The 115,343-nt window shown below is 63.9% G+C and carries 98 protein-coding genes, 2 tRNA genes and 1 pseudogene (2 of these 101 only partly in view); 37 read left to right on the top strand and 64 right to left on the bottom strand.

Annotation, left to right across the window (positions count from 1 at the left end):
• Together XI06_RS28810 and XI06_RS28805 are read left to right on the top strand one after the other, a co-directional pair.
• On the top strand, positions 1-39 hold the 3' end of the coding sequence (locus XI06_RS28810) for a TatD family hydrolase (RefSeq protein ID WP_237868927.1). Its footprint begins 738 nt before the window's first position; only the last 39 of its 777 coding nucleotides appear in the window; its start codon lies off the left edge, out of view; its stop codon occupies positions 37-39.
• Positions 40-52: 13 nt separating this feature from the next.
• Positions 53-850: an MBL fold metallo-hydrolase gene (locus XI06_RS28805; protein WP_237862407.1), complete on the top strand. Its 798-nt coding sequence runs from the start codon at positions 53-55 to the stop codon at positions 848-850.
• Between the two features lie 26 nt (positions 851-876).
• Here XI06_RS28805 and XI06_RS28800 read toward each other — a convergent pair whose 3' ends face one another.
• From XI06_RS28800 to XI06_RS28780, 5 genes are all read right to left on the bottom strand, one after another.
• A complete protein-coding gene (locus tag XI06_RS28800; RefSeq protein WP_237890083.1) occupies positions 877-2,526 on the bottom strand; it encodes an acyl-CoA synthetase in 1,650 nt (549 codons plus the stop codon).
• A 27-nt stretch (positions 2,527-2,553) separates the two neighbouring features.
• A complete protein-coding gene (locus XI06_RS28795) occupies positions 2,554-4,443 on the bottom strand; it encodes a TRAP transporter large permease (RefSeq protein ID WP_237868929.1) in 1,890 nt (629 codons plus the stop codon).
• A 15-nt stretch (positions 4,444-4,458) separates the two neighbouring features.
• Positions 4,459-5,478 (bottom strand): TRAP transporter substrate-binding protein, encoded by a 1,020-nt coding sequence (locus XI06_RS28790; protein ID WP_237868930.1) that lies wholly within the window; start codon positions 5,476-5,478, stop codon positions 4,459-4,461.
• A gap of 453 nt (positions 5,479-5,931) precedes the next feature.
• Complete coding sequence (locus XI06_RS28785) at positions 5,932-6,150, bottom strand: hypothetical protein (RefSeq protein WP_271607055.1); 219 nt, start codon at positions 6,148-6,150, stop codon at positions 5,932-5,934.
• Positions 6,147-7,445: a DUF2254 domain-containing protein gene (locus XI06_RS28780; protein WP_237862412.1), complete on the bottom strand. Its 1,299-nt coding sequence runs from the start codon at positions 7,443-7,445 to the stop codon at positions 6,147-6,149. The genes XI06_RS28785 and XI06_RS28780 overlap by 4 nt, the downstream gene beginning before the upstream one ends.
• A 151-nt stretch (positions 7,446-7,596) precedes the next feature.
• On the opposite strand from XI06_RS28780, the gene XI06_RS28775 reads away from it, so the two are divergent.
• Together XI06_RS28775 and XI06_RS28770 are read left to right on the top strand one after the other, a co-directional pair.
• Positions 7,597-8,046 (top strand): DUF1622 domain-containing protein, encoded by a 450-nt coding sequence (locus XI06_RS28775; protein ID WP_271607054.1) that lies wholly within the window; start codon positions 7,597-7,599, stop codon positions 8,044-8,046.
• 423 nt (positions 8,047-8,469) lie between these two features.
• Complete coding sequence (locus XI06_RS28770) at positions 8,470-13,239, top strand: hypothetical protein (protein ID WP_237862414.1); 4,770 nt, start codon at positions 8,470-8,472, stop codon at positions 13,237-13,239.
• Between the two features lie 14 nt (positions 13,240-13,253).
• Here XI06_RS28770 and XI06_RS28765 read toward each other — a convergent pair whose 3' ends face one another.
• Positions 13,254-16,295 carry an ATP-binding protein gene (locus tag XI06_RS28765; RefSeq protein ID WP_338076535.1) on the bottom strand — a complete coding sequence of 1,014 codons (3,042 nt, stop codon included), beginning with the start codon at positions 16,293-16,295 and terminating at the stop codon, positions 13,254-13,256.
• A 403-nt stretch (positions 16,296-16,698) separates the two neighbouring features.
• Positions 16,699-17,481, bottom strand: a complete 783-nt coding sequence (locus tag XI06_RS28760) for a trypsin-like peptidase domain-containing protein (protein WP_271607053.1) — start codon at positions 17,479-17,481, stop codon at positions 16,699-16,701.
• A gap of 132 nt (positions 17,482-17,613) precedes the next feature.
• Between XI06_RS28760 and XI06_RS28755 the strand changes: the two genes are divergently transcribed.
• Together XI06_RS28755 and XI06_RS28750 are read left to right on the top strand one after the other, a co-directional pair.
• Complete coding sequence (locus XI06_RS28755; protein ID WP_271607052.1) at positions 17,614-17,916, top strand: hypothetical protein; 303 nt, start codon at positions 17,614-17,616, stop codon at positions 17,914-17,916.
• A gap of 22 nt (positions 17,917-17,938) precedes the next feature.
• Positions 17,939-18,076 carry a hypothetical protein gene (locus XI06_RS28750; RefSeq protein WP_237869004.1) on the top strand — a complete coding sequence of 46 codons (138 nt, stop codon included), beginning with the start codon at positions 17,939-17,941 and terminating at the stop codon, positions 18,074-18,076.
• A 41-nt stretch (positions 18,077-18,117) separates the two neighbouring features.
• Here the strand turns inward: XI06_RS28750 and XI06_RS28745 are convergent, their stop codons facing one another.
• Entirely contained in the window at positions 18,118-18,876 is a 759-nt protein-coding gene (locus XI06_RS28745) for a CBS domain-containing protein (protein ID WP_237862418.1), read from the bottom strand.
• 139 nt (positions 18,877-19,015) lie between these two features.
• Here XI06_RS28745 and XI06_RS28740 point away from each other — a divergent pair, with 139 nt between their 5' ends.
• Positions 19,016-19,702 carry a c-type cytochrome gene (locus XI06_RS28740; protein WP_271607051.1) on the top strand — a complete coding sequence of 229 codons (687 nt, stop codon included), beginning with the start codon at positions 19,016-19,018 and terminating at the stop codon, positions 19,700-19,702.
• 57 nt (positions 19,703-19,759) lie between these two features.
• Here XI06_RS28740 and XI06_RS28735 read toward each other — a convergent pair whose 3' ends face one another.
• A complete protein-coding gene (locus XI06_RS28735) occupies positions 19,760-20,575 on the bottom strand; it encodes a hypothetical protein (protein WP_271607050.1) in 816 nt (271 codons plus the stop codon).
• 194 nt (positions 20,576-20,769) lie between these two features.
• Here XI06_RS28735 and XI06_RS28730 point away from each other — a divergent pair, with 194 nt between their 5' ends.
• Positions 20,770-21,330, top strand: a complete 561-nt coding sequence (locus tag XI06_RS28730; protein ID WP_237862421.1) for a helix-turn-helix domain-containing protein — start codon at positions 20,770-20,772, stop codon at positions 21,328-21,330.
• Here XI06_RS28730 and XI06_RS28725 read toward each other — a convergent pair.
• Positions 21,327-23,316 (bottom strand): annotated as a pseudogene (locus XI06_RS28725) (primary-amine oxidase). The gene XI06_RS28730 and the pseudogene XI06_RS28725 overlap by 4 nt on opposite strands.
• Before the next feature lie 15 nt (positions 23,317-23,331).
• Positions 23,332-24,528: a serine hydrolase domain-containing protein gene (locus tag XI06_RS28720; RefSeq protein WP_271607049.1), complete on the bottom strand. Its 1,197-nt coding sequence runs from the start codon at positions 24,526-24,528 to the stop codon at positions 23,332-23,334.
• Positions 24,529-24,708: 180 nt separating this feature from the next.
• Between XI06_RS28720 and XI06_RS28715 the strand changes: the two genes are divergently transcribed.
• A complete protein-coding gene (locus XI06_RS28715; protein WP_271607048.1) occupies positions 24,709-25,692 on the top strand; it encodes a helix-turn-helix domain-containing protein in 984 nt (327 codons plus the stop codon).
• Positions 25,693-25,698: 6 nt separating this feature from the next.
• On the opposite strand, the gene XI06_RS28710 is transcribed toward XI06_RS28715, so the two are convergent.
• The 4 genes from XI06_RS28710 to XI06_RS28695 all read right to left on the bottom strand — a co-directional run bounded on the left by XI06_RS28710 (position 25,699) and on the right by XI06_RS28695 (position 30,091).
• Entirely contained in the window at positions 25,699-26,364 is a 666-nt protein-coding gene (locus XI06_RS28710) for a methionine ABC transporter permease (protein ID WP_237869013.1), read from the bottom strand.
• On the bottom strand, positions 26,354-27,487 hold the full coding sequence (locus XI06_RS28705) for a methionine ABC transporter ATP-binding protein (RefSeq protein ID WP_271607068.1): 1,134 nt from the start codon (positions 27,485-27,487) through the stop codon (positions 26,354-26,356). Before XI06_RS28705 ends, XI06_RS28710 begins: the two co-directional genes overlap by 11 nt.
• A 218-nt stretch (positions 27,488-27,705) precedes the next feature.
• The gene (locus XI06_RS28700; RefSeq protein WP_237869016.1) at positions 27,706-29,181 is read right to left on the bottom strand and encodes a DASS family sodium-coupled anion symporter; all 1,476 of its coding nucleotides are present in this window, start codon (positions 29,179-29,181) and stop codon (positions 27,706-27,708) included.
• A gap of 103 nt (positions 29,182-29,284) precedes the next feature.
• Positions 29,285-30,091, bottom strand: a complete 807-nt coding sequence (locus XI06_RS28695) for an enoyl-CoA hydratase/isomerase family protein (RefSeq protein ID WP_237862427.1) — start codon at positions 30,089-30,091, stop codon at positions 29,285-29,287.
• Between the two features lie 123 nt (positions 30,092-30,214).
• On the opposite strand from XI06_RS28695, the gene nthA reads away from it, so the two are divergent.
• From nthA to XI06_RS28680, 3 genes are read left to right on the top strand one after another with little or no spacing between them, the layout of a single operon-like run.
• Positions 30,215-30,844: a nitrile hydratase subunit alpha gene (gene nthA / locus XI06_RS28690; protein ID WP_271607067.1), complete on the top strand. Its 630-nt coding sequence runs from the start codon at positions 30,215-30,217 to the stop codon at positions 30,842-30,844.
• Positions 30,841-31,500 (top strand): nitrile hydratase subunit beta, encoded by a 660-nt coding sequence (gene nthB, locus XI06_RS28685; RefSeq protein ID WP_237862428.1) that lies wholly within the window; start codon positions 30,841-30,843, stop codon positions 31,498-31,500. The genes nthA and nthB overlap by 4 nt, the downstream gene beginning before the upstream one ends.
• Entirely contained in the window at positions 31,500-31,880 is a 381-nt protein-coding gene (locus XI06_RS28680) for a nitrile hydratase accessory protein (protein WP_271607047.1), read from the top strand. The genes nthB and XI06_RS28680 overlap by 1 nt, the downstream gene beginning before the upstream one ends.
• Positions 31,881-32,023: 143 nt before the next feature.
• On the opposite strand, the gene queC is transcribed toward XI06_RS28680, so the two are convergent.
• Entirely contained in the window at positions 32,024-32,737 is a 714-nt protein-coding gene (gene queC, locus XI06_RS28675; protein WP_237869018.1) for a 7-cyano-7-deazaguanine synthase QueC, read from the bottom strand.
• Between the two features lie 127 nt (positions 32,738-32,864).
• On the opposite strand from queC, the gene mazG reads away from it, so the two are divergent.
• Together mazG and XI06_RS28665 are read left to right on the top strand one after the other, a co-directional pair.
• On the top strand, positions 32,865-33,719 hold the full coding sequence (gene mazG, locus XI06_RS28670) for a nucleoside triphosphate pyrophosphohydrolase (RefSeq protein ID WP_271607046.1): 855 nt from the start codon (positions 32,865-32,867) through the stop codon (positions 33,717-33,719).
• Positions 33,720-33,880: 161 nt separating this feature from the next.
• Complete coding sequence (locus XI06_RS28665; RefSeq protein WP_271607045.1) at positions 33,881-34,909, top strand: DUF2278 family protein; 1,029 nt, start codon at positions 33,881-33,883, stop codon at positions 34,907-34,909.
• A gap of 50 nt (positions 34,910-34,959) precedes the next feature.
• Here XI06_RS28665 and hflX read toward each other — a convergent pair whose 3' ends face one another.
• The 8 genes from hflX to XI06_RS28625 form a co-directional block, all read right to left on the bottom strand.
• On the bottom strand, positions 34,960-36,342 hold the full coding sequence (gene hflX / locus XI06_RS28660) for a GTPase HflX (RefSeq protein ID WP_271607044.1): 1,383 nt from the start codon (positions 36,340-36,342) through the stop codon (positions 34,960-34,962).
• A gap of 11 nt (positions 36,343-36,353) precedes the next feature.
• A complete protein-coding gene (gene hfq, locus XI06_RS28655; RefSeq protein WP_007591126.1) occupies positions 36,354-36,602 on the bottom strand; it encodes an RNA chaperone Hfq in 249 nt (82 codons plus the stop codon).
• Positions 36,603-36,849: 247 nt separating this feature from the next.
• Positions 36,850-38,220, bottom strand: coding sequence for a nitrogen assimilation response regulator NtrX (gene ntrX / locus XI06_RS28650; protein WP_271607043.1), 1,371 nt, complete (start codon positions 38,218-38,220; stop codon positions 36,850-36,852).
• 17 nt (positions 38,221-38,237) lie between these two features.
• Positions 38,238-40,661 (bottom strand): sensor histidine kinase NtrY-like, encoded by a 2,424-nt coding sequence (locus tag XI06_RS28645; RefSeq protein ID WP_271607042.1) that lies wholly within the window; start codon positions 40,659-40,661, stop codon positions 38,238-38,240.
• Between the two features lie 349 nt (positions 40,662-41,010).
• A complete protein-coding gene (locus tag XI06_RS28640) occupies positions 41,011-41,181 on the bottom strand; it encodes a hypothetical protein (protein ID WP_237862437.1) in 171 nt (56 codons plus the stop codon).
• Positions 41,182-41,207: 26 nt separating this feature from the next.
• Positions 41,208-41,558, bottom strand: a complete 351-nt coding sequence (locus XI06_RS28635; protein ID WP_237862438.1) for a phasin — start codon at positions 41,556-41,558, stop codon at positions 41,208-41,210.
• A gap of 16 nt (positions 41,559-41,574) precedes the next feature.
• Positions 41,575-42,438: an alpha/beta fold hydrolase gene (locus XI06_RS28630; protein WP_237869027.1), complete on the bottom strand. Its 864-nt coding sequence runs from the start codon at positions 42,436-42,438 to the stop codon at positions 41,575-41,577.
• A 9-nt stretch (positions 42,439-42,447) separates the two neighbouring features.
• Positions 42,448-44,955, bottom strand: a complete 2,508-nt coding sequence (locus tag XI06_RS28625) for an alpha/beta hydrolase (protein WP_271607041.1) — start codon at positions 44,953-44,955, stop codon at positions 42,448-42,450.
• Between the two features lie 131 nt (positions 44,956-45,086).
• Between XI06_RS28625 and XI06_RS28620 the strand changes: the two genes are divergently transcribed.
• The 5 genes from XI06_RS28620 to XI06_RS28600 all read left to right on the top strand — a co-directional run bounded on the left by XI06_RS28620 (position 45,087) and on the right by XI06_RS28600 (position 48,472).
• On the top strand, positions 45,087-46,013 hold the full coding sequence (locus XI06_RS28620) for an alpha/beta fold hydrolase (protein ID WP_237862441.1): 927 nt from the start codon (positions 45,087-45,089) through the stop codon (positions 46,011-46,013).
• A complete protein-coding gene (locus tag XI06_RS28615) occupies positions 46,010-46,606 on the top strand; it encodes a hypothetical protein (RefSeq protein ID WP_237869031.1) in 597 nt (198 codons plus the stop codon). The genes XI06_RS28620 and XI06_RS28615 overlap by 4 nt, the downstream gene beginning before the upstream one ends.
• Positions 46,607-46,699: 93 nt before the next feature.
• Positions 46,700-47,347, top strand: coding sequence for a CoA transferase subunit A (locus XI06_RS28610; protein WP_237862443.1), 648 nt, complete (start codon positions 46,700-46,702; stop codon positions 47,345-47,347).
• A 3-nt stretch (positions 47,348-47,350) separates the two neighbouring features.
• Entirely contained in the window at positions 47,351-48,001 is a 651-nt protein-coding gene (locus tag XI06_RS28605; protein ID WP_237862444.1) for a 3-oxoacid CoA-transferase subunit B, read from the top strand.
• A 12-nt stretch (positions 48,002-48,013) separates the two neighbouring features.
• A complete protein-coding gene (locus XI06_RS28600) occupies positions 48,014-48,472 on the top strand; it encodes a MaoC family dehydratase (RefSeq protein ID WP_237862445.1) in 459 nt (152 codons plus the stop codon).
• Positions 48,473-48,478: 6 nt separating this feature from the next.
• On the opposite strand, the gene fabI is transcribed toward XI06_RS28600, so the two are convergent.
• From fabI to XI06_RS28580, 4 genes are read right to left on the bottom strand one after another with little or no spacing between them, the layout of a single operon-like run.
• Positions 48,479-49,267 (bottom strand): enoyl-ACP reductase FabI, encoded by a 789-nt coding sequence (gene fabI, locus XI06_RS28595; protein ID WP_237869033.1) that lies wholly within the window; start codon positions 49,265-49,267, stop codon positions 48,479-48,481.
• The gene (locus tag XI06_RS28590) at positions 49,264-50,478 is read right to left on the bottom strand and encodes an acetate/propionate family kinase (protein WP_237869035.1); all 1,215 of its coding nucleotides are present in this window, start codon (positions 50,476-50,478) and stop codon (positions 49,264-49,266) included. Before XI06_RS28590 ends, fabI begins: the two co-directional genes overlap by 4 nt.
• Before the next feature lie 5 nt (positions 50,479-50,483).
• Positions 50,484-51,443 carry a phosphate acetyltransferase gene (locus tag XI06_RS28585; protein WP_237869036.1) on the bottom strand — a complete coding sequence of 320 codons (960 nt, stop codon included), beginning with the start codon at positions 51,441-51,443 and terminating at the stop codon, positions 50,484-50,486.
• A 29-nt stretch (positions 51,444-51,472) separates the two neighbouring features.
• Positions 51,473-53,695 carry a DUF3141 domain-containing protein gene (locus XI06_RS28580; protein WP_237869037.1) on the bottom strand — a complete coding sequence of 741 codons (2,223 nt, stop codon included), beginning with the start codon at positions 53,693-53,695 and terminating at the stop codon, positions 51,473-51,475.
• Positions 53,696-53,874: 179 nt separating this feature from the next.
• Between XI06_RS28580 and XI06_RS28575 the strand changes: the two genes are divergently transcribed.
• Positions 53,875-54,021, top strand: coding sequence for a hypothetical protein (locus XI06_RS28575; RefSeq protein WP_237862450.1), 147 nt, complete (start codon positions 53,875-53,877; stop codon positions 54,019-54,021).
• 188 nt (positions 54,022-54,209) lie between these two features.
• On the opposite strand, the gene ntrC is transcribed toward XI06_RS28575, so the two are convergent.
• The 3 genes from ntrC to dusB are packed head-to-tail and all read right to left on the bottom strand — an operon-like array spanning position 54,210 to position 57,829.
• Positions 54,210-55,652 (bottom strand): nitrogen regulation protein NR(I), encoded by a 1,443-nt coding sequence (ntrC, locus tag XI06_RS28570; RefSeq protein ID WP_237862451.1) that lies wholly within the window; start codon positions 55,650-55,652, stop codon positions 54,210-54,212.
• A gap of 9 nt (positions 55,653-55,661) precedes the next feature.
• Positions 55,662-56,831: a two-component system sensor histidine kinase NtrB gene (locus XI06_RS28565; RefSeq protein WP_237862452.1), complete on the bottom strand. Its 1,170-nt coding sequence runs from the start codon at positions 56,829-56,831 to the stop codon at positions 55,662-55,664.
• Complete coding sequence (gene dusB, locus XI06_RS28560) at positions 56,828-57,829, bottom strand: tRNA dihydrouridine synthase DusB (protein WP_237862453.1); 1,002 nt, start codon at positions 57,827-57,829, stop codon at positions 56,828-56,830. The genes XI06_RS28565 and dusB overlap by 4 nt, the downstream gene beginning before the upstream one ends.
• 282 nt (positions 57,830-58,111) lie before the next feature.
• On the opposite strand from dusB, the gene XI06_RS28555 reads away from it, so the two are divergent.
• The 8 genes from XI06_RS28555 to XI06_RS28520 all read left to right on the top strand — a co-directional run bounded on the left by XI06_RS28555 (position 58,112) and on the right by XI06_RS28520 (position 65,749).
• Positions 58,112-59,308: a bifunctional 2-C-methyl-D-erythritol 4-phosphate cytidylyltransferase/2-C-methyl-D-erythritol 2,4-cyclodiphosphate synthase gene (locus XI06_RS28555; RefSeq protein ID WP_237869039.1), complete on the top strand. Its 1,197-nt coding sequence runs from the start codon at positions 58,112-58,114 to the stop codon at positions 59,306-59,308.
• Between the two features lie 3 nt (positions 59,309-59,311).
• A complete protein-coding gene (locus XI06_RS28550; RefSeq protein WP_237862455.1) occupies positions 59,312-59,920 on the top strand; it encodes a CinA family protein in 609 nt (202 codons plus the stop codon).
• 694 nt (positions 59,921-60,614) lie between these two features.
• Complete coding sequence (locus XI06_RS28545; RefSeq protein ID WP_237862456.1) at positions 60,615-61,322, top strand: c-type cytochrome; 708 nt, start codon at positions 60,615-60,617, stop codon at positions 61,320-61,322.
• A gap of 52 nt (positions 61,323-61,374) precedes the next feature.
• A complete protein-coding gene (locus XI06_RS28540; RefSeq protein ID WP_237869040.1) occupies positions 61,375-62,583 on the top strand; it encodes a cytochrome c in 1,209 nt (402 codons plus the stop codon).
• Positions 62,584-62,591: 8 nt separating this feature from the next.
• The gene (locus XI06_RS28535) at positions 62,592-62,768 is read left to right on the top strand and encodes a hypothetical protein (RefSeq protein ID WP_211395848.1); all 177 of its coding nucleotides are present in this window, start codon (positions 62,592-62,594) and stop codon (positions 62,766-62,768) included.
• On the top strand, positions 62,765-63,328 hold the full coding sequence (locus XI06_RS28530) for a cytochrome C oxidase subunit II (RefSeq protein ID WP_237862458.1): 564 nt from the start codon (positions 62,765-62,767) through the stop codon (positions 63,326-63,328). Before XI06_RS28535 ends, XI06_RS28530 begins: the two co-directional genes overlap by 4 nt.
• A complete protein-coding gene (locus tag XI06_RS28525) occupies positions 63,315-64,934 on the top strand; it encodes a b(o/a)3-type cytochrome-c oxidase subunit 1 (RefSeq protein WP_237869041.1) in 1,620 nt (539 codons plus the stop codon). The genes XI06_RS28530 and XI06_RS28525 overlap by 14 nt, the downstream gene beginning before the upstream one ends.
• Positions 64,934-65,749 (top strand): c-type cytochrome, encoded by an 816-nt coding sequence (locus XI06_RS28520; RefSeq protein WP_237862460.1) that lies wholly within the window; start codon positions 64,934-64,936, stop codon positions 65,747-65,749. Before XI06_RS28525 ends, XI06_RS28520 begins: the two co-directional genes overlap by 1 nt.
• Here XI06_RS28520 and XI06_RS28515 read toward each other — a convergent pair whose 3' ends face one another.
• Positions 65,750-66,232 carry a type II toxin-antitoxin system RatA family toxin gene (locus tag XI06_RS28515; protein WP_237862461.1) on the bottom strand — a complete coding sequence of 161 codons (483 nt, stop codon included), beginning with the start codon at positions 66,230-66,232 and terminating at the stop codon, positions 65,750-65,752.
• A 6-nt stretch (positions 66,233-66,238) separates the two neighbouring features.
• On the bottom strand, positions 66,239-67,195 hold the full coding sequence (lipA, locus tag XI06_RS28510) for a lipoyl synthase (protein ID WP_237862462.1): 957 nt from the start codon (positions 67,193-67,195) through the stop codon (positions 66,239-66,241).
• A gap of 130 nt (positions 67,196-67,325) precedes the next feature.
• On the opposite strand from lipA, the gene XI06_RS28505 reads away from it, so the two are divergent.
• A complete protein-coding gene (locus XI06_RS28505) occupies positions 67,326-67,928 on the top strand; it encodes a DNA-3-methyladenine glycosylase (protein ID WP_237862463.1) in 603 nt (200 codons plus the stop codon).
• A gap of 2 nt (positions 67,929-67,930) precedes the next feature.
• On the opposite strand, the gene XI06_RS28500 is transcribed toward XI06_RS28505, so the two are convergent.
• From XI06_RS28500 to XI06_RS28455, 10 genes are all read right to left on the bottom strand, one after another.
• Positions 67,931-70,807 carry a valine--tRNA ligase gene (locus XI06_RS28500; RefSeq protein ID WP_237862464.1) on the bottom strand — a complete coding sequence of 959 codons (2,877 nt, stop codon included), beginning with the start codon at positions 70,805-70,807 and terminating at the stop codon, positions 67,931-67,933.
• Between the two features lie 129 nt (positions 70,808-70,936).
• The gene (locus XI06_RS28495; protein ID WP_237862465.1) at positions 70,937-71,710 is read right to left on the bottom strand and encodes a PopZ family protein; all 774 of its coding nucleotides are present in this window, start codon (positions 71,708-71,710) and stop codon (positions 70,937-70,939) included.
• 304 nt (positions 71,711-72,014) lie between these two features.
• Entirely contained in the window at positions 72,015-73,406 is a 1,392-nt protein-coding gene (locus XI06_RS28490) for a TolC family outer membrane protein (protein ID WP_237862581.1), read from the bottom strand.
• A gap of 205 nt (positions 73,407-73,611) precedes the next feature.
• A complete protein-coding gene (locus XI06_RS28485) occupies positions 73,612-74,274 on the bottom strand; it encodes a protein-L-isoaspartate O-methyltransferase family protein (protein WP_237862466.1) in 663 nt (220 codons plus the stop codon).
• 137 nt (positions 74,275-74,411) lie between these two features.
• Complete coding sequence (locus tag XI06_RS28480; protein ID WP_237862467.1) at positions 74,412-74,591, bottom strand: hypothetical protein; 180 nt, start codon at positions 74,589-74,591, stop codon at positions 74,412-74,414.
• 214 nt (positions 74,592-74,805) lie between these two features.
• Positions 74,806-74,880, bottom strand: a tRNA-Asn gene (locus tag XI06_RS28475).
• Positions 74,881-75,015: 135 nt separating this feature from the next.
• Positions 75,016-75,384: a hypothetical protein gene (locus XI06_RS28470; RefSeq protein WP_237869043.1), complete on the bottom strand. Its 369-nt coding sequence runs from the start codon at positions 75,382-75,384 to the stop codon at positions 75,016-75,018.
• Between the two features lie 212 nt (positions 75,385-75,596).
• Entirely contained in the window at positions 75,597-77,300 is a 1,704-nt protein-coding gene (locus XI06_RS28465) for a flotillin family protein (protein ID WP_237862469.1), read from the bottom strand.
• Positions 77,301-77,319: 19 nt separating this feature from the next.
• Entirely contained in the window at positions 77,320-77,982 is a 663-nt protein-coding gene (locus XI06_RS28460) for an OB-fold-containig protein (protein ID WP_237862470.1), read from the bottom strand.
• A gap of 13 nt (positions 77,983-77,995) precedes the next feature.
• The gene (locus XI06_RS28455; RefSeq protein WP_271607040.1) at positions 77,996-79,159 is read right to left on the bottom strand and encodes a PspA/IM30 family protein; all 1,164 of its coding nucleotides are present in this window, start codon (positions 79,157-79,159) and stop codon (positions 77,996-77,998) included.
• 325 nt (positions 79,160-79,484) lie between these two features.
• Here XI06_RS28455 and XI06_RS28450 point away from each other — a divergent pair, with 325 nt between their 5' ends.
• A complete protein-coding gene (locus XI06_RS28450; protein WP_271607039.1) occupies positions 79,485-80,627 on the top strand; it encodes a transporter substrate-binding domain-containing protein in 1,143 nt (380 codons plus the stop codon).
• Between the two features lie 237 nt (positions 80,628-80,864).
• Here XI06_RS28450 and XI06_RS28445 read toward each other — a convergent pair whose 3' ends face one another.
• Entirely contained in the window at positions 80,865-81,128 is a 264-nt protein-coding gene (locus tag XI06_RS28445) for a hypothetical protein (RefSeq protein WP_237862473.1), read from the bottom strand.
• A gap of 289 nt (positions 81,129-81,417) precedes the next feature.
• Between XI06_RS28445 and XI06_RS28440 the strand changes: the two genes are divergently transcribed.
• Positions 81,418-81,636: a hypothetical protein gene (locus XI06_RS28440; protein WP_237862474.1), complete on the top strand. Its 219-nt coding sequence runs from the start codon at positions 81,418-81,420 to the stop codon at positions 81,634-81,636.
• 32 nt (positions 81,637-81,668) lie between these two features.
• Here the strand turns inward: XI06_RS28440 and XI06_RS28435 are convergent, their stop codons facing one another.
• The 9 genes from XI06_RS28435 to XI06_RS28395 all read right to left on the bottom strand — a co-directional run bounded on the left by XI06_RS28435 (position 81,669) and on the right by XI06_RS28395 (position 93,780).
• Positions 81,669-81,815 (bottom strand): hypothetical protein, encoded by a 147-nt coding sequence (locus tag XI06_RS28435; protein ID WP_237862475.1) that lies wholly within the window; start codon positions 81,813-81,815, stop codon positions 81,669-81,671.
• Positions 81,816-82,006: 191 nt separating this feature from the next.
• Positions 82,007-82,080, bottom strand: a tRNA-Cys gene (locus XI06_RS28430).
• A 56-nt stretch (positions 82,081-82,136) separates the two neighbouring features.
• Positions 82,137-82,889 (bottom strand): ABC transporter ATP-binding protein, encoded by a 753-nt coding sequence (locus tag XI06_RS28425; RefSeq protein WP_237869051.1) that lies wholly within the window; start codon positions 82,887-82,889, stop codon positions 82,137-82,139.
• Between the two features lie 8 nt (positions 82,890-82,897).
• A complete protein-coding gene (locus XI06_RS28420; protein ID WP_271607038.1) occupies positions 82,898-83,740 on the bottom strand; it encodes an ABC transporter permease in 843 nt (280 codons plus the stop codon).
• Between the two features lie 75 nt (positions 83,741-83,815).
• Positions 83,816-84,556, bottom strand: coding sequence for a tRNA-uridine aminocarboxypropyltransferase (locus XI06_RS28415; protein ID WP_237862478.1), 741 nt, complete (start codon positions 84,554-84,556; stop codon positions 83,816-83,818).
• Positions 84,557-84,597: 41 nt separating this feature from the next.
• Complete coding sequence (locus XI06_RS28410; protein ID WP_237862479.1) at positions 84,598-87,702, bottom strand: efflux RND transporter permease subunit; 3,105 nt, start codon at positions 87,700-87,702, stop codon at positions 84,598-84,600.
• Complete coding sequence (locus tag XI06_RS28405; RefSeq protein WP_271607037.1) at positions 87,702-90,848, bottom strand: efflux RND transporter permease subunit; 3,147 nt, start codon at positions 90,846-90,848, stop codon at positions 87,702-87,704. Before XI06_RS28405 ends, XI06_RS28410 begins: the two co-directional genes overlap by 1 nt.
• Before the next feature lie 36 nt (positions 90,849-90,884).
• Entirely contained in the window at positions 90,885-92,309 is a 1,425-nt protein-coding gene (locus XI06_RS28400; RefSeq protein WP_271607036.1) for an efflux RND transporter periplasmic adaptor subunit, read from the bottom strand.
• Entirely contained in the window at positions 92,299-93,780 is a 1,482-nt protein-coding gene (locus XI06_RS28395) for an efflux transporter outer membrane subunit (RefSeq protein ID WP_442869480.1), read from the bottom strand. The genes XI06_RS28400 and XI06_RS28395 overlap by 11 nt, the downstream gene beginning before the upstream one ends.
• Positions 93,781-94,182: 402 nt before the next feature.
• On the opposite strand from XI06_RS28395, the gene XI06_RS28390 reads away from it, so the two are divergent.
• The 4 genes from XI06_RS28390 (at position 94,183) to XI06_RS28375 (ending at position 98,779) form a co-directional block, all read left to right on the top strand.
• Complete coding sequence (locus XI06_RS28390) at positions 94,183-95,496, top strand: NAD(P)/FAD-dependent oxidoreductase (RefSeq protein WP_271607035.1); 1,314 nt, start codon at positions 94,183-94,185, stop codon at positions 95,494-95,496.
• A 4-nt stretch (positions 95,497-95,500) separates the two neighbouring features.
• Entirely contained in the window at positions 95,501-96,337 is an 837-nt protein-coding gene (locus XI06_RS28385) for a DUF1365 domain-containing protein (RefSeq protein ID WP_237862483.1), read from the top strand.
• Between the two features lie 94 nt (positions 96,338-96,431).
• Complete coding sequence (locus XI06_RS28380; protein WP_237862484.1) at positions 96,432-97,661, top strand: SAM-dependent methyltransferase; 1,230 nt, start codon at positions 96,432-96,434, stop codon at positions 97,659-97,661.
• Positions 97,662-97,744: 83 nt separating this feature from the next.
• Positions 97,745-98,779, top strand: coding sequence for a cysteine synthase A (locus tag XI06_RS28375; RefSeq protein ID WP_237862485.1), 1,035 nt, complete (start codon positions 97,745-97,747; stop codon positions 98,777-98,779).
• Between the two features lie 28 nt (positions 98,780-98,807).
• Here the strand turns inward: XI06_RS28375 and XI06_RS28370 are convergent, their stop codons facing one another.
• From XI06_RS28370 to XI06_RS28340, 7 genes are all read right to left on the bottom strand, one after another.
• Positions 98,808-99,344 carry a DUF805 domain-containing protein gene (locus XI06_RS28370; RefSeq protein WP_271607034.1) on the bottom strand — a complete coding sequence of 179 codons (537 nt, stop codon included), beginning with the start codon at positions 99,342-99,344 and terminating at the stop codon, positions 98,808-98,810.
• A gap of 110 nt (positions 99,345-99,454) precedes the next feature.
• Positions 99,455-101,701 (bottom strand): O-linked N-acetylglucosamine transferase, SPINDLY family protein, encoded by a 2,247-nt coding sequence (locus XI06_RS28365; protein ID WP_271607033.1) that lies wholly within the window; start codon positions 101,699-101,701, stop codon positions 99,455-99,457.
• Between the two features lie 141 nt (positions 101,702-101,842).
• Entirely contained in the window at positions 101,843-104,080 is a 2,238-nt protein-coding gene (locus tag XI06_RS28360) for an O-linked N-acetylglucosamine transferase family protein (RefSeq protein ID WP_237862488.1), read from the bottom strand.
• Positions 104,081-104,170: 90 nt separating this feature from the next.
• Entirely contained in the window at positions 104,171-104,908 is a 738-nt protein-coding gene (locus XI06_RS28355; protein WP_237862489.1) for an amino acid ABC transporter ATP-binding protein, read from the bottom strand.
• An 11-nt stretch (positions 104,909-104,919) separates the two neighbouring features.
• A complete protein-coding gene (locus XI06_RS28350) occupies positions 104,920-106,440 on the bottom strand; it encodes an amino acid ABC transporter permease (protein ID WP_271607032.1) in 1,521 nt (506 codons plus the stop codon).
• On the bottom strand, positions 106,437-107,642 hold the full coding sequence (locus XI06_RS28345; protein WP_237862491.1) for an amino acid ABC transporter permease: 1,206 nt from the start codon (positions 107,640-107,642) through the stop codon (positions 106,437-106,439). The genes XI06_RS28350 and XI06_RS28345 overlap by 4 nt, the downstream gene beginning before the upstream one ends.
• 24 nt (positions 107,643-107,666) lie before the next feature.
• A complete protein-coding gene (locus tag XI06_RS28340) occupies positions 107,667-108,683 on the bottom strand; it encodes an amino acid ABC transporter substrate-binding protein (protein ID WP_271607031.1) in 1,017 nt (338 codons plus the stop codon).
• Positions 108,684-109,053: 370 nt separating this feature from the next.
• Here XI06_RS28340 and metC point away from each other — a divergent pair, with 370 nt between their 5' ends.
• Positions 109,054-110,238, top strand: coding sequence for a cystathionine beta-lyase (gene metC, locus XI06_RS28335; RefSeq protein ID WP_237869063.1), 1,185 nt, complete (start codon positions 109,054-109,056; stop codon positions 110,236-110,238).
• Between the two features lie 156 nt (positions 110,239-110,394).
• Complete coding sequence (locus XI06_RS28330; protein WP_237862494.1) at positions 110,395-112,083, top strand: Na/Pi cotransporter family protein; 1,689 nt, start codon at positions 110,395-110,397, stop codon at positions 112,081-112,083.
• Between the two features lie 8 nt (positions 112,084-112,091).
• Here the strand turns inward: XI06_RS28330 and XI06_RS28325 are convergent, their stop codons facing one another.
• The 4 genes from XI06_RS28325 to XI06_RS28310 form a co-directional block, all read right to left on the bottom strand.
• On the bottom strand, positions 112,092-112,430 hold the full coding sequence (locus XI06_RS28325) for a lipid-A-disaccharide synthase N-terminal domain-containing protein (protein WP_237862495.1): 339 nt from the start codon (positions 112,428-112,430) through the stop codon (positions 112,092-112,094).
• Complete coding sequence (locus tag XI06_RS28320) at positions 112,427-113,161, bottom strand: glycosyltransferase family 2 protein (protein ID WP_271607030.1); 735 nt, start codon at positions 113,159-113,161, stop codon at positions 112,427-112,429. The genes XI06_RS28325 and XI06_RS28320 overlap by 4 nt, the downstream gene beginning before the upstream one ends.
• 63 nt (positions 113,162-113,224) lie before the next feature.
• Positions 113,225-114,070 (bottom strand): phosphatase PAP2 family protein, encoded by an 846-nt coding sequence (locus XI06_RS28315; protein ID WP_237862497.1) that lies wholly within the window; start codon positions 114,068-114,070, stop codon positions 113,225-113,227.
• A 1-nt stretch (position 114,071) separates the two neighbouring features.
• Positions 114,072-115,343 carry the 3' portion of an ArnT family glycosyltransferase gene (locus XI06_RS28310; protein ID WP_271607029.1) on the bottom strand. It continues 471 nt past the right edge of the window, so the window shows 1,272 of its 1,743 coding nt (coding positions 472-1,743); the start codon falls outside the window, past its right edge — the gene reads right to left on this strand; its stop codon occupies positions 114,072-114,074.

The raw sequence follows: 115,343 nt of genomic DNA, 5'->3' as shown, positions 1-115,343 counted from the left end.
GAAAATTTCTTCCGCCTGTTCTCCAAGGTGAAAGCTTGAGGTTGGTAGCCGCATGACGCTGACGCTGACGATCCTGGGCTGCGGCTCCTCCGCCGGTGTGCCGCGTCCCGCCCTCGGCTGGGGCGCATGCGATCCCACCAACCCCAAGAACCGCCGCCGCCGCTGCTCGCTGCTGGTCGAAAAGACATCTCATCACGGCACCACGCGCATTGTGATCGATACCTCGCCCGACCTGCGCGAGCAGCTCATCTCGACCGATGTCGACCACATCGACGCGGTGTTCCTGACGCATGAACATGCCGATCAGACCCACGGCATGGACGATCTGCGTCCGGTCGTGATGCACATGCGCAGGCGCATTCCGGTCTATTTCAATCAGTCGACCGCGAAAGACATCCTGGCGCGGTTCTCCTATTGCTTCATCGCGCCGGAGGGCAGCGACTATCCGCCGATCCTCGTCAGGCATTCGATCGAGGCCGGCGGGAGCCAGATCATCAGCGGCAAGGGCGGCGAGGTGACCATGACCGCCTTTCTGGTCCAGCACGGCAACATTCCAGCGCTCGGCTATCGCATCGGCAATGCAGCCTACACGCCTGACCTCAACGACATCCCCCGGGAGAGCTGGGACGCTTTGGAAAACCTCGATCTATGGATCGTCGATGGCCTGCGCTACACCCAGCATGTCAGCCATTTCAGCATCAGCGACGCCTTGTCGTGGATCGAGCGCTTCAAGCCCAAGCGCGCCGTCATCACCAACATGACGGCGGATGTCGATTATGAGGTGATCCGGCAGAAGCTACCCGCGAGCGTGGTGCCGGCCTATGACGGCTTAAGGCTGGAGACGCACTAGCCTGCCAGCAGCGTACCACTGCTAAACTAGGTCGAGATCGCCTTCGCCGATCCAACCTCGTTGCGCAAAAGGAATTTCTGGATCTTGCCCGTCGACGTCTTCGGGATTGGTCCGAACACGACGGCCTTCGGCGTCTTGAAGCCGCTCATATGCGTGCGGCAGAAGGCGATGATCTCGGCCTCGCTCGCGCTGGCGCCGTCCTTCAGCTCGACGAAGGCGCAAGGCACCTCGCCCCATTTCGGATCGGGCTTGGCGACGACGGCGGCGAACAGCACGGCCGGGTGCTTGTAGAGGATGTCCTCGACCTCGACGGACGAAATGTTCTCGCCGCCGGAAATGATGATGTCTTTGGAGCGGTCCTTGATGATGACGTAGCCGTGCTCGTCGAGCACGCCGAGATCGCCGGTGTGAAACCAGCCGCCCTCGAACGCTTCTTTCGTCGCCTTCTCGTTCTTGAGATAGCCCTTCATCACGATGTTGCCGCGAAACATGACCTCGCCGATGGTCTCGCCGTCGCGCGGCACCTCCTGCATTGTCTGCGGATCGATGACGGTGACGCCTTCCTCGAGCGGGTAGGGCACGCCCTGCCGGCGCTTCATCTTGGCGCGCTCGGCGGGCGGCAACTCGTCCCAGCCGGGCTGTTCGGCGCAGACGGAGGCGGGGCCGTAGACCTCGGTCAGGCCGTACACATGCGTGAGCTTGATGCCGATATTTTCGGCGCCTTCAAGCACTGCAACCGGCGGCGCTGCGCCGGCGATCAGGCCGACGACGCGGCGGGCCGCGTTGCCTCTTGGCGCATCGGGCGCATTGATCAGCGTGTTGTACACGATCGGCGCGCCGCACATGTGGGTGACGCCATGCCGCCCGATCAACTCGAAGATCTTGGTCGGCTCGACCTTGCGCAGGCAAACATTGATGCCGGCGGCCGCTGCAAGCGTCCAGGGGAAGCACCAGCCGTTGCAATGGAACATTGGCAAGGTCCAGAGATAGACCGGATGCTGGCCGAGATTGCCGGCGAGAATGTTGCTGACGGCGTTGAGATACGCGCCGCGATGATGGGTGACGACGCCTTTGGGATTGCCCGTGGTGCCCGAGGTATAGCTCAGCGCGATCGCGTCCCATTCGTCGCTCGGAAGGATCGCCGTGAAATTCGGATCACCTTGGGCGAGGGCGGACTCGTACTCGATCTCGCCGATGCGCTTACCACCCTTGAAGGCGGTATCGTCGACGTCGATCACGAACGGCTTCGGTCCGGCCATCTGTTCCAGCGCATCGGTGATCACGCCTGAAAATTCAGGATCAACCAGAATGATCTTGGCGCCACCGTGGTCGAGCTGAAACGCGATCGAAGGCGCATCAAGGCGGATGTTGAGTGCGTTGAGCACCGCGCCGGTCATGGGGACCGCGAAATGCGCCTCGTTCATTGCCGGGATGTTCGGCAGCATCGCAGCGACCGTGTCGCCGACGCCGATGCCCTTGCCGGCAAGATAGGAGGCAAAGCGCTTGCAACGCTGATGCGTTTGGCGCCAGGTGAAGCTGCGGCCCTCATAGACCGTGCTGACGTGATCGGGATACACAGCGGCACTGCGCGCAAGGAAGCTCAGCGGCGACAGCGGCACGTAATTGGCGGGGGTCTTGTCGAGGCCGATATTGTACTGGTTCTGCCGATCACTCATCGACACCCTCCTCCTTGACGCCGTGCGTTACAGGAATCCGATCGAGATCCAGGGGAACACCGCGACGACGATTAATCCCACCAGCAGCGCCAGCAGATAGCCCCAGATCGGCTTGATGCCCTCGGCCGGGTCGACGCGTCCGATGGCGCAAGCGGCATAATAGCCGACGCCGAACGGCGGAGCGAATAGCCCGATACCCATCGCCAGAATGATGATCATGGCGTAGTGCACCTCGTGCACGCCGACGGCGCGTGCGATCGGAAACAGCAGTGGCCCGAACAGCACAATCGCAGGAATGCCCTCCAGCACGCTGCCGAGGATCGTGAAGGCCAGGATCGACACGGCGATGAAGGTCGCAGCGCCCCCTGGCAATCCGGTCATGGCGGAGGCCAGCGAGCGCGAGAAGCCTGATTGCGTCAGGCCCCAGGCCATGCCTGTGGCCGTGCCGATGATCAGCAGGATCGCACCCGACAGCGCCGCCGTCTCGACCAGCATCGGAAACAGCCGCTGCCAGTCGAAGCGGCGGTAGATGATCAGGCCGACGAGGGCGCCATAGACGATGCCGATGGTGGAGACTTCGGTGGCAGTCGCAATGCCTTCGACGACGGCGTATCGGATCACGAAGGGCAGTGCGAGCGCGGGCAGGGCGATGACGAAGGTCTTGCCGATCTCGCTACCAGTGGCGCGGCGAACATGGCTCATGTCCTCGTGGCGATAGCGCCACCACACCAGCATACAGAGCGTGAACGCGAGCACGACGCCCGGCAGCAGGCCGCCGGTGAAGAGGGCGGCGATCGAGACGCCGGTGACCGAGCCGATCGTGATCAGCACCAGGCTTGGCGGAATGGTTTCAGTCTGGGCGCCGGTCGCCGCCAGCAGCGCGACGAGATCGCCGGGCCTGGCACCACGCTGCTTCATCTCAGGAAACAGCACGGGCGCGACCGCAGCCATGTCCGCGGCCTTGGCGCCGGATATCCCGGAGACCAGGTACATGGCGCCGACCAGCACATAGTGCAGGCCGCCGCGGACATGGCCGAGCAGGCTCGCCAGGAACGCCACCATGGCCCGGGCCATGCCGGTCATCTCGATCAGCAGGCCCAGAAACACGAAGAGCGGCACGGACAGCAGGATGAGATGGCTCATGCCTTCGTCCATCCGTCCGACCAGGACCATGACCGGCGTGTGCGTGGTCAGCGCCAGATAGCCGAAGATCGCAAGGCCAAAGCCGAACGCAATGGGAACGCCGGCGAAGACGCAAAAGCCAGCGACGCCGACGAAGAAGATGAGGAGGTTAAGGTTGCCGAGCGGCCGCAGGTAGGGCTGTGCCAGCCAGAACAGCCCGGCCACGAGAGCAACCGACAACACGGCTGTCAGCACCATCCGGTAGTCGGCCGCGCGCACCAGACGCAGCAGCGCGAATGCCGCCATCAGGCAGAGCCCGACCGGCAGCGCGACGGCGCGCCACATGTTCGATATCTGGAGCGCCGGCGTGGTAATGAAGCTCTCTTCGTACGCGTAGTCGTAGGCCGGCCAGACGATCATCGCGAGGAACGCCAACGCGGCAGAGACCGCCACCAGATCGAGCCAGGCCCGCATCGCAGGCCCGGCGCTGGCGACGATCGCGGTCATGCGCATGTGCTCGGAGCGGCGGAACGCCACCGCCGCGCCCAGCATGGCCAGCCACAGGAACAGGATTGAGGCCAGCTCGTCCGACCAGATCAGCGGCCGGTGCAAGCCGTAGCGCGCGACCACGCCGGCAAACAGGATCACGATCTCGGTCACGACCAGGATCGCCGCGGGGATCTCGACGGCGAGGCCGAGAATGCGTTCCAGCGAGGCCAGCAACGAAGATCGGCGAGGGGACTGAACAGCCACCTCGCCCACCACTTCGGTCACCTGAACCCCGACCTGAGCCATGACGGCCCCAACGCGTTACGACAGCTTGCCGACGGCCTTTTCCAGCAGCTCCCAGGCCTGCTCGCCATATTTGCCCTTCCACTCGGCATAGAAGCCGGCGGAGCGCAGCTTGTCGCGGAATGGCGCGACCGTGGGCTGGTTGAAGGTCAGGCCCTTGCCTGCGAGTTCCTGCTGGAGATTGGCGTTCAGCTTGGCGGTATCCTCGCGCTCCTTGAGGGCGGCGGCGTTGATGTTCTTGGCGACGATGGTCTTGATGCCGTCAGGCAGCGCAGCCCAGGCTTTGCGGTTGGCCAGGAACCAGAAGCCGTCCCACATGTGGTTGGTCAGCGAGCAGTATTTCTGCACCTCGTAGAGCTTTGCCGTCGAGATGATCGCCAGCGGGTTCTCCTGGCCCTCGACGATCTTGGTCTGGAGCGCGGAATAGACCTCGGCGAAGTTGATCGAGGCGGGCGCGGCGTCGAACGCCTTGAACATCGAGGTCCACAGCGGCGACACCGGGACACGGATCTTGAAGCCCTTGAAGTCATCGGGCCCGGTGATCGGCTTGGTCGACGACGTGGTCTGGCGGAAGCCGTTGTCCCAGATCTTGTCCATGACCTCGAGACCTGCCTTCTTGATCTCGCCGCGGACAAAGGCGCCGAGGTCGCCGTCCATGGCCTTCCAGACCGTGTCATAATCCGGGAAAGCGAAGCCGATGCCATTGATGGACGCGGCCGGAACCAGGGTCGACAGGATCAGGCCCGACAGCGTGAAGAACTCGACGCCGCCGGAGCGGATCTGGCTGAGCATGTCGGTGTCGGACCCGAGCTGGTTGTTCGGGAAGATCTGGAGGTCGAACTTGCCGCCGGTCTCGCGCTTGATCGCCGCAGCCATCTCCTTGGCGCGGACGTTCAGCGGGTGCGAGTCAGGCAGGTTGTTGGCGTACTTGTAGGTGAACTCGGCAGCCTGGGCACGCGCCACATAGGGCGCGCTGACGCCGCCAAAAAAGGCGGTCGCGGCGGTGGCCTTGAGAAGCGTGCGGCGGGAAAAACTCATGGGTCTGCTTCCTCGGAAGTTTGTTCTTGTTATGAGACGCAAACCTATACGGCCGTCTGGTCAGCAGTCATCTGCGATCTCGCGAAGCTCGCTTATTGCAGCCGGACAAGGTCGCGGCAATATCGGCTTTCGGCGTGCCCAGCCGCGATCCAAAACGCGAAAACAACCCCATGCACAGTAGGCGTCAAGATTGCAGGCCATCTGCGATGGCACGACCCAAGATTGGTGCTGGAGTGAAGGCGACGTGGCAGAACTTCGACCTAAATAACTGATCTAATTCGATATAAATATATTCCATAATATACCTTATGCGAATTACGGATTGGCTGATGCAGCGCAGCCGGACGGCGATCACACCACTCATCGCCGCTATGAGCGGCCCCGCTCCGGCCCGTGGCCGCCCGGCGCCAGAGCACTGCGCTGTCCAGGAAGAGCGGCGCGAGGAACTGGTCCTCACGCGCGCCAAGGCGGTCGCGCAGAAACCCCACGAACCACAGGAATGAGATTGAGCGCGAGCGCGACGTTGCCGTGCCGCTGTGAGGCCAGGCTCCGGGTCGAGCGCATCAGCCAGAACGCCGCAGGCAGCAGCACCGAAAACGGGGTGCCGGAGGCAGCAGCGAGGCCGCGGTGCTCGCGGTTCTGCACGGGGCGCTCGGTCGTTTCAGCGATCACGATGCCGCCCGTCCCTTCTGCTCGGTTAAGCCCGCGCCGGACGCGGCCCCTACCTCCTGGCGGTGCGACAAGCCGAGCCCCTGCCGGTCCTCGATACGGGCGGCCGCGCGGTCCTCAGGATCGAAGGTTGATCGCTCGATTCCGGAATCGAGATGACCGAGATAGGCGCGAACCAGTTTCGCACGCTCACCGTCGACACAGACGGACAACTCGACCAGGGCTGCGCGCAGACGACGCATCACCTGGATCGAGGTCGATCCGAACTGCCGGATCTCGTCGAAGGCGAGCGCGAGGTAATCCTCCCAGGACGGCATCCGATAAATCACCCTCAGAATGTCGTCCTCGTCATATGCGCGGCAGGTTTCAAGGTCGCATTTCGCCAGCCGTCGCAGCAGATCTTCGATCTGGTCGATGGCCTGCACGGCAGTTGTGGGGTCGTTGATGGCGGGAGACAGCGCCTTGATCGCGACATCGACCAGCAGGCGCATGGCATATTTGGGATCCTGGTCAAAGGTCCGTTGGTCGTCAAGATGGACGTGACGACGCAGCTCTTTTTCGGAGAGGACAGCGCCCGCCCCGTGGGCTCGCAGAACCACAGTGTCTTCGAGCAGCGTGTCGCCGACGCCGCACTCGATCACCACGAGACCGTCCATGCGGCGGGCAAGCGCGACCAGCCGCGAAATATCGATCGATGTCACCGATTGCGGCCTTCCGACGTGCCTGACGATCAGCTCCGGCCGCGCAGGTTGCTCCTGCGGTCGCGCGCGCGTTCCAGATACGGGCCACTGGGCGGCCTGATAGGTGCTGACGATGACCTGGCGGCCGGTATCGCCGAGCGTCTGCAGCACGCGCACGATCTGAAGATTGTTCAAGCGCTGGACGAGCTGCGCCAGCATCAACACACTGACCATCAGCATGGCCGCCACGATCGCTGCGGACAGGAAGGGTACGCCTTGGGTACCCTGGCGGTCGACCCAGGCCAACGTGGCCAGGCTGTACATGAAGGTCGCGACGAACATGCCGAGCGAGTGAAACAACAGCCGGTCGCGCGCGAACCAGACGACGAGACGTGGGGAATAGACCACCGCATTGAACTGAACCAGTACGAAGGCGATCGAGAAGACAATGCCAGTCAGCGCCATCATTCCCGAGGCAACCGCGGACAGATACGCCTGAGCAGAGGACGTGGACAAATTGAGACTAACGGCCAGAAACGCTGACTCGAAGCGCGGCACGAGAAAGCCCGCCGCGATGCTCGCAGCGGCGTAGAGAGTGGGGATCAGCCAGAGCTGCATGCCACTTCCTTTCCGTTGTCCCGCAATCTGGATCGGTGAACCGTCGAGTATTTAGCATCTTCGTGATTGCCTGCGGCTCGTTGATCTCGATCAACAATGGGCACGACGATCCGTGGATCGATCAAAAGTCGATGCGACAAGAGCCTCGACCATGAACTTCGCCGTCGATTCCCCGCCCTCCTTTGAGACTGCCACCAGCCATTGGATTCACGTCATCGGCGTTGGCATCGAGATATTCGGCGTCTTCATCATCGTCGTGGGGATCATCTGGTCCGCCCGTTACATCCTCGGATCAAACCCGGTCGGGCCAGGACAGCTTGGGCAAGAGATCAAGTCTCGCTACGACAACTACAAGATCAGCATCGGGCGGTCGCTTCTGCTCGGCCTCGAGGTGCTGGTTGCCGCGGATATCGTGAAGACGATCGCCATCGAGCTGACATTCATGAGCTTGGGCCTGCTCGCCGGCCTCGTTGTGGTCCGCACCTTCCTGAGCTGGACCCTGACGCTCGAGATCGAGGGCCGCTGGCCTTGGCAGCACGAGCCGGTGTCGGCGCGCGGGACGGAGCGGCAGCAAAGCTCCTCGGAAGCTGTGCCGAGCTGAGGCGCGTTCGCCGCGTCGTCCGGCCTTCGAAATGGCCTCTCCTGTGCCCCTCCGACGGCGGCGCGCTGCCGAGGTCAATGAATCGCGTGTGGATCGAACCGTAGCGCCGGTTAGGCGCCCTCCCCAATGGAGCTGCTTTGCTTGGTTCGTGCGACTGGGGCGCTCCGCACCAAAAATGAATCAAAAAGTGTGGGCCAGTTCATAGAACCGCCAGCGCCGGAACAGCACAGTTGAAGTTTAGAAATAGCGACTTTGGGTTGAGGTGCCGCCGACTTTGCGACCGAAGGCATGGGGCAAATTCTTATGGCCGCGCCGGCCGATCTCATACGATCTTAAAGTGCATTTTGTAAAAGAGTACGCAAAAGATGTATTTCGGCTGGGTGGCGACGACAGGTCGCCCGCCAGCCGCCAGGGAGGCAGGACATGCGTCGCGATTTGACCATCAAGACCGGCAGCATGGCCGGCACGTCGGATTTCAGGGTGTTGGCTCCGATCAAGAAGGGGTTCGTGCCGTCCCTGGACGCGACCACGTACAAGACGCGGGCCAAATACGTTCTGCGGGGGCTGAATGGCGGACGTGCGAGCGCATATGAATACGAACTCGCCCGCGTCCTGTCCGACTCCGTGGACCGTGTGGGACGCATCCATTCCGTTGGCATCGCCGTGCTCGAGCCCGAGGACGGTACCGAGGACCCCGTCGACTATGTGCTGCTGACGGCAACATTCGACGGGTCCTGGGAGGCCTATGTCCGCGTCATCTGGCAGAAGGCCGCGCGCCTGCTCGATCTCATCTTCTGCAATACCGAGGGCTATGTCCTCGGTTACGAAAACACCTATGAAGACTGGGGCATCTGGCTGAAGAGCCGGCAGAGTGAAGCCTACTTCCTCTACACCACGCCGGATCTGACCGTGGACGACACCCGCTTCCTGCGGATGGAAGAGCGGGTTTATCGGCGCGCCTCGGGCGCCGGTGCCGACAAGATCGTCACGGAAATCAAAATTCCCTCGCCGGAAGAGATTGCGCGACGGTCCATCTTCCAGGTGGACGGCCTGATCGGCGTCGATCCCACCGACGCAGGCTTCAGCAAGCCCCTCACCCTCGAGGCCGCCGGTCGGCCCCCTTTCCGTCACGGCGTACGCGCGCTCGCCGGGCTCTACCATCTGGCCGACTTCTACCCGCCCGGCACGCATGACGGGGTGATCCTGCACCGTGCGGCGCATGAGCTGCTGCCGGAATTCGTCACCATGATCAACGACGGCAACAGCTACGCCGAAGGCATAGGCCGCGCGCGCCTGCGCATTGACGAAGCGATGACGTGGCTGATGACCCCGCCCGATGTCGCGGAGCCGCGGCGCGACCTGCCATCCATCCCGCCGATCGAACAGAGGTTGCAGGAGCCCGGCAACGTGCAGGCCGGGATCGTGAACCCCTACCCGGATTCGGACCATGGCGGCCTGCTGCTGTTGCAATTTGTGACGCCGGCTGCACTCGCGGCGTTCTTGAACGAACTAAAGGTGACGACCGAAGCCGACGCTCTGAGCGCGGGGCAGATCGTCACCAACATCGCCTTCACGGTCGAGGGCCTGCGCCACGCCGGCCTGACGGATGATGAGGTGCGCAGCCTGCCGGATGAGTTCGTGCAGGGCATGCAACGGCGCGCCGGCCTGCTGGGCGACGTCCGCTGGAATCATCCTGAGCGATGGCGCCTGCCGGCGAGCAACTGGACGCTCGGGGCTGATGCGCCGGACCTGCGTGCAGATGATCCTACTCCGCGCATCGACCTGGGCGCCGTCCACGCCATGCTTCAGCTGCGTCACTTGTCTACGGCGACGCCGATGGCGGAGACGAGAGCAGCGTTGCTGGCCGAGATGAAGCGTCTGGTCGACGTGGATCCCGGCGTCAGGCCGCTCTCGATCCAGTGGATGCAGCGGCAGCGCGATGCCGCCGGTAACGTCCAGGACCATTTCGGTTTCAAGGACGGGACGTCCAATCCGGTGCTCAACAAACGCGATGCCGGCCTGCGCTATTCCAATCAGGTACATCTCGGCGAGATCCTGTGCGGCTATCCGAACGTGGCCGACAAGACCGCCCCTTACGGCGACGCCAGCAATCGCGCTCACGCCATGCTTCGCGACGGCAGTTTTCTGGCGCTGCGCAAACTGCGGCAGGATATCGAGGAGCTGGAGGAGGTCCTGCTTCGCAGCACGCGGCAGGCGACCGACGCGGCGGCCGCCGGCGACCCCACCCCAGTCCTGACGCGCGAGACGCTTCTGGCCAAGATGATGGGGCGCTGGCCCACCGGCCACCCGAAGGCGGGCGAGCCGCTCACCCCTACTCCACCAGCCGGCCCGGGGTTCAATGACTTCAACTATGATTACGACACGAAGGCCCAGTCCTGCCCGTTCCACGCGCACATCAGGCGCGCAAATCCACGGGTGCGATTGACTCTGGCCGACGGCGGCGCCCGGCCGCCGCGTATCGTCCGACGCGGCATGTCCTACGGTCCGCCCGTCAAGCGTGGCGACGCGCAGGCTGCCAAGGATGCCCTGCAACAGGAGCGCGGTCTCGTCTTCATGGCCTACAACGCCAGCCTCGGCGAGCAGTTCGAGGTGGTGCAGAGCTGGCTCGCCGGCGGCAACAGCTCGGGCAGTTCCTCCGGGGAGAGCGATCCGTTCCTCGGTCTCGCCGAAGCTGGTCGTCTCCGGCATTTCCGTTTCGAGCACGAAGGCCAGACCGTTCGCATGTCGCTCGACGGTTCGGACCGGCTCCACGACGAACCCCGCCCCTTCGTTCGTCTCGAATGGGGCGCGTATTTCTTCGCGCCATCGAAGAAGGCGTTGGCGAGCTTGCAACAATGGGCCGCAAGCCTCGGCCGCAAGCCGCTGGTGCCGTGGAGCGTGGACGATGGTGAAAAAGAAATCGCACGGCTGCGCGAGATCGAGCGCGTCGAGGGCGAAGCCGCTGCGATGGCAGGCTGGAAGACGGCGATCGAGGACCCGGATTCAGCTGCGAATTTCATCAATGCGTCGGTATGGGCTGCGATCCGCGAGCGCCACGGCGGCGTGCTGCGCACACCCTTCGGGGTGCTGGTGGCCGACCGGGACATGGTCACGCAGGTGCTGACCGATCCGTACCGCCATTTGACGATCACCGGCTATCTCCCCCGCATGCAAGTGTCGTTCGGCATTCTCTATCTCGGCCGCGACGCCGGACAGGAAGACCAGGCCTACGAGCAGGAGTCCGCTGTCTGCAATGACGCCATCATGGCTCTCGACCAGCCAGCCGCATTCGCGCTTGCACGTGCGACCACCCAGAAAGTCCTGCAAACTCTGGTAGACCTATCGATCGGCTTTGCCCAGGCCGACGGCGAAGCGAGCTGGGAGCTGACGGTCGATGTGCGCGAGCTGCTGGAGCCGCTGCTGGCCGTGTTCTGTGAAGAGTGGTTCGGGCTGACCCAGGACGGAGGTTTCTTCCGCCGCGCCGGCTATCGCTGGGACTGGACGCCTGGCCAGCCACCCAACTATCCCGGCCATTTCCTGTCACCCTCGCGTTACATCTTCCAACCGCATCCCAATCAGCAGGTGGAGGCGATTGGTGCTGCGCACGGCTCGGCGGCACGGACCGCCATGATCGGCTTCCTCAACCGCTTCAACGCGACGATCAAGGCGCCCGTGACACGGGCCGTGCTCGATTCCCAACGGGCTCAGGGCGACATCCCGTTTGTGGCGCGCACCATTACCGGCTCCATGATGGGCTTCATTCCAACCGTCGAAGGCAATTTGCGCAGGATCTTGAATGAATGGCTGCGCGAAGGGACCTTGTGGTCGTTGCGCGCGCGCTATGCCGGCACGGCCGCAACGGATTACACCGATGCCCTCAACCGGTTGGGAGACGACTTCATTCCCGCGATGCAGCTGCGTGCGGTGCCCGAATTGATATGGCGGACGGCTGTCGCGTCATTCGCGTTGGGGACGGGCGAGCACACGGTCGATGTCAAGCCAGGCGACATCGTCGTCGCCGGCGCGGTCTCCGCGACACAGCAGAACCTCGTCGACGGCCGTAAGGACTACTATCACGCCTTCGGCGGCAACCGGAGGGTCGCGGGCCATCCCACGCATGCGTGTCCCGGCGCGCATCCGGCGCTGGCCGTGATGTTGGGTTTCTTCAGCGGCCTGGTGGAGTCGACGCTGCCGTTGCGCGCGGGCCCCGCGCCGCTGACGTTGAGTTTGGACGGAAGGCTGCCGGAAAACCCCGGCTCTCCCCTCACCCTTGCCCTGGAGACCAGAATGCTAACCGCCAACGATTTTCGTGCATTCGAATTGCGTTCGCCGTCTGTTGCCGCGCTCCACGATCCCCATGAATTTCAGATCCAGGAGGCCAAGAAGCTCCAGAAAGTGGCCACGGCCCAACTCGTGACACTCGGTGACTCCTGGCTGTTCAAATTCCCATTCGGCCTCCGGCCAAGCCTCGTCTCTTCGCTCGAGAAGCTCGGCTATGTTGCGGCTGACAGCCAGCGCTTCGGCACGTATGGCCGGCGGCTGGAGGAGATGGCCGGCGCCAATAGTCTGGATGAGATAAGGAACTGCTTCCAGAACCCCGATCCCTCCGTACCGGCACCGCAGGCCATGCTGATCGGTGGCGGCGGAAATGACGTGGTCTCCGGCTACACCTCGCCGGCGAGCACGCCGCTGTACAAGATGCTGCTCCAGGCGCCGCCCGCCGGCACCGATCCGCTGATCGAGAGTGAGGTTCACGCGTTCATCGACGTCAAGATCGCGAACTTCTACCGGACGATCCTCGATTGTGTCGTCCACGAGCTGAAGGATCTGACCAACATTCCGATCCTGATCCATGACTACGATCATTCGATTCCTGACGGCCGCAAGGATCCGGTGGCAGGGCCCTGGCTGTTCCCGATCTTCCAGGCGCGCGGGATCACCGATCTGGCGGTGTCGCGAGACGTGACGCGACGTCTGATCGACAGGGTCGGCGCGATGGTGGCAACGGTCGCGGCCAGCTATCCCGGCCGCGTATTCCCCGTCAAAACCGCGGGCACGCTGGAAGCGGACCCTCGTTTTCCAGGAAATTACAAGCTGCTATGGGCCAACGAATTCCATCCGACCGAAGACGGCTTCGACCTGCTCGCCAAGGTGGTCGCCGACAAGCTCAAGAACGATTTCAATATCGGTTGAAGAGAGCCGCCGGCTTACAGGAGACGGCTTGTCTGTTCCGCATGCCAGTGCATGCCGAGCGCGTTGAGCCTTTCGGCAGCCTCGGTTGCGGTTTGACGGGCCGCTTCGCCCTGCCCTTGCTGCGCGAGAAGCTCGGCGCGCGCGGCCAGATTCAGAGCAGCATCGCGCAGCGAGCCGCGCCAGCCTGCGGAGCTCTCGGCCCGCAGCAACCAGCGCCGGCTGCGTCCAAAATCGCCCCGACGGGCCGCGAGCCTCGCGAGCGCGCGGCACGCCATTGCCTCGCCCAGCCGCTCACCCTCGCGCGCGCGGCCCAGCACATGGGCTGCATACCGCCGTGCCGTATCGACATCGCCTTCGGCCGCCGCCGCCTCGACCAGCCAGCTATATTGAACCGACGTGTAGAAGTGAAAGTTGCGCCGCTCCATCCATTGCGCGGCGTTTCGTAGCTGCTGCAAACCATCGGCGTCGCCGGTCGTGGACCAGCGGGCAAATCCGGACGCAGCGCGGCACGCTGCCAGCATCAGCAGGCTGCGCATGTTTTCGGCGGCGCGGGCGCCCTCCACGGCCAATTGCTCAGCCTCCTGCCAACGGCCTTGCCAGACCAGCGCGACCGAGATCCAATTGCGCACCGAGCTGACGACCGGATGGGTCGAACCTTCGACCAGGCTCATCGCTTCGTTGAAGCACTCGTGAGCGCCATCGAAATCGCCACGATCGGCCAGGATGCTGCCCGTGCAGGACAGCGAATAGGCCGAGCCGACGGCGATCGCGCCATGTCGGCGGCTGCGCGCAGTCGAGATGGCGGCGTCGATCAAGGCGGTGGCCTCGTCGTATTGGCAGCTCGCGGCGAGAATCTGGCCCAGCACGGCTTTTATCCGGGCGATCAGGCGCGGCTCGCCGTGCTTGTGCGCCCATTCCAGCGCCGTTCTCGTGTGCGTCACCCCTTCGCGAAAGCGGCCGAAGCCGTAGCACATGTAGCCGAGCCACTCATAGGCACCGGCCGTTGCGCCGGTGTCGCCGAGCGAGGACGCGATCGCGACCGCCCGTTCGAACACGCTGGTGTCCTCGGTCAACGACAGGGGATCGAAGATGTTGGCCATGCCGAGTTTGTTCGCCAGCAAGCACCAGCGCAGGGACTGCTCGCGCGAGCGTTCCGGCACGCGATCCAGCGCATCCATGGCGGCCTTATATTGGGACCCGGCAAGGTCCAGCGCGAAGGCGGCCATGGCCTTGTCGCCAGCGCGTTCGGCATAATGAGCCGCGTTTTCCCAATGGCCTGCGCCGCGCGAATGGTAGGCCAGGGCTTCCAGCGTATCTTCGCGATCGGCCTGCTCGGACCGCGCCAGCAAACTGGCTTCGATGCGCTTGTGCAAGGCCTGACGCTCGTGCAGGGTGATGCTGTCGTAGACAGCATCCCGCGTGATGCCGTGCTTGAAGCGAAGCACATCGCCGGCTGGATCGGCGAAGAGAAAATCCGCGTCGGCCAACGCCCGCAAGGTCTCCGCGTCGGGCTCGCTGCCGCAGGCCGCCATGAGCAGGCTTTTCGGCACCGTGTTTCCGATCACCGCGGCGGCGCGGACAACCTTCACCTGACCGGGCGGCAGGCGCGACAGGCGCGAAGCGACCAGCGTGGCGATCCATCCGCCTTGCTGGCTGCGCATCTCGAACGATGCACTGTCGTTGGCTGCGATCGAATGGCACAGCTCTTCGATGAACAATGGCACCCCGCCGGCATAGGCGTGAACACGGGCCACCAGGAAAGGATCGGCCTGTGGCACCCAGCGTCGTACGGCGATGTCGGTTTCCTGTCCCTCGAACGGCTCCAGCCGCATATGCGGCGCGCCGGAAATCCACTCGGTTCCGTCGTCGCGCGGCCGGCTGGCGAGGATGAAGCGCGGTCCGTTAGGCAATTGCAGGAGCTTCTCCAGCAACTGCCGGCTCGCGTCGTCGGACCATTGCCAATCGTCGATCACCATCATCAACGCGCCCTGCGCGGACAGGACGGTAAAGAAGCCGAGCAGGTCACCGACGACGCCATCGACGGTCATGCGACCGCCGCGCGCATCGGCACCCGTTGAGGCGAGTGCGATGATCGTTTCCGCGCGTGAACCGAGTTGGGCGAACCATGGCTGCAGGGCGTCGCGCGCCGTCTCGTCGGCCTCGGCGATGGATGCGTTCGGTCCTATTCCCAAAGATGTGCGCAGCATCTGCAGAAACGGTTGCAGCACCTCTGCACCGACATAGCTCTCGCAACTGCCCCGCAGCAGCTTGAACTGATCGGTATCGCAGTCTCGCAGCACCTCTTCCAGCAGCCGCGTTTTGCCAAGTCCAGGACCGCCGACGATGACCGCACAACGTCGCGAGACCGGCTGTGGTTCGCTGAGAAAGCCGGTCAAGAAGTCGAATGCTTCGTTGCGCCCGGTGAAGGGCGTCAAGCCGCGCCTGGACGTTGCGTCAAACCGCCGGGTCACCGTGCTTCGTCGCAGCACCGCGCGCGCCTGCGGCATGTCCGGTCCCGCATCTGTCACCTGAACCGGGGCGCCGAGCTCGAAGAAATTCGCATGCGGACCGAGGGCATCAACGCTGGCGAGGATCTGGCCCGGGGCAGCCCGACGCGACAGATGCGCAGCCGTGTTCACGACATCGCCGACCAGGTCATATCGGCCGGACTCGATATCCCCCTCGGTCAGAAGCAAGGTGCCGGCGTGGATGCCCGAATGCATGCGGAGCGGCAGCAGAGCTGGGGACACGCTGTCGTGGCGCAACAACCCGACCCACCTGTGAATGTCGATGGCGGCTTCGGCGGCACGACGACCGTCATCCTCGCCAGACCGCGGATAGCCGAACACGGCGAGAACGCCATCTCCCTGCGTCCGGATGACGCGCCCACCATGCTTGGACACCGCGCGATGCCAGATATCCCTGAGCTGCCCCAGCAGTTCGGAGAGATGTTCGGATTCGATTTCCCGGCCCAGCACGGTGGACCCGACGAGGTCAGAGAAAAGCACCGTCAATCGATGACGTTCGCCTTTCAGGTCGCGGGACTGCGTGTTCATCGGCGCTGTCGAGGCCAGCTCGTTCCCAAACAGCAAGCACGGCCCAAGCTGGCGCCAGACCGGATGCCGCAAGATATATCATACACGCCCGCAAGTTGCCGGCTAGCGTCCGCAGGTGCAAAGGTAAATCTCGCGCAGCGGCATTTGCGAATGACAGATTCGCGGCCGCGGCCGCCTGAAAACCAGCTCTAATCACCTGATGCACGCCCCTCGGGCGGATCACCCAAATAATTGGCTGATGCAGGAGGGCAGGACGGCCGGCACCTCCCCTCCCAAAAGGCCCGGTGACATTCGGTCGCGACAGAACCGGGACCCGCTCCGGCCGAAATCCGCGATACCGGCGTCGGGCGTCAGCACGATACCACCGCGAACCGGACGATCCGTTGCGCGATCGCCCGGCTTCCTACTGTGCGGCCACAAAGAGCCTCCTGACCGCGTCGACCGGCGCAGCGAAGGCAAACCCGCTCCGTCGCGCCAGGACGACCCCGATCAGCTTCCCCTGCAGATTGACCAGCGCGCCGCCCGAACTCCCTTGGGCGACGCGAACATCCGATTGGATCAGATCGCCGTTGGCGATGCCGGGGCACGAACGATGGAGGGCTGACACGATGCCAACTGTCACGCTCTGTCCCCAATCCCCTGGATTTCCGATCGCCAGGACCGGCGCTCCCACCTCGAGCGCGCTAGCGTAATCGAGAGTTATCGCGCGCAGATTGTCGGGGGCGACGCGGAGCAGCGCAACGTCGTCTCGATCGGATCGTACGAGCACAAGGGCGTCCAACGCCCGGCCATCCTGGAGCTGTGCCTTTACGACCGAGGCGCTGGCGACCAGGTGATTTGCGGTCACGATGAAACCCGCCAGGGCGTCCACGACGACACCCGCTCCCTGCCATTCTCGTGGTGTGGGAGGATCCGGGAATCCGGCTTCCGGATCGAAGATTCGAGGCTCCGAGGGCAGGCCCCAAGCCCGGATTCCCACCACGGCCGGCGAGATGCGTTTGACCAGAGGCGCAAGGTTCATGGTCGAGAACGTCTCTGCCTGCTCCCTGTCAAATTCATTGGCTCGGCAAACGCCCGATCCAAGCACAAGCGCCAGGCTCAATGCCGACACGATCGTGGATTTGAGGAAGCGGGAGAAGGTACAAAGCGGCATGAGGGACGCCTCCGGCGATCCGAGTGACGCCACTCAAGAAGCCTAACAACAGCGGTTCGGCGCGATTTGAGAATTCTCAATGTTCGCCACGCCGGCTTCGGAACCTCCTCGTGAACGTCGGACCGCCGCGCCCTCTTCCATGCGTCCTTACGGATATGTCCTTAGGTGAAAGGCCCGAATTTCGGCTCTCCGACCGATGCGTTAAAGATCCATTGCCAGCGTGAATTCGGCTCGTTGACGATGGAGCCTGCCGTGAATCACTCGATCTACACCATCGATAAGACAACCCATCTGAAGGTGGTCGTCTTGGTGCTCGTCGGCAGCATCGCCATGATGGCGATCACGCTGACAGCCCATTTGGCTCATCCTGAAGTCAATGCGCGGGCGACGGCGACCCGGACCGTCTACAAGCCTGATCCCGGTCATACCCTGACCGAACTGACCCGACACGAGAAGCATCCAATCTAGATCATTTGACGGAGAGCAACGAATGACCAACGAAGCGATCAAGGCGCTGATGGTACTTGCGCTCTACGGGATCCTTGAGATCGCGCTGTTTTCCCCGGCAATCGGCAAATTCGCCAAGCGTATCGTGCCGTCTGGCAACCGTCGCGCCCGCGACAGGTAAATTCAGGAGGACGCACCCCGCGATTGCGGTGTGCGCTTTGACTACAATGGCTCGTCGTCCAGCGTGGACGGCTCCATCTGCAACGATACGAAATCGCCGCCGCCGTAATCATCCTCGGGATCCGGTCGATCGGGCTGGAGATAAAGCCGGTCCTCCACCGCTCGAACGCCTGCAACGTTCTCGCAGGCCACAATGACCGCCTGATGCGCGTTTTCACCCCTGACGACGCCACGTAACGTGACTGTTCCGCCCTTCACGCTGACGTTCAGGCAGGTCGGCTGCCACGGCATCCGGGTCAGTGCAGCAAGGACGGAGCGACGAATCTGGCTGTCATCGCTGGAGTAGCCGGAAGCACTGGTCAGGGGGCCGGCAACTGCGGACAGGAAGTCGGATCGGGTGATGATCCCGACGACGCGCTCGCCGCGCATGACAGGCACATGATTCAGATGCCGCCGCTCCATCAGGTCGGCAACCTCCACAAGCGGCGCCTGCTCGGTGGTGGACACCGGCTGGCGGGTCATCACCTGCTCGACTGTGCGTCCGTGTTCCTTCACGAACTCGGCTGCAATCCGATCGGCTCCGCGCAACATCGTGAGCAAACGGTTGCGTTCATGCTCGGTGCCGATTTCAGTCCGCCGAAGGAAATCGCTCTCGCACAGGATGCCGACCAGTGTCCCGGTTGAGTCCACCACGGGCAGGCCGCTAATATGATGCGCAAGCATCACCTTGATGGCGTCGGCGACCGGCGCCTCCGGCCGTATCGTCACAACGCATCTGGACATGATCTGGTGGGCGCGCATGTCTTCCTCCGAGAGAGACACAACAGGTATTTGCCGTGGCGAACAACGTCTTGATCAGGATCAACGCCAGTACGGTCTGCAATGCCATCCTGAAATGCGACATCGGAACATTTCGAACATGCGCCTACGAACAGTTCTGTTGAGTGCGATCATCGTCGTGCTGTCCGCCTTCGGCGCGGCGGCGCCGGCCGAATTGTCTGCGACACTGGCCGACCTCATGACCAGACTTCAGCTCCAGCACGCAAAGCTTTGGTTTGCGGGCAAGCTGAGCAATTGGAGCCTGGCGAATTACGAGATTCAACAGATCGACGCCAATCTTGAAGCGACCAGCAGATTGCTCGCGAACCCGTCACAAGCCGATCGCGCCAAGGAGGAGGTCCGGGCCGTACGCCAGGCGCTCCAGTCGAAGGACGTCCCCGCGTTCATGACATCGTATGCCGGCCTGACGAACGAATGCAACGGTTGCCACCGGAGCAGCGGATATGCCTGGATCGCCATGCAGATCCCGCTCACTCTGCCCGTTCCCAATCAGTTGTTTGTCGACCAGGTGTCCGAGGGGCGCGCGATCGCCAACGCCACTTGCGGGACGTGCCACGTCGTCGCTGACGCTGCCAAGGAAACACCAGCGTTCCGCCCGTCCCCACCAGCTTTCCCGGAGATCGTCAGCCGATCATCCTTCTCCGCGGACGGCCTCCGGCATTTCCTGACGTCAGGCCATCGGCGACTGGGACCCGACCAGGCCATGCCGAATCCGAGGCTCAACGAGTCCCAGATCGAAGCCGTCGTGGCCTATCTGGAGACATTGCGGGTCGACCAGCGGCGCTGAGACGCGCCCCCTGCGGCACCACTCTCGCACGTCGCTGCGATCTTCGGCCGATGCACGCTATCGCAACGGCAGCAGATCCAGTTGGCCCTGCGCCTTCTTGACCGCCGCTGCGAACCAGCTCTGGCTGGGCGCCTCCTTGGCGAAACACTTGGTATAGGCCGCCATCGCCTGGTCTTCCTTGGCCGTGGCATCCTCCGGCACTTTCTTCGCCATCATCTGCTTCCAGACCTTTTCGCAGGCGGGGATTTCAGCTGTCTTGATGGCCTCGGTCGCAGCAAGGAAGTAGACCTTCACGCCCTGGATGGCGACCACGTCGATCTCGTGCGGCGGTCCCTTCAAATCGCCATTGCCGCGCACGCCGAGCACCGCGACGGCGGCGCTCACGGATGCCGGCTTGGTGATGGGCAGCTCGGCATATTTGGCGAAGGCCGCGTCCTGGATGGCGGCATAGTAGAAGGTATCGGACTTGAACGCCGCGTCGGTCTCCTGCGGCATGGGATCCCTGCGGTGCTCGGCAAGCCAGTGCTTGAGCAGCGTCGTAGTCGTCACCACGGCCTGCTGCTTGTCGCCCTCTGTGGCGAAGGCGAGCCCGTCGAGGTGACCAAAGCCGATGTCGCCCTTGAACAGCGTATCGACGTTCGACTTGCCCTCGGCCGGGAGTCCCTTGATCACAACTGGTCCCACCAGGCCACGCAGCACGCCGGTCAGCTCGTTGAGCGCGGCATCGTGTTGCTTGCTGGTTTCGTCGCTCTCCTTGGCCTTCGAAAACCTAGTAATGTAGCGGTCTCGCAGATCGAGATAGTGCTGTTCGGAAGAGGCTGCGTGTGCAGGCGTGGCGAAGGCAAGCAGGCCGAGCAGAACGATCGATCTCATTGCGATGTCCGAAGGGTTTTGGGGCAGTCTCCAATCTTGGTGACGCGACCGGCCCGGAAGGTTCATCCCGGGCGGCGCGCCGTGCTCCGCCGGAGAACCAATCCTTCACCATGGCGTGCGGGTTCGATTGAGCGCCGGGAGACCGAGAGGTAAAATCCGCCGCAATGTTTCGCGGGGCCTCCATGAGCGACTTGATGAGCGACTTGCGCGCTGCGACCAGGCAATCCACGGCGAGAACAGGGATCATCGAGTTCGAGGGTGCCAGGGGAACCGTGAGCATCCCCTGCACCATCGCCGATGTCTCCGGCACCGGCGCACGCTTGAAGCTCGACTGGTCGTTGGCGTTTCCGAAAGAGGCCTCGCTGATCTTCGCCGACGGCTTGCGCAAGGCCTGCCGGGTGGCCTGGCAGAAGCGGCGGCTGCTCGGCGTCGCGTTCGCCGATGGCGTCGCGAGCGCGGACGAGCAGGCCCTGATGATGACCGAGGAAGAACAGGCCCTGCATCGGCGGCACATCGGTGCCCAAGTGAAGGGCGCGCGCGAGGCGCGTGGCTACACCGAGGCCCAGATTGCGAACCTCGTCGGCGTCTCGCCCGACTTTGTCGCTCGTGCCGAGCGTGGTGAGATCAGCATCCCGCTGCACCAGCTCACCCATATGGCCGATCTGTTTCTGGTCGATCTCGACTCGCTCGTTGCCGGTCCGGCGTCGATCGCGGGGCCGCACGGGCAAGAGCCTGCCGGGGCCCCGCTCCGCTAGCCCTTGTGGCAGCACGATTCGCTGGCGGCGTCCTGTTCGCCTGCGAGCACGCTGCGGCTGTTGCGATCCGGCGGGATGTCGAAGGCCGCATTGGCCGCGAAGAAGCCGGTCGGCTTCAGCGTGAAGCCGGCATATTCGACCGGCATGATCGGAAAATCCTCGGGCTTGCAGATGTGGGTGTGGCCGAACGAGTGCCACAGCACGATGTCGGCGTTCTCGATATTGCGGTTCTGCGCGGCGTAGCGCGGCAGGCCGTCGCCGCCGGCGTGGTTGTTGGGATAATCGCCGCTGGCGTATTTCTCGTCCTTGTCGAAGGCGGTGACCCAGACGTGCTTGGTCGCAAACCCTCCGCGCCTGCGCACATAGCTGCCCTCCTGCGCCAGCATCAGCGGGCTCGGATTGACCATCAGCTTGTAGGCCGGCGCATTGCCGACCGAATTGGTCTCATTGGGATTGCTGATCTTCCAGAACCGGCCGGTCTCGCCATTGGCAACGGAAGCGGCGTCGCGCTCGCGCGACAGCACGCGCGTGGTGGTGTCGAACGCGTTGCCGTGTGGATTGTCCGCGCCCCAGGGCCGCGGCACGAACTCGTGCTCACTGACGGTGTTGCCGCCGCCATCGAGATCCATGTGCATGCGCACGTTGAAGAAGTGCTGGTGCGTCGGGCCGCCGAGGACGTCGTCGACCATGCCACCCCATTTGTACTTTTCGCCCGGCTGCACGGCCGCGGTCTGGATGATGCCGGTGAGTTTTGTCTCGAGCTGGATGGTGCCGTCCTGGTAGAGGTACCAGTAGAAGCCATAATCGTAATTGCCGACGGTGGCAAAGAACGAGATCACGAGCCGCCGGGAGCGGCGCACCTCGAACAGGCCGTTGCGGAATTCGTAGTGTTTCCAGGCAATTCCGTAGTCTTCTTCATGCATGCAGATGGCGTTCTGCATGACGAAGGGTGCCGTTGTTGTCGGCGGCCGGCACGTCGAAATACCTGATATGGCCGAGGCAATCGCAGCCGAGCTCCAGCGCGTTGGCGAGCATGCCGAGGCCGTATTCGCCGGCGTCGAACGCCGACTTCCAGAAATGGTTCGCGGTCGGATCGGCGTAGGGCACCACCATCTCGGTGACGCTGGCGCGATGGATCAGCGAGCGCTTGCGCGCGCCGTCCTGGTACGCGAGCTGATGCAGCACCAATCCCTCGCGCGGCGTGAAGCCGACGCGAAAACTCCATTTTTGCCAGTCGACCTTCCAGCCGTCGACCGCAAAGCTCGGCCCTTCCGACTGCTCGATATGCAGCGGCTTGATGTCGGTGCGCGGGTTCGCAACTTCATGCGCGCCATAGTTCCGCTTCTTGCGCGGGATCGGCACGATCGGGTCCGCGTCGGTGAGGTCAATGACCTTGCCGCCCATCAGATCGACGACCGCGACCACGCCCTCGATCGGATGGGCGTAGCCGTTGTCCCGCGGATGCTCGCGGAAGAAACTGACGGCACGAACGATGCGCGCGCCGCGCTCATATTCGAAATCGAAGAAGCCCGAGGAGAACGGGTCAACCTGGACCAGTTCGATGTCCTTGTCGGTGAGCCCGCGCCGATGCATCGCTGCGCGCCAGCCCGGATCGGCCTTGACCACGGCCTCGCACTTGAAGAATTCCTCGAGCATCACCGATGGCTGCCCATAGGGCGCCTCGCGGTTCGGAATCACATTTCGCGCGACGATCTCGTTGCGGCCGAGATCGACGATGTGCTCGATCGCCTCGCCCGTCACAACGTCGAGGGTCAGCGCGAAGGCACAGCGTGGCGTCCCGCCCGCGGCCAATTCCTGCTTGGTCGGCTCTTCCAGCCGCACGGTCGGGAAGCGGCAGTTCTCCGGCGAAGCGGCTGCCGCACGCACCAGCGTGCAGGCGGCCGTGATCTCCTCCGTTGTCAACGGATCCAGCGGATGCGGCGTCGCGATCTGCGTTGATGAATTGGCTTTGACTGTATCGAGCATGGTGATGTCCGGAGGTCAGCGCGGAGCCAGATGTGTGACGATCGCCCGGAAGGCAGCGAACCAGCGTTGATCGACCGGCACATCCATCGCCTTGGGCTGCGTCGCGAGCTTGACGATGACGGTGTCCGCGTCGATATCCACATAGAGATGCTGGCCGTGGATTCCGATCGCGGTCAGCGCATTGCGCGCCGGATCGATCGTGAACCATTTGCTGCGATAGCGCGCACCCGGGAAGAACTCCGCGAGGTCGCCGTCGGCCCAGGCCTTGGGGTCGCCGTTCTCCCTGATATCGTCGATCCACCAGCCGGGCACCACCTGCCGCCCCTCGACCACGCCGCGATTCCGCATCATCTCGCCGAAGCGCAGCAGGTCGCGCGCGGTGACCGAGATGCCGCCGGCGATGCGGCCCATGCCATGGCTGTCGAGCGTGAGCGAGCCGTCCTCCTCCGCGCCCAGGGGCTGCCAGAGATATTCCGACAGAATGCGCGGATAGGGCATGCCGCAGGCGCGCTCATAGACCCAGCCGAGCACCTCGGTGTTGGTCGAGACGTAGTGAAACACCTTGCCGTGCGGCTTGCCGGTGCCACGGAGCGTCGTCAGATAGGCACGCTGATGGCTGGGCTCGATGCCAGCCGGCGGCAGGTCCCAGCCTGAGGAGAAGCGATAGCGGGCGACATCGCCTGCTGGGTCCTCGTAGTCTTCCTCGAACTGGATGGCGACGGCCATGTCGAGCAGGTTGCGGACCGTGCAGGTGCCGTAGACAGAGCTCTCCAGCTCCGGCACATAGCGCACCACCCTCGCCTCGGGATCGACCAGACCGCGTGCGGCCAGGACACCGCCGACCGTGCCTGATATCGCCTTGCTGATCGAGCAGATCAGATGCGGCGTGGTCACGCTCATGCCGTCACCGTACCATTCGTGGACCAGCGTGCCCCGATGCATGACCAACAGCGCATCGGCAAAAGTCTCGCGGAGCGTCGCCTCGATCGTGGTCGCCTGACCGTCAGGCGCGGTGAAGCCGAGCTTTGCCAGCTCGCGCGGGGCGCTTGCGATCGACGTCGGCTGCGCGGAGCGACGGATCTCGGCGGTCGGCAGCACTTCGCGGGTGTGGGTGAAGCCCCAGCGGATAGCAGGAAAACTGCGCCAGTTGGCGCGAGTCACCTGGGCCTCCGGCGCCGGCGGGCTGCCGCGCATGATTTCGGTCGGTCGCATCTCGATTCCTCCGCAAGCCATCCCGGCTCCGGTGCCGCGAGTGGTCATGGGGAAGACTGCACAGCGTCACGGCCAGGCGTTATCGAGATCCGGCAATATTTCGCTGGACAGGGCCTGTGGCCGTGCCAGTCTGGCGTCGTCCTTGCTAGCTGCTTGGCGACTGAATTCCGACGTGCTGTCATGGCCTTAAGCGAAACTCTTCCGATTCAGGACTCGGCTGCCAACCTGTTTCAGGCGAGCAGCACGGACGTCGACGAGCATTGCGCCGCGCTCGGCCACTGGCGGCTCAGCTACGACCAGATCAGCGCGGGCGCATTCCGCGGCAGCTTCACCCAGCTTTCCCTGCCCCGCATTGACGTGTTCCGCGAGATCACCAGCCAGCAGGTCCGCCAATACGGCCAGTTAGGCGCCGACAGCTTTGGCATCGGCCTGCCCTGGCACGGCGACGGCGAGATTAATTGCAACGGCGCCAGTGTTGCGGGCACGCACGTGATCACCTGCATCGACGCCGAGGTCGACATGTGCACGCCGAAAGCGTTCGAGTTTCGTGGCGTCGTCACCAGCGCGGCGCTGATCGAGGAACTGGCTACTCGCCTCAACATCGAGCTGCCGCGTACGGTCTGGCACCAGCTGCGGGCGATGGAGATGGCGGAGGCGCCGGTCGCTCGGTTGCGCGCGCACCTCGCCGCGATCCAGGACACGATCACGACCGCGCCGGACCGTTTCGACGATGCAGCCACCCGGCAAGCCTTGGAGGATGCCCTCCTCGTCGAGATCATGGACATGCTGCCGACGGCGCGTTCCGACGATCCTGGCCGTAGTGCCGTGGCGCGCAAGCGCGCCGTCGATCGCGCCCGCGCGCTGATGCATGGCAGCGGCGACCGCTCGCTCTCATTGCTCGAGATCTGCAAGGCGGTCGGCGCCAGCCCGCGCAAGCTCGGCTATTGCTTCCAGGAGGTCTTGGGGACGAGCCCGATGCACTATTGGCGTGCGATGCGGCTGAACCGCGTGCGGCGTGACCTCAAGCGCGGCGACGGAACCTCAGTCTACGACGTCGCCGTGCAGCACGGCTTCTGGCACTTCAGCCAGTTCTCGCTCGACTACAAGCGCCACTTCTCTGAGTTGCCCTCGGAGACGCTGCGGCGCGCAAAGCTGTCGGCCTGAGTTACCTCAGCGGTGCCGCAGCCGGCGGTTGACCCGCCGCGCCAGATAGTCGCCGGCGCTCTGCACGAGCTGCACCAGCGCGATCAGCACGACCACAACGGCCAGCATCATCTCCGGCATGAAACGCTGGTAGCCGTAGCGGATGCCAAGATCGCCCAAGCCGCCGCCGCCGACCGCGCCGACCATGGCGGAGTAACCGAGCAGGCTGACCACTGCGAGCGTCAGCGCCAGCAGCAGGCCGGACAGCGCCTCGGGGATCAGTACCTTGAACACGATCTGGAGCGGTGAAGCCCCAAACGACGACGCAGTCTCGATCAAGCCGCCATCGACCTCACGGATCGCAGCCTCGACCAGGCGCGCGATGAAGGGCGTCGAGGCGATGGTCAGCGGCACGATCGCCGCCGTCGATCCGATCGACGTGCCCGCGACAAGACGCGTGAATGGGATGATGGCCACGACCAGGATGATGAAGGGCGTGGAGCGGGTCGCGTTGACGACCATGCCAAGTGCTGCGTTGACGGCGGGGGCTGCAAACAGCTCGCCCTTGCGGCTGGTGGCAAGGAACACGCCCAGCGGCAGGCCAAACACGGTGCCGAGCGCCGCCGCGATCCCAACCATGAACAGGGTTTCGAAGGTGGCCTGGATGATCAGGTTGATGAGTTCAGGCGACATAGCCGAGACGCTCCGCCGAGATCTGATATTGAGACAGCCAAGCCAGCGCGCGCGTCGCCGCGCCCTCGCCCCCAGAATCATCAAGAGGAATTCCGAGCACCAGCGAGCCGACATGCTGGCCGCCGATCTCATCGATGCGCGCCGATAGCAGCGAGACGTCGAGGCCGAGCTCGCGCGCGAGCCGCGCGACCAGCGTGTCGCCCGCCCCTGCCCCGCGCACCTGGACGCGGATCACGGCTTGGCTGCCCGGCTCCTGCACGATCCGGCTGGCAAGCGAGACCGGCAGGCTGTCGCCGGTGACTTCGGCCAGGAAGGACTGCGTGATCGGATGCTTGGGATGGGTGAAGATGTCGGCGACATGGCCGCTCTCGACCACGCCGCCGGCATCGAGCACGACAACTTCCTTGGCGAGTTGGCGCACCACGGACATCTCATGGGTGATCAGCACGATGGTTACGCCGAGCTCGCGGTTGATGTTCGCAAGCAGATCGAGGATCGCGCGCGTTGTCTGCGGATCGAGCGCCGAGGTCGCCTCGTCCGACAGCAGCACGTCCGGCCGCGTCGCGAGCGCGCGAGCAATGCCGACGCGCTGCTTCTGGCCGCCTGACAGCTCTGACGGATAGCGGTCATACTTGTCGGCGATGCCGACCAGGGCAAGTAATTCGGTCACGCGTGCCTTGATGTCGGCCTTGGACCAGCCGGCGATCTCCAGCGGCAACGCGATGTTGTCGGCCGCTGTGCGCGAGGACAGCAGATTGAAGTGCTGGAAGATCATGCCGATCGAGCGCTGTGCCAGCCGCAGCTCGCGGCCCGTGAGCGCGGAGATGTCTCTGTTGTCGACCACGACACGGCCCGTGCTCGGCTTCTCCAGCCCGTTGATGAGCCGAACCAGGCTCGACTTGCCGGCGCCGGAGCGACCGATCACGCCGGTGATGGAGCCGCGTGCGATCGCAAACTCGATGCCTTGCAGCGCGCTGACGCCGGGCTTGCCGCGATAGGCCGGATAGATCTTCGAGATGTTCTCGAAGCGTACCATCGCGTCTGGCTGAGCCGCGGTGTCCTGGATTTCGACCGGCTCTCCGATCACGAGCGATGGGTGCGCATTCATGGAAGCGGCTTTCATGCAGGACATTTAGCCCGCCCGCCCGAAAGGCGCACGCGAGGCCAGGTCGCGATCCAGGCGACGATGGGTGGAACCAAGACAGGCGCCCGATGGCGACGCTGCATTGCAGCAGATCATCGCCTTTTCCAGTCTTTCTTGCAATTTCAGAGATTTGCGGGGGATTGGGCGAAGTTTTCCCAATCACTCGCCCTGCCGAGGATATTTGTCTCCGAGGAAGCTCACCGGACCATGGACAGCCAGGGCAGGACGATGACCAATAGTCCGGCGAAATAGAGCACCCCGAAGATCAGGCCAAAGCCCCAGAACTGGCCCTTCCCGATATAGCCGCTGCCGTAATACATCGGCGCCGGCCCGGTGGCGTAAGGCGAGATCACGCCCATCAGGCCGAGCGAATACATGCAGAGCATGGCAAGCGTCGTTACCGGCAAATCGGCGATACCGGAGCCGACCGCGAGCACCACCGGCAGCACGGCCGCGGCATGCGAGGTGATGCTCGAGAAGAAATAGTGGATCCAGAAGAACAGCGCGACCAGCAGGATCATCGCGGTCGACGGCGAGAGCCCGGCGAGCGGCTTTGCGAATTCATTGGCGAACCATTTGATGAAGCCGATCTCGTTGAGGCCTGAGGCCAGCGTCAGCAGCGAGGTGAAATAGAAGAACACTTCCCAGGCGCTCTTCTCGCTGACGATGTCGGCAAATTCGATCACGCCCGTGACCAGCATCAGCGAGATCACGATGAACACGACGGTCGTGGCATTGACGAAGTTCGAGCCGAGCAAGGGGATGTGAATGTCCGGGCTCGAGCCCGCGATCCACAGGAACATCGCGAGCACGATCAGCACCAGCATGATCCACTCGTTGCGCGACATCGGGCCCATCTCGCTGAGCTCCTTCGCCGCCCAGTCGGAAATCTCGGGGCTGCGCTTCACCTCCGGACGGCAGATGACATAGCTGAGCAGCGGAACGAGCAGCATCAGCAGAATGCCGAGCGGCGCAAAGCCGACGAACCACTGGCCCCAACTCACCTCGACACCAACGGTCTTCTTGGCGATCGCGAGCGCCGCCGCGTTCGGTGCCAGCGCCGTGAAGAACAGCGAGCTCGTGATCGCGGTTGCCGCGAACGCGGTCCACATCACATAGGTGCCGATCTTGCCGGCGGTCGGCCCCGGCTCTGAGCCATAGATGCGTGGGATGTTGCTGATGATGGGATAGACGATGCCGCCGCTGCGCGCGGTGTTGGAGGGCGTTGCCGGCGCCAGCAGGAAGTCCGACATCGCCACCGCATAGCCGAGGCCGAGCGTGCTGGTGCCAAGGCGTCGCACCAGCACCAGCGCGATGCGCCGGCCGAGCTGGCTCTTGCGATAGCCGATCGAGAACACGAAGGCGCCGACGATCAGCCACACCGTGCTCTCGGCGAAGCCCGCCAGCATCCAGCGCAGCGATTTATTGGGATCGGGATCGATATAGCCACTGATGCCTGCGACCGTAAGGCCAATCAGGCCGACCGCGCCGACCGGCATCGATTCCAGGACCAGCCCGGTGATGACGGCCGCGAACACGGCAAAATAGTGCCACTGATTGACGTTGAGACCTGCCGGCACCGGCCACAGATAGATCGCAAGCCAAACCACGAGCGGTGCGATCAACTTCCAGCGAAAGCCTTTCGCCTCAGGTGCCTGCGAACTGGCGGTCATACGCCCTCCCCGTGAATCAACTTCGGAATAGCCCGTTGGCCGGCCGTTTTGTCCCCGGGGCGGCGTATACGGAGTGTCCGTGCCGTGATCAATGGGCTGTGATCTACCGTCCCCGGAAGCGCGGCTTGCGACGGCCGAGGAATGCCTCGACACCCTCCTTGTGGTCCTCGCTGAGGCTGGCGAGCGCGAACTGGTCGACGTCCATGTGGCTGGCGAGATCGTCCAACGCATGCGCGAGACGGTTGACGGTCAGCTTGGTCATGGCAACAGACAGCGGCGGCTGCGCGGCCACCTTGCGAGCCAGTTCCATGGCGGCATCGAAGGCATAACCGGGATCGACCACCTGCTCGACCAAGCCCCATTGATAGGCCTCGTCAGCGGAGATGCGCTCATCGGCCAGGATCACCGCCTGCTTGGTGCGGGCCGGCCCGATCAGGTGCAGCATGCGCGGGATGCTCTGCCAGCTCATGTTCATGCCGAGCCCGATCTCGGGCACGCGCAGATGCGCATCGCTCCCCATCACGCGGAAGTCGAGCGCGACCGCGAGCGCCAAGCCGCCGCCAATGCAAAAGCCTTCGATCGCCGCGATCGTGATCTGCTCCATCTCCTGCCAGGCGCGTGTCAGGCGCGGCCCAAGCTTGAGATGCCGCCTGAGCGCGCCGAGGTCCATTTCCTTGCGCGATCGCCCTTCGTCATCCTTCAGATCGAAGCCGGCGCTGAACGCGCCCGAATTGCCTGTCAGCACCACGACCGACGTTGTCGGGTCATCCTCGAAGCTGCGCGCAGCCGCGGTGAGCTGGCGCAGCGCTTCCGGCGACAGGGCGTTGATCCCGTCATGGCGATCGAACCGCACCACGGCGATTCGTCCATCCGGCCCAAGGCTTTTCTCGATCTTGACGAACTCCTTCATGGGACGCCTCCGAAGCTGAATTTCGCCTGATCGTAGCGCACATCAGGCGTCACGAATATGGGACCTGATGCAGCGCAACGAATGCTCGACAGGACAGGATCATTGCGCTTAATCTTTCGTGCCATGAGCCACGATCACGACCATCATCATCACGACGACCATTCGGAATTGTCCGAGACCGAGCTGCGCGTGCGCGCGCTCGAGACTGTCCTGACCGAGAAGGGCTATGTCGAGCCGGCTGCGCTCGACGCCATCATCCAGGTCTACGAGACCAAGATCGGCCCGCATAATGGCGCGCGCGTCGTCGCCAAGGCCTGGACCGATCCGGCGTTCAAGCAGGCGCTGCTGGAGGACGGCAGCCAGGCGATCGGCACGCTCGGCCATGTCAGCCGCGTCGGCGACCATCTCGTCGTGGTCGAGAATACGCCTGAGCGGCACAACATGGTCGTGTGCACGCTGTGCTCCTGCTACCCCTGGGAAATGCTGGGGTTGCCTCCGGTCTGGTACAAGGCCTCGCCCTACCGCTCGCGTGCCGTGAAGGATCCGCGCGGCGTGCTCGCCGATTTCGGTGTGAGCGTTCCGAAAGACATCGAGATCCGGGTGTGGGATTCCACCGCCGAGACGCGCTTCCTGGTGCTGCCGATGCGCCCCGCAGGCACAGAAGGCTGGAGCGAAGAGCAGCTTGCCGAGCTCGTGACGCGCGACTCCATGATCGGGACCGGATTCCCCAGGGCGCCCGGAGCTCCGTCGTGAACGGTGTGCACGACATGGGCGGCATGGACGGCTTTGGAAAGGTCGAGCCGGAGCCCAACGAGCCTGTCTTCCATGAAGAATGGGAGTCCCGGGTGCTGGCGATGGTGCGCGCGATGGGCGCGGCCGGCGCCTTCAACATCGATACCTCGCGCTTCTATCGCGAGACGATCCCGCCACATGTCTATCTCTCCAGCTCCTACTACAAGAAGTGGTTCCTCGGCCTCGAGGAGATGCTGATCGAGAAGGGCTACCTCACCCGGGAGGAAGTCGCCGCGGGCCATGCCAAGAAGCCCGGCAAGGCCCTCAAGCACGGCAAGTTCGATCTCGGTCAGGTCGAGCGCATCATGGTACGCGGCAAGTTCGCCCGCCCTGCTCCAGCGCCGGCAAAATTCAAGATCGGCGACCGCGTGCGTGCCAAGAACATTCATCCGACCACGCATACGCGGCTGCCGCGCTATGTCCGCGGCCATGTCGGCGTGGTCGAGCTCAATCACGGTTGCCACGTGTTTCCCGACACGGCGGCGATGGAGCGCGGCGAGAACCCGCAATGGCTCTATACCGTCGTGTTCGAAGGCCGGGATCTCTGGGGCGCGGATGGTGATCCGACCCTGAAGGTGTCGATCGACGCGTTCGAGCCCTATCTGGATCCGGCGTGATGAGCAGCAGCGCTGCCGCCGCAGCGACGGCGGCGATTCCAAGCATTCCGCGTGACGACGATGGCCCGGTGTTCCGCGCGCCCTGGGAAGCGCAGGCCTTTGCGATGGCCTTGAGCCTGCATGATCGCGGCGTGTTCACCTGGCCCGAATGGGCCGCAGCCCTCGCCGATGAGATCAAGCGCGCGCAGGCCGCGGGCGACCCTGATACGGGCGAGACCTACTATCTGCACTGGCTCGCCACTCTGGAAGGCCTCGTCGCAAGCAAGGGCGTCGCGTCGATGGACACGCTGCACCGCTATCGCGACGCCTGGGACCATGCGGCGGACCGCACGCCGCACGGCAAGCCGATCGAGTTGCGGCCGGAGGATTTTGCGCGGTAGTTGCCTCACCCGTCATTGCGAGCGCAGCGAAGCAATCCAGAATCCCTCAAAGGCGGCAGTCTGGATTGCTTCGTCGCATCAGCGCAAAATTGCTACGCAATTTTGTCGCGGGCTCCTCGCAATGACGGCGGAGCGAGACGCAGCTACTTGGCCGCCACAAACTCCCGCCACCCCTTCGCCCGCAGGCTGCACGCCGGGCACTCGCCGCAACCGTAACCCCAATCATGCTGCGCGCCGCGTTCGCCGAGATAGCAGGTGTGGGACTGCTCGCGGATCAGATCGACCAGCGGGTCGCCGCCAAGGTCATGGGCGAGCTTCCATGTCGCCGCCTTGTCGATCCACATCAGCGGCGTGTGCAGCTCGAAGGATCTTGCCATCCCGAGCGAGAGCGCTGATTGCATGGCGCGGATGGTCTCGTCGCGGCAATCGGGATAGCCGGAATAATCGGTCTCGCACATGCCGCCGACGATGTGGGTGATGCCGCGCCGATAGGCCAGCGCCGCAGCAAAGGTCAGGAACACGAGATTACGGCCGGGCACAAAAGTGTTCGGCAGGCCATCGGCGCCCATGGTGATCGCGACATCGCGCGTCAGCGCCGTCTCGGACACCGCGGCCAGCGTCGGGATCGACAGGGTGTGGCTCTCGCCGAGCTTTGAGGCCCAATCGGCGCGCAGGCCCTTGATGCCCTCGAACAGGCGGTCGCGGCAATCGAGCTCGACGGCGTGGCGCTGGCCATACTCGAACCCCAGCGTCTCCACGCGCGCGAAGCGGCTGAGCGCCCAGGCAAGGCAGGTGGTGGAATCCTGACCTCCGGAGAACAGCACCAGCGCGGTTTGTGATGAATATGCGTCGCTCATGGGCCGCGCTTTAGCACCGCGGAACGAATCAGCCAATCGGTGGAAATCGACCTGTTCCGCAGGCCGACGCTGGGAACGGCGGCCCGCTTTTGGCATAAGCTTTTTGGACCCAGGAGACTGCCCAGCAATGACCCCTTCCCGCGACATTTCCCGCCTGATCGAGATCATGGCGGCGCTGCGCACGCCAGTGACCGGCTGCCCCTGGGACCTCGAGCAGGATTTTTCGACCATCGCGCCCTACACGATCGAGGAAGCCTATGAGGTGGTCGACGCCATCGACCGCGGCGATCTCGACGACCTCCGCGAAGAGCTCGGCGACCTCCTGCTGCAGGTGGTGTTCCACGCCCAGATGGCTGAGGAGCAGAACGCGTTCTCCTTTGGCGATGTCGTCGAGGCCATCACGCGGAAAATGATCCGGCGCCATCCCCATGTCTTCGCCGACAAGGAGGGCAACCTCGCCTCCTCCCACGTCAAGGAGGTCTGGGATCGCATCAAGGCCGAGGAGAAAGCCGAGCGTGCCGCGCGCAGGCCGCCGGAGGCGACGCCGCCGCACAAGTCGTTGCTGTCAGGCGTCAAGGCCGGCCAGCCGGCGCTGACGCGCGCGATGGAGCTGCAGCGCAAGGCCTCGACCGTCGGCTTCGACTGGAACGACCCGCGCGCGGTGCTGGCAAAAATCCGCGAGGAAGCCGACGAGATCGAGGCCGCGCTCGACCGCGACGACAAGCAGGAGATCGCGGAGGAGACGGGCGACCTCATGTTCGCCCTCGTCAACCTCGCCCGCCATGTCGATGCCGATCCGGAAGCCGCGCTGCGTGCGACGAATGCGAAATTCGAGCGGCGCTTTGCCTATATCGAGCGCGCCCTGGAGGCAAAGGGACGGACGCTGGAGCAGGCGTCGCTTGAGGAGATGGATGCGCTGTGGAATGAGGCGAAGGATGAGACGAAGCCAGCATCAGAAGGACGCAAGGAAGCCCGCCGCTAGCCTTGCGGAATTCACTGGTCGTCTTTGATCCCGAGATAGGTCAGCACCTTTTCCCGGTTCAGCGATCGGGGGGATCTCTCAAGCCATCAAATCGTCACGACAGACAGTCTAGAGTTGAGTAATATAGGCCGTGCAGCCGCAACCCATGGCAGGTGAGTGCGATGCCCCTGAAGCAATATTCGGTCCTCAAGGGACGTCCGATCGCGATGCGCTTCGGCACCGGACAGTCGCCGCACTATCAGGTCCATATCGTGGCCGACAACACGGATTTCCGCATCGCCGTCAATGTGCAGTCAGCCGACGGAAGCGAAGTCGAGTACCTGGTCCGATCGCACTTCGTCCATCCGATCACCGACCAGCTCTCAGCGCTGCCTGAGGGCCTGCACCCGCAGCCACCGAAACCGGGCAGCATGGCGCTGGACTTCATTCGCGGCAATCTGATGCAGCCGCAGGAGATGGTCCCGCTGCCATTGTCCGCGCCCGGACCGGACAATGACCTCAACGATAAGCTCAACCAGTTCGTCCAGCGCGCGCTCTCGAACGAAAGCGCGATGGTGTACGCATTCGGCGACACGTGGGGGCCGGAGACGAAGGCGGACAATTATTTCGGTTTCCGGCCGGGCCGCGGCATTCACGACATCCACATGAATCAGGGAAACCCGAGCGGACAGTTTTCCGGCGACAACGGGCCGTGGCAAGACGGCGGGCTCGTATTCGAGTTCCCGGATCAGAAGCTATGGACGGCGGTCTTCCTCAAATTCCAGACGCAGGCCTGGCACACCGACGACAAGACCGGCAATCCCATCGATCTCGGCGGAGGCAAGCCGCCGAAGCCCACCGATCCGACAACTCCCCCGACCGGGGAATCGCCCGATGGCCTCGTGCGCATCATTGCAGCGCTCGTCAACGCCGTGAAGACGCCAGAGCGGGAGGTCGTCACGCTGCTCAATACGGCCGATCGCGACATCGAACTCACCGGCTGGATGCTCGCCGATAAGCAGAAGAACAACATGGTCCTGTCAGGAACGATCGCGGCCGGCGGCACGCTTGCCGTCGTCGTGCAGAAGCCGATGGAATTGTCCAACAAGGGCGGCATCATTTCGTTGCTGGACGAGAATGGGATCAAGATCCACGGCGTCGCCTATACCAAAGCGCAGGCGAAAACGCCGGGCCTGACGATTCCGTTCTGATGTCTCAATAGATTTGCTTCGCTCCATCCGGCCTACGAAGGCACGCTGGATTACATGGCGTGATGCGGCACCGCGTCGAACCGCGACACGACGATATCCCGCTTGGTTTCATCCACTCGCACGGTCATGTCGAAGCGGCCGTCGTGCAGCTCCTTGGCGAGAACCTCGGAATTGCGATGTAGCCAGCTGATGCCGGCGCCGTCAGAGGCGTCAATCGAGAGATCGAACGTGGTGCGTTTGGCCGCAAGTCGTTCCTCGATCGCGGCGAGCAGCGCATCGATCCCCTCGCCTGACACGGCGGAGACCAGCATCGCGGGATGATCTTCCGGCCGGCGCGCTGCAATGTTCAACAGCGCTTCGCGCTTATCAGGTTCGTAGCGGTCGATCTTGTTCCAGACCTCGATGATGCGGCCGCTGTCATCAGGGTTTATGCCGAGCTGGCGCAGCACGGCATCGACGTCGCTCTGCTGGGCCTCCGCGTCTTCGTGCGAGATGTCGCGGACGTGCAGGATGACGTCGGCTTCCAGCACCTCCTCCAGCGTGGCGCGGAAGGCGGCAACGAGCTGGGTCGGCAGGTTGGAGATGAAGCCGACGGTGTCCGATAGCATCGCCTTGCCGCCATGCGGCAGCGTGAGCGCGCGCAGGGTGGGATCGAGCGTGGCGAACAGCATGTCGGCGGCCTGGACGTCGGCGCGGGTCAGGCGGTTGAACAGCGTCGACTTGCCGGCATTGGTATAGCCGACCAACGCGACCACGCGGTACGGCACGCGCTGGCGGCCGGCGCGATGCAGGCGGCGCGTCGCCTGCACCTTCTTCAGCTCGCTTTCGAGCTTGGTGATGCGCTCCTGGATCAGGCGGCGGTCGGCCTCGATCTGCGTCTCGCCAGGACCGCCCATGAAGCCGAAGCCGCCGCGCTGGCGTTCGAGATGGGTCCACGACCGCACCAGACGCGAGCGCTGATAGTTGAGATGCGCGAGCTCGACCTGGAGCGAGCCCTCCTTGGTCTTGGCGCGGCGGCCGAAGATTTCCAGGATCAAGCCGGTGCGGTCGAGCACCTTGGCCTGCAATTCCTTCTCGAGATTGCGCTGCTGGATCGGCGCCAGCGCGCAATCCATCACCACGAGCTCGACGTCGAGGCTCTTGGCGAGTGCGGCGATCTCCTCAACCTTGCCCTTGCCGATATAGGTCGCGGGCCGGATCTGGTTGATCGGCGCGATGATCGCATCGGCAATGACGAGGTCGATCGCGCGCGCGAGGCCCGCAGCTTCATCGAGCCGGGCCTCGGCGTCGCGTTGAACATGACTCTCCGATTGCGCGTCGGCACTTCCCGCACGCGCTCGCAAATAGGGGCCGACGACAAGCACCCGCCCCGTTTGCTTAGCCCCAGCCGACCGTGGACGGTCGGCCTCCCCGTCGAAATTCCGGGGTTCCAATCAGATCACTCTCAAGCCGGCTGATCCTCGCCGCCTTCGAACAGCTGGATCGGAGCGCCCGGCATGATGGTCGAGATCGCGTGCTTGTAGACCAGCTGCGAGTGACCGTCGCGCCGAAGCAGCAAACAGAAATTGTCGAACCAGGTCACGATGCCCTGGAGCTTTACTCCGTTGACCAGAAAGATCGTCAGTGGCGTTTTGGTTTTGCGAACGTGATTGAGGAAGGTGTCCTGTAGGTTTTGTGCGCGGTCTGCCGCCATTGTTTTTTTCTCGCTTTGAGTTTCTTTTTATTGCGCCCGGGAGCGGCCCTGTTTTCAAAATTGGGCCTTCTTCCGGTCGCCGCTCCTCATGAGATCCCCCTCGGAGGAACGGCTGGCCGATTAGAGGACAGGTGGACATTTTAGGCAAGCCGCTTCGCGCGGCACAACGCGCCCTATTTCTCCGAAAAACTACGGAAATAGATGATTTTTCTCAGATATCACGCAAGAGCGGCCGCGACGTCGGGCCTTAGCCAACTCCGAGCGCTTTCAACTTCCGGTGTAGTGCCGACCGTTCCATGCCAACAAACTCGGCCGTACGAGAAATATTTCCTGAGAAACGGCTGATCTGGGCAATCAAATAGTCGCGCTCGAACACTTCGCGTGCCTCTCGCAGCGGCAGGCCCATGATGTGCTCGCCATTGTTGCTGGTCGGCATCGCCGGCACCATCGAGCCGACGTCCTGGGGCAGCATGTCGGCGGTGATGATCACCTCCGGACCGCCCGCGGCCAGAATCATGACTCTCTCAACGTTGTTGCGAAGCTGGCGCACATTGCCCGGCCAGACATGCGATTGCAGCACCGCCATCGCGTCCTGGCCGATCTGGCGCTTGGGCAGGCCGCTGCCGGCCGAGATCTGCTCCATGAAATAATCGATCAATTCAGGAATGTCCTCGCGCCGCTCCGACAGCGCGGGCACGCGGATCGGCACCACCGAGAGACGGTGATAGAGGTCCTCGCGGAAATGGCCGGCCGCGATCTCCTCCTCGAGATTGCGCGCGGTCGACGAGATGATGCGGACGTCGACTTGCACCTTGGCGGTGCCGCCGACGCGCTGGAACGACTGCTCCACCAGCACGCGCAGAATCTTGTTCTGGGTCTCGCGTGGCATGTCCGCGATCTCGTCGATGAACAGCGTGCCGCCATGGGCTTCCTCGAGCGCACCGGGCTTGCGCGGATGCTCGCCATTGGACTGCTCGACGCCGAACAGCTCGTGCTCCATGCGCTCGGGCGTGATCGCCGCAGCATTGATGACGACGAACGGACCGTCAGCACGACCCGAGGCCGTATGCAGCGTGCGCGCGGTCAGTTCCTTGCCGGCGCCGGCGGGACCGACGATCAGGATGCGGCTGTTGGCCTTGGCCGCGCGCTCGATGGTCTGGCGCAGCTGGTTCATGCTCGGCGAGCGGCCGACCAGCGAGCTTGCGCTCGGCGCGAGCTGCTTCAGCTCCTTGACCTCGCGCTTGAGGCGCGAGTTTTCCAGCGCTCTGGTGGCGACCAGAATGAGACGGTCGGCCTTGAACGGCTTCTCGATGAAATCATAGGCGCCGCGCTTGATCGCGGCGACGGCGGTCTCGATGTTGCCGTGACCGGAGATCATCACCACAGGCAGATCGGCATTATCCTTCTTGACCTGCTCCAAGAGCTGCAGGCCATCGAGCTTGGAGCCCTGCAGCCAGATGTCGAGGAACACCAGATGCGGCCGGCGGTTGGCGATTTCGGCCAGCGCCGAGTCGCTGTCGCGCGCGGTCCTCGTGACAAAACCCTCGTCTTCGAGGATGCCCGCAACGAGATCCCGAATATCGGCCTCATCATCGACAATCAGAATTTCACTTGCCATGGGTCGCGCCTGTCTTCTCAGCTACCTGTTGAGGCTTCGATTTTCGTTGAATCATTGGTCTTTTCAGCCGGCTCTTTGGTTTCGGCCGCCGGCACTTTTGTTTCCTGCGCCGTAACGGAATCCCTGGCAGACTCTGCCGCCGATTGCCTGATTTCGGGCGTGGTTGCGTCCTTGGCCGTATCAGTTACCACTGGCACAGGCTCGGCTCCTTCGGCCTTCTTGGCCTGTCCGGAGATCGCAAAGCGCATCCGCATCCAGGCGCCGCGCTGGCCTTCGCGGAAGTCGGAGGCATCCTTCAGCTCGATGCGACCGCCATGGTCCTCCAGCACGCGGCCGACGATGGCAAGGCCAAGGCCGGTGCCCTTGGCGCGCGTCGTCACGTAGGGCTCGAGCAGCCGCGAGCGCGCGACCTTGGGCAGGCCAATGCCGTTGTCGATGACGTCGATCAACACGTCCTCGCCCTCGCGCGACACCACGACGTCGATGCGGCCCTTGCCGAGCTCTTCCGGCGGGACCTGCTCGATCGCCTCGGTCGCGTTCTTGACGATGTTGGTGACCGCTTGCGAGATCAGCCGGCGGTCGAACTGGGCGCGCAGCGGATCTTCTCTGAACTCGGCCTCGATATCGAGCTCGGGATGGGCGACCTTCATCAGGAACACCGCCTGCCGCACGGTGTCGGCGACGTCCTCACCTTCCATGACGGGTTTCGGCATCCGCGCAAAGCGCGAGAATTCGTCGACCATGCGCCTGATGTCGTCGACCTGACGCACGATGGTATCGGTGCACTGGTCGAAGATCTGCTTGTCCTTGGCTTCGGTGATGTCCTTGCCGAACTTGCGGCGGATACGTTCGGCCGAGAGCTGGATCGGCGTCAGCGGGTTCTTGATCTCGTGGGCAATGCGGCGCGCGACATCGCCCCAGGCCGAGGTGCGCTGGGCCGAGACCAGCTCGGTGATGTCGTCGAGCGTGATGATGTAGCTGTCGTGCGGCTGGTTCTTCTCGGCGCTGACACGAACCGACAGATTGCGCTCGGTGCCGTCGCGCGTGATCGTGATCTGGCCTTGCACCAGGCGCTGAGTCCCTTCCCGCGACGCCTTCATCATCTCGTCGAGCTCGGGCAGCACGTCGGAGAGCGGATGGCCGAGCGTCTCGGCCTCGGAATGCCCGATCAGCTTCTCGGCGGAGCGGTTGAGGATACCGACGCTCCCCGAGGTGTCGACGCCGATGATGCCGGCGCTGGCCGACGACAGCACGGCCTCGATGAAGCGACGGCGGCTGTCGATGAGATCGCTGGCATTGACGAGCTCGTCGCGCTGGCTGCGCAATTCCTGCGTCATCTTGTTGAAGGTCTCGCCAAGCTGGGCGAGGTCGCCTTCCGATTTGTGCACCTGCACCTTCACATGGAGGTCGCCGGTCGAGACGGTGTGGGCTGCGTTCATCAACCGTCGGATCGGCGCCACCAGCGAGTTGGCGAAGTTGAGCCCGATCAGCACCGAGGCCATCAAAATGGTCAGCGCGATCACCGCGAACATCAGCGCGAAGGCGACCTGGATTCCGAGCTTGCGCGACTCAATCTGGGCATATTCGGCAACGCTCAGCTCGGTCTGTCTGAGTTGCGCGACGACCCTTGGATCAAGAGGGCGCGCGACGTAGAGGAAGGTATCGGTGAAGCCCTTGAGCCTGATCACGGCTGCCACCAGATTTTGATCGGGCAGAACCGCGATTTCGGGCTCGTTCTCGTTGACGTTCTGAAGAAACTCCGGCGCAGGCGGCGCGAAGGTGAGCGGGACACCGCCGGTTTCCGCCGACAGGATCGGATTGGCGTCCTTGCCCATCAGCATCGCGCCCGGCAGGTTACGTGCCGCTGCGCTCGAGGTCAGCAGTTGCAGGAACGACTGCCGATCCTGGTCAAACAGCAGCGGAACGCGCGAGATGTCGTTGGCCATGCCGAGAATGTCGCCGCGGATCACTTGCGCGTGCTCCTGCATGTAGGCGCGTGCGATGATCAGCGAATTCTGGATGACTTCCTTGGTCGGTCCAGAGAACAATCGGTCGAGGCCTCGTTCGATCGTGACGTTGGCGACTACGGAAACAAGCACCGCCGGCAGCACGGCGACGATCGAGAACAGACTGACGATCTGCACGTGCAGCCGCGCCGCCGCCCGCCCGCGCCGGCGGGCCTGGATCATCTGCCAGACTTCGCGGACAATGATCCCGATCAGGAGCAGGATGGTGCCCGCATTGATCGCCAGGAAGGAGCTGACGACCTCCCGAGTTGGCTCGATGCTGGTCAGGCCAGTTAAAACCAGGAAGGTCAGAAGCGCCGACAGCAATGCGAGAGCCACGGCAAACGGGCCCAGCCAGCGCCTTACCGACCAGCGCCGGGGCTCTTCGGCTGGGGCCGAGTCAAAGGATGCGGCCGAGGTATCTGCGCTGGTCATTCCGGCAATGGGTGCTGAATACGGGGTCCGCTTGGGCGGAGACTGATGTATTCGTACCACATTGTTGCTAAGACGCGACAGTGTCAAATAGCCACGTGATCTCAGTAGCTTGCCGAATTCAACTTCTTCTTTTAGCCATGATTTCCCAAAACGGAGAAGCCGGGATTCGAGTGCTCCTCGCGGCAGGGCCCCTCGCCGGCAGCTGCTCACGGAACCAGCCCCGTCCGCCATGACCTGCGAGCCCGCGGTCCGCGCCAGATCAATTCCCGGCCTGCCGTGAGACTCCCGCGACCCGGTAGGACATTCCTTGACTTGGGTGACGTCAGCTGATTGCCACGGCGCTGCCAGCTCAATCCTGCTTGCGCCGATCGAGGCGTTTTCGCTGAGCCTTCATACGCCTGATCTCCTCGTTCAGCTCGTCGGTCTTTGCCTCGAGCCGTTGATCTCTCGACACCTGCTGATCGGCGCTGCGCAGCTTCTCGATGGTCTTTTCGACCGAGAGCTTCCTGATTTCAGCCATGACCTTCTCCAACCGGGTGATGTGGCTCAGATTTTGGTACCGAACATGGCGCTCGCCGCCTTCATCGCGGACTCGCCCATGGTCTTGGCCTGGTCGGTGAGCGCGCGCATCTGGTCCTGGAAGAACTCGGATTGAATCTTGAGCGCATCCTGCACGTCCTGGGCCTGGATGAGCTTTTCGCCGAGATCGAACGTCGCCGAGACGTTATGCTGCATGCGGGCGCAGATCTCCTTTGCCTGACCGGCAATCGGCAAGGACGAAGAGCCAAGCCCCTTCTCCAGAAGGTCAAAGTATTCCGCATTCGCCTTGCGCAAGCGTCCGAGCGTTTCTCCGAGCATCGTTCGGATTGCTTCTGCGGATGGGTTGATCTCAGCCATGGCCTCTCTCCTGTGGTTATGCAGCAAGTCCCCCGAAGCAGGCGCCGAAATAGCCGGCATAGAGCGCCGGCATTTCCAGGTTCATCGAATGTCCGATCCGGGGCACGATCACGAGGCGGCAGTCCGGCATCGCTTCTGCCATCGTGCGTAGGTCAGCCGGCGGGATCCAGCCGTCCCATTCGCCCCACAGCACCAGATGCGGATGCCGCAGCTCTTTCATACGGCGCTCGAGCTCGCGGCTCTCTCTTTCCCGCGTCAGATTGATCGGCGTCCCGATCCAGATGCCTTCCGAGACGCCAAAGGTCTGGTCAATGATGCGGTCGAACAGCGCCTGGATCTCGCCCAGGCCTTCGCGGAAGCGAGGCACGGCGTTCGGCGCCATGCTGTCTGGTACGAACAGCGAGGAAGCCGCGGTCGCCATGACCGTCCGCGTCAGCTCCTTATTCGCCATCATCGCCCGAAACAGGCCGATCTGATCGGCATTGAAGGCCATGCCGAGCGGCGTCACCGGATCGAGCGCGAACACGCGGCCAAAGCGCTGGGGCTGCGCCAGCAGCATGCGCGCCGCAATGATGCCGCCGGTCGAATGCGTGGCGAGATGGCAATAGCCGATCCCCAGCGCATCGAGCGCGGCGATCATGTCATCGGCGTGCTGCTGCATGGAATAGTTTGAATAGTCTGTCGCAGGCTTCGGCCGATCGCTGTCGCCGCAGCCGCGCCAGTCGATGCCGATGACACGGAGGCCCGAGGGAAACAGCGGTGCGGCGAGCTCGATCCAGTCCTTGCTGGCGAGATTGCCGTGGATGAAGACGACGGTGACGTCGCCCTGTCCCCACTCCCGCCAGCCAAGCTGGACTTCTCCCGCCTGCACCCGTGGCATCAACCGATCCTATTTGTTCAAGCCAGCCGTGGGCGCAGCGCCAGGCGGGGTCGGCGCCACGGGGATGGCCGAGGCGACGGCGCCCTTGATCATGCGGTCGGTGCCCAGTGGCGATGATGTGTCCACGCGTCCCTTGATCACGAAGTCGACGACATCGGCGGAATACTCCACCGGGTTGTCGGTGTGGATGAAGTGCCCCGTCTCTGGATAGATCTTGAGCATCGGCCGGTTGCCGGCATTGGTCATGCGCGACATGAACGGCGTGATGACGTCGCGTCCGAGATCCGTCAGTCCGTTGAAGGCCGGCGTCGGAATGAACGGTTCCTTGTCGCCGAACGCGAGGAAGATCGGCGCCTTGATCTCCGTGACCCGCTCGTAGAGGTTCTTCGGATCATCCTGCTGAAGCTCGGATCCGATTGTGTAGATGTCGAAGATGAAGACGTTGCACCATTGTTCGAGCTCCTTGGGGTTGCCCTTGGTGAGCCCGACGCGCTGCTCGGTATGGAAGCGCGCATACTCGCTGTCACTGAAGAAGTAGCCGCTCTTCGCCGCCGACACCACGCCGGTGTCGGGATCACGCTTCTTGAAATAGAAGAAGTCGCGGATGCCCTGCTCGTCACGGGCCTTCTCAGCAGCCAGGATGCCAGTCTGGTCCCAGATCTGCCTCCACTTGTCGAAGTCGCGGCCGAGACCCGGCTGGAACAAAGGTGCTTTCTTATCCTTCGCAATGGTGATGTCGCGCGGGTATTCCTCGAGTCCTGAAGGCGCTTCGAGTGCAAGCCCCTGCACCGCGTCCGGCCAGGTCAGTGCATAGCCCATCACGAACTGGCCGCCGAGCGAGTGGCCGAGATAATAGGCCTTCTTGACACCGAGCTGGTTGACAACGAGATCGTAGATGGTCTCGCGCATGTCCTGCATGGTGCGCGCCGGGCTCTTGTCGAGATTGCCCGGCCCCGACATGCCGTAGCCCGGCAAGTCAGGAACGATCACGCGCAGGCCGCTGCGCAGCGCGTATTGCATGATGTTGCCGTAGTGCCCGCCGAAGGCGCCCTTTCCGTGGATGATCACGAGCACCTTCGGGTCAGTATCGGTGCCGGCATACTCATCCATGTAACCGATCTGCCAGGTATTGCCGATCTTGTCTTTGGCATTGGCGTATTTGACCGGATAAGGATAGGTCACGAAATCCTTCCAGAAGGATTTGCCCGGATCGATCTTTTCGGCGACGCCCGGAACACGATAATTTTTGTCGACAAACAACTGGGCGCGATCGAGCGCCGCCACATCGTCCATGAAGGCGACGAACTTGGGATCGTTCTTGCGCTGGTTGATGATCGGGAACACGCCGTAATGGGCGACCGGGCTTTCCTGCGCGATCAGGTCTGCCCCCGGCACGCGATCGACAGCCTTCTGTGCCAGCTTGAAGTTGAGCCAGAGATCGTTGGTGATGTGCATCACCAGCGTGCGCGCCTGGATACGGCCGAGATAGGGATTGATGTTGTGGGTCTCGCCGACCCGATTGCGCCAGACGAGATCGACGGCGTCATAGAGCTTGGCGCGGTTAGTGACATTCAGGCCCGCCTTCTCGTTCGGGGGATCCCAGTAGAAGATTTCAGGCTGGACGGCCTTCCAGTCCTGGGTCGTGCGAAAGGCAAAATCGTATCCGGTCATTCCCAGGATCGACCAGCCGAACGCGACGCCCGGCACCGGATGCTTCTCCTTGGGGAGCTTGTAATAGTCACCCTTGGTCGCCTGCCAGACCGGGTCGCCCTCGATCGCCGCCGTCATCATCTGGAAGGTCCAGTTACCGACAGGGTCGTCGCCGTCTGACTGCGTCGTGCCGCCGATCGGCATCAGCGCGTTGATATATTCCGGATGCATCACGCCCCAGACATAGGTCTGCGTGCCGCCCATGGAGACGCCGGTCACGAGCGCAACGCGCGCGACCTTCAGCTCGTCCCGTAGCAGGCGATAGTTCGCCTGCACCATGTCGTAGTAGCTGTATTGCGGAAACTTGATGCCAAGACCGTCTGACGGCTTGCTCGCACCCCAGGTGCCGAGCGGATCGACCATGATGACGTAGTAGCGGTCGGTGTCGATCGGCCGGCCCGGGCCGATGATCGGAACACTGCCCGAGAGTGGCGCGCCCTTGACCCACTGCTCATACATGTCCGTGGAGTCGCCGGAATAGTAGGAATTGACGACGACGGCATTGGTGATTTCGCCCGCGGCATTGCGCCGCGCGTTGCCGATCGCGATGTAACTGGTGCGAAGCTTGCCTGCGCCGAGCGATTCCAGCGTGACGCCGCCCTCGCCGCCAAACTCCCATTTGGCGCGATCGGACAGGTCATATTTGCCGCCCAGCCTGAAGTTCGCGATCTCGTAGGTCTTCTTCAAACCATCATGTTGCACTTGCGACGAACGCCGCGTGAAAGGTTGTGCAACTGCCAGCGACATGCCGACGAGCAGCAGGATGAGGCCGACGAAACCGCGCCTTACGAATCCTCTCCCGATCATGATGGAGTCCTCCTCCCTTGCGCATTTTGACGGAACGCTAGGCAGGCCGATCGGGCGAGCTTTGATCTAACTCAATGGAATGCGTCCCGTCGGATGAAGGATCGCGCAATCAAAACCTGCTGGCGAACGCAATGCCCTTCCTCAGTCATGGCTCGTACCGGATTCGCTATGAGCTCGACGGTCCGGCCGACGCGCCGGCCTATGTGCTCGTCAACGGGCTCACACAATATGCCGAGCTGTGGGCGGCCTATCGTGATGCTCTGCTGGCCCGGCACTTTCGCGTCGCCACATTTGACCTGCTTGGCCAGGGCGTCTCGGACAAGCCGGCGCTCTTCATCAATCAGGACGATCATGTCGCCGTGCTTCACCAACTGATCAGCGCGCTCGGCGACGGACCCGTCTTCCTCAGCGGCATCAGTTTCGGCGGCCTGATCGCGCTGCGCTATGCCATCGAACACGGCAAGCGTCTGTCCGGGCTGGTGCCGATGAGCTGCTTTGCCGAGCTGTCGCCGCAGCTGCTCTTGATCGGCAACGCACTGCGTACCGGCCTCATCCTCGGTGGCACCAGTTACCTCCAGGACCTGCTGCTGCCAATGAACCTGTCTGACCAATGGCTGGAACCGCTGCTGGACAAGCTCGACAGCGTCAAGCGGCAGGGTTGGCTCGTCAACGACGTCTATGCGCTGCAAAACCTGATGGAGTCCTTTCTCGACTTCCATCCGATCACCTCGCAGCTTTCGTCCATCGCCGTCCCGACCATGATCCTGAATGGCGAATTCGACTTCCTGACTCCCCGCTCCCTGCACGAGACGCTTCGCGTCGAAATCCCCGACAGTGCGTTGGTGATCATTCCGGAGGGCTATCACGCCTTCACCCTCGAGAAGGGAGCGCTCACCGCAGATCTGCTCGCGCGCTTTGCCGAGGACGTGCTGGCCGGGCGCTGGAAGGGCAACAAGGCGGTCTTGATTGCGCCCGACGAGCCCGGCGGCGAGCTTTCGCCGTTTCCGGCCGGCTACGACCATCTGCGCGCGATTCCCGTGCAGAGGCCCTCGCCATGAGCAGCTTCCTCGGGCCGCTCGACGCTGACGGTCGTGTGCCGCCGCACCAGCAGACGCGCGTGGCTGCTTTCCTGATCTCGGCGCATGGCGCGCTCGCACGGCAATTCGCGCTGGCGCTGCCGTTACGGATCGAGGCCGCCTGGCAGACCGAATTGAACGCCCAGTTCTACCGCGAGTCCGAGATCGTCTCGTTGCTCCAGCGCGCGACCACCTGGGTGCCGGATATCGCCCTGGGCTACATGGCCGCTTCGTGGGAGACGACCTGGCTTCCTCCGGCAATCGAATTGACCGGGGATCGCAGTCTTGCGCCTGCCGTCCATCTGGCCACGCTTGCGCATGCCGTTCATGCCGCCATCCGCCCGGCAGCGCTGCTGCCGACCGAGGCCAGCCCGGCTGATCCCTTCGTCCTGGCGTTGCGTCGCATCGAGTTCGAGAGCGGCCGCTTGCTCCAGGCGCAAATCCTGTTCCTGAAAAGGCCTGAGCTCGTGCCCTTCCGCGATGCCGTCAGCGCGACGCTGGAGCAGCGGCACAATGAGATGCGCAGGCTCTGGCGCGAGATGTTGGCGAGCATCGGCATCGACATACGCGAATGATCGGAAGCCTTGACGCAGATCAACGATGGAAATCTGCCGTCCCGGAACATTCCTCCAACACCATGTCCGCTCCTGCCGATCGGAGTTCCATCGATGAAGGCCGTTTCCATCGAAGAAGCCGTTGCGATGATCCCCGCCGGGGCAAGCCTCATGGTCGGAGGTTTCATGGGCGTTGGAACGCCGGAACGTCTGCTCGACGAACTCGTGCGGCAGAAGAAGACCGGGCTAAGCCTGATTTGCAATGATGCAGCCACCCCGGGCAAGGGTGTCGGCAAGCTGTTCGATGCGGCGCTGGTCGCTCGCTTGACTGCCACCCATATCGGCCTCAATCCCAAGGCGCAGCAACAGATGCTGGCGAACCAGATCGCCGTCGATCTCGTCCCGCAGGGTACTTTCGTCGAGCGCATTCGCGCAGGCGGATGCGGTCTCGGCGGCGTTCTGACCCCCACCGGAGTCGGCACGTTGGTTGCCGAAGGCAAGCGTGAGATCGAGGTCGACGGCAAGCCATTCCTGCTGGAGACCGCTCTGCGAGCGCAGTTCGCGCTGGTGCATGCATTCCTCGCCGACTATCTCGGCAACCTCGCCTACGCGCTGACGTCGCGCAATTTCAATCCCGTCATGGCGATGGCCGCCGATACCGTCATCGTCACCGCGGAGAACATCGTGCCCGTCGGAGTTATCGCGCCCGATCACGTCGTGACGCCGGCACCGCTTGTCGACTACCTCATCACCAACGGGTGACACATGGACCCGCAGATCATCATCGCCCGGCGCGTCGCCAAGGAGCTGAGAAGCGGCAACCTCGTCAATCTCGGGATCGGAATCCCGACGCTGGTCGCAAATTACGTTCCAGCCGATCTCAAAGTGTTCTTCCAATCCGAGAACGGCTTGATCGGCACCGGCCCAATTCCGGAGCAAGGCCTGGAGCACCCGACGCTCACGGACGCTGGCGGCCGTCCGATCAGTGCGCTGCCGGGCGCTGCGACCTTCGACAGCGCGATGTCGTTTGGGCTGATCCGCGGCGGCCATGTCGATATCACCGTTCTCGGAGGCCTCCAGGTTGATGCGCACGGCCATCTCGCCAACTGGATGATCCCGGGCAAGATGGTGCCCGGCATGGGCGGCGCGATGGATCTCGTGACGGGCGCCAAGCGCGTCATCGTCGCCATGCAGCATGCGGCCAAGGGCAAGTCCAAGATTGTCGCCAAATGTACGCTGCCGCTGACCTCGGCGCGGCCCGTGAATCTGGTGGTCACCGACATGGCCGTGATCGGCTTTCCCGACGGCAAGGCAACACTGCTGGAAACCGCTCCCGGCGTCACCGTCGGCGAGGTCCTGGCGGTGACCGAAGCCGAGCTCGCGATCCCTCAATCCGTGCTGGAAATGAAGATCTGAGGAAGCCAGGCCATGCGGATATTCAGCGACTTCAACGACATCAAATCCGCCATTGGTATCGAGATCGGCGTCAGCGACTGGGTCGAGGTGTCGCAGGATCGTATCAACCAGTTCGCGGCCGCGACCTGCGACGAGCAGTGGATCCATGTCGATCAGGAGCGCGCCAGCAAGGAGATGCCTGGCGGCAAGACCATCGCCCACGGCCTGCTCTCGCTGGCGCTGGCGCCCCTCTTCATCCGCTCCGTGATCGGCCTGAAAGGTTTGCGCAACACGCTGAATTACGGCGCCGATCGCATCCGCTATCTGGCGCCGGTTCCGGCCGGCTCAAAGCTGCGCGGCCGCGTCACAGTCGCGGAGGCCGAGGACGTGCCGCCGGATGGCCTGCGCGTCAACTATCATCTCGTCATCGAGATCGAGGGCGGCAAGAAGCCCGCCTGCGTCGCCGAGCTCATTGCCTTGCATTATCGTTGAGCGCGCTCAATCGATGATGTGATAGCCGCCATCGATATACAGCACGCTGCCGGTGATCAGCTTGGCGCCGTCGAGCGCGAGGAAAGCGGTGGCATTGCCGACATCGTCGATGCTGACGAGACTACGCGACGGCGCCTTGGATTGCGCCTTGTCCATCAGCTCGTCGAATTCGGGAATGCCCGAGGCGGCACGGGTCGCAAGCGGCCCCGGCGAGATTGCGTGGACGCGGATGCCCTTCGGACCGAGTTCCGCTGCAACATAGCGGACGGAGGCTTCGAGCGCGGCTTTCGCCACGCCCATGATGTTGTAATTCTCGACGACCATCTGGCTGCCGTAATAGGTCATGGTGAACAGCGTGCCCCCGTTCTTCATCAGGGGTTCGGCGAGATGGGCCATCCGCAAGAACGACCAGCACGACACGTCCATGGTCTTGAGGAAGCCGTCGCGACCGACGTCGACGACGCGGCCGTGCAGCGCTTCCTTGGGTGAGAAGGCGATGGAATGGAGCAGGAAATCGAGCTGTCCCCATTCCGACGCGATGCGTTCGAACACCGCCTCGGTCTGGCCTTCAGCCATGACGTCGAGCGGCATGAAGATCGGGGCTTCCAGCGCCTGCGCCAGCGGCTCGACATGCTTCCTGGCGCGATCGTTGAGATAGGTCACGGCGAGATCCGCGCCGAGCGCGCGGAACGCCCGCGCGCATCCCCAGGCGATCGACTGGTCGTTGGCGATGCCGACGATCAGCCCCTTCTTTCCCTTGAGGGCCACCTTGCTGTCCGGAAATACGGGGATCATGACACCCTCTCAGGTCTAGCGTTGTGCGATTGTCCGTTCATCAGTAGCGACAGCGTGTGCTGGGCGATCATCAGCTCCTCGTCGGTCGGAACGACATAGACGGGGATGCGGCTGTCGGCATGGGAGATCAGCCGCGCGTGGCGGGCGTTCTCGCCTGCATCCAGCACTGCGCCGAGCCATTCGAGCCTGGCTGTAACGCGCGCGCGGATCGATTCCGAGTTCTCGCCGATACCGGCTGTGAACACGAAGGCATCGAGCCCTTGCAGGGCCGCAGCCAGCATTCCGGCGTTGAGGGCGATCCGGTAGACGAAATAGTCGATCGCGAGCCTTGCTTGCGGATCGTCGCTGGCCTCCAGCTCGCGCATGTCGTTGCTGATGCCGGAGAGGCCTTTCAGGCCGCATTCGCGGTAGAGGAAGTCCTGCACTTTCGAAGGCGGCATGCCCTTTTCGGAGATCAGATAAAGCAGCACGCCTGGATCGATTTGTCCGGGTCGCGTTCCCATCGGCAGGCCGTCCAGCGCCGTGAAGCCCATGGTGCTCTCGACGCTGCGGCCGTCCATGAGCGCGCACATCGAGGCCCCGCTGCCGAGATGGGCGACGATCACGCGCTGCTTCGCGATCGCGGGCGCGACGCCCGGCAGCGTTCGGGCGATGTACTCATAGGACAGGCCGTGGAATCCGTAGCGCCTGACGCCTTCGGCGTGGAGCTGATGCGGAATGGCATAGTGATCGGCGACGGCATCATGGTTGCGGTGAAAGGCCGTATCGAAGCACGCCACCTGCGGCAGCTTTGGGAAATTCGTCAGCAACGAGCGGATCGGTGCGAGATTGTGCGGCTGGTGCAGCGGCGCCAGAGAAACAAATCGTTCGAGGCGGGACACGACGCCATGGTCGATCAGGACCGGCCGCGAATAGTCCGGGCCGCCATGCACGACGCGGTGGCCGACCGCGATGGGCGTGACCTGGAGCTCGTTGCGCAGCCAGTCTCCGGCAACGGCCATTGCCGCCGGAACATCGGGCACCGCCTCGATCGGATAGGCGCGATCGGCCAGCGACTGCCCGCTGGCACCGCCGGCACGCAGGCGCGGCCGGCTGCCGATGCCGTCCATCTGCCCCTTGATCTGCCGGCGCAGCGTGCCCTCGCCTTCGATCGAATAGACCTGGAACTTGACACTCGAGGAGCCGGCATTGACGACGAGGATCGTGTCCATGGCGGTCACGCGGCGACTGTCGGCGCCTTCTGGCGCCGGGCGGATGCGTAAAGCGCTGCGACCGCGCAGGATGCCATGCGCGCGCGCGGCGAGTCCGCGCGCGAGGTCAGCACGACCGGCACCCGTGCGCCCAGCACGATGCCCGCGCCGTCGGCCTTGGCGAAATAAGCGAGATTCTTGGCCAGCATGTTGCCGGATTCGAGATCCGGAACCATCAGGATCTGGGCTCGTCCCGCGACCTCGGAGACGATGCCCTTGACCCGCGCCGCTTCCGGATCGATGGCGTTGTCGAACGCCAGCGGGCCGTCGAGCACGCCGCCGGTGATCTGGCCGCGATCGGCCATCTTGCAGAGGGCCGCGGCCTCGATCGTGGATGGGATCTTCGAGGTGACCGTTTCGACCGCCGACAGGATCGCAACCCGCGGCGTCTTGCCGAAGCCGGCCTGGTTGTAGAGATCGATCGCGTTCTGGATGATGTCGCGCTTGGCGTCGAGATCGGGGAAGATGTTGATCGCGGCATCCGTCACGAAAATCGTCTCGGCGTAAGCCGGCACGTCCATGACGAAAACATGGCTGATGCGCCGGTCGGTGCGAAGGCCGCCCGTCTTCGCCGTGACGGCGCGCATCAGCTCGTCCGTATGCAGGCTGCCCTTCATCAGCAGCTCGCCTCTGGCGGCATGGATCAGCTCGACCCCCTTGGCCGCCGCGTCGTCGCTGTGCGCGGCGTCGACGATCTCGAATCCTGAGACGTCGAGATCGAATTTTGCGGCCGTATCCCTGATCTTTTTCTCGGGCCCGACCAGGATCGGCCGGATGATGCCCACGCTGGCGCTGTCGATGGCGCCGCGGAGTGAGGTCTCGTCGCAGGGGTGCACGACGATGGTCGGTGTCGGGGGCACGGCCTGCGCCATCGCGATCAGCCGGTCGTACTTGCTGCCGGTCTTGTGCGTCGTATCGGCCGACATCGTGTCACTCCCGTTTCCGCCAATCCGCGCTACGACGCTCTTGCCTGCGAGTCGAAAGGGGCAACGTTCGACACCGCCTCGCCCTCCCCGTCCAGGCCGAACAGCCCGGCAACACGGCTCAAGCGATTGGCGCGCTCGCCGGTGATGTCCTCGCTCGCCGACAGTACCTCGCGCATCGCCGCGAAGGCCGCGCGCCGCTGGTTCATATCGGCAGGCAACAGACCCGGAATGGCCGCCAGCGCGCCCTCCCGATCCAGCAGCAGCATGAAGAACTGCTCGCGCACCAGCATCTTGAATTCGGACAACGTCACCCGGGGGCCGGCATGGTCGCGCCTGAGCTGACGCAGCGCCTCGATGCTGCGCTCGTCCACCATGCCGCGCGCGGAGCCGACATAGAGCAGCGCGCGGATGGAGGCTTCACGGAGACCACCCTCGCCGATCTTCGCCTTCAACTCCGCAACACGCTTCGCGAGCATGACGCGATGTTCGTCCGACATCTCGCGGCGGCGTGACGGCACGGAATTGGGATCGATGCCGACTACGGCCTGGAGCGCAGGTGAGCCATAAACGTTGAGGAAGATGGTCTCGCTGAGCGCCTCCTGGGTGTCGCGCCAGCTGTCGAGCGCGTGCACGATCTGCTTCGAGATCTGCTCCTGGAAGGCCAGGAACGGATTGTCCTTCGACACCGGCCTGCGCTTCTCCTCGACGCGATCGGCGACCGCTTTCACCGCAGACATCCAGGGATTCTGGCTGCTGAATGCCTCGTACTGCATCCGCAGCGGATGCATGTTGCGCGCCCAATCCGCCACCTGCGGTGTCACCATCTTCTTGATCCAGGGCTGCACGAACTTCTGATAGGCCGCCAGATTGAGCTCGGAGACGCGCTTGGCGGCCGCGAACCGCCGCTCGTCCTCGGGGGAATTGCCGCCCATGGCCCTGATGTCGTCGAGCGTTCGTGCCTCGCAGCGCATCACCCATTGCCCCGCCGCAAGATCGGCATTGAGCGTCTCGTTGCCCCTCGCCTCGAACGTCGCCTCGTAGAGCCCGGGCGGAAGCACGTCGATCAGGTCGATGTTGCTGGAGAACTCGGCATGCTCCTTCTTAGCGACGCCGCCGGACACGAAGATGCCGAGATGGCCGATGCTGTCGTGAACGGTGTAGACGATGGTCTGACCGTAGGCCCTGATCTCGTCGACATCGGCATAACAGTCGAGGATCCAGTCAAGCGCCTGCTGCGGCGGGGTGACGTTGTCGCCCTTGGAGCAGAACACCACGATCGGCGAGCGGATGTTGCGCAGATCGACTTTCTGGCCATCAGACATCTCGATGCGGCCGGCCGCGAGATTGTTGCCGATGAACAGCTCGTCGACGATGAACTGGATCTCTTCCGCATTGAGGTTGACGTGGCCGCCCCACCAGCGCTCGAAATCGAGATATCGCTCGGCCTCGCTGTCGACCTTGGAATAGACGTTGTACTGCTTCGTCCAGAGCGTGTTCGACGGGTTCTGGTTCTCGAAATTTTGCACCAGCCAGGCGCCGTCGAACTTGCCGGCGCCGAGATCACTGGCGAGCGCGGTAAGCCAGCTTCCGCCCAACAGGCCGCCCGAATAGCGCATCGGATATTTGCCGTGGACGCCGGCCCAATAGGCGAGCGGCGCGCCGGCGATGATCAGCGGCCCGAACAGTTCCGGCCGCAGCGATGCCAGGATCATGACCGCCCAGCCGGCCTGACAATTGCCGATGACGCAGGGCTTGCCGTCCGCGTCGGGATGACGGCTGATGACAGTTTCAAGAAACTTCGCTTCGGCCCGCGCGACGCGCTCGATCGTCTGGCCCGGCATGGGTTCGGGCAGGAACCCAATGAAATAGCAGGGATGCCCCGCCCTCATCGCGACGCCGATCTCGCTGTCCGCCTTGAAACCGCCGATGCCGGGACCATGGCCTGCGCGCGGATCGACCACGACGAATGGTCGCCGGGTCATGTCGATCGTGACATCCTTGGGTGGGATGATGCGCACCAGTGCGTAATTGACGGGCTCGTCCAGCTTGCGGCCGTCCGTGATCAATTCGGCAGCATATTGCAGCACATGCGGTGCCGTTTGCGCGACATGCTCGCGATATTGGTCGCCGCGCTGGCGCATGATGTCCAAAAACAGCACGCTGCGCTGTCCGGCATCGACCAGATACTCCACGGCCGAGGCGACCAGCCCCGACATGGGACCATCAGGCAGTTTCAGATCTTCCATCGCCATCTTCGACCTCATCGTCGTCGTGCAAGGTCATTCAAGGCGAGCCCCCATCGGCCTACGTTGACATAGGTCAACGGTGGGCGCCTTGCGCGCGCAGCCGCTACGCGGAACCCTGTGGGGAAAAGGTAAGAAGACCATGTCCGACGGCGGGAACAGATTCCGGCCCTTCCGGCTTAACCGGCATGGACAGGTTCTTTCTCGCAACGATGGTTTCGGCGGTGTTGCTGCTGATCGTGGCCTCTGACCTTCTGGTCAACGGGCCGAGCAGGCAGGACCAGACCGCGCAGATGGCCAACATCCAGCCGGTCGCAGCTCACTTGCTCAGGTAGGTGCGAGACTGCGCGCTGCGACGGGACGACCAATTCGAATGCTCCAACGGAACATTTCAGCCTGATCAGGACTTCTGATCTCCGCGCCTGCCACGAACGGCCAGCGCGATCCGGACAGGCTCAGCTCCGCTGTGGTAGGGGGAGCTGAGCCACCTCCGCGAAAACGTGTATAGCGTTTGTCGCGATGGCTAACCCCCGCTCCTGTAGACCTGGATATCGAGATCCCGGATCTTCTTCCGCAGCGTGTTGCGGTTGAGGCCGAGCAGATCGGCGGCGCGGATCTGGTTGCCGCGGGTGGCGGCCAGCGCAGCCGTCAGCAGCGGCACCTCGATCTCCTTGAGGATGCGGTGATAGAGGCCGGGCGGCGGCACGCCGTTCGGGAAACCCTGGAAGTGCGATGAGAGATAGGCCTCCACCGCGCCGCCAAGATTGTCGACACCTTGCTGGACGGCGGCACCCGGGCTGACAGAGGGCGGCGCCAGCTCGCCGTCGATGACGGATGCGGTGATCACGTCCTGCGGATAAAGCGCGGCAAGGCGTCGGGCGAGATTCTCCAGCTCGCGCACATTGCCGGGCCAGCGATGCTGCTTCATCCGCTCAAGCGCCAGCGCATCGAGCTTCTTCGGCGGCAAGCCGTCTTTCTCAGCGAGCGCGAAAAAGTGACGCACGAGATCCGGAAGATCCTCGATACGCTCGCGCAAGGGCGGCAGCCGCAGCGGCACGACGTTGAGGCGGAAGAAAAGGTCCTCGCGGAACAGCCCCTGCTGGATCAGCACACGCAGATCCTTGTTGGACGCAGCAACGATCCGCACGTCGGTCTTGATCGGGGTGCGGCCGCCGACGGTCGTGTATTCGCCCTGCTGAAGCACGCGCAGCAGGCGGGTCTGCGCCTCCATCGGCATGTCGCCGATCTCGTCGAGGAACAATGTGCCGCCCTCGGCCTGCTCGAACCGGCCGGACGCCCGCGTGTTGGCGCCGGTGAAGGCGCCGCGCTCGTGGCCGAACAGCTCGGATTCAATGAGGTCACGCGGGATCGCCGCCATGTTGACCGCGACGAACGGACCGTTGCGACGCTTGCCGTAATCGTGCAGCGCGCGCGCCACCAGTTCCTTACCGGTGCCTGACTCGCCCGTGATCATCACGGTAAGGTCGGTCTGCATCAGGCGCGCGAGAACGCGGTAGATTTCCTGCATCGCCGGCGAGCGGCCGACCAGCGGGATCGCCTCCATCTCGGCGTCATCGTCGGGCGTCGCGACCCGCTCCTTCGGCTCGGCGAGCGCACGGCCGACGATCGCGATCAGCTCCTTCAGGTCGAAGGGCTTAGGCAGATATTCATAGGCGCCGCGCTCGGAGGCGCGGATCGCCGTCATGAACGTGTTTTGCGCGCTCATGACGATGACGGGCAAATTCGGCCGCATCTTCTTGATCCGCGGCAACAGGTCGAAGGCGTTTTCGTCCGGCATCACCACATCGGTGATGACGAGATCGCCCTCCCCCTGGCTGACCCAGCGCCATAGCGTCGCGGCGTTGCCGGTCAGCCTGACTTCATACCCGGCCCGGGAAAGTGCCTGGTTGAGAACCGTGCGGATGGCGGTGTCGTCATCAGCTACGAGAATGCTACCTGCGGGCATCGTTAATCCTCATTTTGCCCCCTGTGATGCAGACGACGACTTCCCGGCAGAGCCGTCGCGACTGCTGTGATCTGCGTGTTTGACCGATGTCGAGTACATCGGCATCAGCACGCGGAAGGTGGTCTTGCGCGGCTGAGACTCGCATTCGATGATGCCCCCGTGATCGCCGACGATCTTCGCGACCAGAGCAAGACCGAGGCCAGAGCCGGTCTGCTTGGTGGTCACGAACGGGTCGAACAGGTTGGGCAGAAGATCGTCCGGCACGCCCGGTCCATTGTCCTTCACGCAGAATTCGAGCGGCAGGGATACCCGGGATTTTTGACCGGGGACTGACAGGCGCACGCCCGGGCGGAACGCGGTGGTGAGCTGGATCTCGGCGTCAGGCACGTCGATCAGCGCTTCGGCGGCATTCTTCACCAGATTGAGGAACACCTGGATCAGCTGGTCCTGGTTGGCCAGCACTGGAGGCAGCGAGGGATCATAGTCTTCGATGAAGCGGATGTTGCGGGCAAAGCCCGACTGCGCCAGCCGCTTCACGTGGTCGAGTACGGAATGGATGTTGACGGGGCCGCGCACCACGGGGCGCTCGTCGCCAAAAACCTCCATGCGGTCGACCAGCGTCACGATGCGGTCGGCCTCATCGCAGATCAGGCGGGTCAGCATGCGGTCTTCGGACGACGCCTGCTGCTCCAGGAGCTGCGCCGCGCCGCGGATGCCCGAGAGCGGATTCTTGATCTCATGCGCAAGCATCGCTGCTAGCGCTATCACCGAGCGCGCAGCGCTGCGGTGGGTGAGCTGGCGATCCATCTTGTCGGCGATGGAGCGCTCCTGGAGCATCACCACGATATGGCCAGGGCGCTCGGTGAGCGGGGCGACATGAAGATCGACCTGGCGGTCGCCGCCCATGCGCGGCGTGCCCAGATCGACCTTGTATTCGTTGACCGGCGAGTTCGACGAGCGCACCTGGTCGATCAGCGCCAGCAAGGGGCTGCCAAACGGCACCAGCTCTTTCAGCGACTGCCGCTTCAGGAACTGCGTCGAGATTTCGAAGAACGCTTCGGTCGCAATATTGGCGGCGACGATCTTGCCGTCCGGCCCGATCATCAGCACGGGATTGGGCAAGGCATCGAGAATTGCCTCGCTGTCGGCCGGTTTGCGATGGTCAGCGGCTGAGCTCATGCAGCGGCGCTCCATGCAAAATCGTCGAAGGCATCCTGCAACGACCGGTGGACGAGGCCCGGATCCTCGGATGTCAAAATCTTCTGGCGCCAGGCCTTCAACGTCTCGACCGACACGCCGCTGGCTTCGGCCGCAACATCGAGCGCCCAGCCAAGATGTTTGCGCGCATGCTTGAGGCCGACACGCAAGCCATAGAGTGCGCAAACGCCCTCATAAAGCGTGCGGACATAATGCAGCTGCGTCGCGAGCGAGGGCGCGGCTTCGGCCGCCCCACCCTTCAACCGCCGCCCGATCTCGCCCGGCAGCCAGGGCTGGCCGTTGGCGCCGCGACCGATCATCACGGCATCGGCGCCGGAGGCCTCGAGCGCCGCGAGCGCTTTCTCGTAAGACGTGATGTCGCCATTGACGACGAGCGGAATGGAGATCGCCTCGCGTACCGCGCGGATCGCATCCCAATCGGCCTCGCCCTTATAGAACTGGCAACGGGTGCGGCCGTGAACAGTGACAAGCTTGATGCCGGCGGCTTCCGCGCGACGGGCCAGCTCAGGCGCGTTGCGGGTGCGATCGTCCCAGCCGAGCCGCATCTTCAGCGTCACCGGCACTTTCACCGCTGATATCGTCGCTTCGATCAGGCCGACGGCGTGATCGAGGTCGCGCATCAGGGCCGAGCCCGACTGGCCGCCGGTGACGTGGCGGGCCGGACAGCCCATATTGATATCGATGATGTCGGCGCCTTCGGCTTCGGCGATCCGGGCGCCCTCGGCCATCCAATGCGCCTCGCAGCCGGCAAGCTGGACCACATGGGGCCCAACACCGGTCGCTTCGCAGCGCAACCGCGACATGCGGTGACCATTGGCGAGCTCGTCACTGGCCGTCATTTCGGAGACGACCAGGCCAGCCCCAAGCTCGGCGGCCAGACGGCGGACGGGTGAGTCCGTCACTCCCGACATCGGTGCCAGGAAGACCGGATTGGCGATCTCAATATCGCCTATTTTCAATGGCTTAGAGCCTGATACTGCCGAGCCGGTCACAGGGGTCTCGTTGCGTGGACGGCGCCTCATCGCGCCTGCCATGATCTATCTTGCGCACAATTCTTGTGCAGTCAAGCGTCATGCCTACAGTTTAGACAGTTCTGCAGATCTTTCAAGTGCAGTGCAGCAAAATGCTGAATCCCACAATCCGGGGAAACCCCCTTTTTTTGCGGGCCTGCCGTGCTAGAGGCATGCCGGCAGTCACCTCACTCCCCGACTCCCCCCTTAGCAGTTGAATATTTGAGTCCTATGGCGAAATCACAGCGCACCGCAGTCGTTCTCGTCGCGGCCGGACGTGGCCTGCGCGCAGGCGCCGGTGGCCCCAAGCAATATCGCGAGATAGGCGGCGTGCCCGTGATCTACCGCGCCATGGAGGCGTTCAGCACCCATCCCGATGTGTTCGCCGTGCAGCCGGTAGTGAACCCCGACGACAGCGCCATGTTCACGGCAGCGGTCGCAGGCCTCAAGCACGAGGCACCGGCCAATGGCGGCGCGACGCGCCAGGCCTCGGTGCTGTCAGGCCTCGAAGCGCTTGCGAAGCACAAGCCCGACATCGTCCTGATTCATGACGCCGCACGGCCCTTTGTCTCTTCGGGTGTGATCTCGCGCGCGATCGAGGCGGCCAGCCGCACGGGCGCTGCGATCCCAGTCGTCCCCGTCACTGACACGATCAAGGTGACGAGTGCGAACGGTGACGTCGAGGACACGCCTGATAGGGCGTCCTTGCGAGTCGCGCAGACGCCGCAATCCTTTCGTTTCGATGTCATCCTCGAGGCGCATCGTCGCGCGGCCAAGGACGGGCGATCTGATTTCACCGATGACGCTGCGATCGCCGAATGGGCGGGATTGACGGTTGCGACCTTTGAAGGCGATGTTGCCAATATGAAGCTCACCACTCCCGAAGATTTCGTGCGCGAGGAAGCGCGCCTGGCCAGCCTGCTCGGTGATATCAGAACCGGCACGGGCTACGACGTGCACGCCTTCGGCGAAGGCGACCATCTGATGCTCTGCGGCGTGCGTGTACCGCATACGAAAGGCTTCCTGGCGCATTCCGACGGTGACGTCGGCCTGCATGCCCTGGTCGATGCGATCCTCGGCGCGCTCGCCGATGGCGACATTGGTTCGCACTTCCCGCCGAGCGATGCGAAGTGGAAGGGTGCCTCCTCCGACCAGTTCCTGAAATACGCCATCGAGCGCGTCACGGCGCGCGGCGGCCGCATCGCCAATCTCGAGGTCACCATGATCTGCGAGCGGCCGAAGATCGGACCCCTGCGCGATGCCATGCGCGCGCGCATCGCCGAGATCTCCGGCGTCGATATCTCCCGTGTCGCGGTGAAGGCGACCACCAGCGAGCGGCTCGGCTTCACCGGCCGCGAGGAAGGCATCGCGGCTACCGCGAGCGCCACCATCCGCCTGCCATTTAACGAAAAGACTTGGAGCGTCTAGGTCATGGGCGGCAGCGACGCACGCGCCCTCTCCCGCTCGCTGCTCGATTTGTGCCGGATGCGCAAGCTGACGATCGCGACCGCCGAGTCCTGTACCGGCGGCCTTGTGGCCGGTGCGTTGACCGACATCCCCGGCTCGTCCGACGTCATTGACCGCGGCTTCGTCACCTATTCCAACGACGCCAAGCGCGCGATGCTCGGCGTCGAGGCAAGCACGCTCACCAATTTCGGCGCGGTCAGCAAGGAGACCGCGACCGCCATGGCAGTCGGAGCGCTCGAGCGCGCGGATGTCGACCTTGCCGTTGCGATCACGGGCATCGCGGGCCCTGGCGGCGCCACGCCGGGCAAGCCGGTCGGCCTCGTCCATTTCGCCGCTGCGGCGCGCGACGGCCGCATCATCCACCGCGAGCAACGTTTTGGCGCGATCGGGCGCACCGCGGTGCGCCAGCGCTCGGTGGTCGAAGCCCTGCGCATGCTGATGGAGCTCGCCCGCGGCCCGCAAGCTGCCGCCAAGCCGCAACGCGCCGCCGCGAGCCGCCTGCGTCCCCGCGTCACGCGCACGCCGCGCCGGCATGCGACAAAGCGCAGGCCGCCACGGTCGCCGCGGGGGTGAGCACTCTCTCCCGCCGGCCAGCGGCTTAATCGCATAGATGAGGTCGACCTGACATCCGGGAATCGATCGAGACGGGTTCGACGCTCAAGGCAGGTTCGATCCTTGCGAGGTTCGCTCGATCCGAGGGATGACAGGAAGCTTTTGCTCGATTGCCTTCGCGAGCACAGTTCCCGTGGTACGACCGAGCTCCTTCGCGATCATTGTGATTGGCTTGGTCCCTGCAAGCTTCCTGAGCCGATCGAGGTCGTCGTCGCTCCACGATTGCTTCCAACGCGCCATGTCTCCTGGTCCTGCTACGTAAGCCCTGCGCCCGACTCGGATTGTAATTGCATCTCTCACGAATGCAGCTGATGCGGGTGTGCCGCCCACGGCAAGGGGCGTTCCGTCAGTCCAAAGCGTTTTGGCACAAATTGCACTTGTCACTCCAAATGTGCGCAGTTGGTGAGCCGCCTCTGACATCAGAGGGTGAAGAAATGAAACAAGGCTCGGGCAAGACATGCCGCGAGGATGCGGCGACATGCGTTCTTGTCAAAACGCACACAATTTTGTTCGAAACGATCGCGAAGCGCGATGCAGCGGCGCGACCGAACGTCATCGCCCTATTGCGAACTTGCGCGGAAAAATATTGCCGCAATAATGCTGCCCTACGTTGTGATCCGGAATCAACCGGATCAGCATTCTGGAGGGCGACAAAGTGTTCGCTCGCGCCACGGCCTTAGCCGTACTTGTCGCCACTTTGGCCGCCTTTGATGGTGCGGCCGCGCAAACGGCGAGCCTGCCGCCCGATACGATGGCGGCGCGGGTCGAGGCCTGTACGCCCTGCCACGGCAACAAAGGCGAAGGCACCAGCGATGTCTATTTCCCGCGCCTCGCCGGCAAGCCCGCGGGCTATCTCTACAATCAACTCCTCGCCTTCAAGAGTGGCCGGCGGAAGTACCCGCCGATGAATTACCTGCTGGAATTCCTCACCGATCCGTACTTGCAGCAAATGGCGGAGTATTTCGCCGATCAGCATCCGCCTTTGCCGCCCGTCGCAGCCAACGATGCGAGCCAGGAGGTGCTGCAGCGCGGTCAGCTCCTGGTGTCGCGTGGTGACCCTCAGCGCCAGATACCGGCTTGCGGGAGCTGCCACGGACCGGCCTTGACCGGAATGGAGCCGGGAATTCCGGGCCTGCTCGGACTGCGGCCGAACTACATCAGCGCGCAATTAGGGGCGTGGCGCTACGGCACCCGCACCGCGAAGGCCCCGGACTGCATGCAGCAGGTCGCTGCCCGGCTGACAGAGGAGGACGTCACGGCAGTCGCGGCATGGCTTGCAAGCCGTCAGGCCCCGGTGAACCTTGCTCCGGTGCCCAAGGGCACCTACGTGCTGCCATTCGCCTGCGGCAGTGAAGGGGATTGAGGAGATGGGGATGCATTGGTGCTCACCAATCCTTGGCACGTGGCTGTTGCTCATGGCCGGTTCGACCGTGGAGGCGCAGCAGGTCGAGCCCGCCGGCACCAAACTCGTCGCGCGCGGCGAATATCTGGCGCGCGCCGGCGATTGCATTGCCTGCCACACTGCGCCGGAGGGCCGAACCTTCGCCGGCGGGCGCGCCATGCCAACACCGTTCGGGACTCTGTATTCGTCCAACATTACGCCGGACCGGGAGACCGGGATTGGCAAATGGACCGCGGAGGACTTTTACAAGTCGATGCATTACGGCCGCTTTCCCGACGGTGGACTGATGTATCCGGCAATGCCTTTCGCGTCCTACACCAAGGTCACACGCGCCGACACCGACGCGATTTTCGCCTATTTGAAGTCGATCCCGCCGGTGAACCAGCGAAACCGCGAGCACGATCTGCGCTTCCCCTATGACAATCGCCAGCTCATCCTCGGCTGGCGCACGCTGTTCTTTAGTGAGGGCGAGTTCAAGCCCGATCCGAGCAAATCGGCCGAGTGGAACCGCGGCGCCTATCTGGTCGAGGGCCTCGGCCATTGCGGCATGTGCCATTCGCCGATCAACGCGCTTGGCGGCACGTCGCAGTCCGACGCCTTCAAGGGCGGTCTGATTCCCATGCAGAACTGGTACGCGCCCTCGCTCACCTCCAACCGCGAGGCGGGCCTCGGCGACTGGAGCATCAAGGACATCACCGATCTGCTCCAGACAGGCGTCTCCGCGCGCGGCGTGGTTTACGGGCCGATGGCCGAGGTCGTGCACAACAGCCTGCAATATCTCAATGACGAAGACACCAAGGCGATGGCGGTCTACCTCAAGGGCATCGCGGAAGGCTCGTCACCGCCGCCCGCAAGCTCCGTTCTGCCCAACACCGAGAGCAGCCTGCTGATCAGCCTCGGCAAGACCGTCTACGACAAGAATTGCGCGAGCTGTCACGGCACGCAGGGCGAAGGCAAGCCGCCACACTGGCCGCCGCTCGCCAACAATCAGTCGATCGAGATGCAGTCGGCGGTCAACCCGATCCGCATGGTGCTCAACGGCGGCTATCCGCCGGGTACCAAGGGCAACCCGATGCCCTATGGCATGCCGCCCTTCGCGGGCCTCCTCTCCGACAACGAGGTCGCCGCCGTCGTCTCCTACATCCGCACCGCCTGGGGCAATCGTGGCTCGCCGGTCTCGGCGCGCGAGGCCAACGAGCTGCGCTCCGCGCCTTTGAATTGAGATCCGCCATGTTCAATTCCGATCCTCCAACCAGCCCAGCAGCCGCCGATCAGGCCGTCGAGGAAGTCGTTGCCCAGGGGCCGTCAGGCGCGATTGTGCTGGCCGGCATCGCCACGGCCTGCGTGGTCGCGATGTGGCTCGCGTTCTATCTGTTCGTCTTCCTGCCGCGCGGGTCGCTGCAATGAGCACAGGGCAAGCCCACGGCAGCGTCGAGGTCGCGGCGCGCGTCGAGCGGCGCTGGGCCACGATTGCCGTGATCATCATCGTGGGCATGGCGTTGCTCGCGGCTTTCGCCGGCATCCATCGTGCGACCATGCCGCAGCCGCGAGTCGAGACCACCGACCCCTCGCGCATCCATCTCTCGGGCGAGTTCGTCGAGAGCAATCTCGGCAGCGTGCTGGAAGCCAACGGCAATGTCACCGTGCGCGCAATTGGCCAGCAATATTCCTTCACGCCGGCCTGCATCGTGGTGCCCGTCGATACGCCGATCACGCTGCGCGCGACCAGCGCCGACGTTGTGCACGGCATCCTGGTCCAGGGCACCAACGTCAACACGATGCTGGTGCCGGGCTACATCTCCGAGCAGCTGATGCGCTTTACAAAGACCGGCGACTATCTGATGCCCTGCCAGGAGTTCTGTTCCTTCGGCCATGAAGGCATGTGGGGCAAGATCAAGGTGATCGACAAGACTGACTTCGCAAATCGCGCGAAGGCCGGCGGGAGGCTGAGCTGTGTTGGTCAATAGGAAGCTCATTCTCGCCCATTTCTGGCTGGCGTTTGCGGTGTTCGGCGTCGCGCTGACGCTTGGCGCCTGGCAGATGTTCATTCGTAGCCCGCTCGGCACCTGGCTCTCCAACCCCGAACTCTATTACCGCTCGCTGACCGCGCACGGCACAGTCATGGGCTACGTGTTCCCGACGCTGGTCGCGATGGGATTTGGCTATGCCATCAGCGAGTCCGCGCTGGAGCAGCGCCTGGTCGGCGTGCGCTGGGCCTGGACCGGATTCTGGCTGATCGTCGCCGGCAGCATCATGGCGGTGATCCCGATCGCGCTCGGGCGCGCCTCCGTGCTCTACACGTTCTATCCGCCGCTGATCGGCAACATCTTCTACTACCTCGGGGTCGTGCTGGTCGTGGTCGGCTCCTGGATCTGGGTCGCGCTGATGTCGATTAACTTGCGCATCTGGCGCAAGGCCCATCCTGGGGCGCCGGTGCCGCTCGCGATGTTCGCCAATGTCGCCGGCTCCTATCTCTGGGCCTGGACCGCGGTCGGCGCGGCGCTCGAGTTGCTGCTCCAGATCATTCCCGTCGCCGCGGGGCTAAAGAACACCATCGATGCGGGGCTTGCCCGGGTGTTCTTCTCCTGGACGCTCCACGCCATCGTCTATTTCTGGCTGATGCCGACCTACATCGCCTATTACACGATCGTGCCGCGCGCAATCGGCGGCCGGGTCTACTCGGACAGCATGGCGCGGATCTCCTTCATCCTGTTCCTGGTGGTGGCCATGCCCATCGGCATGCACCACACCTTCGCCGATCCGCAAGTCGGCGCCGGCTTCAAGTTCATCCATTCGGCTTTCACCGCGCTCGTGGCGCTGCCGACGTTGCTCACGGTGTTCACGATCTGCGCCTCGGTCGAGATCGCGGCGCGGCTTCGCGGTGGCCGCGGCCTGTTCGGCTGGCTCAGGGCCCTGCCCTGGGACAATCCGATGATGCTGGCGTTGGCGTTCTCCTTCGTCATGCTCGGCTTTGGCGGCGCCGGCGGGCTCATCAACATGAGCTATCAGCTCGATGCGTCCATCCACAACACCCAGTGGATCACCGGTCATTTCCACCTGATCTTCGGCGGCGCCATCGTCATCATGTATTTTGCGATCGCCTATGATCTATGGCCGCATCTGACCGGACGCGAGCTGATCGATGTCCGTCTTATCCGCACCCAGCTGTGGCTGTGGTTCATCGGCATGGTCGTCACCACCTTCCCGTGGCACTGGGTCGGCATTTTGGGCATGCCGCGCCGCATGGCCTATTTCGACTTCGCCGATCCCGCGATCGCGCCGCAGGCGCTTTCGGTGATATTCTCCGCGATCGGCGGCTTCGTCCTGCTGACCTCGGGGATCATGTTCATTGTCATCCTAGCGCGCGGCATGCGTGCGCCTCAGGTCGACGCCGGCGCCTATCGCTTTGCGGTCGCCGTGCACCAGCCGGCAACCGTGCCCGTTGCACTCAACACCCATGCGCTGTGGGTGGCATTGATGATCGCGCTCACCATCACCAACTACGGCTATCCGATCCTCAACCTCGCGACCACGGGGACATCGGTGCCAGCCGTCTATGTGGGAGCGCAGTGATGAGCGCCCGCGACCTTTTCTCCCTCAACAATCCTCATTTCACGCGGGGCGTCGGCATCATTGCCGCAATCCTGATTGTGACCGCGATTGCCGGCTTTATCGTGCTGCCCTTTGCCCAGCCCTGGATCCAGTTCGCCAATGTCTGGGACGCGATCTGTAGCGCCGCAGGCGTGGTACAACGGACCGCGACCGTCACAGCGCCCGAAGAGACAAAACGTCTGTCCGATGTCGTCCTGACCTCGCATACGCTGTCGCGTCCAAGCCAGGAAGCGATCGGCCGCGGTGCGACGCTGGCGCAGCGCTGTGCCATCTGTCACGGTCCGACCGGCATCAGCCGCGCAGACTCGCCGAACCTCGCCGGCCAATATGCCGCCGTGATCTACAAGGAGCTGCACGATTTCCGCTCCGGTGCGCGCAGCAATGCCGTGATGTCGCCGTTTGCCGTCAACCTGACCGACGATGAAATCGCCGACCTCTCAAACTATTATGCTTATTTGCCACGGCTTCCGGCCTATCACCCGACGCCGCAACTACCGAAGCCCAACATCGTCATCTTTGGTGCGCCGCTGCGCGGCATCGCACCCTGCGGCGCCTGCCATGGCAGCCTCGACAACAAGACCGGCAGCCCGTGGCTGGAAGGACAGTCCGAGGCCTACATGAAAGCTCAGCTCCAGGCGTTTGCCGAAGGCGAGCGCCGCAATGACATCAGCCAGCAGATGCGCAACATCGCCCGCGCGATGACGCCTCAGGAGATTGATGCTGCCGCAGCGTATTACGCCTCGCAGCCGCCGGATGTCGTCAAAGCCGTGGATTGATCAGGACGACGCCAGCTTCGGCCGGCCGTAGATCGCATCCGCCCGCTTTTCGAACGCGGTTGAAAACCGCGCAAACGCCGCGTCGAACATCGAGCCCATCAGCATCGCCAGCATGCGGCTCTTAAATTCATAGGCGAGGAAGAAGCCGACGTCGCAGAATTCATTGCCGTCCTGCTGGCCTCTCGCCTCGAACGTCCAGCGATTTTCGAGATTACTGAAGGGACCTTGCAGATATTCGACCAGGATCTTCAGATTCGCGCGGTCGAGCGTCACGCGGCTGGTGAAGGATTCCTTGACCAGCTTGAACGACACAGTCATGTCGGCGACCAGCACCTCGGTGCCGTCGGGCTTCGCCATCCGCTGGCGGATCTTCAGCGCGCTGCACAGCGGCACGAATTCCGGGTAACGCTCGACGTCGGCGACCAGATCAAACATCTCGGGTGCGCTGTGATTGACACGGCGCTTGCTCGAAAATTTGGGCATATCGGTTCAGCGCGCGGTCGCGGCCCGAGCGGCCTTCAGTCTCGCAAAGTCCTCGCCGGCGTGATGCGACGAGCGTGTCAGCGGGCTCGCCGACACCATCAGGAAGCCCTTGGTGTAGGCGACCTTCTCGTAAGAACTGAACTCGTCCGGCGGCACGTAGCGCATCACGGCGTGGTGCTTGCGGGTCGGCTGGAGATATTGCCCGATGGTCAGGAAATCGACGTCGGCCGAGCGCAGATCGTCCATCACCTGCTGCACCTCGTGGCGCTCCTCGCCGAGGCCGACCATGATGCCTGATTTGGTGAAGATGGTGGGATCGAGCTCCTTGACCCGCTGCAGCAGCCGGATCGAGTGGAAGTAGCGCGCACCGGGCCGCACCGTGAGATAGCGCGACGGCACGGTCTCGAGATTGTGGTTGAATACGTCGGGCCGCGCGGCGACGACGACTTCGAGCGCTCCCTCCTTGCGCAAAAAGTCCGGCGTCAGGATCTCGATGGTGGTCGAGGGACAGGCGGCGCGGATGGCGCGGATGGTCTGGGCAAAATGCTCGGCTCCGCCATCGGCGAGATCGTCGCGGTCGACCGAGGTGATGACGACGTGGGCGAGACCCAGCTTGGCGACAGCCTCTGCGACGTTCTGCGGCTCGGCCGTATCCAGCGCGTTGGGCAGGCCGGTCTTGACGTTGCAGAAGGCGCAGGCGCGGGTGCAGGTGTCGCCCATGATCATGAAGGTCGCGTGCTTCTTGTCCCAGCACTCGCCGATGTTCGGGCAGCCGGCCTCCTCGCACACCGTGTGCAGGCCGTTGGCACGCACGATGTTGCGGGTGTCGGCATAGCCGCGGGTGTTGGGCGCGCGCACGCGAATCCAGTCCGGCTTCGGCGGCGAAGCGGAATCAGGGCGGTTCACCTTTTCGGGGTGGCGCGGGCGCAGCGGGTTCGTGATGGTATCGACAATAACGACCATGATCTGTCCGGTCTGTTCAGGTCCTACCTAGTCGGTCTGGCTGCCTGCCGCAACCCGGCTCGCGCCGCTTCAGGGAACATGGCAGATATGGGCAATATCCTGCTCTGTTCTCAGGCGATTCTCACCTCGAATGGCTCCAGTCTCGAAGACTTCCACACCCCGGCTCGGCAAAGCCCTGAAGCGCGGCTTTTTCGACCGCGACGTCCGCGAGGTCGCTCACGACCTGATCGGGGCCACCATGCTGGTCGACGGCGTCGGCGGGATCATCGTCGAGGTCGAGGCCTATCATCATACCGAGCCGGCGGCGCACTCCTACAATGGCCCGACGCCGCGGAACCAGATCATGTTCGGTCCGCCCGGCTTTGCTTATGTCTACCGCTCCTACGGCATCCACTGGTGCGTCAACTTCGTCTGCGAGGCCGCAGGCTCGGCCAGCGCCGTGCTGATCCGTGCGCTGGAGCCGACCCATGGCCTCGCCGCAATGCGCCGACGGCGCCATCTCCAGGAGGTGCACGCACTGTGCTCGGGTCCGGGCAAGCTGACCGAGGCGCTCGGCATCACCATCGCGCACAACACCCTGCCCTTGGACCGGCCGCCGATCGCGCTGCATGCGCGGACGGAGGATCTCGAGGTCGCAACTGGCATCCGGATCGGCATCACCAAGGCGGTCGAGCTACCCTGGCGCTATGGCGTCAAGGGCTCGAAATTCCTCAGCAAGCCGTTTCCGAAATAGGCCTACGACGCCTGCTTCAGCCGCTCCAGCGCCTCGAGCAGCTTGGCCTTGCGGGCCAGCGCCGCCTCGCGCTTTTCGCGCTCTTCCTCGACGACCTCTTCGGCCGCGTTGGCGACGAACTTCTCGTTGGCGAGCTTGGACTCGGCACGCTTGATGTCGGCGTCGGCCTTGCCGATTTCCTTGTCGAGGCGTGCACGCTCGGCGGCGAAATCGACCACGCCCTTCAGCGGCAGCGCCGCGACCTCGCCGCGCACGAGGAGTTGAACCGCTCCGTCAGGCGCGCGATCGGCGAAGGAGATGTCCGACAGCCGCGCCATGCGCTTGATGACGTCGGTCCAGCGTGGCGCACGTTCCCTGGTCTCGGCCGAGGCCCCCGCGAGCACGAGGGCCGTCAGCGTCGCCGGTGCAATATTCATCTCGGCGCGCACCGAGCGGATCTGCGTGATCAGGTCGATCACCCAGCCGATCTCCGCCTCCGCCTTGGGATCGGTGAAGTCGGCGTGGTCGAAGATCGGCATCACGAACGCCGGCGAGACCAGCGGATCGGTCGGCCCGGCTGCAGCCGCGAGCATCGCAAGCTGCTCCGGTGTCGGCTCAGCCCGCTTCAGCGGCCATGGTGCCAGCGCGAGCAGGCCATCGCGCTTGGCCGTTACCTCCCACAGCTCTTCGGTGATGAAGGGCATGAAGGGGTGCAGCAGCTTCAGGATCTCGTCGCGCGCCCAGGCGACCATGGCGCGGGTCTCGTCCTTGGCGGGGCTATCGGGACCGAGCAGGACGGGCTTGGCGAGTTCAACATACCAATCGCAATAGACGTTCCAGACGAAGCGGTAGATCGCGCCGGCGGCATCGTTGAAGCGATAGGCCTCGATGGCTTCGGTCACCTCGCGCGTGGTGTGCGCGCTTTCATGGGCGATCCAGCGGTTCAGCGTTTCCTTGGCCTTGGCCGGCTCGAAACCTTCGGGCACGGCGCAATGGTTCATCTCGGCGAAGCGCGAGGCGTTCCAGAGCTTGGTCGCGAAATTGCGGTAGCCTTCGACGCGGCTGGTGGCGAGCTTGATGTCGCGCCCTTGCGCGGCCATCGCAGCCAACGTGAAGCGCAACGCGTCGGCGCCATATTCGTCGATCAGGTTGAGGGGATCGATGACGTTGCCTTTGGACTTCGACATCTTGGCGCCCTTCTCGTCGCGGACGAGGGCGTGGATGTAGATCGTCGAGAACGGGATCTCCTTCATGAAGTGAAGGCCCATCATCATCATTCGGGCGACCCAGAAGAAGATGATGTCGAAGCCGGTCACCAGCGCGTTGGTCGGGTAGTAGCGCTGCACCTCGGGCGCATCTTCAGGCCAGCCGAGCGTCGAGAACGGCCACAGCGCTGAGGAGAACCAGGTGTCGAGCACGTCCTCATCGCGCGTGATGAAGCCTTCGCGCTTGTTGCGGTCGAGCGCCATTTCGCGGCCCTGTTCGACCGTGATGACTTCCTGCTCGACATAATAGCCGAGCGCATGGCTGATCGCCTCCTCCTCGGTCTCTGCGACGAACACCTTGCCGTCTGGGCCGTACCAAGCCGGGATCTGATGGCCCCACCAGAGCTGGCGCGAAATGCACCAGGGCTGGATGTTCTCCATCCACTCGTAATAGGTCTTCTCCCAATTCTTCGGCACGAAGGTCGTCTCGCCCGAACGCACCGCCGCAATCGCAGGCTTTGCCAGCGTTTTGGCGTCGACATACCACTGATCGGTGAGATACGGCTCGATCACGCTGTTGGACCGATCACCGTGCGGGACCATGTGGGTGTGCGGCTCGATGCGCTCGACGAAGCCGAACGATTCCAGCCGCTCGACGATGCGCTTGCGCGCCGCGAAGCGGTCGACCTTGTTGAACTCCTCGGCGAATTGCGCGGCGCCTTCCGGCAGGCCTTTCAGATAATCCTCGTTGTCGACGAGGTCGAGGCATCCTTCCTTGTCCAGCACGCTGATGCGGCGCAGGCCGTGGCGATTGCCGACCTCGAAATCGTTGAAGTCGTGCGCCGGCGTCACCTTCACCGCGCCCGAGCCCTTTTCCGGATCGGAATATTCGTCGGCGACGATCCTGATCTTGCGGCCGACCAGCGGCAGGACCACGTTCTTGCCGATCAGCTTCTGATAGCGCTCGTCCTCGGGATGCACGGCTACGCCGGTATCGCCGAGCATGGTCTCGGGCCGCGTGGTGGCAACCACGATGAAGGTCGAGCGATCCTCCGGATCGAAGGTCTTGCCCTCGATCGGATAGCGCAGGTACCAAAGGTGACCCTTCACCTCGGTCTGCTGCACTTCGAGATCGGAGATCGCGGTGAGCAGCTTGGTGTCCCAGTTCACCAGCCGCTTGTCCTTGTAGATTAGGCCGTCGCGGTGCAGTTCAACGAACACCTTGATGACGGCCTTGGACAGGCCCTCGTCCATAGTGAAGCGCTCGCGCGACCAGTCGCAGGAGGCGCCGAGACGCTTGAGCTGGTTGATGATGGTGTCGCCGCTCTCGGCCTTCCACTGCCAGACCCGCTCCAGGAACTTCTCGCGACCCATCTCGCGGCGCCCGGGCTGCTGGCGCTCCATCAGCTGCCGCTCGACCACCATCTGGGTGGCGATGCCGGCATGGTCGGTACCGGGCTGCCACAGCACGTCGCGGCCGCGCATGCGCTCGAACCGGCACAGGATGTCCTGGAGCGTGTTGTTGAGGGCGTGGCCCATGTGCAGCGAGCCCGTCACGTTCGGCGGCGGGATCACGATGGTAAAGGGCACTGCGTCGCGGCGGTCGGGACGGCCAGCCTTGAAGGCAAGGCTGTCCTCCCACACCACGGACATGCGAGCTTCGATATCGGCGGGCTGGTAATTTTTCTCGATCATGGGGCTGCTAGAAAGCCGCGCGCGGGGCTCAAGTCAACGGAAAGCTCAGCGGCAAAAGGGCTTTCCGGCCCGTTCGGCAGGCCGAATATGGCGCTCAAGCGGGGCTTTATGAGGGCTTGGCTTCGGCCGTCACCGACCGCCGCGTGAGACCCGCTCGATTTCGGCCTTCACAATGCGTTCGACCAGGCCCGGCAGATTGTCGTCGAGCCAGGATTTCAGCATCGGGCGCAGCATCTCCTTGACCAGGTCCTCCAGCGTCCGCGCGTTGCTGCTGAGCACCGTGTGAGCCAGCGAATTGAAGGCGGATTCGACCGCCGAGACGGTCGACTGGGCCAGAATCGGCTGCTGCGGCGGCAGCGGCGGCGCGTCGTAATCGACCGGCGCGTAGGACGGCGGAGGCGTTGGACGCGGCGGCGGTGCCTCGGCGAATTCGAGATCGTCGCGCGGCTCGACCCTGTGGAAGCTCGGCGGGGGCGGCGCCGGTGTCGGCTCGGGATCCAACGCCATCTCGTCGGTCAGCTCGAGCACGTCGGGCTCTGGCTCTGGCTCAGGCTCGGGTTCTGGCTCCGGAGCTCGCACCTCAGGCGCAGACGTGGCCTCGTCCAGCCCCGCCAGCAGCGCGTCGATGTCGTCCTGGTTGTTGGGGCCGGCATCGGCGGCGGGCGCGGGCGACGGAGGCGGCGCGGGCTTCGCAGCCGGCGGCGGCGCGGGCTTTTCGGCGGCAGGTTTTGCAGGCGCGATTTTGGACGGAGGGATGTCGGCCATCGGCTTTGCCGCGGGTGCAGGTGCGGGCTTTGCAGCCTCTGCCGGCGGCGGCTTCGCCTCGTCATCAGCAATGATGCGCCGGATCGAGGCCAGAATCTCCTCCATGGAGGGTTCTGTGACCTTTGCAGGCTGCGTCATCTCCGACTCCACATCATCAACGCCCTCGCATGCGCTGTTTTACACCAAGCACGACGGCATTGGCCGGTTCCGGATGGGTCGTCCGACATTTTCGTCGCGACAGCCAGACTTGTCCCCAGATCACGGCTCAAAGTGAGGCGGCGCGCCCCTGCCCCGTCACTCAAGCATTACGCACGCAACATTGGATGCGGGCCGAATCGACCAGCAGCTTCTTGGCAAGGCTATGTCAGGGCTTTTGACGATTGCAAGCAAAGCGCCGGTCGGTCTCTGCAAGTTTGCGAGGCCGACCGGAGAACTACGGCAATCAGCGTCCGTCGGGCGTACGCACGCCGACCCAGCTGTCGCGGACCTGGTGGTAGTGCACGCTCGGATCGTAGACGGTGGTGTTTAGGCCGAGCACCTGCGGTGCAAGGCGACCGACGGCTGCGAGCACGTTGTAGGACGCAACGACCCGATCGTGCTGTGCGGTGACCAGCGCGACGCGCGCATTGACCAGCGCTTGCTGGGCGTTGAGGACGTCGAGGGTCGTGCGCTGACCGGCCTTGGCTTCCTCGCGCACACCGTTCAGCGCGATCTCGGACGCGGTGACCTGCGCCTGCGCGGACTGCACCTGCGCCTTGCCGGCCTGCAAAGCCCCCCAGAACTGCACCACGTTCGCGCGGACAGTGTCACGAGTCTTCTCGAGGTTCAGACGCTGCTGCGCCAGGTTTTCCTTGGATTGGCGGATCAGCGAATATTCTGCACCGCCCTGATAGATCGGCACGGAGGCCGTCGCGACGGCGGATGCGGTATTCGTTCGGAAAACCGTCAGCTGCTGCTGGTAGGCTGTGCTGGCAGTCGCATTGAGGGTGACCGTCGGCAGCAATGCGCCTTCGTTGACCTTGACCTGGAGATAGTTGACGTCGATGCCATACATCGCAGCCGTGACATCGGGATGTTCCGTCAGACTGAGCTCGACTGCCGAGGCAAGCGTTGGCGGCAGGAACCGGTCGACCGGGGATCCGGGTGCGAGATTCGACGGCTCGTTGCCGATGACCCGGCGGAAATTCGCGCGCGTCGTCGTGAGAGTCGATTCCGCTGTCAGCGCTTGAGTCTTGCCGGCAGCCAGCTGCGCTTCGGATTGCGCGACGTCGGTGCGTGTCACCTCGCCCACGTTGAAGCGATCACGCGTCTGCTTCAGCGTCTGTTCGAGGACACGCACGTTGCTGCGCTGGACTTCAAGGGTCGCGGAGTCGCGCAGATAGTCCATATAGGTCGTAGCGGCACTCAGAAGCACGCTTTGATCCATGCTGCGCAGTGCTTCGCGCGTACCGGAGACCTGGCTCTCCGCTGCCCGCGTCTTGTTGGCGGTCTGATTGCCATTGTAGAGCGTCTGACTAACGGTCACGCTGGCGGCGTTGGGCTGAAGGGGCGGATCGCTATGGATGGCGAGGCCCTTCTGCGTCGCCTGGACGTCCTGATATTGATACCCGCTGCTAAGGTTCAGTTTGACGGTGGGGCGATAGCCCGACAGAGCTTGAGGCACTCCTTCGTCGGTCGAGCGCACCTGGGCGCGCTGTGCGTTGAGCTGCGGATTGTTCTGATAGGCGCGCACCAGCGCAGCCTCGATCGTATCCGCCAATGCAGGCGTCGGCCCGGCAAGCGCCGTCAGCAGGACCGAAACCGCTGCTCCGGTGAAAAGCTTCACCCTATGCATCCCTGAAATTCCGTTCATTCTCACGCCAAGCTCGTGCCCGCGAGCCTGGTTACCGTATCCGAGTGGAGTCGTTGCCCCGCAGCAACATAGGACGCGGTCAAGCGCGACGGAACTACCCCCGAGTAGTTCCCAGCGGAAACTCTTCACGTGCAGCATCCCGGCCACACTTCTGATTCAGAACGGGATTTTAACGGGATTTCAGCCGTCAGAAGACGAAGGCGGCGGCCCGTTCCAGGCCGGGCAGCACCGGGGCAGCCGCATCGAACAGCGGCCGATAGCCGAATTCGCCGTGCGAGCGGGTAACGATCATGGCTCGCGACGGCCTGGATTCGGCCGAGACCCCCACCAGGCGTCCGCCTTCTTTGAGCTGACCAAACAGAGCATCCGGCGTCACCTCGGTCGCGCCGTTGAGGACGATCACGTCATAGGGCGCGGCGGCCGGGTCGCCCTCGGCGCAGGCGGCGGCCTTGCAGGTCACGTTTGTGAGCCCGAGGTTGGCAAACGCGTCCTTGGCTTTGGCAACCAGAGCCGAATCGCCTTCCGTGGCCGTAACCTGGCGCGCGAGCTTCGCGGTCAGCGCGGCGAGGTAGCCGGTCGCGCAGCCGACGACCAGCACGTTGTCGCCCTCGCCGATCTCAGCGGCTTGGAGCAGCTTGCCGGTCAGCTGCGGCTTGATCAGATAACGCTTGGCAGCGCCTTCGCTGACGTCGAGATCGAGGTCGAGGTAGGCCAGCGCCTGTCGGCTCGCCGGCACGAAGGCCTCGCGGGGAACCGTGAACATGGCATCGAGAATGCGGCGATCGGTGACATCATTGGTGCGCACCTGGCCATCGACCATTTTTTGGCGCGCGGTCGAGAAACCGGACATTTGCGGACCCTGCAAGGCGGACGATGCCGCGGAGATGAATTTGCGGCATCTTTGGAACAGGCTCCGCGAAAACGCAACACGTCCGTTGGCCGGTCAGCCAACGGTTGCGCAACGTTAGAGCATGGAGGTGCGACGGCTTATTCGATCGCAACTGCCAGACGGCCAATGAGGGCGGCCACTTCGTCCAGCCGCGCCGAATCGGGGGTCTCGACCGCGCGGGCAAGACAAGCAAGGCATTCATCGTCGCTCAATTCAGGGACGTCGGCCGGTAGAATCGAGGGGGCCCGGCGGGCACGGTCGATCTGGATGTCGGGCATGGGAATCAGCTCCGTAAGAGTCCGGCCCAGCAACGCTCGATGTGAATTAAGTCGATTTGGTGCCGCTTGCTTTGCGGTGTGCGTCTCGGCGTACACGTCCGCTTGAACGCGATTCTGCGGGGGATACCGGCGTGGCGGCGCTGAGGGATTGATCGAGCTAGATCGCGTGCGACATCAATGCACGCCTACAAACAACTGAAAATAAAGCGGAATTTGGCTCCCCGGGCTGGATTCGAACCAGCGACCATCCGATTAACAGTCGGATGCTCTACCGCTGAGCTACCGAGGAAAAGGGCGAACCGTTCGTTCGCGCGCGCTGCGTATAACAAAGCCGATTGCGCTTGCAAAGGACGAATTCGTCATCATCCGCAAAGCATCGAGGAAGGACTGATCCAGCCCCTCCTCGGGCTTGGGTCAGGCCGGGTTACTCGGCGACGAACGAGGTGGTCTTGGTGCCGGGGTCGTAGCGCAGCCGCAGCGCTGTGAACTTGCAGAGGTTGACGTTCTTCCACAGGACGGACTCGTCATAGTTCTGCCAGTCAACGCGGATGTTCCAAACGCACCCCTCGTCGTCATCGTCGAACTCGACATAGGTGCTCGCCTGGTTCTGCAACACCTTGTCAAGTTCGTTGTCCCATTCGTCCAGGCCATCATCAGGGGCATTGAAGCCCAGGAATTTGATGGCGTAGCCGGTCTCGTTGACGACGGTGACGTTGCGGGAATCGGCGGCGAAGGCTGCCGTGGCGGCGAGAGACAGGCCGACGGCGATCAGTCCGGAGAGAAAATACTTCATATGAAAATCCCCTGATAGAAACAGGCCTCAGCGCCTGACGTCGATCGGCGCAGGCGCCGCGGCAACAAATGGCGTTGCCTCGAGAAATTCGTCCGGAGCGCAGTCGAAAGGTTCGACACACGATCGAACTGCACTCCGGAGCCGTGCGCGACGCGAGACGCGCACGGGCAATTTCTTATCGTTTCGATTTCTCAGCAGCAATGAACCGGCATTCACAGATCGGCGGAGTTTGTTTTCTCCGGGGCAGGCACCGCTGCCGGCGTTACCGCCGCACCATTGGCCTTGCCGGTCACGGCGCCGACCAGCGTCTTCACCGGATCGTCGCCCGTCGCAAAGCCGCTCTGGCGCAGGATCTCGTCGATCATCGGCCGCAGGGCGTGCACCTTGAGGAGCTCGCCGGCGAGCCCCTCGCCGAAGCCGACATTGCCGCCGCCGACGCCGTTGCCGCCGAACGCGCCGCCGGTATGCAGGATGCGGACGTCCTTGAGGTTGGCGATCGGCCTGACCATCTCCGCCAGCGCCGAGGGCATCGTCTCGATCCGCTTCTTTGCAATCTCGAAATCGATGACGTTGGCGCCGAGCTTGTTCTGCGCTTCGTTCTTCATGGTGATGACGGCCGCCTCGGCCTCACCGATATTGCGGACACCAACCGCCTTGATCTTGTTGGATTCAGCCTCGGCGGTCGCCAGTGTCTTGACGGCCTCGGCGCGGTCGAGCGAGGCCTTCTTCTCGGCTTCGGCCGCGACGATCAGCTCGGTCGATTTGCGCTCGGCCTCCGTGCGCGCGGCGAGCACCTGGGTCAGACGGGCGCGATCCGCGACCTCGACCGCGCGCGCGGTGACCACCTTTTCTTCTGCGGAAACGGCAAGTGCTTCGGCCGCCTTGGCGTTGGCCACGGCTTCCGAGGTCTGTTTGCTCTTGGATGCGATCTGGATCTCGTTCTCCTGCGTCGCGATCTGGATCTCGCGCTGCGCGTCGGTCTTGCGCTTGTTGATGGCGAGGTCGGACTCGATGACCGCAGTTTCCTTGACCTGCTTGGCGCCAGCCTCCTTCTCGGCAACCGCCCGGTCGGTGTCGATGCGCGCGTTCTCCTCGGTCAGGCGGGCGGTCTGCGTGGCGGTTGCGACTTCGGCGCGGGTGCTCGCGGTCTTGTTGGCGATGTCGCGCTCTTGCGAGAGCTCAGCTTCCTTCTTGGTGCGTTCGATGGTCAGGGTCTGCTGCCGCGCCTCGAGGTCCTTCTGGGCGATAGCGACCTCGTTGTCGCGCACGATCGCGTTGCGGTCGCGGCGGCGGGTCTCGGTGATGGTCTTGAGCTGGGTCAGGCCTTCGGCGTCGAAGAAGTTCTCGGGGTTGAAGAACTTGACGTCGGTCTGGTCGAGCTTGGTGAGCGACACCGACTCCAGCTCGAGACCGTTGGACTTCACATCGGATTCGACGGTCGCCTGCACGTGCTTGACGAAATCGCTGCGCTTTTCCTGCAATTCCAGGATGGTCATGGTCGCCGCCACCGAGCGCAGGCCGTCGACGAATTTCGCCTCGACCTGGTTGCGCAGAGCTTCGGCGTCATTGGTCAGCGCGCCCAAGGTCTGGCTTGCGAGCGCAATGCTCTCGTCATCGGGGCGAACGCGGACGTAGAATTCGGCGACGATATCGACGCGCAGCCGGTCCTTGGTGATGAGCGACTCCCGCTCCTTGCGCTCGACCGTGAGCCTGAGCGTCTTGAGGTTGACGCTGGCATAGGAGTGAAAGATCGGCAGGATCATGGCGCCGCCGTCGAGCACGACCTTCTTGCCGCCAAGGCCGGTGCGTACGAAGGCCTCGTCGCGGGTGGCGCGCTTGTAGAGGATGGTGAAGATGATCCCGAGGACGATGATCAGCGTGACGCCGATCATGGCCGGGACTGCGATGTCGAACATGACTTTCTCCAAAAATGACTTAGCTGCTGCTTAGAGCGGGTTTGGTCGGTTTCAGTTCATCGTCGGCCCTGACAGCCACGAAGCGGGTATCGACGCGGTCGACCAGCAGCACCAGCGTGCCCTGCGGCAAAGGCGCTGAGCTGGGAGCGGCCACCGCCGAGACGAAGTGGCGGTTGCCGTGGATATCGGCGACGCTGACACGGCCGGGCGGACCCTGGTCGAGCGGGCCGACGACGACCTCGCCAACGCGGCCGACGAGATCGCCGAGGCCGATCGCGTAGCTTTCATCCTTCGGAATGATCCGCGCGATGCCCCGGCTCGCGCCGCGGACCAGCGGGACCGAGACGACGACGGCCGCAAGCGAGGCGAGACTGGCCGGCAAGGGCCCGGCCACCATTCGGGCGACGTCCTGGATCAGGAAGCCGGTGATCGAGAAGGCGCCCAGCGCCAGCAGCAGGAAGATCAAGAGCGGCACGCCGCCGACATTGATCCAGGAGATGGCGTTGATCACGCCATTGTCGCTGGGATGGCTGAAATCGATGCTGGTGCCGAGCATCTCGCTCAAGGAGGCCCCGACCAGCATGGTGACCACTTCGAGCGTGCCGACGATGAGGATCATGGCCGCCGCGATCGCGAACGGCCTGACCTCCGGCGCCATGACGTGTTCGAGCAATGCGCTCATGACACGATACTCTTCAGGAGCGCGACTTCAACCGCGCCAGCCTCGCTGCAATCTCCTTGTCGCGATGCAACGTGCTGAGCTCGTCAATGTCGCTTGAATACGGGATGGCAGCCGGCACGCCGGTGGCGCGCGCCACCGCCCTGCCCGCGCGCAGAGCCTTCGCCGCCGCCGAGGTGCCGCCCTGTTTGCGGGGCGACGTCGCGGCCTGATGGCTCGCAGCTGCCTCGCTCTTTGCGAGATCGGCGCGGCGCTGCTCGGCATCCTGGAGCGCCGAGAGCACCGCGCGCAGCGACGTCACGCATTGCTCGATCTTCTCGTTGTTCTCGTCGATGGCGCGGGAGAGCACCTCGAACTGTGCCTCCAGATCCATCTGCCGCGCGATGCCGGCGCGGGCGAGATCATCGCGCCCGTCCGCGATCACCCCCTCGATCTTCGCAGTCAGATCGGTCATCTCGCGCTCGATCTCGGTTCGCCGGGCGTTGAGGCGGTATTCCTCGGCCCGCGCAGACGCGAGCGCATCGCGCGCCTCGCCTTCGGCGCGCTCAATCTCGCGGATGGCCTGTCCCACCACGCCAAGCTTGTTCTTGCCTTCCGCCTGCTCGATCGCGTCATAGGCGATGCCGGCGATCAGACGTCCGACCCGCGACAGGAAATTCTCGGGAGCGGCTGCGGTGGTATCCATAGCGTTCTCCTCCTCTGGCAGACTGTTCGGCGTGACGCCGTAGTGAACCTCGAAACCGTCGTCGGTGCGGATGAGATGCGCGGGCACGCTCTGCCCCCAGCCATCCGCGTAGCCGACATAGTCGAAGGGCACGCTGAAGCGCCCTTGAACGGTTGAAATCGAAATGGTGGCCGGCCCCTTGATCTTGGCGAGCTTGTCGTCGAGCGGCAGGCGGCGACCTTGCGCGGCGCGATACTCGGTGCGGTCGCGCAGGCCCAGCGTCACCAGCCGTGACGGCAGCGCGGTCTCTTTCCGGATCGGCTCATAGGCATGGGCATGCAGCAGCACGACGTTGGAGCCCACATTGTGGGTCCGGGCGACCTCATCCAGGATCTCCATCATGCGGTCATAGGCCCTAAACGTCGCCTCCATCGCGGCCTTGGCGGCCGGGTCAGGGGCAAGCCTGTATCGAAGCGCCGATGGCGCGTTTCGGGGCGACGGGCTCATGAAAAGCACTAAAGCACCATTTTGGTGCTTTACAAGGGGGGAGCTCGATCACGTTCCACTGATCCTGATGCACTCTTTGGATTAGTCGCTGTCGCCTGCGGCCGCGTTCAAGGTGTGCCATCACTCCTAAATCACCGACGATCAAGACTTCTTGCACGTGCGGGTTGCAATTTTATGGAAAGCCGATTGCGACCTGGAGCACCTGCCCGAAGTGTGACGCAATGTTCTCTCAGCACCCGTCGTTGCGCGGGGTCTTGCGAGGAAGAGGCAACCGCGGTGCTTTATTTGTCTGCATCTCAATACACAGGCACACTTGCGCGACTGGAAACCATCGATGACTCGTCCGCAGCCAGCCACCAGCTCATGCACCCGAACCGACCGCCTGTCTCGGTCGGTCGGAGCCGAGATCGCCCGCGCACTGGCGTTGGCACTGCTCGTCTGCGTGACCTGGTCGGCGGCTCAGGCCGAGACGGCCAAGCTGCGGGTGGCGACCCGCATCGTGCCGCCGATGGTCGTCGAAAAGAACGGCGTGCTGAGTGGCTTCAGTATCGAGCTCTGGAACAGCATCGGCAAACGACTGAACCGCGAGACCGAATATGTCGTGTTGCCCGATGTGAGCGAATTGCTTGACGCGGTCGGAAGCGGACGAGCCGATCTCGCCATCGCGGCCATCTCGATCACGTCAGAGCGGGAGGACAGGTTCGACTTCTCTCAACCGATCATGAACTCAGGCTTGCAGATCCTGGTGCGCGGCACGGCCGTCAATGTCGAAGCCAATCCATTGCGCGAGCTGATGCAATTGTTCTTCTCACGCACGTTGCTGGTCTGGCTCGGCATTGCGCTGCTCCTGATCCTGGTGCCGGCGCACCTGATGTTCCTGGTCGAGCGAACGCATCACAGCGGGATCATTCCGACTAAAAAGTATTTTCCGGGGATCTTCCACGCGATGTTCTGGGCGGCGGGCACGCTGGCCACTCAGGCCGATCAGATGCCGCGACACTGGATAGCCCGGATCGTCGCCGTGCTGTGGATGTTCACGGGGGTGGTGTTTGTCGCGTTCTATACGGCGCAATTGACCGCTTCATTGACGGTGCAGCAGATCAAGGGGCCGATCAACGGCCAGCAGGACCTCGTCGGCAAGACCGTCGGCACCACAAGGGGCAGCACTGCAACGGGCTATCTGAATGAGCTCAAGGCTCAGGTTCGCGAGTTCGAGAAGGTCGATGACCTCTACAAGGCGCTGCTGGATCAGCAGGTCGACGCCGTCGTGTTCGATTCGCCCGCTCTGCTCTACTACACGACCCACGACGGCAGCAGATTGGCCCGGACCGTTGGTGACGTGTTTCACAGGGAAGACTACGGCATCGTCTTTCCGACCGGCAGTCCACTACGCAAGCAGGTCAACGAGGCCCTTCTGGGGCTGCGCGAGAGCGACACGTACCAGCGGATCTACGAGGAATGGTTCGGCAAGCGTTAGCTGCTCAGCCGAAGTGGGATCCCGTCCCTCGGACTGCGAGAACCCGTCAAATCAGATGATTGGGTGCAAAACGCATCTAGATCATGACTCTGTCAGATATCATTCGGATCTGATCCGCATCTGCGTCGGATAAACAGCCATTCAACAGCTTGTCCGCAGCATATCCACAGCCGTCGCCCGAAGGATTTACGCTGGAGACGCAAAGCACTTGCTGCGCACAAATCCACAAGGAGCGCATCAGCCGCCGGCCTGGTCGAACACCGCGCGGCAGGCCTCGCTCAGGCTTGAGCGGTTACGGCGCAGGCAGGCCGTGATGGCCCGAACGTTGGGGATTTCGCCGGCACAGAGCCTGTAAACGTCGGGTGTACAGGCCCGGCGCTGCTCCGCTGTGCCCTGCTGCGCATTGGCGGCGGATGCAAACAACGTCAGGAACAGGCCGAGTGTGGAGGCGCGACGCGCCCGGCTTCTCACACCCGCAAACCGCAAGAACCTCGCCTTCATGACCAGTCTCCTGTCCGCCCTGCCTGCCCGGCCGCCATCGGCCGGTGTGAGCAAAGAGGTAGGAGGATTAAATCGCGGGGGATGTGATCTCTTTCACACTTGCCGCCGCTTGGAACCTCCTAGAGTTCCCGGGGTTTTCTTGGAGTTTTCTTGGGGATTTTTGGGGACCTTTCAGAAATCGCTAACCAAACCGATCCCGATCGCCCGATCGTTAAAATGCGAACGACCGGGTCAATCGGGAAGCAAACCGGCTTTGCGACACTGCGCTATCCGCGTTCCGGAGGGTGTGATGAGCGAAGCCGAATTCAATCTGATGCTGGATGCTGTCCGGGACGCCATGATTCACGACAATTTCGCAGCCGCGCCGGAGGAAGACTTCGTGCCCCGCTCGTGGAGCTTCGACGCTGCGCCCAAGAAAGCGCTTAAGCAAGCGCTCAAGGCCGCGAATGACAACGAGGGCGCCTGGCCCCTGCTGCCCTTTCCGGACGGCTGGTACGCCGCCTGCTGAGGCAAAACTGACGGCGGGCCACGGGCCTGCGATCAATTCTTGACGCTGTCCTTGTCGTCCTGCTGTACCCTGTCCGGTGCAGCCGGCGGGAAAATGCTGTCATAGATCGCGCGCGCCTCGGCAATGAGGCGAGCCCGCTCCAGCTCGGATTTCGGGATAAACCGGACGATTTCGCCCACGTGTGCTCCAGCGCTCGATTGATAGGACTGCATGCCTTCGCAGATGCGAAGTTTATGCCATCGGGCCTGAATCGAGGGTTTCCAACAAGCCCCGGGCAAACCCGGTGGCGCGGGCCATGCAGTCGCCATCCGCGCCATCGGCGGATCGGGGCGAAATCATGATTTAGGTTGAAATATCAGAAGCTTGGTGATGGAGGCCACGACCAGAATTGAACTGGTGTACACGGTTTTGCAGACCGTTGCGTAACCACTCCGCCACGTGGCCCCGTAGAGGCGGAGCAATATAGGGGATCAACGGCTTAGGCAACCCCGGCGGGGTAGTTACACCTTCGCAGCCCCGAGATATCGGGCAAGAACCTCCTCGATCGTGCCTGATACGGTGATCCGCCCCTCCTCCAGCAGGATGGCGCGGTTGCAGGTGCTCTTGATCAGATCGAGATCGTGCGAGGCCAGCACCAGGATGCCGGCGCGGGCCACGATCTCATCGAGCCGCAGCCTGGCCTTCTTCCGGAACTGCTGATCGCCGACGCCGATCCATTCATCGAGCAGCACGATCTCGCCCTCGACGGCGGTGGCGACCGCGAAGATCAGGCGCAGCATCATGCCACTGGAATACGTGCGCAGCGGCAAATCCAGCCGGTCGCCGAGCTCGGTGAATTCGGCTATCTCGACGCGGCGAGCGTCGATCTCGGTGCGTCGCGCACCGATCACAAGGCCGCGGCGCATGATGTTCTCGTAACCGGTCGCCTCCTCGTCGAAGCCGGCCGACAGGTCGAACAGCGACAGGCAGCGGCCGAGCACATCGATGTTGCCTGCGGTCGGATGGTAGATGCCGGCCAGCACCCGCAGCAGTGTGGTTTTGCCGGCGCCGTTGGCCCCGACGATCGCGACGCGGTCGCCGGCGCGGACGTCGAGATCGATGCCATTGAGCGCAGTGACGATGTGCGGGCGCGGCGCCTTGCGGCGCAAGGTCATGGCGCGCACGAAGCGGCTGCGCAGCGAGCGGTCGCGGAACGACAGCACAGGAAACGTCACCGAGACGTTGCGCAGAATGATGTGGGCTTGGGGGCTCATCTCGCGCCTCACAGCCAATACGCCACGCGGTGGCGGTATCTTGCGTAGCAGCCGAGCCCGATGGCGGCCGCAGCGAGCGCGTAAGCGATGCCAAGCAGCCAATGCGCCGCGTCCGTTGGCTGCGACAACAACGGCTTGCGCACGAGATCGAGCAGCGTCGTAAACGGATTGACCCATGTCAGCCAGGCGAGCGCGGTGCCGCGCACGCTGTCCTCGGTCCAGATCACGGGGGTGAGGAAGAAGATGAATTGCAGCCCACTCACGACCGCAGACCCGATATCGCGAAATCGCGCGCAGAGCACACCGAGCACGACTGCGCCGCCGAGCAGAACCATCAGCAGAAGCGCAAAGCCGGGCAGCGCAAGCAGCATGGTCCAGCGCAGTGGCCAGGGCATCACGACATGGAGCATGACGACGATCAGGAGATGATGGGTGAAGATGAGGACGTTGCGCGCGATCATCTGCAGCACGTGCACGATCAGCGGCGCCGGCACGGCCTTGATCAGATGGCCGGATACCACGAAGATGTTGGCGCCTTCCTGGAGCGTGGTCGCGATCAACGTCCAGACGATCAGGCCCACCGCGAAAGGCGGTAGAAAAGAAGCGATGTCCTGCTTGAACAGCGCTGCGTAGACCGTGCCGACGCTTGCGATGGTCGCCGCCAGCGTCAGCGTGATCCAGAGCGGTCCGATCACGGTGCGCCGGTAGCGCAACGAGATGTCCATCAGGGCGAGCGTGCCCCAACGATCGAACTGCGCGGCCTGGGCCAGAATCTCCTTCGCTGCGCTCTGAATTCGACTCTCCCCTTCTGCTTTGCGGACTTGCGACGCTGCGACGGCATCGCAGGCCACGGGCCTGTCGGCCGGTGGTCTGTATCTGCCTGCTCCTTGCGGGGCAATCAACCGGAGGGATGAAGTAGGCTTAAGTCAGGACCGTTTGCCGCGGCGGATACCGCGCCGACGGTCCTTCACAGGCGGCTTCGGAGCCAGTTCCGGCATTTCGGCCTGGACCTCGCGGAAGCGTGTCAACAGCCGTTCAAAACTGGCGTTCAGCGTCTCGGCGATGTCGGGGCGTCGCTCGAGCCCCGCCAGCAGCGTTGCCGCTGCCTCGATAGTCGACAGCCCGTCCTTGCGCGGCTCGCGACGCAGGCGGCCATAGCGCGAGGGGTGCTTCGGATTGAGGATCACGCGTTGGCATTTCAGCATCCAGGGATTGCGCCACCACAGCGCCTTCGCCTGGCTCCAGGTGCCGTCGAGCAGCACCACGCCTTCGAGCTTGTTGAAAATGGCGCGCTGGTTGTCCGCGATCTCGCCCTTGCGGTTGAGCGCAACGATCTCGCCCTCCGCATCGAGGTCGGCGGCGCGCGCCGAGCCGAGATAGAGCACAGCCCAGTGCGAGGCGTTCTCGACCGGTCGGCCAAGCGCCTTGGACAGGCTCGGCCAGGACAGGCCGACCCGCAAGGTCGCGTCGTCAAAGTGCTTGGCGAGCAGCCGCGCGGTACCGAGCGCCCTGTCCTGCTCCTGCGGATGCTGCAGGATCAGGAGCGACAGCTTGTTCTCGATCGGCGTGACGCTGTCGCAGATGCACAGCGGCATCGGCTTCTGGCAGTGCGGACATTCGGGAATCGGCTCCGGCGTGGTGGCCGTGGTCTCAGCTGGTTTCGACATGACCGCCGCTATACGCTTGGTACGGCCGTTCAACAACCCGCCTATTCTGCCGGCGCTGCCAGCGCGCGCGGCTCGGACCGCCGGCGGAGCCGATCGATCAACAAGTAAATCACGGGCGTGGTGTAGAGGGTCAGGACCTGCGAGACGAATAGGCCGCCGATGATGGTAATGCCGAGCGGGCGGCGCAGCTCCGTGCCCGGCCCGGTCGCCACGACAAGCGGAATGCCGGCGAACAGCGCGGCCATGGTCGTCATCAGGATCGGGCGGAAGCGCGCCTGGCAGGCCTCGAAGATAGCCTCAGCCGACGACAGCCCGCGCTGACGCTCGGCATCGAGCGCGAAGTCGACCATCATGATGCCGTTCTTCTTGACGATGCCGATCAGGAGGATGATGCCGACGAAGGCGATCACCGTCAGCGGCGTGTTGGTGATCTGAAGCGCGAGCAGAGCGCCCAGACCGGCCGACGGCAGCGTCGAGATGATCGTGAGCGGATGGGCGAGACTCTCGTAGAGCACTCCTAACACGATGTACATCGCCACCAGCGCGCCGAGGATCAAGAGCGGTTGCCGGCCGCTGGTCCTGGCGAAATCGCCGGCATTGCCGTCAAAGCTGCCACGGATGCCTTCGGGCATGTGCAATTCATCGACCGCGCGCTGGATGTTTTGCGTGGCGGCCTGGAGCTCCACATCGGGCAACGTGTTGAACGACACTGTGGTCGAGGGCACCGACTGCGAATGATAGACCGCGAGCGCGGCAAGCCCGCGTGTCGCGTGGACCACGGCCGAGAGCGGCACTTGCACGCCTCCCGCGCCGGCGACATAGATGCGCTCGAGGTTGGACGGATCGACCTGGAATTTCGGATCGATCTCCAGCACTGTCATGTACTGGTTGCGCTGGGTATAGATGATCGAGATCTGGCGCTGCGAGAAGGCGTTGTTCAGGGCGTTGTCGATGTCCTGGACCTTGACGCCGAGCGCTGCTGCCTTCTGGCGGTCGATGTTCAGTGTGAGCTGAAGTCCGCCGGGATCACGGTCACTCGAGATGTCGGTGATGCCCTCCACCGTCTCCATGCGCTTGGCCACGATAGGTGCCCATTTCTGCAGCAGGTCGAGGTCGGTGCTCGATAGCGTATATTGGTAATTGGAATCGCTCTGCCGGCCACCGGCGCGGACATCCTGCGCCGCAAACATGAAGAGACGGATCCCGGGCACGGGAAACAGCGCCTTCCTGAGACGGTCGATCACGACCTGGGTCGAGACGTGGTCTCGCTCCTCCGGCGGCTTCAGGCTGATGTACATGACGCCGCGGTTCGAGGTCGCGCCTCCTGGCCCGGCTCCACCGCCGACGGTCGAACCGATGCCGGCGACAGCCGGATCCTGCATCACAATGTCGGCGAGGCGTTGCTGCAGCGTCAGCATCGACTGGAACGAGATGTCGGCCGAGGCCCGTGTTGCGCCGATGACGAAGCCGGAATCATCAGTCGGGAAATAGCCCTTGGGCACCTTGACGTAGAGCAGCACCGTCAGTCCGATGGTGGCGAAGAACACCAGTAGCGTCAGCAGCGGGAATTCGAGCACGGCGCGCAGGGTGCGGGCGTAGAACGCAACGACGCGCGACAGCGAGCCCTCGATCAGGCGGTCGAACAGCGTGGCGGATCCGGACGTGATCTCCTTCACATAATGGGCGCAGATCATCGGCGTAACCGTCAGCGACACCAGGGTCGACACTACGATCGCGAAGGTCAGCGTCAACGAGAATTCGCGCAGCAGGCGACCGACGATGCCGTCCATGAAGATCAGCGGCGTGAATGCCGCGATCAGCGACAGGCTGATCGAGACCACGGTGAAGCCGATCTGCTTGGCGCCCTCCAGCGCCGCCCGCATCGGTCGCATGCCATGCTCGAGGTTGCGGAACATGTTCTCGATCATGACGATGGCGTCGTCGACCACGAAGCCGACCGAGATCGCGAGCGCCATCAGCGACAGATTGTCGATCGAGAAGCCGGCGACCCACATGCCGGCGCAGGTGCCGGCCAGCGCCAGCGGCACCGAGATGCCGGCGGCGATCGTCGGCGTCAGCCGGCGCAGGAACACGAACACCACGACCATGACCAGGACTGCGGTCGCGAGCAGCGTCCATTGCATGTCCATCACGCTGGCGCGGATCGTGGTGGTCCGATCGACCAGCGTCGAGACGTCCACACCAGCCGGAATCCATTGCTTCAGCGCCGGGATCAGCGCCTTGACCCGGTCGACCGTGTCGATGACGTTGGCGTCACCCTGTTTGGTGATCTGGATCAGCACCGCCGGCTGCTTGTTGAACCAGGCGATCGAGCGGGCGTTGCGGACGGCGTCCTCGATATCGGCGACGTCGGACAGTCGGACGAAATTGCCACCGGAGCTCTTGATGACGATGTCGCCGAATTCCTTGGCCGTGCGCATCTGCCTGTTCAGCGACAGCGTCTCGCTCTGGCGCTCGCCGTTGAAGATGCCAACGGGGCCGAGCGGGTTGGCGTTGATGATGGCGGTTCTGACGTCGTCGGTCGCGATCCCTGCATTCGACAGCGCCACCGGGTTGAGCTGGACCCGCACCGCCGGCTGGTCGGCGCCTGATACCGTCACGTCACCGACACCTGGGACCTGCGAGATGCGTTGCGCCAGCACGGTATCGGCGACGTCGTAGATCGCGCTGGCCGACAGCGTCTTGGAGGTCAGCGCCAGCACGAAGACCGGCGCGCCGGCCGTGTTGGCTTTGCGAAAGCGCGGCAGCGCCGGCAGGTCGCTGGGGAGGTCGACGAGGGCCGCGTTGATCGCGGCCTGCACATCGCGCGCCGCCTTGTCGATGTTGCGGCCGATATCGAACTGGAGCTGGATGTTCGCGGTGCCGAGCGAGCTCGTCGACGTGATCTGGTTGATGCCCGCGATTTCGCCGAGCCGCCGTTCGAGTGGCGCGGCGACGGTCGCGGCCATCACGGAAGGGTCGGCGCCGGGGCGGCTTGCCGAGACGAAGATGGCAGGGAAGTCGACGTTCGGGACCGAGGCAACGGGGAGGAACTCGTAGGCGACGGCCCCCAGCAGGAACAGCCCGATCGACAGCAGCGTGGTCGCGACGGGACGGCGGATGAAGGGCTCCGAGATCGATGCCATCACTGCATCCCCTCGGTCGCCCCTGCCGTTGGCGGCTCAGGCTCGGGTGGCGGCAGCGCCTGCTCGAGGCGGCGGTTGATGCGGTCGAGCGCGAGATAGATCACGGGCGTGGTATAGAGCGTCAGCAGCTGGCTCAGCAGCAGGCCGCCGATGATGGAGATGCCGAGCGGGAAGCGCAGCTCGGCGCCGGTGCCGCTCTCGATCGCCAGCGGCAGCGCGCCGAACAGCGCCGCCAGCGTCGTCATCATGATCGGACGGAAGCGAAGCAGACAGGCCTGCACGATGGCTTCGTCGGCCGGCATGCCCTGCCCGCGCTCGGCTTCAAGTGCGAAGTCGATCATCATGATCGCGTTCTTCTTGACGATGCCCATCAGCAGGATGATGCCGATCAGGCCGATCACCGAGAGGTCCTGTCCGAACAGCATCAGCGCCAGAATGGCGCCGACGCCGGCCGACGGCAGCGTCGAGAGGATCGTGATCGGGTGGATGTAGCTCTCATAGAGCACGCCCAGCACGATGTAGATCGTGATCACGGCGGCGAGCAGCAGCCAGGGCTGGCCGGCCAGCGCCTTGGCGAATTCGGCCGCGTCGCCGGCATAGACGCCGACGATGCTGTTGGGCATCTCGATCCGGGTCTCGATCGCCTTCACCGCCTCGACCGCGTCGCCGAGCGCCGCGCCCGGCGCGAGGTTGAAGCTGAGCGAGATCGCCGGGAATTGCGCCTGGTGCGAGATCGCCAGCGGCGCCGTGGTGCGCTTCAAGGTCGCCACGGCGTCGAGCGGCACTTGCGCGTTGGGTGCGCCGGCGGTCGCGCTGGCGCCGCCCGGCAAGTACAGCTTTGACAGGATCGAGGGATCGCGCTGGTACATCGGCAGCGCCTCCAGCACCACGCGGTACTGGTTGGCCTGGCCATAGATGGTCGAGATCTGGCGCTGCGCGAAGGCATCGTTGAGCGTGTCGGTGATGGCTTGCAGGCTGACGCCGAGCTGGCCGGCGCGGGTGCGGTCGACCTCCAGCTGCGCGCGCAGGCCGCCTTCCTGGGCTTCGGAGGAGACGTCGCGGAAAAGGGGATCGCGCCGCATCTCGTCGACGAGCTTGCGTGCCCATTCCGACACCAGCGCCGCGTCGGTGCCGGTCAGCGTGTATTGGTACTGCGAGCGGCTCGACTGGGTCGAGATCTGCACGTCCTGCACCGGCTGGAAATAGACGGTCATGCCGGGAATGCCGGAGACTTTCTCCTTCAACCGGGCAATGACCGCGCCGACATCGTCGCGTCGCTCGCCGCGCGGCTTCAAGGTCATGACCAGCCGTCCGACATTGGTGGTCGGATTGACCGAGCCCGCGCCAATCACCGAGACCACGCCGGTGACGTCAGGGTCGGCCTTGATGGCGTCGGCGGCATCGGCCTGCCGCTTCTGCATCTCGGCGAACGACACGTCAGGCCCGGCTTCGGTCACCGCCGTGATCGAGGCCGTATCCTGCAGCGGCAGAAAGCCCTTTGGCGCGACGACATAGAGGACAAGAGTTGCGGCCAAAGTCACGAAGGTCACGACCAGCGTGGTGCGCTGATGCCGCAAAACCACGAGCAGCGTGCGGTGATAAAATTCGACGGTGCGGTCGATGAAGCGGCTGACGGCGGCGAGACCCGGTACCGCCAACTCCTCATGGGCGTGCCTGAGCAGACGCGAGCACATCATCGGGGTCAGCGTCAGTGAGACCACCGCCGAGGTCACGACCGCGATGGTCAAGGTCAGTGCGAATTCGCGGAACATGCGTCCCACGAGGCCCGACATGAACAGTAGCGGAATGAACACCGCGATCAGCGACACCGTCAGCGAGATCACGGTGAAGCCGATTTCACTGGCCCCCTTCAGCGAGGCGGTCATCGCGTTGTCGCCATTCTCCATATGGCGGACGATGTTCTCGATCATGACGATGGCGTCGTCGACCACGAAGCCAGTCCCGATCGTCAGCGCCATCAGCGACAGATTGTCGAGGCTGAAGCCGGCAAAGTACATGATGCCGAAGCTCGTGATCAGCGACAGCGGCAGCGCCACGCCCGCAATCACGGTTGCGCGCAGCGAGCGCAGGAACAGCAGCACGACCAGTGTCACCAGAACGACGGCCAGCACGAGCGTGAACTGCACGTCATGGACGGAGGCGCGGATGGTGACGGTGCGGTCGGAGACGATGGTCAGTTTAACGCCGGCCGGAATCGCGCGCTGCACCTTCGGGATCTCGGCGCGGATATGCTTGACGACATCGATGACGTTGGCGCCGGGCTGGCGCTGGATGTCGATGATGACGGCCGGCGTGCCCTGATACCAGCCGCCGGTGCGGTCGTTCTCGAGCCCGTCGACGATCTGCGCGACGTCGCCGATCGTGACGGGCGAGCCGTTGCGATAGGCGATGATGACCGGCCTGTAGGCGTCGGCGGCGGCGATCTGGTCGTTGGCCGCGATGATGTAGGATTGCTGGGCGCCGTCGAGCGAGCCCTTTGGCCCGGAGACGTTGGCGTTTGCGATGGCGGCGCGCAAGTCCTCCATGGCGATGCCGTAGGCGGCAAGCCGCGCCAGATCGGCCTGGATGCGCACGGCCGGCTTTAGCCCGCCGAGCACGGAGACGCGGCCGACGCCGGAGATCTGGCTCAGGCGCTGCGCCAGCAGCGTGTCGGCGATGTCGCTCATCGCCCGCAGCGAGATGGTGTCCGAGCGCAGCGCCAGCGTCATGACCGGCGCATCGGCCGGGTTCACCTTGGCGTAGGTCGGCGGATAAGGCAGTGTCTTGGGCAGCACGCCGGCGGCGGCGTTGATCGCGGCCTGCACGTCCTGGGTCGCGCCGTCGATGTCGCGGTTGAGATCGAACTGGAGCGAGATCTGGCTGACGCCGAAAGAGCTCGTCGAGTTCATCGCCGTCAGCGACGGGATCTGGCCGAGCTGCCGCTCCAGCGGCGCCGTGATCAGCGAGGCGATCACGTCGGGGCTCGCGCCCGGCAGCTGCGTCGTCACTTGCACGGTCGGGAAGTCGACCTGCGGCAGCGCCGAGACCGGCAGCGCGAAATAGCCCAGCAGCCCGCCAATCAGCAGCGCAATGCCAAGCAGCGAAGTTGCGATCGGACGGCGGATGAAGGGTTCGGAGACACCCATGGGATGCGCCTGCCGCTCAGGCGGCTGTTGCCGGGATCATGGCTGCTTGGCTCCAGGTCCCGATGGTTGAGCCCCCGGCCCCGGCGCAGGCCCAGTCTGGCCCTTCTGGTCGCCCTCGCTGCTCTTCCGCTTGGCGCGGAACTCGCCGTCCTTGCCTTGTCCGTCCTTCTGGCCATCCTTTTGGCCATCCTTGGCCTGGCCGCCCTTCCCGTCGGCTTGCGGCGCGCGCGTGCGCTTGCGCGGAGCGAGGTCGGCCGACGGCGTCTGCTCGTCGCGGCCGATGACGACCTTGGAGCCGTCGGACAGATTGGCGAAGCCCGTGGTGACGACCTTGTCGTTTGCCGTCAGGCCGCTCGCAATGACCGCATCATGCTCGTTCTGCTGCGTCACTGTCACGGGCTTGGCCGTAACGACGTTGTCCGCGCCGATGACATAGCTGAACGTGCCGATCGGTCCGCGCTGCACCGCCGAGGTCGGCACCACCAGCGCCTGGTTCAGCGTTTCGACCTTGAGGCGGACATTGACGAACTGGCCGGGCCAGAGCTGGTAATTGGCGTTGGGGAATTCCGCCTTGAGCCTCAGCGTACCCGTGGTCTGATCGACCTGGTTGTCGATCCCGGTGAGCTTGCCGGTGTCGATCACGGTTACGCCGTCATTGCCGAACACGTCGACCGACAGCGCGCCCTTCGCAGCCGCCGCGTTGACGCGCATGATCTGCTGCTGCGGCAGGCTGAACCAAACCGCGATCGGCTGCAATTGCGTGATGACGACGAGGCCGGTGGTGTCGGAGGCGTGGATAATGTTGCCCTGGTCGACTTGGCGCAGGCCAGCGCGGCCCGACAGTGGCGCCACGATCTTGGTGTAGCTCAGCGTTGCCGCCGCATTGTCGATTGCAGCCTGATCGGCCTTGACCAGCGCCTCGGTCTGCGCGACCGCCGCGCGCTGGGTGTCGGCCTGTTGCTTGGAGCCGGCATTGGAGGCCGCGAGCTGTTCGTAGCGCGTCAGGTCAATGCGCTGGTTGGCGAGCTGGGCCTCGTCCTGGGCCTTCTTGGCCACTGCCTGGTCATAGGTCGCCTGGTAGAGCGCCGGATCGATCTCGCCGAGCACGTCGCCCTTCTTGACGTCCTGGCCTTCGGTGAACTTCACCGCGATCAGCTTGCCGTCGACCTGGGACCGCACGGTGACCGTGTTGAGCGCGCGGATGGCGCCGACGCCGTCGAGATAGACAGGCACGTCCTGAACCCTGGGCGTTGCCGCCAGCACCGGCACCGGCAAATCGGGCCGTTGCTGGCCGCGACCGCCAGCCGCCTGCTGCGGTTGCTGATGCCACACGGTCCAGCCGAGATAGCCGAGCCCGCCGAGGATCGCGAGCGTGATCAGGGTCATGACGAAGCCGCGGCCGCGCGACTTTTTCGCCGTCCCCGCTTTCGCGCCGTCCTTCGTGTCCGGCTTAAAGAGCATTGACCGGTTTCTCCATTCGCGGCTCCCAGCCGCCGCCGAGCGCCTGGTACAGGCTGACGATGGCAAGAAGGCGCGCGAGCTGTGCCTGTGACAGCGTGTCTTCGGCCTGGAACAGCGTCAGCTGGGTGTTGAGCACGGTCACGATATCGGCCGTGCCGGCGCGCAGTTGCTGCTCGGCGAGATCGAAGGCGCGCCGCGAGGCGTTGACCACGTCGCGCTGCAATTGCAGCTTGATCGTGGTCTGCTTGATTGAAAATAGTGCGTTGTCGACGTCGGTGAAGGCCTGAACGATGGTTTTGCGGTAGGTCTGCAGCAGTTCGTCCTGGCGGGCCTTGGCAAATTCGAAATTGCCGAGGATCTTGCCGCCGTCGAAGATCGGCTGCGTCGCGCTGCCGACCAGCTGGAAGAACGCCGCGTGCGGCTGGAACAGCGAGAAGAGTGCCGAGCTCTGATAACCGCCATTGCCGGTGAGCTGGATGCTCGGGAAGAACTGCGCGCGGGCATTGCCGATATTCGCAGTGGCGGAGGCAAGCTGCGCCTCCTGCCGGCGGATATCAGGCCGCTGCGTCAGCAGCTCCGACGGCAGCCCGGGCGTGACACGCGGAATGGCGATCCGGTCCAGCGAACCGCCGGCAAGGCGCACGCTCTCCGGCGGCCGCGACACCAGTACCGCAAGCGCGTTGGCGTTCTGGTCGAGGGTCTGGCGCAATGGCGGCACCAGCGCCTTCTGGTTGGCGAGAACGCTCTCTTGCTGGGCGACGTCGAGATCGGTCCCCGTCCCGGCCTTGCGGCGCTCGCGGATGGCATCGAGGATACGCTGGGCGCTGGCGATATTGCGCTGAGCGGTGCGCAGGCGGTCCTGCGAGGCCAGCACCTGGAAATAGGCATTGGCGACGGCTGCGAGCGTCGTCAGCGCGACCGTATCGCGGTCGAAACGATTGGCCTTGGCGGTCTCCTCGGCCGTTTGCAGCGCATCGCGGTTCTGGCCCCAGAAATCGAGCTGATAGCTGGCGCTCAGCGACGCCTGGTAGTTGACAACCTCGCGGCCGCCATTGGTGAGCCCCGAAGAAGACGAGCCGGAGGTGCGCGAATAAGTCTCTTGTCCCGTTCCCGACAGGCTCGGCAATAGCGCCGCGCCCGCCTGCCGCGCCTGGGCGTCCGCCTCGACGATGCGCGCGACCGCGGCAGCGATGTCGAGATTGACGGTCTGCGCCTCTTCCATCAGCTGCGTCAGCTCCGCCGAACGGAAGCCGCGCCACCAATCCAGCGTCGGCGGCGCGTCCGCCTTCCTGGCGTATTTGTACTGCGTGGGAACATCGAGCGCGGGATCGGGAAGATCCTGGGTCAGCACGCAGGCGCCCGAGCTCGCGGCCAGGCACACCACCGCGACGGCTCGCAGCGTCCCGGACGCAGACCCAAGGACTTGGCCAAGGAAATTCGGCCCGACGAGGGTCGGAACCCGCTGTGTCACATCCGCCCCCTGACGGGCAGATCATGCCGCCACCGCGCGGCCGGATGAGCCGATTCGCGGATGGGCGGCCGGAGGCCATTCTGTAACTCGTTCACAGCGTGATGCTTTCTGCGGAACCTAAAATCCATTCTAGCCGGGCGCGGAACTGCGGGACAGTCCCGCACCTGCGAAACTCACCGCGGGCCCGCGTCCGCTACCGGACCATTGGAATGAAGGATATGCCTGTGTTGCAGTCGCTTCTTCGATCCGGAAAGGTTTGGAAACACAATCAAGCTTACAAAGATTTCATGTGATATTGCAGCCACAGTTGCCTCGAAGACGCAACGCCAAGATCCGCTCTCCCCTGAAACCCGCGCCGCAACGCACCGTAGCTTGTCCAGCACAAGGCAGGGGCATTGACGCATGCGCATCGCGGTCATCGGAACGGGCATTGCCGGCAACACGGCGGCCTGGACGCTTTCCCAGCGCTACCCTGTGACTGTCTACGACAGGGAGCTGCGACCGGGCGGCCACAGCCACACCGTCACCATCGACTATCTGGGCACGCCTGTCACCGTCGATATCGGCTTCATCGTCTACAACGAGCTCAACTATCCCGATCTGACCGCGATGTTCGCCCATCTCGGCGTCGAGACGGTCGCAAGCTGCATGAGCTTTGCAGTGTCCGCCGATGGCGGTCGTTTTGAATGGCGCGGCGGTGGCAATGACTGGTGGGCGACGGTGGCCGGCCTGTTTGCTCAGCCTACCAATCTTCTCTCCCCATCCTACCTGCGGATGCTGACGGATATCCCGACATTCGGCCGTCAAAGCGTCGACGACCTTCGCAACGGCAGCCTGAGCGGACTGACGCTCGGCGCCTATTTTCGCCAACGGCAGTTCTCCAAGCGTTTGCTGACCGACTATATCGCCCCGATGGGGGCGGCCATCTGGTCCGCTCCCGCCAGCGAAATGCTCGAATTCCCGGCCGAGAACTTCGTCGCCTTCTTCGACAATCATCGCCTGCTGCACTACGACCGGCCAGTCTGGCGCACTGTCAGGGGCGGCAGCCGGACCTATGTCGGGCGGCTCCAGGCCGCCTTCAGGGACCGCATCCGGCTCGGCTGCGCCGTGACGTCGATCGCGCGCACGGCGCATGGCGTCGTGGTCGGTGACAGCCATGGCCGGCACGAGAGCTTCGACCATGTAGTGATTGCGGCGCACAGCGACCAGGCACTTGCCATGCTGTCGGATGCAGACCCGCGCGAGCGCGACATCCTCGGAGCCATCAACTATTCTCCGAACAAGGTCTATCTGCATCGTGACACCAGGCTGATGCCAAAGCGGCGCCGCGCCTGGGCGTCATGGAATTTCCTGCGCTGGCAGCGCGAGGGAGCGGCGATGAACGATGTCGCGGTGACCTACTGGATGAACCGGCTCCAGGGCATCGACGCCGACAAGCCGCTGTTCGTAAGCCTCAACCCGCCGTTCGAACCCGCGCCCGAACTCACGTTTGGCCAATATCTCTGCGAGCATCCGCAGTACAATGCAGCTGCCTTTGCCGCACAGAAGCGGCTGGCCGAGATCCAGGGCCCGCGGCACACCTGGTTCTGTGGCGCGTGGACCGGCTACGGCTTTCACGAGGACGGCCTGCGCTCCGGCCTTAGCGTGGCCGAGGCACTCGGGGCGACCGCGCCCTGGCGCACGGCTCCAGTCGAGCTGGCGGAGGCTGCAGAGTAGCGCAATGACGAGTACAGCCCGTCCAGCATCGGATGCCGCCTCGCTCTATTTCGGTGACGTCATGCATGCGCGGCTCAAGCCCATGGGCCATCGCTTCAGCTACCGCGTCATGAGCCTCTTGATCGATCTCGACCGGCTGGATGAGACTGACAGGCAGTCGGCGCTGTTCGGCGTCAACCGCGCCGCGCTCTACAGCTTCCACGAGAAGGACCACGGCCCGCGCGATGGCTCCTCGCTGCGCGCCTATGTGGAGCGCTGCGCCGCCGCTGAAGGCATCAATCTCCGCGGAGGCCGGGTCGAGCTGCTCTGCTATCCTCGCCTGCTCGGCTACGGCTTCAATCCGCTCTCGGTCTATTTTTGCCGTGACGCCAATGGCGAACTCGCGTTGGTGATCTACGAGGTGCGCAACACCTTTGGCGAGCTTCATCCGTACATCCTCCCTGTCAGGGCCGACGAGCTGAATGCCGCCGGTCTGCGACAGCAACAGGACAAGCTGTTCTACGTCTCGCCCTTTGTGCCTATGGCGATGCGCTACCATTTCCGAGTGCTGCCGCCGTCCGACACGGTCAAGCTGCGCATTCTGGAGACCGACAATGATGGCCCACTGCTCGCAGCGACTTTCAGCGGCCGTCGCTGCGCGCTGACCTCCTCTGCCCTGCTGCGATCCTTCTTCAGCCTGCCGCTCGTCAGCCTCAAGGTGATGGCCGCGATCCACTGGGAAGCGCTGCGGCTCTGGCTGAAGGGAGCGCGGCTGGTGCCACGATCCGATGCCGCAGGGCAGCGCAGCGACGAAACCATCTTGGCGCGCGGCAAATCGCGTCCCTATATTATAGGTCGCTGACCGTTTGAGGGGCGCGCTCGGGTCAAGCAACAAAGCGGGATCGGCGCGCTCGGCTCGCGGTTGGACAGTATCCGTTGAAGTCATGGATCTGCCGATGTCGAATGCCATTTCGGTGACACCTGATGACGTCGAGACAGTGCTGGCCGACCTGCCGCGCATCGTTCGCCTTGCGCTGACCTTCGGGTCGCGGCTGCGGCGCGGCACGCTCGACGTCACGCTGCCGGACGGCCGCGTGATCAGACTCGGAGGACACGAGCCGGGTCCGAATGCTGCGATGCGCCTGCACAATTACGGCTTCGCATCGCGCCTGATCAATGGCGGCGACATCGGCGTCGCCGAAGCCTACCTTGCCGGCGATTGGGACACGCCCGATCTCACGCAGTTTCTCTACCTGTTCTGCGTCAACCACGATTTGATCCAGGCGATGCTGCGCGACAAGCCGCTGATGCGGCTCGTGCAGATGCTTCAGCACTGGTTCAACCGCAACACTCGCCGCCAGGCGCGGCGCAACATCCACGCCCATTACGACATCGGCAATGCGTTCTACTCAGCCTGGCTGGATCCGAGCATGACCTATTCGTCGGCGCTGTTCGAGGGCTCGACCACCGACCTCACGGCAGCCCAAACCAACAAATATCGCCGCCTCGCCGAGGCGCTCGACCTGAAGCCTGGCCAGAAGCTGCTCGAGATCGGCTGCGGCTGGGGTGGCTTCGCCGAGTTTGCCGCAAAGACGTTTGGCGCGCGCGTCGTCGGCCTGACTATCTCGACCGAGCAGCGCGATTTTGCGCAGAAGCGGATCCACGAAGCAGGCCTCGCCGAACAGGTCGAGATCCGGTTGCAGGACTATCGCGACGAGCGTGATCGCTACGACCGGATCGCCTCGATCGAGATGATCGAGGCGGTCGGCGAGGAATTCTGGCCGCGCTATTTCGCTCAGCTGCGCGACCGGCTGCTGCCGGGCGGATTGGCAGGCATCCAGGCCATCACGATCCAGGACCGGCTTTTCCAGGGCTACCGACGCGAGGTCGACTTCATCCAGCGCTATGTTTTTCCGGGCGGCATGCTGCCCTCGCCCGCAGTGCTGAAATCGCTCGGAGACCGGTTCAGCATCCCCGTCATCCGCGAGCGCATCTTCGGGCAAGATTATGCCAAGACGCTTGCCACCTGGCGAAATAACTTTCGCGCGGCTTGGCCGGGTCTCGTTCCGCTCGGCTTCGACGATCGGTTCCGGCGGCTGTGGGAGTACTATCTCGCCTATTGCGAGGCCGGATTCCTGTCCGGCAATATCGACGTCCGGCAGGTCATCTTCGCAAAGCAGCAATAAGAGTTCGCGCCCTCGCCTTGTGCGGCTGGCGACCCTACTTTAGGGTCGGACCCTCATCCTGAACCAGCCGGTAATTGCCTGACATGACCATCAAAAACGACGTTGTCGAAGCCATCGGCAACACCCCGCTCATCAAGCTCAAGCGCGCCTCCGAACTGACCGGCTGCACCATTCTCGGCAAGGCCGAGTTCATGAATCCCGGCCAGTCGGTGAAGGATCGCGCCGGCAAATGGATGATCCAGGAAGCCGAGAAGCGCGGCGAGCTGAAGCCGGGTGGCCTCGTCGTGGAAGCAACGGCCGGCAACACCGGCATTGGGCTGGCGGTGGTCGCGAGCGCGCGCGGCTATCGCACGTTGATCGTGATTCCGGAGACGCAGAGCCAGGAGAAGAAGGATTTCCTGAAGCTGTGCGGCGCCCAGCTGCTGGAGTCTCCGGCCCTGCCTTACTCCAATCCGAACAATTACCAGCATGTCGGCCGCCGTCTTGCCGACGAGCTGCGCAAGACCGAGCCGAACGGCGTGCTATTCGCCGACCAATGGAACAACCTCGACAACGCCAAGGCGCATTACGACTCCACCGGCCCCGAGATCTGGGCACAGACCGGCGGCAAGATCGACGGCTTTGTCTGCTCGGTCGGCAGCGGCGGCACCCTGGCCGGCACCAGCCGTTTTCTGAAAGAGAAGAACAAGGACATCCGGATCGCCTGCGCCGATCCGCACGGCGCCGGCATGTTCGAATACTTCCGGACCGGCACCGCCAAGGCGAGCCCGGGCGACTCCATCACGGAAGGCATCGGCCTCGGCCGGAAAACCGCGATCGTCGAGAGCGCGAAGGTCGACGATGCCTATCTCGTTCCTGACGCCGAAGCCGTGACTGTCATCTACGAGCTGCTCCAGCACGAAGGCCTGTGTCTCGGTGGCTCGACCGGTATCAACATTGTCGGCGCGATGCGGCTCGCCAAGCAGCTCGGACCCGGCAAGACCATCGTCACCATCCTCTGCGATTCCGGCAGCCGCTATCAGTCAAAACTGTTCAACGCCGATTTCATGCGCGCCAAGAATCTGCCCGTGCCGGAATGGCTGGAGAGGCGCAGCAACATCAAGCTGCCGTTCGTCTAGTCCAGCGCGAGCAGTCGGCTCCAGACGCTTAACTCCAGCTCGCACGCGCCGAGCCTTGCGACACGCGCGCAAGGCGCCGCTCAGACGTCGATGATTTGCTGGCCGCACGCGCCGGCGGCTCGAACGGGTTGGTGTAAGCGCCCCCGATCTCGGCGCTCGGCCAGAAGGTGAGCGCCAGCAGCAGGCCGAGATTGACCAGCCCGCCGACCATCGTGCCCTGATGCTCCCCGCCAATGGCCGAGGCCGGAAGCCGGCCCGCCACCACATGATCGACGATCATGAGCGCGATCCAGGCCGGGATGACGCAGACCGGGTCCCAGCCGATGTCGCGGATGCGCATGGATTGCAGCGTGAAGGTCGCAAGACCAAAGAAGATCATCGCGACAATGATCGCCCTGTTATGGGTGAGATCCTCGGGGCGGACCATGCTCGGCGACGTCGTGCGCAGCATGGCCATCGCGATGGCAAAGCAGATCGCGGTCATCGCGATCGCCAGCGCAACCGTGGCCAGGAAGAAATGCAATCGCCCGAGGCGGGCGTTGAGGCCGAACACGAAACCGAGCATTTGACGCTCCCCTTTTGCGCCACATACGCAAAGGGTGCTTTCGGACGCGTGAAGCGGCGGGGCGTCATCATTGGCATGGTTGTTGGCCGGCGACGGAATTGCGTAAAACTCTAGGTTTCGGCGTCCTCGCCGGACTTCAAAGCCGCGGCACAATAGTCCCGCCAGAACTGGCGATAGCCCGCCTCCACCCTGCCCGCATAGATTTCGACATTGCCGGCAGCCGAGGCTGCGATCTGCGCCGGCAAGTCCGCGCGCAATTTCGCCAGATAATCCGGCTGCGCCGCGAACTTGCACGCAATCTCGACATAGCCGTCATCATCGTCGGCGACCCAGTCGCCAAGGCCAGCGGAAGCCACGATGGAGCCACCTGCTCGCGAGGAAGCTCCGTTGCCGAGCTTGGCGACGACAGGAACGCCCTTGTAGAGAGATTCCCAGGTGCTGATGCCGCCGTTTTGCGGAAACGTATCCAGGGAAATGTCGATCTGGGCAAAAGCCTGCAAGTGCTCGGCGCGCGGCGTGGAGCCGAGGCAAGTGATGTTCTCCTCGGCAATGCCCTGCGCGACGAAGCGCGCGATCAGACTGTCGCGCAGCAAGGGATCGTCGAGCAGCCCATGCTTGAGGATGATCTTCGATCCCGGCACCTTGCTCATGATGCGCGACCACACCCGGATCGCATCATCCGAGATCTTGTAGATGCGGTTGAACACGCCGAAGGTGACGTAGCCGTTGCGGAGCATCGGAAGTTCGGAAGGAGTCAGATCCGAGACCGGCTCCATCGTGATCAGGCACGGCAGATCATGGACCTTTTCGGCGAGCAGATGGCGCGCCGATTCCGGGATGAAGATCGGATCGGCAAGCACGTAGTCCATGGTCTGAAGGCCCGTGCCGGTCGCGTGTCCGAAGCCCGAAACCTGGATGGGGGCCGGCTTCCGCGCGAACACATGGAGTCGGTGACCGGTCGTATGCCCGGATACGTCGATCAGGATATCGACCTTGTCGGCCTGAATGCGATCGGCCAGCTCGTTGTCCGACATCTGCCCGGCATCGACCCAGACGTCCGCCAATGCCTTGAAACTCTCGGTGATCTCGTCCTGCAACGGCCAGCAGGAATAGCAGATGACCTCGAATTTGGCGTGGTCATGATGGCGCAACACCGGCAACAGGGTGAGCGCCGCCGAGTGGTTTCTGAATTCGGACGAGACATATCCGATCACGATCCGCCTGTCCGGATCGAGCTCCCGCGGCGGCAGCTCGATCCGTGACAATTGGGAGCCGACCGCGTCCCACCAATATTTTCGTGCCGCCTGCTGGACCGCGAAATCGGCCTCGGCGAGATAATCCAGCAGGAAGATCTTGCGCGCGATCGCGTCGGCATAGTCCGGCATGATCTCGAGCGCCGCGTCGAGATGCTCGAGCGCCGTCTTGATGTCGCCCTGGCTCGCGTAACACGACGCCAGCAGCGCCATGCCGAGCGCGGACCGCGGATTTTGCTCGAGCAGCGTCTTGACGGCTGCAAACGCCTTTGCCGTGTTTCCGAGGAGAATGTTGACTTGCGTCGTCCCGCGCAACGCCAGCTCGAGCGTGGGCGAAATCGACAACGCCGCATCGAAATCCGCTGCCGCCTGCTCCAGCCGCGACAGATCGAAATGGAGCCGTCCGCGCTGTGCCAGCATCTTGGCCGAACCGGGCTTGATCGCGAGCCCCGCGGCAAGAGCGGCTGCGGCTTCCCTGAAGTGCCGGAGCTCGACGCTCACCATGCCTTTGCCGGCGTGGGCCTCCGCGTGACGCGGCTGAAACAACAAGGCGCGATCGAAACTCTGGTCGGCACGCTCGAACTGGCCCATCGCCAGCTCCGCCATGCCACGGTTGCAAAAGGCGTCGGCATAGTCCGGCTTCAGCTTGATGGCGCGCTCGTGAAGTTCGATCGCCTGCTCGGGATGTCCCATGTGCAGCAGCGTGTTGCCGAGATTGGTCAGCGCGGTCAGAAAATTCGGCTTCAGCGCGATGGCCTTCTCCTGGCAGCGACGCGCCTCCTCGTAATTCTTGAGGTCGAAAAACACGGTCGCGAGGTTATTGTGAGCGTCGGGAGAGCGCGGATCGAGTGCGATCGCGCGCTCGATCAATTGCTGCGCCTCTTCAAGGCGCCCGCCATCATGCGCACACATGCCGAGCAGATGCGTGGCGTCGACGTGATCCGGAAGCACCTCCAGGATCTGACGGCAGAGCGCCTCAGTCTCTGCGTAGCGACCCTGGCCGTAAGCAGAAGCTGCCGCAGAAAGGATAGCGTCCGCCTGCTTCTTGAATTTCTTCTGCAATCGCGCGTTCTGGAACGCGCGCGCGCCGGCGCTGCTCTGCAAGATTGCTCTCCGAAGGATACCCGCCGAAGAGTCTAGCTGATTCGCGAGGCCAGCCGGCCGGTCCGCCGGACCGGAGAGGCCCCGGATTTTCCCGGGATGTCAGGCGTTACGCGCGTTCCTGGCCCGGTGCGCCCAACCTGCCTACCCGACGTCACCGCCAGCCGCGGTCACGGCACAATGGTCGCGCCAGAACTGGCGATAAGCAGCCTCGACCTCGCGCGCATAGTGTTCGACATTGCCGGCCGCGGAGGCTGCAATCTGCGCCGGCAAACCCGCGCGCAGCTTCGCCAGATACTCTGGCTGCGCCGCGAACTTGCACGCGATCTCGGCATAACCGTCATCATCGTTGGCGACCCATTCGCCAAGGCCGGCAGCAGCCACGATCGAGCCGCCGGCGCGCGACGAGGCGCCGTTGCCGAGCTTGGCGACAACAGGGACGCCCGCATAGAGCGATTCCCAGGTACTGATGCCGCCGTTCTGCGGGAACGTGTCGAGCGAAATGTCGATCTGGGCAAAGGCGCGCAGATGCTCGTGGCGCGGGCTCGAACCCAGGCACGTGACATTGGCTTCGGCGATGCCCTGCGCCGCAAACCTCGCTACCAGGCCGTCGCGCACCAGGGGATCGTCGAGCAGGGTATGCTTGACGATGATCCGCGATCCCGGCACCTCGCGCATGATGTGCGACCACACCCGGATCGCCTCGTCCGAGATCTTGTAGATGCGGTTGAACACGCCGAAAGTCACGTAGCCGTTGCGGAGCATGGGCAGCTCCGACGGCGGCACATCCAGGATGGGATCGATCGTGATCAGGCACGGCAGGTCATGGACCTTCTCGGCCAACAGATGGCGCGCCGATTGCGGAATGAAGACCGGATCCGCGAGCACGTAGTCCATGGTCTGAAGGCCAGTCCCGGTCGCATGCCCGAAGCCCGACACCTGGATCGGCGCCGGCTTGCGGGCGAAAACATGAAGCCTGTTGCCGGTCGTATGCCCGGATACGTCGACCAGAATATCGACCTTGTCGGCCTGAATGCGATCGGCCAATTGGTCGTCGGAAAGCTGCCCAGCCTCGACCCAGACATCCGCCAGGGAGTGGAATTTGGCGGTCATCTCGTCGCGCACCTGCGCACACGAGTAGCAGATGATTTCGAACTTGGCGTGATCGTGATGACGGAGCACCGGCAGCAGGGTAAACGCCGCCGAGTGGTACCAGAACTCGGCCGCGACATAACCGATCACGATCCGCCTGTCGGGATCGAGCTGTTGGGGCGCAAGCTGCCTTTGCGGCACTCTGACGCCGATCACGTCCCACCACTGCTTTCGCGCGGCCTGCTGAACCGCGAAATCGGCCTCCCCGAGATAATCCAGAAAGAAGATCTTTCGCCCGATCAAGCTCGCATCCGGCGCGATTGCGATCGCGGCGTCGAGAAGCTCGACCGCCGATGCGATCTCTCCCTGGTTTGCAAGACAGGCGCTCAGCAGCGCCATCGCCACCGCGGAGCCCGGATTTTCCTCAAGAAGCGTGGTGCAGGCCAGCATCGCCTGCGCCGTGTTGCCCATGCTGAGCGCGACCTGGGCCTTCCCCTCCAAGGCCACCTCGAGCCTGGGAGACAGCGCGAGCGCAGCGTCAAAATCCGCCGCCGCCTGCTCCGGTCTCGACAGCTCGAGATTGACCCGTCCGCGGTTCGCCAGGATCTTTGCCGAGCCCGGCCTGAGCGCGAGCGCCGCCTCAAGGGCGCTCTTGGCCTCGTCGTAGTTCTTGAGCTGAATATTGACCAACCCCTTGCCGACGAGCGCCTCCACGTGTCGCGGCTGAAACAGCAAGGTACGATCAAAACTTTCCTTGGCGCGGTCGAACTGTTGCAGGGCCAGCTCCGCCAAACCACGATTGCACAGCGCATCGACATAGTCGGGCTTGAGCTTGATCGCGCGATCGTACATTTCGATCGCCTGCGCGACCCGGTTCAGGTGCAGCAAGGCATTGCCGAGATTGGCCAAGGCCATCGGGAAATTCGGCTTCAGCGCGATGGCCTTCTCCAGGGACGCGCGCGCATCCTCGTATTGCCCGAGTGCGAAATGCGTGGCTCCCAGATCTGAAAGGGCCTGTGTTGAGCGCGGATCGACGACCACGGCTTGCGTGAATGCCTGTTTCGCGGCCTCGAAGCGCTGACCCGAGAACGCGCACAAGCCCAGCAGGTGCAAGGCTGCAAAATGCTCCGGAAGCTCATTCAGTATCTGTCGGCAGAGCGCCTCGGCCTCGGCATGCCGGCCCTGGCCGTAGGCCGCGTTCGCGGCGGAGATGATGGCCTCCGCCTGCTTCTTGAATTTCTTCTGCAATCGCGCGTTCTGGAACGCGCGTGCGCCGGCGCTGCTCTGCAAGGTCACTCTCCAAAGGATGGCCGACGGAGAGTCTAGCTGATTCGCATGGCGGGCCGGCCGATTGGCGGCGCCCCCGAGATGCCCCCGGTATCAGCGCAGGATTTGGCTCAGGAACAGCTTGGTGCGGGCGTGCTGGGGCGCGGCGAAGAATTCCTTCGGCGTGTTGGCCTCGATGATCTGGCCAGCGTCCATGAACACCACACGGTTGGCGACTTCCTTGGCAAAGCCCATCTCGTGAGTGACGACCAGCATGGTCATGCCCTCCTCGGCGAGGTCGACCATGGTGTCGAGCACCTCCTTGACCATTTCGGGGTCGAGCGCCGAGGTCGGCTCGTCGAACAGCATCACCTTCGGGTTCATGGTCAGAGCGCGCGCGATGGCGACGCGCTGCTGCTGGCCGCCGGACATCTGGCCCGGGAATTTGTTGGCCTGGTGCGGGATCTTGACCCGCTCCAGGAATTTCATCGCGGTGGCTTCGGCGTCCTTCTTGGGAATGTTGCGGACCCAGATCGGCGCCAGCGTGCAATTGTCGAGCACGGTGAGATGCGGGAACAGATTAAAGCTCTGGAACACCATGCCGACCTCGCGGCGCACCGCGTCGACATGCTTGAGGTTCGGCCCGAGCTCGATGCCGTCGACGACGATCTCGCCCTCCTGGAATTCCTCGAGCGCGTTGATGCAGCGGATCAAGGTCGATTTGCCCGAGCCCGAGGGGCCGCAGATCACGATGCGCTCGCCCTTGTTGACCGCGAGGTCGATGTCGCGAAGCACGTGAAACTCGCCGTACCATTTGTTGAGGCCGGAAATCTTGACGATGGGGTCGGTCATGGTGGCCTCGATCAGTTGCGACGGTGAGCGTTGAGGCGGTGCTCGACGAAGAGCGAGTAGCGCGACATTCCGAAGCAGAAGATGAAGTAGATGATGCCGGTGAACGCGAAGCCGGTGAAGGCGGTCGACGGCGTGGTCCAGACCGGATCGGCGAATGAAGCCCGCAGCGAGCCGAGAAGATCGAACAGTGCAACGATCGAGACCAGCGACGTGTCCTTGAACAGCGAAATGAAGCTGTTGACGATGGCGGGAATGACGTGGCGCAGCGCCTGCGGCAGCACGATCAGCGAGGTCGTCTTCCACCAGGACAGGCCGAGCGCGGAGGCCGCCTCTCCCTGCCCGCGCGGCACCGCCGCCAGACCGCCACGCAAATTCTCGGCCTGATAGGCGCCGGTGAACAGCGAAACGCCGATCAGCGCGCGCACCAGGCCGTCGACGGTGAAGTTTCCCGGCAGGAACAGCGGTAGCATGTAGGTCGCGAAAAACAGCACCGTGATCAGCGGCACCCCGCGCCAGAACTCGATATAGGTGATCGAGAATATCCGGATCAGGGGAATGGTCGAGCGCCGGCCGAGCGCGAGCGCGACGCCGATCGGCAGTGACGCCACGATGCCGGTAATCGCGATCACCAGGGTCACCAGCAGCCCGCCCCACAGCCGCGTATCGACGATCGGCAAGCCGCCGCGATCGAGCCCCATCAGCTTGATCACCGCCGCAATTCCGGCGAACGTGGCGAGGCATGTGATCAGCGGCCGTGATCCGGCACGCGCCCCGCCACCGAGCACGAACAGGATCACCGACACGATCACGGCTGTGATCAGGAAGTCGGGCCAGGGCCCCTGCCCGGACGCCAGCATCTGGTCGCGCAGCCAGGTCAATGGAAAGATCACCCAGTGCAGCAACGTGCCGACCAGCACGATGGCGCTGCCGATCGCCCAGAGCGCCGGGCCGGCGGCCGAGGTCTTGCTCAGTCCGACCACAGCCTCACCGGCCCCGCTGATGCTGTCGGCGAACAATTGCAGCAGGCCCGCAACCCAGCTCACGCCGAAGCCGGCGATGCCGCCGCCATGCAGCAGGAAGAATGCGACCGCAGGAAAGGCTAGGAAGAACAGCCCGGCATTCACGCTCTTGGCCGGCAGACGTGGGATTAGCAGCGGCAGAAGCAGCACAGCGCCCAGCGCGAAGGTCAGGTTGACCCGCCAGCGTTCGGCCTCGGGATAGAAGCCGTAGAAAAGCTGCGTGGACTTAGCCTGGATAAAGGGCCAGCAGGCGCCGACCGGACGACCTGCATTCTCCGCGAGGCAGGCCGTGCGGTCGTTGCCACTCCAGACCGCATCGACCAGGAGAAACTTGATGCTTGGAACAACGATGTACCAGACCAGCAACAGGCCGAGAATCGTCAGCAGGATATTGGTCGGCGAGTTCAGCAGGCGCGTGCGCACGAAGCCGACAAAGCCGGTGGTCTTCACGGGCGCCGCGCGCTCGGACACCAGGTCCTGCCGGACAAAGGAAGACGCGGCAATATCGGTCATGCACCCAGGCTCCGGCTGATGCGCCAGCCATAGACGCTCATGACAGCGCTGGTGACGAGCGAGGTCAGGAGATAGACGCCCATTGTCATGGCGATGATCTCGATTGCCTGTCCGGTCTGGCTCAGGGCCGTGCCGGCGAACACCGAGACGAGATCTGGATAACCGATCGCGACCGCCAGCGACGAGTTCTTGGTCAGGTTGAGGTACTGGTTGGTGAGCGGCGGCACGATCACGCGCATGGCCTGCGGCACCACGATCAGCCGCAACGTCGCGCCTCGGCTGAGACCCAGCGAGGAGCCCGCCTCCATCTGCCCCTTATGAACCGAGAGAATGCCTGCACGCACGATCTCGGCGATGAAGGCCGCGGTATAGGTCGAGAGCCCAACTGTCAGTGCGACGAATTCCGGAATGATCCGCGCCCCGCCAGCAAAGTTGAATCCCTTCAACTGCGGAAATTCGAATGTGACGGGCAGACCGAACACAAGCGTCGTGACGAGCGGTAATCCGACGAGCAATGCCAGAACGTACGGCCAGATCTGGATCGCGCGGCCCTGATCAAACAGCGCCCTCCGCGCGTAGCTGCGCAACGCCAGCGACGCGACGACGCCGAGCGCGAGCATGGCAAGGAATGGAACGAGGCCGGGCTGAGCCAGCGGCGATGGCACGATCACGCCGCGATTGTTGAGGAAGAAGGCGCCGAGGACCGACACACTTTGCCGCGGCGCCGGCAGTGCCGCGAGCACCGCAAGATACCAGAACAGGATCTGGAACAGCAGCGGCAGGTTGCGGATCGCCTCGACATAGAGACCGCCGACACGCGACACCAGCCAGTTGGGCGACAAACGGCAGAGTGCGACGATGAAACCGATCACGGTGGCAAAGAAGATGCCCACCACCGAAACGAGCAGCGTGTTCAAGACACCGACGATGAAGACGCGGAAATAGGTATCGGACCCCGAATAGGGGATTAGGGTCTGATTGACGTCGAAGCTGGCGCTGTTCCGCAGGAACCCGAAGCCCGCTGCAATGTGCTGGGACTCGAGGTTGGTACGGGCATTCGAGATGATCTCGTAGGCAATCCAGGCCAGGACCGCGCCAAAGACAAGCTGGACGGCGACGCCGTTCCAGCCTGCCTTGCCACCGAGCGCGCGCCGGAGCTTCAGCGCGAGCTGTGGTGGCGGTTTCCGGGCCTCGACGCCCATCGGCGCAGCCTGCGGCTTTGCCGATCAGCGGATCGGCGGCGAGTATTGCAGGCCGCCCTTGGTCCAGAGACTGTTGATGCCACGGCTGATCTTGAGCGGCGAACCGGCGCCAACGTTGCGATCGAACGACTCTCCGTAATTGCCGACCGCCTTCACGATCCGGATCACCCAGTCCTTGGTGAGGCCAAGCTGTTCGCCGAGATTGCCGTCGGTGCCGAGCACCCGCTTCAGCTCCGGCTTGTCGGATTTCGCCATCTCGTCGACGTTCTTCTGGGTGATGCCGAGCTCCTCGGCCGTGACCATCGCAAACAGCGTCCATTTCACGATGTCGAACCACTGATCGTCGCCGTGACGCACCATGGGACCCAGCGGCTCCTTCGAAATGATCTCGGGCAGCACAACGTGATCGGCGGGATTCGTCAGCTTCAGCCGGCTGGCATAGAGGCCGGACGAGTCGTCGGTGAAGACGTCGCAGCGTCCCGACTCGTAGGCCTTGACCGCCTCGTCGATCGTGCCGAACGCGATGACCTCGTACTTCATGTTGTTGGCCTTGAAGTAATCGGCGAGGTTCAGCTCGGTGGTGGTGCCGGTCTGGACGCAGACGGAGGCGCTGTTGAGCTCAAGTGCGGAATTGACCTTGAGCGACTTCTTCACCATGAAGCCCTGCCCGTCATAATAGGTGACGCCGGTGAAATTGGCGCCGAGCGAGGTGTCGCGCGAAACCGTCCATGTGGTGTTGCGCGACAGCACGTCGATCTCGCCGGATTGGAGCGCCGTGAAGCGGTCCTTGGCAGACAACGGCACGAACTTGATCTTGGTCGGGTCGCTCAAGACCACCGCCGCGATCGCGCGGCAGACGTCGACGTCGATGCCGGTCCAATTGCCCTTGTCGTCGGGCGAGGAGAAGCCGGGCAGGCCCTGGCTGACGCCGCAGGACAGCATGCCCCGGTCCTTGATGGTCTTGAGCGTTTGCGCGTCGGCGGTTTGGGCGGAGAGGCCGGCGGCGAGAGCAAGAGTGAGAGCCAGGGTTACGCGTTTCATGGGCTTCAAGCCTTTCAAAGTCATCTCAAGGTCGGGAACGGAATCCCTGCAAGGCTGCGCCTTGCAAGAGTCATGCTGGAAAACCTTGCCGAACACTCGCCCATCCCAAGGAGGCCATACCTTAATCCTCGCCGTAGGCGCCCGCCGTTGTGGCTGTGGCGCAAGGTCCGGTCAGACGATGGATCGAAGGTCGCGGCAGGCCCCTCAACATGCGGCGACTGAATAGCACCTGCGCATCACAGAACGACTGGCGAGCCGGGTCAAGGGGTTGACGGGACTCTTCTGTGTTCTGTTATTAACGATCGCGGCCCCGGGGCCGCCCCGGCCGTGCGATCCGCGCCCGGCGGAAACGCTTTTTGAAAGCAGACGCATGGATTCCTCGCACCCCCCAGAGCAGCACGCCGAAACCCGCCTGGTCACCTCCGGCCGCGACACCAAGGCGCAGAAGGGGTTCGTCAATCCGCCCGTGTTCCACGGCTCGACCGTGCTCTATCCAACCGCCGAGGACCTGCATGCCCATCGCGGCGAGTTCACCTATGGCCGCCATGGCACTCCGACCACGCGGGCGTTCCAGGACACGCTGATGGCACTTGAGGGACCGCAATGCGCTGGCGTCGGCATCGTGCCGTCGGGCTTGTCGGCGATCTCCACCACCCTGCTCTCGGTGCTGAAGACCGGCGACCACATCCTGGTCGTTGACAACATTTACCGGCCCTCGCGCAATTTCTGCAACGGCATGCTCGCCCGTTACGGCGTCGAGACCACTTACTTTGACCCGCTGATCGGCGCTGCCGTCGAGACGTTGTTCAAGCCCAATACCCGCGCTGTGCTGGTCGAGGCGCCGGGGTCGCAATCCTTCGAGATGCCTGATATCCGCGCCATCGCCGAGGTCGCGCATGCGCATGACGCTCTCGTCATCGACGACAACACTTGGGCGACGCCGCTCTATCACCGCTCGCTCGAACAGGGTGTCGACATCTCCATGCAGGCGGCCACCAAATATATCGGCGGCCATTCCGACATCATGTTCGGCACGATTTCGGCCAATGCCAGGGCCTGGCCGCAGATATCCGAAGGCATCCGCCTGCTCGGCGTCTGCGCCGGCCCCGATGACGTCTTCCTCGCGCTGCGCGGCTTGCGCACGCTGTCGGTGCGGCTGGCGCAGCATCATCGTTCAGGTCTGGAGATGGCGCGCTGGCTCGCATCGCGGCCCGAGGTCACGCGCGTGCTGCATCCGGGGCTCGAGACCGATCCGGGCCATGCGATCTGGAAGCGCGACTTCACCGGCGCTTCCGGCCTGTTCAGCATCGTGCTGAAGCCGGCGCCGCAAAAGGCGGTCGACACCATGCTCAACACGCTCAAGCTGTTCGGCATGGGCTTTTCTTGGGGCGGCTTCGAAAGCCTTGCGATTCCCTTCGACTGCGACGCCTACCGCACCGCGACCAAATGGGCGCCGGGCGGCCCGACGCTCCGCCTCCACATCGGCCTCGAGAGCGTCGACGACCTCAAAGCCGATCTCGATCGCGGCTTCGCTGCCCTCAAAGCGGCCATGTGAGCCTACTCACGCGGCATCCCGCCTGCGGACGCGCCAATGCGCGCCGCGGGAACGTGCATGAATACCGGACGTTAACGCCGTCGCGCCAACAGGGGGTTGATCCCCCGACGTTTGGCGTTAGCCTGACCCCTTCGACTCTAAGTCCGGACACGGAGAATGGGTACGTTGGTCCTGCTAGATCTGATGGGTGGCGTGGCGCTGCTGCTGTGGGGCCTGCATATGGTCCACAGCGGGATTTTGCGTGCGTTCGGTCCTGACCTCAGGCATCTGCTCGGCAAGGCCCTCGGCAACCGCTTCAGCGCCTTCGCCGCCGGCCTCGGCCTCACCGCGCTACTCCAGAGCAGCACGGCAACAGCCCTGCTCACCAGCTCGTTCGCCGCCGAAGGGCTGCTGAGCCTTGTCGCTGCGCTTGCCATCATGCTAGGGGCCAATGTCGGCACGACCCTGATCGTGCAGGTGCTGTCGTTCAACATCGCCGCCGTCGCACCCGTGCTGTTCGTGCTCGGCCTCGTCGCCTTCCGCTCCGGCCCGCGCTCGCGGATCAAGGATATCGGCCGCGTCTGCATCGGCCTCGGCTTGATGCTGCTGTCGCTGCATATCCTGCTCGACACGCTGGCGCCTGCGGAGAACGCGCCCGGCATGCGGGTCGTGATGACGGCGATCACGGGCGATCCCGTCCTGTGCATCGTGATCGCCGCCCTCCTCACCTGGCTGGTGCATTCGAGCGTCGCCAGCGTGCTGCTGATCATGTCGCTGGCCTATTCGCAGTTCATCACGCCGTATGCGGCTCTCGCTTTGGTTCTCGGCGCCAATCTCGGCAGCGCCATCAATCCCGTGTTCGAAGGCGCAAAGCGCGACGATCCTGCAAGCTACCGGCTGCCGGTCGGCAATCTCGTCAATCGCGTGGTCGGCATCGCCCTGGTCCTGCCGTTCCTGCACACGATCGCGGATCACATGCATGCCTGGCAGCCGGATCTCGCCCGGATGACGGCCGCCTTCCATATCGCCTTCAATGTCGGCACGGCCATCCTTTTCGTCGGCCTGCTCGATACCATGTCACGTCTGCTGACCCGGCTACTGCCGGATCGCGTAGAGGAAACCGATCCGGCCCGCCCGCGCTATCTCGATGAGACCGCGCTGGAGACGCCGTCCCTGGCGCTTGCGGACGCCGCACGCGAGACGCTCCGCATGGGCGATCTGGTCGAAACCATGCTGCGCAAGGTGATGGCCGCGATGATGACCGGCGACCGTTCGCTGGTCGACCAGGTCTCGAAGACGGACAACATCGTCGACAGCCTCGACGAGGCCATCAAGCTCTACGTCACCAAGCTGACCCGCGGCAGCCTCGACGAAAGCGAGGGCCGGCGTGCGATGGAGATCATCTCTTTCGCCATCAATCTCGAACATATCGGCGACATCATCGACAAGAATCTGAGCGAGCTCGCCACCAAGAAGATCAAGCGCCGTTTCCAGTTCTCCTCCGAGGGCGCGGACGAGCTCGCCGCCTTCCACAAGCGCACGATGGATTCGCTGCGGATCGCCTTCGGCGTGTTCATGTCAGGCGATGCCAACGAGGCCCGCAAGCTGCTGGTGGAGAAGACGGCACTGAAAAACACCGAGCTCGCCGCCGTCGAGCGCCATCTCGACCGCCTGCGCGAAGGTCGCCCCGAGACGATCGAGACCACATCGCTGCATCTGGACGTGTTGCGCGATCTGCGCCGCATCCATTCGCATATCTGCTCGGTCGCCTATCCCGTGCTGGATGCGGCCGGCGAGCCCTATCGCCGCTCCGAGGCGGAGACATCAGCCCTGCCCGCCTCAGGCGCGACGGCGCTGCCGCGCTAGGCCAGGAATCAGCGCTCCAGCGTCTTCGACGAGCGGCCGCGGTTCTTGATGATCAGCATGATGTTGCGGACATAAATGATCGTCGCCAGCGCCTGCCCGAGGATGATGACGGGCTCACGCTTGACGACGCCGTAGACCAGCGTCATCAGGCCGCCGCCCATCGAGCAGAACCAGAACGCCATCGGCACCACGCTGTTGCCGGCCCGCTCGCTCGCGATCCATTGCACCAGGAAACGCGCGGTGAAGAACAGCTGCGCGACCAGGCCGAACGCCAGCCAGAAATCGAACTTGGCGACGAAGACGTCGTACAGATAATTGCTGAGGGCCTGACCGTATTGGATGATCATGCTTTCACCTCAGTCACTTCAGGCGTCGGCTTCTTGCGGCGGATCAGCCACCACACGCCGGCGAGATCCATGATCCCGATCCAAAGCCGGTCGAAGAAGCCGTAATTGGACACGCCGGAATGGCGCGGCCGGTCGATCACGTCGACATAGGCGATATCGAATCCTTCGCGGCGCATCAGCGCCGGCAGGAAACGATGCAGCCCGTCGAAATAGGGCATCATCAGGAAGACCTCGCGACGGAACGCCTTCAGGCCGCAGCCAGTGTCGCGCGTGCCGTCCTTGAGGATGGCATTGCGGACCTTGTTGGCCACCCGCGACTGGAATTTCTTGAAGCCGGTGTCCTTGCGCCCAACGCGCTGTCCGGCGGCAAGGCCGACATTGACACCCTTCTCGACCGCCGCGATCAGATCCGGCAGGAAGGCCGGATTGTTCTGGCCGTCACCATCGAGCGTCGCCACGATCGTGCCGCGCGCCGCGCGCACGCCGCTGCGAACCGCGGCCGACTGGCCGGCGGATTTTGCGTGACGAAGCTGCCGCAGATTGCCGCGCTGCTTCATCATCGCCGCAAGCCGGTCGCCGGTCGCATCGGTCGAGCCGTCGTTGACATAGATGATCTCATAGGCCCAGCGGCCGTCGAGCGCGGCCGTGATCTCCTCGATCAGGGGCGCAATGTTGTCGGCTTCGTTGCGCACGGGGACAACGATGGAAACCGAAGGCTGGGACGACGACAAATCGAAAGCTCGTGGTTGGATTGGCCCGCCCCCGGGAACCCTTGGCCCGGGAAGCAGCCGCTTTTATGGGGCGGATGGGCTGCGGGCAACCCTTTTGAGGCGTCCTGGAAGCGGTCCTGGAAGTGGCACGATGGTGCCATCGGCGCGGATGGCAAAGCCGAGCCTGCGGGCGGCAAACCAGTAGCGCACGGCCATGGCGCCGACCATGCCGACCAGAGCCCCGGCCGTGACGTCGCTCGGGTGATGCGCCAGCAGTACCAGCCGCGTCAGCACGATCACGACCGCGTAAGTGAACATGAACACGCGCAGGCGCGGCCAGAGCGCCGCGACCGCAAAGGCCAGAGCGAACGCCGTCACTGCATGCCCCGACGGCAGGCTGGCATAAGCTCCCGTGCCTTCGAGCGGTATGAAGTTGAACGGATCGGCCTTGCCGCCGACGAACGGACGCCCGCGGCCGATGAGATATTTCAGAATCTCGGCGACGAACACCGACAGGGCAACAGACAGAAACAGATATTGCAGCCTCGTGCCGAAGCCGAGCAGCAGCGCACGGCGAGTGCCGTGCATCCCGGCCGCAACGAGCGCCACGATCACCAGCGCCGCGCCCAGCACCGAGAGCACGTTCTCATCCTTGCCGAAATCGGTGAGGATGCGGATCGGCCATAGCCAGGCCGTGCCGCGCGCCGGCATCAGCTGGATCTCGGTCCGATCGAACGCGAGCATCAGCACGATGATCAGGGCTGCCCCTGCCGCGCTCAGCCACAGCGAATGCCGCGCCAATTTTCGCGCAGCCGCGGCACGGCGCGAATGCGACGGCGAGCGCACCAATTGCGCCAGTGCATGGCCAACGACCGTGAACAACTGCACGGGATAGCTTGCACGCGGCGCAATGGTGGTACTGCCTGGCATCCTACTCGGTGCCCTCGGAACGGAAGATCGAGATCGAAATTGCGCGCCCTTGCGAGAAATTATAGCCGTCGATGCGCGCCCCGACCTTGTAGCGCAGCCCGATGGCCTCGGCGCGCTGCACGAAGCTGCGCTCCGAGCGTTGCTCGACCAGCGCAAACCGGCAACTTCCCTGCCTGAGGAAATCGGCGGCGCCTGAGCCGTCGGTCAACAGCGTCTGGGTGCCGGTCAGGAAGACAAGGCTTGGCTCGGCATAGCCGGCCGAGGCCGCCCGCGGGCCGACGCAGGTCACGTTGCGCAAAGCGCGCGCGACCTCGATGCTCGGAAACAGCGGCGTCAATGACGGCAGCACAATGCCATAGACCACGACAGCCAGCATGAGCGCTGCGACCAGCGCGTTGAGCACCGAGCGCTCGGCGCGATTGGTGTCGAACAGCCACCAGGCGAACAGGCCGAAGATCAGCGAGGCCGCGATGAACGGCCAGGCCACGAAGGCCGGCTGCCGCGTCAGCATGACGGCGCCGACCACCGCGATGATCGAACCGCCCGCGGGAATTACGAACCACCAGGCCGAGCCGCGCGCCAGCCAGGAGCGCGACAGCACGTTCCGCTCCAGCGCGCCGACGGTGAGGATCGCAATCGCGGGATAGAGCGGCAGCACGTAATGCGGCAACTTGGTCAGCACGGCCTCGAATACGATCCAGGACGGGACCAGCCAGGCCAGCAAGAATTGCGCGCCGGGCTCACGCCGCGCCCGCCACACGGCCGGCGCCGCCATCGCCGCGAGCGGCGCACCGGGCCAGAAGGTAATCCAGAACAGCGCCAAATAGACGCCGGGCGGCGCGCCATGGGATTCCTGCGCGCCGATCTTGCTCAGCATGTCGCCGCCGACGGAGTCCGCAAAAAACGCATCGCCGGCGCGCCAGAAGATCGCCACGAACCAGGGCAGCACCAGCACCAGCATCCACATCAGGCCCCAGACCGGCCGCAAGCGCCACAGCCAGGAGGCATCGCGGTCCTGGATCGCGAGCGCGACGATGGTGAGCCCGGCGAACATCAGGATCAGCGGGCCCTTGATCAGGATGCCGACCGCGAGCGCGGTCCAGAAGATCACGGGCCAGCTCCAGGGCGGATGTGTCTCGTCCTCGGCGCGCTGCCAGGACAGATAGGCGCGCGACATCGCACCCATTGCCGCGACCACCGAGAACAGCAGCACGGCGTCGGTCTTGGCCAGGCGCGCCTCGACTCCAAGTAGCACGGAGGCGGCCATCAGGAG

Origin of the sequence: Bradyrhizobium sp. CCBAU 11434 (assembly GCF_028128895.1) — a bacterium.
In the GTDB taxonomy this organism is placed as follows: Bacteria; Pseudomonadota; Alphaproteobacteria; order Rhizobiales; family Xanthobacteraceae; genus Bradyrhizobium; species Bradyrhizobium zhengyangense.
Note: the sequence above shows the minus strand (reverse complement) of the source record. Positions and strands in the feature narration are given on the sequence as shown.

What these genes read in the sequence shown, in the direction of transcription:
- XI06_RS28805 (WP_237862407.1), top strand. Translation starts at nt 53, where the DNA reads ATGACGCTGACGCTGACGATCCTGGGCTGCGGCTCCTCCGCCGGTGTG.
- XI06_RS28800 (WP_237890083.1), bottom strand. Translation starts at nt 2,526, where the DNA reads ATGAGTGATCGGCAGAACCAGTACAATATCGGCCTCGACAAGACCCCC.
- XI06_RS28795 (WP_237868929.1), bottom strand. Translation starts at nt 4,443, where the DNA reads ATGGCTCAGGTCGGGGTTCAGGTGACCGAAGTGGTGGGCGAGGTGGCT.
- XI06_RS28790 (WP_237868930.1), bottom strand. Translation starts at nt 5,478, where the DNA reads ATGAGTTTTTCCCGCCGCACGCTTCTCAAGGCCACCGCCGCGACCGCC.
- XI06_RS28780 (WP_237862412.1), bottom strand. Translation starts at nt 7,445, where the DNA reads ATGCAGCTCTGGCTGATCCCCACTCTCTACGCCGCTGCGAGCATCGCG.
- XI06_RS28775 (WP_271607054.1), top strand. Translation starts at nt 7,597, where the DNA reads ATGAACTTCGCCGTCGATTCCCCGCCCTCCTTTGAGACTGCCACCAGC.
- XI06_RS28770 (WP_237862414.1), top strand. Translation starts at nt 8,470, where the DNA reads ATGCGTCGCGATTTGACCATCAAGACCGGCAGCATGGCCGGCACGTCG.
- XI06_RS28765 (WP_338076535.1), bottom strand. Translation starts at nt 16,295, where the DNA reads ATGAACACGCAGTCCCGCGACCTGAAAGGCGAACGTCATCGATTGACG.
- XI06_RS28750 (WP_237869004.1), top strand. Translation starts at nt 17,939, where the DNA reads ATGACCAACGAAGCGATCAAGGCGCTGATGGTACTTGCGCTCTACGGG.
- XI06_RS28745 (WP_237862418.1), bottom strand. Translation starts at nt 18,876, where the DNA reads ATGCGCGCCCACCAGATCATGTCCAGATGCGTTGTGACGATACGGCCG.
- XI06_RS28735 (WP_271607050.1), bottom strand. Translation starts at nt 20,575, where the DNA reads ATGAGATCGATCGTTCTGCTCGGCCTGCTTGCCTTCGCCACGCCTGCA.
- XI06_RS28730 (WP_237862421.1), top strand. Translation starts at nt 20,770, where the DNA reads ATGAGCGACTTGCGCGCTGCGACCAGGCAATCCACGGCGAGAACAGGG.
- XI06_RS28720 (WP_271607049.1), bottom strand. Translation starts at nt 24,528, where the DNA reads ATGCGACCGACCGAAATCATGCGCGGCAGCCCGCCGGCGCCGGAGGCC.
- XI06_RS28715 (WP_271607048.1), top strand. Translation starts at nt 24,709, where the DNA reads ATGGCCTTAAGCGAAACTCTTCCGATTCAGGACTCGGCTGCCAACCTG.
- XI06_RS28710 (WP_237869013.1), bottom strand. Translation starts at nt 26,364, where the DNA reads ATGTCGCCTGAACTCATCAACCTGATCATCCAGGCCACCTTCGAAACC.
- XI06_RS28705 (WP_271607068.1), bottom strand. Translation starts at nt 27,487, where the DNA reads ATGAAAGCCGCTTCCATGAATGCGCACCCATCGCTCGTGATCGGAGAG.
- XI06_RS28700 (WP_237869016.1), bottom strand. Translation starts at nt 29,181, where the DNA reads ATGACCGCCAGTTCGCAGGCACCTGAGGCGAAAGGCTTTCGCTGGAAG.
- XI06_RS28695 (WP_237862427.1), bottom strand. Translation starts at nt 30,091, where the DNA reads ATGAAGGAGTTCGTCAAGATCGAGAAAAGCCTTGGGCCGGATGGACGA.
- nthA (WP_271607067.1), top strand. Translation starts at nt 30,215, where the DNA reads ATGAGCCACGATCACGACCATCATCATCACGACGACCATTCGGAATTG.
- XI06_RS28680 (WP_271607047.1), top strand. Translation starts at nt 31,500, where the DNA reads ATGAGCAGCAGCGCTGCCGCCGCAGCGACGGCGGCGATTCCAAGCATT.
- queC (WP_237869018.1), bottom strand. Translation starts at nt 32,737, where the DNA reads ATGAGCGACGCATATTCATCACAAACCGCGCTGGTGCTGTTCTCCGGA.
- mazG (WP_271607046.1), top strand. Translation starts at nt 32,865, where the DNA reads ATGACCCCTTCCCGCGACATTTCCCGCCTGATCGAGATCATGGCGGCG.
- XI06_RS28665 (WP_271607045.1), top strand. Translation starts at nt 33,881, where the DNA reads ATGCCCCTGAAGCAATATTCGGTCCTCAAGGGACGTCCGATCGCGATG.
- hfq (WP_007591126.1), bottom strand. Translation starts at nt 36,602, where the DNA reads ATGGCGGCAGACCGCGCACAAAACCTACAGGACACCTTCCTCAATCAC.
- ntrX (WP_271607043.1), bottom strand. Translation starts at nt 38,220, where the DNA reads ATGGCAAGTGAAATTCTGATTGTCGATGATGAGGCCGATATTCGGGAT.
- XI06_RS28645 (WP_271607042.1), bottom strand. Translation starts at nt 40,661, where the DNA reads ATGACCAGCGCAGATACCTCGGCCGCATCCTTTGACTCGGCCCCAGCC.
- XI06_RS28640 (WP_237862437.1), bottom strand. Translation starts at nt 41,181, where the DNA reads ATGGCTGAAATCAGGAAGCTCTCGGTCGAAAAGACCATCGAGAAGCTG.
- XI06_RS28635 (WP_237862438.1), bottom strand. Translation starts at nt 41,558, where the DNA reads ATGGCTGAGATCAACCCATCCGCAGAAGCAATCCGAACGATGCTCGGA.
- XI06_RS28630 (WP_237869027.1), bottom strand. Translation starts at nt 42,438, where the DNA reads ATGCCACGGGTGCAGGCGGGAGAAGTCCAGCTTGGCTGGCGGGAGTGG.
- XI06_RS28625 (WP_271607041.1), bottom strand. Translation starts at nt 44,955, where the DNA reads ATGATCGGGAGAGGATTCGTAAGGCGCGGTTTCGTCGGCCTCATCCTG.
- XI06_RS28620 (WP_237862441.1), top strand. Translation starts at nt 45,087, where the DNA reads ATGCCCTTCCTCAGTCATGGCTCGTACCGGATTCGCTATGAGCTCGAC.
- XI06_RS28615 (WP_237869031.1), top strand. Translation starts at nt 46,010, where the DNA reads ATGAGCAGCTTCCTCGGGCCGCTCGACGCTGACGGTCGTGTGCCGCCG.
- XI06_RS28610 (WP_237862443.1), top strand. Translation starts at nt 46,700, where the DNA reads ATGAAGGCCGTTTCCATCGAAGAAGCCGTTGCGATGATCCCCGCCGGG.
- XI06_RS28605 (WP_237862444.1), top strand. Translation starts at nt 47,351, where the DNA reads ATGGACCCGCAGATCATCATCGCCCGGCGCGTCGCCAAGGAGCTGAGA.
- XI06_RS28600 (WP_237862445.1), top strand. Translation starts at nt 48,014, where the DNA reads ATGCGGATATTCAGCGACTTCAACGACATCAAATCCGCCATTGGTATC.
- fabI (WP_237869033.1), bottom strand. Translation starts at nt 49,267, where the DNA reads ATGATCCCCGTATTTCCGGACAGCAAGGTGGCCCTCAAGGGAAAGAAG.
- XI06_RS28590 (WP_237869035.1), bottom strand. Translation starts at nt 50,478, where the DNA reads ATGGACACGATCCTCGTCGTCAATGCCGGCTCCTCGAGTGTCAAGTTC.
- XI06_RS28585 (WP_237869036.1), bottom strand. Translation starts at nt 51,443, where the DNA reads ATGTCGGCCGATACGACGCACAAGACCGGCAGCAAGTACGACCGGCTG.
- XI06_RS28580 (WP_237869037.1), bottom strand. Translation starts at nt 53,695, where the DNA reads ATGGCGATGGAAGATCTGAAACTGCCTGATGGTCCCATGTCGGGGCTG.
- XI06_RS28575 (WP_237862450.1), top strand. Translation starts at nt 53,875, where the DNA reads ATGGACAGGTTCTTTCTCGCAACGATGGTTTCGGCGGTGTTGCTGCTG.
- ntrC (WP_237862451.1), bottom strand. Translation starts at nt 55,652, where the DNA reads ATGCCCGCAGGTAGCATTCTCGTAGCTGATGACGACACCGCCATCCGC.
- XI06_RS28565 (WP_237862452.1), bottom strand. Translation starts at nt 56,831, where the DNA reads ATGAGCTCAGCCGCTGACCATCGCAAACCGGCCGACAGCGAGGCAATT.
- XI06_RS28555 (WP_237869039.1), top strand. Translation starts at nt 58,112, where the DNA reads ATGGCGAAATCACAGCGCACCGCAGTCGTTCTCGTCGCGGCCGGACGT.
- XI06_RS28550 (WP_237862455.1), top strand. Translation starts at nt 59,312, where the DNA reads ATGGGCGGCAGCGACGCACGCGCCCTCTCCCGCTCGCTGCTCGATTTG.
- XI06_RS28540 (WP_237869040.1), top strand. Translation starts at nt 61,375, where the DNA reads ATGGCCGGTTCGACCGTGGAGGCGCAGCAGGTCGAGCCCGCCGGCACC.
- XI06_RS28535 (WP_211395848.1), top strand. Translation starts at nt 62,592, where the DNA reads ATGTTCAATTCCGATCCTCCAACCAGCCCAGCAGCCGCCGATCAGGCC.
- XI06_RS28530 (WP_237862458.1), top strand. Translation starts at nt 62,765, where the DNA reads ATGAGCACAGGGCAAGCCCACGGCAGCGTCGAGGTCGCGGCGCGCGTC.
- XI06_RS28520 (WP_237862460.1), top strand. Translation starts at nt 64,934, where the DNA reads ATGAGCGCCCGCGACCTTTTCTCCCTCAACAATCCTCATTTCACGCGG.
- XI06_RS28515 (WP_237862461.1), bottom strand. Translation starts at nt 66,232, where the DNA reads ATGCCCAAATTTTCGAGCAAGCGCCGTGTCAATCACAGCGCACCCGAG.
- lipA (WP_237862462.1), bottom strand. Translation starts at nt 67,195, where the DNA reads ATGGTCGTTATTGTCGATACCATCACGAACCCGCTGCGCCCGCGCCAC.
- XI06_RS28505 (WP_237862463.1), top strand. Translation starts at nt 67,326, where the DNA reads ATGGCTCCAGTCTCGAAGACTTCCACACCCCGGCTCGGCAAAGCCCTG.
- XI06_RS28500 (WP_237862464.1), bottom strand. Translation starts at nt 70,807, where the DNA reads ATGATCGAGAAAAATTACCAGCCCGCCGATATCGAAGCTCGCATGTCC.
- XI06_RS28495 (WP_237862465.1), bottom strand. Translation starts at nt 71,710, where the DNA reads ATGACGCAGCCTGCAAAGGTCACAGAACCCTCCATGGAGGAGATTCTG.
- XI06_RS28490 (WP_237862581.1), bottom strand. Translation starts at nt 73,406, where the DNA reads ATGCATAGGGTGAAGCTTTTCACCGGAGCAGCGGTTTCGGTCCTGCTG.
- XI06_RS28485 (WP_237862466.1), bottom strand. Translation starts at nt 74,274, where the DNA reads ATGTCCGGTTTCTCGACCGCGCGCCAAAAAATGGTCGATGGCCAGGTG.
- XI06_RS28480 (WP_237862467.1), bottom strand. Translation starts at nt 74,591, where the DNA reads ATGCCCGACATCCAGATCGACCGTGCCCGCCGGGCCCCCTCGATTCTA.
- XI06_RS28470 (WP_237869043.1), bottom strand. Translation starts at nt 75,384, where the DNA reads ATGAAGTATTTTCTCTCCGGACTGATCGCCGTCGGCCTGTCTCTCGCC.
- XI06_RS28465 (WP_237862469.1), bottom strand. Translation starts at nt 77,300, where the DNA reads ATGTTCGACATCGCAGTCCCGGCCATGATCGGCGTCACGCTGATCATC.
- XI06_RS28460 (WP_237862470.1), bottom strand. Translation starts at nt 77,982, where the DNA reads ATGAGCGCATTGCTCGAACACGTCATGGCGCCGGAGGTCAGGCCGTTC.
- XI06_RS28450 (WP_271607039.1), top strand. Translation starts at nt 79,485, where the DNA reads ATGACTCGTCCGCAGCCAGCCACCAGCTCATGCACCCGAACCGACCGC.
- XI06_RS28445 (WP_237862473.1), bottom strand. Translation starts at nt 81,128, where the DNA reads ATGAAGGCGAGGTTCTTGCGGTTTGCGGGTGTGAGAAGCCGGGCGCGT.
- XI06_RS28440 (WP_237862474.1), top strand. Translation starts at nt 81,418, where the DNA reads ATGAGCGAAGCCGAATTCAATCTGATGCTGGATGCTGTCCGGGACGCC.
- XI06_RS28425 (WP_237869051.1), bottom strand. Translation starts at nt 82,889, where the DNA reads ATGAGCCCCCAAGCCCACATCATTCTGCGCAACGTCTCGGTGACGTTT.
- XI06_RS28415 (WP_237862478.1), bottom strand. Translation starts at nt 84,556, where the DNA reads ATGTCGAAACCAGCTGAGACCACGGCCACCACGCCGGAGCCGATTCCC.
- XI06_RS28410 (WP_237862479.1), bottom strand. Translation starts at nt 87,702, where the DNA reads ATGGCATCGATCTCGGAGCCCTTCATCCGCCGTCCCGTCGCGACCACG.
- XI06_RS28405 (WP_271607037.1), bottom strand. Translation starts at nt 90,848, where the DNA reads ATGGGTGTCTCCGAACCCTTCATCCGCCGTCCGATCGCAACTTCGCTG.
- XI06_RS28400 (WP_271607036.1), bottom strand. Translation starts at nt 92,309, where the DNA reads ATGCTCTTTAAGCCGGACACGAAGGACGGCGCGAAAGCGGGGACGGCG.
- XI06_RS28390 (WP_271607035.1), top strand. Translation starts at nt 94,183, where the DNA reads ATGCGCATCGCGGTCATCGGAACGGGCATTGCCGGCAACACGGCGGCC.
- XI06_RS28385 (WP_237862483.1), top strand. Translation starts at nt 95,501, where the DNA reads ATGACGAGTACAGCCCGTCCAGCATCGGATGCCGCCTCGCTCTATTTC.
- XI06_RS28380 (WP_237862484.1), top strand. Translation starts at nt 96,432, where the DNA reads ATGTCGAATGCCATTTCGGTGACACCTGATGACGTCGAGACAGTGCTG.
- XI06_RS28375 (WP_237862485.1), top strand. Translation starts at nt 97,745, where the DNA reads ATGACCATCAAAAACGACGTTGTCGAAGCCATCGGCAACACCCCGCTC.
- XI06_RS28370 (WP_271607034.1), bottom strand. Translation starts at nt 99,344, where the DNA reads ATGCTCGGTTTCGTGTTCGGCCTCAACGCCCGCCTCGGGCGATTGCAT.
- XI06_RS28355 (WP_237862489.1), bottom strand. Translation starts at nt 104,908, where the DNA reads ATGACCGACCCCATCGTCAAGATTTCCGGCCTCAACAAATGGTACGGC.
- XI06_RS28350 (WP_271607032.1), bottom strand. Translation starts at nt 106,440, where the DNA reads ATGACCGATATTGCCGCGTCTTCCTTTGTCCGGCAGGACCTGGTGTCC.
- XI06_RS28345 (WP_237862491.1), bottom strand. Translation starts at nt 107,642, where the DNA reads ATGGGCGTCGAGGCCCGGAAACCGCCACCACAGCTCGCGCTGAAGCTC.
- XI06_RS28340 (WP_271607031.1), bottom strand. Translation starts at nt 108,683, where the DNA reads ATGAAACGCGTAACCCTGGCTCTCACTCTTGCTCTCGCCGCCGGCCTC.
- metC (WP_237869063.1), top strand. Translation starts at nt 109,054, where the DNA reads ATGGATTCCTCGCACCCCCCAGAGCAGCACGCCGAAACCCGCCTGGTC.
- XI06_RS28330 (WP_237862494.1), top strand. Translation starts at nt 110,395, where the DNA reads ATGGGTACGTTGGTCCTGCTAGATCTGATGGGTGGCGTGGCGCTGCTG.
- XI06_RS28325 (WP_237862495.1), bottom strand. Translation starts at nt 112,430, where the DNA reads ATGATCATCCAATACGGTCAGGCCCTCAGCAATTATCTGTACGACGTC.
- XI06_RS28315 (WP_237862497.1), bottom strand. Translation starts at nt 114,070, where the DNA reads ATGCCAGGCAGTACCACCATTGCGCCGCGTGCAAGCTATCCCGTGCAG.